Annotated in this window: 64 protein-coding genes, 4 tRNA genes, 11 pseudogenes and 1 riboswitch; of the genes and pseudogenes, 34 read left to right on the forward strand and 45 right to left on the reverse strand. The window is 67.1% G+C overall.

Translation table 11 applies throughout. The features are described from left to right. Nucleotides 1-227: 227 nt before the first annotated feature. Genes G205_RS06515 through G205_RS06525 form a run of 3 tightly spaced genes read right to left on the reverse strand, consistent with a single transcriptional unit; the run spans nt 228 to nt 7,784 of the window. Complete coding sequence (locus G205_RS06515; protein WP_009357277.1) at nt 228-3,947, reverse strand: 1,4-alpha-glucan branching enzyme; 3,720 nt, start codon at nt 3,945-3,947, stop codon at nt 228-230. Between the two features lies 1 nt (nt 3,948). Continuing rightward, nucleotides 3,949-5,745, reverse strand: a complete 1,797-nt coding sequence (gene treS, locus G205_RS06520; protein WP_009357278.1) for a maltose alpha-D-glucosyltransferase — start codon at nt 5,743-5,745, stop codon at nt 3,949-3,951. Beyond that, nucleotides 5,742-7,784, reverse strand: coding sequence for an alpha-1,4-glucan--maltose-1-phosphate maltosyltransferase (locus G205_RS06525; RefSeq protein ID WP_009357279.1), 2,043 nt, complete (start codon nt 7,782-7,784; stop codon nt 5,742-5,744). The genes treS and G205_RS06525 overlap by 4 nt, the downstream gene beginning before the upstream one ends. Nucleotides 7,785-7,975: 191 nt before the next feature. Here G205_RS06525 and glgP point away from each other — a divergent pair, with 191 nt between their 5' ends. Further along, a complete protein-coding gene (gene glgP, locus G205_RS06530) occupies nt 7,976-10,594 on the forward strand; it encodes an alpha-glucan family phosphorylase (protein WP_200859141.1) in 2,619 nt (872 codons plus the stop codon). A gap of 39 nt (nt 10,595-10,633) precedes the next feature. Then, nucleotides 10,634-12,420, forward strand: a pseudogene (locus G205_RS06535) (thiamine pyrophosphate-requiring protein). 6 nt (nt 12,421-12,426) lie between these two features. On the opposite strand, the gene G205_RS06540 reads toward G205_RS06535, so the two are convergent. From G205_RS06540 to G205_RS06575, 8 genes are all read right to left on the reverse strand, one after another. Then, nucleotides 12,427-12,783: a barstar family protein gene (locus tag G205_RS06540; RefSeq protein ID WP_009357281.1), complete on the reverse strand. Its 357-nt coding sequence runs from the start codon at nt 12,781-12,783 to the stop codon at nt 12,427-12,429. Between the two features lie 7 nt (nt 12,784-12,790). Further along, on the reverse strand, nt 12,791-13,285 hold the full coding sequence (locus G205_RS06545) for a guanyl-specific ribonuclease (RefSeq protein WP_009357282.1): 495 nt from the start codon (nt 13,283-13,285) through the stop codon (nt 12,791-12,793). A gap of 13 nt (nt 13,286-13,298) precedes the next feature. After that, the gene (glgX, locus tag G205_RS06550) at nt 13,299-15,410 is read right to left on the reverse strand and encodes a glycogen debranching protein GlgX (RefSeq protein WP_035752262.1); all 2,112 of its coding nucleotides are present in this window, start codon (nt 15,408-15,410) and stop codon (nt 13,299-13,301) included. Between the two features lie 122 nt (nt 15,411-15,532). Next, nucleotides 15,533-16,522: a 23S rRNA (guanosine(2251)-2'-O)-methyltransferase RlmB gene (gene rlmB, locus G205_RS06555; protein WP_009357284.1), complete on the reverse strand. Its 990-nt coding sequence runs from the start codon at nt 16,520-16,522 to the stop codon at nt 15,533-15,535. Nucleotides 16,523-16,612: 90 nt separating this feature from the next. Beyond that, on the reverse strand, nt 16,613-18,076 hold the full coding sequence (gene cysS, locus G205_RS06560; protein ID WP_009357285.1) for a cysteine--tRNA ligase: 1,464 nt from the start codon (nt 18,074-18,076) through the stop codon (nt 16,613-16,615). Nucleotides 18,077-18,085: 9 nt separating this feature from the next. Continuing rightward, on the reverse strand, nt 18,086-18,586 hold the full coding sequence (ispF, locus tag G205_RS06565) for a 2-C-methyl-D-erythritol 2,4-cyclodiphosphate synthase (RefSeq protein WP_009357286.1): 501 nt from the start codon (nt 18,584-18,586) through the stop codon (nt 18,086-18,088). 17 nt (nt 18,587-18,603) lie between these two features. Further along, nucleotides 18,604-19,383, reverse strand: coding sequence for a 2-C-methyl-D-erythritol 4-phosphate cytidylyltransferase (ispD, locus tag G205_RS06570; RefSeq protein ID WP_009357287.1), 780 nt, complete (start codon nt 19,381-19,383; stop codon nt 18,604-18,606). Nucleotides 19,384-19,505: 122 nt separating this feature from the next. Then, nucleotides 19,506-19,988, reverse strand: coding sequence for a CarD family transcriptional regulator (locus tag G205_RS06575; RefSeq protein ID WP_009357288.1), 483 nt, complete (start codon nt 19,986-19,988; stop codon nt 19,506-19,508). A gap of 255 nt (nt 19,989-20,243) precedes the next feature. Here G205_RS06575 and G205_RS06580 point away from each other — a divergent pair, with 255 nt between their 5' ends. After that, nucleotides 20,244-20,801, forward strand: a complete 558-nt coding sequence (locus G205_RS06580; RefSeq protein WP_009357289.1) for a hypothetical protein — start codon at nt 20,244-20,246, stop codon at nt 20,799-20,801. A 90-nt stretch (nt 20,802-20,891) separates the two neighbouring features. Here G205_RS06580 and G205_RS06585 read toward each other — a convergent pair whose 3' ends face one another. Together G205_RS06585 and G205_RS06590 are read right to left on the reverse strand one after the other, a co-directional pair. Continuing rightward, nucleotides 20,892-21,572 carry a response regulator transcription factor gene (locus G205_RS06585; protein ID WP_009357290.1) on the reverse strand — a complete coding sequence of 227 codons (681 nt, stop codon included), beginning with the start codon at nt 21,570-21,572 and terminating at the stop codon, nt 20,892-20,894. Then, nucleotides 21,569-22,816, reverse strand: coding sequence for a sensor histidine kinase (locus G205_RS06590; RefSeq protein ID WP_009357291.1), 1,248 nt, complete (start codon nt 22,814-22,816; stop codon nt 21,569-21,571). The genes G205_RS06585 and G205_RS06590 overlap by 4 nt, the downstream gene beginning before the upstream one ends. 207 nt (nt 22,817-23,023) lie before the next feature. On the opposite strand from G205_RS06590, the gene phoU reads away from it, so the two are divergent. Beyond that, a complete protein-coding gene (phoU, locus tag G205_RS06595; protein ID WP_009357292.1) occupies nt 23,024-23,686 on the forward strand; it encodes a phosphate signaling complex protein PhoU in 663 nt (220 codons plus the stop codon). A gap of 71 nt (nt 23,687-23,757) precedes the next feature. Here phoU and G205_RS06600 read toward each other — a convergent pair whose 3' ends face one another. After that, nucleotides 23,758-24,504, reverse strand: coding sequence for a phosphoglyceromutase (locus G205_RS06600; protein ID WP_009357293.1), 747 nt, complete (start codon nt 24,502-24,504; stop codon nt 23,758-23,760). Nucleotides 24,505-24,600: 96 nt separating this feature from the next. Here G205_RS06600 and G205_RS06605 point away from each other — a divergent pair, with 96 nt between their 5' ends. After that, entirely contained in the window at nt 24,601-25,446 is an 846-nt protein-coding gene (locus G205_RS06605) for a hypothetical protein (protein ID WP_035752271.1), read from the forward strand. Nucleotides 25,447-25,501: 55 nt separating this feature from the next. On the opposite strand, the gene G205_RS06610 is transcribed toward G205_RS06605, so the two are convergent. Further along, entirely contained in the window at nt 25,502-25,855 is a 354-nt protein-coding gene (locus G205_RS06610; RefSeq protein WP_009357295.1) for a DUF2516 family protein, read from the reverse strand. Nucleotides 25,856-25,864: 9 nt separating this feature from the next. Beyond that, nucleotides 25,865-27,053 (reverse strand): annotated as a pseudogene (locus tag G205_RS06615) (trans-sulfuration enzyme family protein). 121 nt (nt 27,054-27,174) lie between these two features. On the opposite strand from G205_RS06615, the gene tmk reads away from it, so the two are divergent. The 4 genes and pseudogenes from tmk to G205_RS06635 all read left to right on the forward strand — a co-directional run bounded on the left by tmk (nt 27,175) and on the right by G205_RS06635 (nt 30,769). Continuing rightward, nucleotides 27,175-27,873 carry a dTMP kinase gene (gene tmk / locus G205_RS06620; protein WP_009357296.1) on the forward strand — a complete coding sequence of 233 codons (699 nt, stop codon included), beginning with the start codon at nt 27,175-27,177 and terminating at the stop codon, nt 27,871-27,873. After that, on the forward strand, nt 27,870-29,012 hold the full coding sequence (locus G205_RS06625; protein ID WP_009357297.1) for a DNA polymerase III subunit delta': 1,143 nt from the start codon (nt 27,870-27,872) through the stop codon (nt 29,010-29,012). The genes tmk and G205_RS06625 overlap by 4 nt, the downstream gene beginning before the upstream one ends. A gap of 17 nt (nt 29,013-29,029) precedes the next feature. Next, nucleotides 29,030-30,593, forward strand: a pseudogene (locus G205_RS06630) (alpha/beta hydrolase). Between the two features lie 103 nt (nt 30,594-30,696). Beyond that, a tRNA-Thr gene (locus tag G205_RS06635) sits at nt 30,697-30,769 on the forward strand. Nucleotides 30,770-31,369: 600 nt separating this feature from the next. On the opposite strand, the gene G205_RS06640 is transcribed toward G205_RS06635, so the two are convergent. Then, nucleotides 31,370-31,879 carry a GNAT family N-acetyltransferase gene (locus tag G205_RS06640; RefSeq protein ID WP_009357298.1) on the reverse strand — a complete coding sequence of 170 codons (510 nt, stop codon included), beginning with the start codon at nt 31,877-31,879 and terminating at the stop codon, nt 31,370-31,372. A gap of 579 nt (nt 31,880-32,458) precedes the next feature. Between G205_RS06640 and G205_RS06645 the strand changes: the two genes are divergently transcribed. From G205_RS06645 to G205_RS06655, 3 genes are all read left to right on the forward strand, one after another. Then, entirely contained in the window at nt 32,459-33,130 is a 672-nt protein-coding gene (locus tag G205_RS06645; RefSeq protein ID WP_009357299.1) for a hypothetical protein, read from the forward strand. 131 nt (nt 33,131-33,261) lie between these two features. After that, nucleotides 33,262-33,693 carry a hypothetical protein gene (locus G205_RS06650; protein WP_009357300.1) on the forward strand — a complete coding sequence of 144 codons (432 nt, stop codon included), beginning with the start codon at nt 33,262-33,264 and terminating at the stop codon, nt 33,691-33,693. Nucleotides 33,694-33,920: 227 nt separating this feature from the next. Further along, nucleotides 33,921-34,106 carry a hypothetical protein gene (locus tag G205_RS06655; protein ID WP_035752274.1) on the forward strand — a complete coding sequence of 62 codons (186 nt, stop codon included), beginning with the start codon at nt 33,921-33,923 and terminating at the stop codon, nt 34,104-34,106. Nucleotides 34,107-34,212: 106 nt separating this feature from the next. Here G205_RS06655 and G205_RS06660 read toward each other — a convergent pair whose 3' ends face one another. The 10 genes and pseudogenes from G205_RS06660 to G205_RS06700 form a co-directional block, all read right to left on the reverse strand. Further along, complete coding sequence (locus G205_RS06660; RefSeq protein ID WP_009357302.1) at nt 34,213-35,058, reverse strand: aldo/keto reductase; 846 nt, start codon at nt 35,056-35,058, stop codon at nt 34,213-34,215. Between the two features lie 91 nt (nt 35,059-35,149). After that, entirely contained in the window at nt 35,150-35,599 is a 450-nt protein-coding gene (locus G205_RS06665; RefSeq protein ID WP_009357303.1) for a hypothetical protein, read from the reverse strand. A gap of 7 nt (nt 35,600-35,606) precedes the next feature. Next, a complete protein-coding gene (locus tag G205_RS06670; RefSeq protein ID WP_009357304.1) occupies nt 35,607-36,236 on the reverse strand; it encodes a bacterial proteasome activator family protein in 630 nt (209 codons plus the stop codon). Between the two features lie 79 nt (nt 36,237-36,315). Next, entirely contained in the window at nt 36,316-36,519 is a 204-nt protein-coding gene (locus tag G205_RS06675) for a YbdD/YjiX family protein (RefSeq protein WP_009357305.1), read from the reverse strand. After that, nucleotides 36,519-38,817 (reverse strand): annotated as a pseudogene (locus tag G205_RS06680) (carbon starvation CstA family protein). Before G205_RS06680 ends, G205_RS06675 begins: the two are co-directional and overlap by 1 nt. Nucleotides 38,818-38,973: 156 nt before the next feature. After that, nucleotides 38,974-41,541 carry an ABC transporter permease family protein gene (locus tag G205_RS06685; RefSeq protein WP_235046808.1) on the reverse strand — a complete coding sequence of 856 codons (2,568 nt, stop codon included), beginning with the start codon at nt 41,539-41,541 and terminating at the stop codon, nt 38,974-38,976. Nucleotides 41,542-41,552: 11 nt separating this feature from the next. Then, nucleotides 41,553-41,828: a hypothetical protein gene (locus tag G205_RS22585; RefSeq protein ID WP_235046809.1), complete on the reverse strand. Its 276-nt coding sequence runs from the start codon at nt 41,826-41,828 to the stop codon at nt 41,553-41,555. Then, nucleotides 41,828-42,565 carry an ABC transporter ATP-binding protein gene (locus G205_RS06690; RefSeq protein WP_009357306.1) on the reverse strand — a complete coding sequence of 246 codons (738 nt, stop codon included), beginning with the start codon at nt 42,563-42,565 and terminating at the stop codon, nt 41,828-41,830. The genes G205_RS22585 and G205_RS06690 overlap by 1 nt, the downstream gene beginning before the upstream one ends. After that, nucleotides 42,562-43,161, reverse strand: a complete 600-nt coding sequence (locus G205_RS06695) for a PadR family transcriptional regulator (protein ID WP_009357307.1) — start codon at nt 43,159-43,161, stop codon at nt 42,562-42,564. Before G205_RS06695 ends, G205_RS06690 begins: the two co-directional genes overlap by 4 nt. Before the next feature lie 114 nt (nt 43,162-43,275). After that, on the reverse strand, nt 43,276-44,259 hold the full coding sequence (locus G205_RS06700; protein WP_009357308.1) for an NAD(P)H-quinone oxidoreductase: 984 nt from the start codon (nt 44,257-44,259) through the stop codon (nt 43,276-43,278). A gap of 107 nt (nt 44,260-44,366) precedes the next feature. Between G205_RS06700 and G205_RS06705 the strand changes: the two genes are divergently transcribed. The 5 genes and pseudogenes from G205_RS06705 to G205_RS24190 all read left to right on the forward strand — a co-directional run bounded on the left by G205_RS06705 (nt 44,367) and on the right by G205_RS24190 (nt 49,457). Further along, nucleotides 44,367-44,454: transfer RNA gene (locus G205_RS06705), tRNA-Ser, on the forward strand. 454 nt (nt 44,455-44,908) lie between these two features. Beyond that, nucleotides 44,909-45,181, forward strand: a pseudogene (locus tag G205_RS24180) (lamin tail domain-containing protein); the annotation flags it as partial. A gap of 28 nt (nt 45,182-45,209) precedes the next feature. Further along, nucleotides 45,210-46,073, forward strand: coding sequence for a hypothetical protein (locus G205_RS24185; RefSeq protein WP_476855429.1), 864 nt, complete (start codon nt 45,210-45,212; stop codon nt 46,071-46,073). Beyond that, a complete protein-coding gene (locus tag G205_RS06710; protein ID WP_476855427.1) occupies nt 45,983-49,339 on the forward strand; it encodes an ExeM/NucH family extracellular endonuclease in 3,357 nt (1,118 codons plus the stop codon). The genes G205_RS24185 and G205_RS06710 overlap by 91 nt, the downstream gene beginning before the upstream one ends. Further along, complete coding sequence (locus G205_RS24190; RefSeq protein WP_476855428.1) at nt 49,329-49,457, forward strand: hypothetical protein; 129 nt, start codon at nt 49,329-49,331, stop codon at nt 49,455-49,457. Before G205_RS06710 ends, G205_RS24190 begins: the two co-directional genes overlap by 11 nt. Before the next feature lie 78 nt (nt 49,458-49,535). Here the strand turns inward: G205_RS24190 and G205_RS06715 are convergent, their stop codons facing one another. The 5 genes from G205_RS06715 to G205_RS06735 form a co-directional block, all read right to left on the reverse strand. After that, a complete protein-coding gene (locus tag G205_RS06715) occupies nt 49,536-50,459 on the reverse strand; it encodes a TauD/TfdA dioxygenase family protein (RefSeq protein WP_009357309.1) in 924 nt (307 codons plus the stop codon). Nucleotides 50,460-50,504: 45 nt separating this feature from the next. Next, nucleotides 50,505-51,419: an ABC transporter permease gene (locus tag G205_RS06720; protein ID WP_009357310.1), complete on the reverse strand. Its 915-nt coding sequence runs from the start codon at nt 51,417-51,419 to the stop codon at nt 50,505-50,507. After that, on the reverse strand, nt 51,419-52,297 hold the full coding sequence (locus tag G205_RS06725) for an ABC transporter ATP-binding protein (RefSeq protein WP_009357311.1): 879 nt from the start codon (nt 52,295-52,297) through the stop codon (nt 51,419-51,421). Before G205_RS06725 ends, G205_RS06720 begins: the two co-directional genes overlap by 1 nt. 3 nt (nt 52,298-52,300) lie before the next feature. Continuing rightward, entirely contained in the window at nt 52,301-53,380 is a 1,080-nt protein-coding gene (locus G205_RS06730; protein ID WP_052014059.1) for an ABC transporter substrate-binding protein, read from the reverse strand. 529 nt (nt 53,381-53,909) lie between these two features. Then, nucleotides 53,910-55,850 (reverse strand): FAD/NAD(P)-binding protein, encoded by a 1,941-nt coding sequence (locus G205_RS06735; protein WP_009357313.1) that lies wholly within the window; start codon nt 55,848-55,850, stop codon nt 53,910-53,912. 68 nt (nt 55,851-55,918) lie between these two features. Here G205_RS06735 and G205_RS06740 point away from each other — a divergent pair. The 4 genes and pseudogenes from G205_RS06740 to G205_RS06755 all read left to right on the forward strand — a co-directional run bounded on the left by G205_RS06740 (nt 55,919) and on the right by G205_RS06755 (nt 60,583). Next, nucleotides 55,919-58,176: pseudogene (locus G205_RS06740) on the forward strand (prolyl oligopeptidase family serine peptidase). Continuing rightward, entirely contained in the window at nt 58,173-58,703 is a 531-nt protein-coding gene (locus G205_RS06745; protein ID WP_152419542.1) for a GNAT family N-acetyltransferase, read from the forward strand. Before G205_RS06740 ends, G205_RS06745 begins: the two are co-directional and overlap by 4 nt. A gap of 103 nt (nt 58,704-58,806) precedes the next feature. Continuing rightward, a tRNA-Ser gene (locus G205_RS06750) sits at nt 58,807-58,895 on the forward strand. A 206-nt stretch (nt 58,896-59,101) separates the two neighbouring features. Beyond that, nucleotides 59,102-60,583 carry an MFS transporter gene (locus G205_RS06755; RefSeq protein ID WP_052014060.1) on the forward strand — a complete coding sequence of 494 codons (1,482 nt, stop codon included), beginning with the start codon at nt 59,102-59,104 and terminating at the stop codon, nt 60,581-60,583. Here G205_RS06755 and G205_RS06760 read toward each other — a convergent pair. Continuing rightward, the gene (locus tag G205_RS06760; protein WP_009357317.1) at nt 60,507-62,717 is read right to left on the reverse strand and encodes a RecQ family ATP-dependent DNA helicase; all 2,211 of its coding nucleotides are present in this window, start codon (nt 62,715-62,717) and stop codon (nt 60,507-60,509) included. The genes G205_RS06755 and G205_RS06760 overlap by 77 nt on opposite strands. Nucleotides 62,718-62,859: 142 nt before the next feature. On the opposite strand from G205_RS06760, the gene G205_RS06765 reads away from it, so the two are divergent. The 4 genes and pseudogenes from G205_RS06765 to G205_RS06780 all read left to right on the forward strand — a co-directional run bounded on the left by G205_RS06765 (nt 62,860) and on the right by G205_RS06780 (nt 66,558). Beyond that, nucleotides 62,860-64,278: a phosphomannomutase/phosphoglucomutase gene (locus G205_RS06765; RefSeq protein ID WP_009357318.1), complete on the forward strand. Its 1,419-nt coding sequence runs from the start codon at nt 62,860-62,862 to the stop codon at nt 64,276-64,278. Between the two features lie 6 nt (nt 64,279-64,284). Further along, nucleotides 64,285-64,773 (forward strand): hypothetical protein, encoded by a 489-nt coding sequence (locus G205_RS06770; RefSeq protein WP_035752278.1) that lies wholly within the window; start codon nt 64,285-64,287, stop codon nt 64,771-64,773. Nucleotides 64,774-64,785: 12 nt separating this feature from the next. Then, a pseudogene (locus tag G205_RS06775) lies at nt 64,786-65,234 on the forward strand (RrF2 family transcriptional regulator). A gap of 164 nt (nt 65,235-65,398) precedes the next feature. Further along, nucleotides 65,399-66,558, forward strand: a pseudogene (locus G205_RS06780) (globin domain-containing protein). A 139-nt stretch (nt 66,559-66,697) separates the two neighbouring features. Here the strand turns inward: G205_RS06780 and G205_RS06785 are convergent. Beyond that, nucleotides 66,698-68,530 (reverse strand): phosphoenolpyruvate carboxykinase (GTP), encoded by a 1,833-nt coding sequence (locus G205_RS06785; RefSeq protein ID WP_009357321.1) that lies wholly within the window; start codon nt 68,528-68,530, stop codon nt 66,698-66,700. A gap of 276 nt (nt 68,531-68,806) precedes the next feature. Here G205_RS06785 and G205_RS06790 point away from each other — a divergent pair. The 5 genes and pseudogenes from G205_RS06790 (at nt 68,807) to G205_RS06810 (ending at nt 74,017) form a co-directional block, all read left to right on the forward strand. Beyond that, nucleotides 68,807-68,880, forward strand: a tRNA-Arg gene (locus tag G205_RS06790). Nucleotides 68,881-69,031: 151 nt separating this feature from the next. Next, a complete protein-coding gene (locus G205_RS06795; RefSeq protein WP_009357322.1) occupies nt 69,032-70,486 on the forward strand; it encodes a dihydrolipoyl dehydrogenase family protein in 1,455 nt (484 codons plus the stop codon). 70 nt (nt 70,487-70,556) lie between these two features. Beyond that, nucleotides 70,557-71,198: pseudogene (locus G205_RS20975) on the forward strand (ABC transporter ATP-binding protein); the annotation flags it as partial. A 145-nt stretch (nt 71,199-71,343) separates the two neighbouring features. After that, nucleotides 71,344-73,379, forward strand: a pseudogene (locus G205_RS06805) (YhgE/Pip family protein). Continuing rightward, nucleotides 73,376-74,017, forward strand: a complete 642-nt coding sequence (locus tag G205_RS06810; protein WP_009357324.1) for a TetR/AcrR family transcriptional regulator — start codon at nt 73,376-73,378, stop codon at nt 74,015-74,017. The pseudogene G205_RS06805 and the gene G205_RS06810 overlap by 4 nt, the downstream one beginning before the upstream one ends. Nucleotides 74,018-74,597: 580 nt before the next feature. On the opposite strand, the gene G205_RS06815 is transcribed toward G205_RS06810, so the two are convergent. The 3 genes and pseudogenes from G205_RS06815 to G205_RS06825 all read right to left on the reverse strand — a co-directional run bounded on the left by G205_RS06815 (nt 74,598) and on the right by G205_RS06825 (nt 77,189). Further along, a complete protein-coding gene (locus tag G205_RS06815) occupies nt 74,598-75,596 on the reverse strand; it encodes an EamA family transporter (protein WP_009357326.1) in 999 nt (332 codons plus the stop codon). Between the two features lie 53 nt (nt 75,597-75,649). Next, nucleotides 75,650-76,176 (reverse strand): annotated as a pseudogene (locus tag G205_RS06820) (SixA phosphatase family protein). Between the two features lie 149 nt (nt 76,177-76,325). Next, the gene (locus tag G205_RS06825) at nt 76,326-77,189 is read right to left on the reverse strand and encodes a winged helix-turn-helix domain-containing protein (protein ID WP_009357329.1); all 864 of its coding nucleotides are present in this window, start codon (nt 77,187-77,189) and stop codon (nt 76,326-76,328) included. 704 nt (nt 77,190-77,893) lie between these two features. Here G205_RS06825 and G205_RS06830 point away from each other — a divergent pair. The 3 genes from G205_RS06830 to G205_RS21895 all read left to right on the forward strand — a co-directional run bounded on the left by G205_RS06830 (nt 77,894) and on the right by G205_RS21895 (nt 81,140). Then, nucleotides 77,894-78,634, forward strand: coding sequence for a response regulator transcription factor (locus tag G205_RS06830; protein WP_009357330.1), 741 nt, complete (start codon nt 77,894-77,896; stop codon nt 78,632-78,634). A gap of 6 nt (nt 78,635-78,640) precedes the next feature. Beyond that, a complete protein-coding gene (locus G205_RS06835; RefSeq protein WP_009357331.1) occupies nt 78,641-80,140 on the forward strand; it encodes a sensor histidine kinase in 1,500 nt (499 codons plus the stop codon). A 125-nt stretch (nt 80,141-80,265) separates the two neighbouring features. Beyond that, nucleotides 80,266-80,424: riboswitch (cyclic di-AMP (ydaO/yuaA leader) on the forward strand. 5 nt (nt 80,425-80,429) lie between these two features. After that, entirely contained in the window at nt 80,430-81,140 is a 711-nt protein-coding gene (locus tag G205_RS21895) for an aggregation-promoting factor C-terminal-like domain-containing protein (RefSeq protein WP_009357332.1), read from the forward strand. A 67-nt stretch (nt 81,141-81,207) separates the two neighbouring features. On the opposite strand, the gene G205_RS06845 is transcribed toward G205_RS21895, so the two are convergent. Genes G205_RS06845 through G205_RS06855 form a run of 3 tightly spaced genes read right to left on the reverse strand, consistent with a single transcriptional unit; the run spans nt 81,208 to nt 83,025 of the window. Further along, a complete protein-coding gene (locus G205_RS06845; protein ID WP_009357333.1) occupies nt 81,208-81,582 on the reverse strand; it encodes a glyoxalase superfamily protein in 375 nt (124 codons plus the stop codon). A 45-nt stretch (nt 81,583-81,627) separates the two neighbouring features. Further along, nucleotides 81,628-82,263 carry a uracil phosphoribosyltransferase gene (gene upp / locus G205_RS06850; RefSeq protein ID WP_009357334.1) on the reverse strand — a complete coding sequence of 212 codons (636 nt, stop codon included), beginning with the start codon at nt 82,261-82,263 and terminating at the stop codon, nt 81,628-81,630. A gap of 12 nt (nt 82,264-82,275) precedes the next feature. Then, entirely contained in the window at nt 82,276-83,025 is a 750-nt protein-coding gene (locus G205_RS06855; protein ID WP_338058395.1) for a phosphatase PAP2 family protein, read from the reverse strand. A gap of 113 nt (nt 83,026-83,138) precedes the next feature. Here G205_RS06855 and tadA point away from each other — a divergent pair, with 113 nt between their 5' ends. Then, on the forward strand, nt 83,139-83,642 hold the full coding sequence (tadA, locus tag G205_RS06860) for a tRNA adenosine(34) deaminase TadA (protein WP_009357336.1): 504 nt from the start codon (nt 83,139-83,141) through the stop codon (nt 83,640-83,642). An 18-nt stretch (nt 83,643-83,660) separates the two neighbouring features. On the opposite strand, the gene G205_RS06865 is transcribed toward tadA, so the two are convergent. From G205_RS06865 to G205_RS22590, 5 genes are all read right to left on the reverse strand, one after another. Further along, entirely contained in the window at nt 83,661-84,446 is a 786-nt protein-coding gene (locus tag G205_RS06865; RefSeq protein ID WP_338058396.1) for a glycosyltransferase family 4 protein, read from the reverse strand. After that, on the reverse strand, nt 84,443-84,754 hold the full coding sequence (locus G205_RS23720; protein ID WP_338058397.1) for a hypothetical protein: 312 nt from the start codon (nt 84,752-84,754) through the stop codon (nt 84,443-84,445). The genes G205_RS06865 and G205_RS23720 overlap by 4 nt, the downstream gene beginning before the upstream one ends. Nucleotides 84,755-84,758: 4 nt before the next feature. Further along, nucleotides 84,759-85,154, reverse strand: coding sequence for a 6-pyruvoyl trahydropterin synthase family protein (locus G205_RS06870; RefSeq protein WP_009357337.1), 396 nt, complete (start codon nt 85,152-85,154; stop codon nt 84,759-84,761). A 3-nt stretch (nt 85,155-85,157) separates the two neighbouring features. Further along, nucleotides 85,158-86,201 (reverse strand): zinc-dependent alcohol dehydrogenase, encoded by a 1,044-nt coding sequence (locus tag G205_RS06875; RefSeq protein ID WP_009357338.1) that lies wholly within the window; start codon nt 86,199-86,201, stop codon nt 85,158-85,160. Between the two features lie 179 nt (nt 86,202-86,380). Beyond that, the coding region (locus G205_RS22590; protein WP_009357339.1) for an HNH endonuclease signature motif containing protein at nt 86,381-87,525 on the reverse strand (1,145 nt) is incomplete at its 5' end.

The following is an 87,525-nucleotide window of genomic DNA, read 5'->3' on the forward strand; positions in this document are numbered from 1 at the left end:
TGGCTTCACTCTTGTCAAACCGGCGGCCGCGACCTTCATCAGCGTGAAGCTTTTTGGTCGGGTTTTCCGGCTGACTCTGTGGACCAGCGCGGAAATAAACTCTACCACCACTCGGCCGGGATGGCCAACTCCCCCGGGAGCCGGTTCCCACCACGGACGCGTTGCGGCATGGAAAAGCCCGGAATCACAAGGATCCCGGGCCGTTCCATGCGGGTCACACCGGCAGGCTAGGCGGTGCCGGTGGCCCCACTTCCCGTTACCTTCGGTGCAGCCGCACCTGGCTTGAAGTAGGCGGCGCCGAGCGGAGGCAGGGTGACCGTCAGCGTGGCGGGCTGGCCGTCCTGGCCTTCGTCAACGGCCTTAAGTCCTTCCTTGTTCAGGACACCGGACCCGCCATAGGTCTCGTGGTCCGTGTTGAGGACTTCCGTCCACGGCCCCGCCGTCGGTACGCCCAGCGTGTAGCCGACATGCGGACCGCCGGAGAAGTTGATGGCGCACACCAGCGGGTTGCCGTCCTTGTCCCAGCGGATGAAGGACAGGACATTGTGGTCTGCGTCGCCGCCGTTGATCCACTGGAAACCGCCAGGCTCGTTGTCCCGGGTGTAGAGCGCCGGTGTGGTCTTGTACAGCTCGTTCAAGTCCTTGGTCAGAAGCTGCAGGCCCTTGTGCGCGGGGATGTCGGCAAGCCACCAGTCGAGCCCGTGCTGCTCGGACCATTCCGCTTCCTGGCCGAATTCGGTGCCCATGAAGATCAACTGCTTGCCGGGGTGCGCCCACTGGTAGCCCAGGAAAGCGCGCAGGTTGGCGAGCTGCTGCCAGCGGTCGCCCGGCATCTTGCGCAGCATGGATCCCTTGCCGTGCACAACCTCATCGTGGCTGATGGGCAGCAGGAAGTTTTCCGTGAACGCGTACACCATGGAGAACGTGACGGTGCCGTGGTGCCATTTGCGGTTGATGGGATCCTCGGAGGCGTACTTGAGGGAGTCGTGCATCCAGCCCATGTTCCATTTGAGTCCGAAGCCCAGCCCGCCGTGGCTGGTGGGGGCGGTTACCCCCGGGAACGCTGTTGATTCCTCTGCGATCATCACCGCACCCGGGTGCGTCTTGTAGACGGTGGCGTTGACTTCCTGCAGGAAGGAGATGGCCTCCAGGTTTTCCCGTCCGCCGAAGCGGTTGGGCTGCCACTGGCCGTCCTGACGGGAGTAGTCCAGGTAGAGCATGGAGGCAACCGCATCCACGCGCAGGCCGTCGATGTGGAACTCGTCGAGCCAGTAGAGGGCGTTGGCCACCAGGAAGTTGCGTACCTCGGTGCGGCCAAAGTCGAAGATCAGGGTGCCCCAGTCAGGGTGCTCGCCGAGGTTGGGGTCTGCGTGTTCGTAGAGGGGCTCGCCGTCGAACTGGGCCAGGGCCCAGGCATCCTTCGGGAAGTGGGCAGGGACCCAGTCCAGCAGCACGCCGATGCCGGCCTGGTGGAGGGTGTCCACCAGGTACCGGAATTCATCCGGGTGCCCAAAGCGGGACGTCGGCGCGAAGTAGGAGGTGACCTGGTAGCCCCAGGAGCCGCCGAACGGGTGCTCCGCCACCGGCATGAACTCCACGTGGGTGAATCCAAGCCACTTGACGTAGTCCACCAGTTCCTTGGCGAGCTCGCGGTAGCCCAGCCCGAGCCGCCAGGAGCCGAGGTGTACTTCGTAGACGCTCATCGGGGAATTGTGCGGGTCCCGCTGGGCGCGGGCTTCCATCCACTCGTCGTCCTTGAAGGCGTAGGAGGATTCCACCACCCTTGAAGCCGTCAGCGGCGGAACCTCGGTGCCGAACGCAAGCGGATCGGCCTTCTCCACCCAGTGACCGGCCTTGGTCCGGATTTCGAACTTGTAGCAGGCGCCTGCCGACACGCCGGGAATGAAGAGTTCCCACACCCCGGAGGAGCCCAGGGAGCGGAGGGAGTGTTCGCGTCCGTCCCAGGCGTTGAAATCACCCTTGACCCGGACAGCCTGCGCGTTGGGAGCCCAGACGGCGAAGGAAACGCCGTCCACGTCACCCAGCGGGGACTTGTAGTGCTGGGCGTGGGCGCCCAGCACCTCCCAGAGCTTTTCGTGCCGGCCCTCGCCGATCAGGTGCAGGTCCACCTCGCCGACGGTGGGCAGGTACCGGTACGGTTCGTCCACCGTCACCGGCTCAGCCCCGGGGTAGGTGACCGACAGCCGGTAATCGGGCACATGTCCGTGCTGCAGCGGTTCCAGGACGGCAACCCAGACGCCGTGCGCCTCGTGCTGCATGGGAGTTTCGCCTGCGGAGGTGATGACGCTGACGGCTTCGGCGAGGTGCTTCACCGTGCGGATGGTGACGTGCCCGTAGTCGTCCAGGTGCGCGCCCAGGACCGAGTGGGGGGCGTGGTGTTCACCGTTTGCGATCCTGCCCAAGGTGCCGTCGTCCACCTGCAGCGGTGCGCCCGGGCGGTCAGTTCGTGCTGAGCCTGTCATTTCGTTACCTTCCGATGCTGCCCCGGCATGGTCGCCGGCGCTGTTACCGCTAAGGAGCCGCCTGGAGGCGTTCACCGGGATCGCCAGCCAGTCGGGCCTGTTACGCATTTCATAAACTACTTCGTACAGTGCCTTGTCCAGCCACAATGCCACAAAGAGGGGCGCGTTCCGGTCCACGGTTCCCGGCGTGACACTGGCGTAGCCTTCCAGGAAAGCGTCTGCGCAGTCGTCCACCCACGTGGCAGGCACCTGGGCGCCTTCCTGTTCGCGCTGGGCGGCACCCGCCGCGTAGTCGAAGGACCGGAGCATTCCGACGACGTCGCGCAGCGGAACATCGGGGACATTCCGTTCGGCGATGGGCCGGAGGGGCTCGCCTTCAAAGTCGAGGATGGCCCAGCGGGCAGGGCCATCCTGCGCCGGGACCTGCAGGATCTGGCCCAGGTGGAGGTCGCCGTGGATCCGCTGCAGCGGCCCGGTGGGCACGCCGTCGAGGCCTTGCAGCAGCGCTTCCAGTTCTTTGTCATAGTGCCCGACGGCGGGACCGGCTTCCGCCCATGCCTGCCGGACGCGCTGGGCTACTCCCGGTCCGATCACCTTGCCCGGTTCGCTTTCGGCGGACTGTCCCAGCGCTTCGGCAAGGCGCCGGTGCACTGTTGCGGTGGCGGCGCCGAGGGCCCGCGCTTCTGCCGTGAAATCGGCTCCGGAACGGGCGGCATCCACGGCGAGGCGCCAGGCATCCCTGCCGCCGGCCAGGAATTCGTGTGCCACGGCCAGCTCGCCCTGGACCTGGCGGTTCCCCTTCCCGTTGGACGCGGTCCTGCCCGAGGCCAGCCACTCGCCCCGCACCCAGCCGAGGGTGGCGGGCACCTCGGATGTCCCGGCCGAGGTCAGGGCCGACCCCACCTCAACTTCGGGGTTCGCGCCCTCGGACAACACGCGGAAGAACTTCACGATCGCGGCCGATTCGCCGTCGTCCACAATGACTGAACTGTTGGACTGCTCGCCGGACAGGACCTTCACCACACCCCGCGCGCTGGGCAGCCGGTAGCTCCCGGGGACCCTGAAGCCCGCTGCCGTGCCGCTGGCAGCCTTCTCCTCATTCCGGATCAGCTCCAGCCAGCTGCCCACGAAGTCGGGATCATGGACGGCGTCGTAGACCCAAGGCCGGGACGGATCCGTCCCGGCGGCTTCGCCGACAAGCGCGCGTTCCATTCCTGCCGCGGGTGCCGGCCGGAAGCTCAGCGGGACCTGGACCACGGCAGTCCGCCTGGCGCCGTCGGGCCCCTGCGTGCTGACATTCAGCAGGAACACGGACAGGGCTGCGTGCCTGGCCGGGTCTTCAAGCCCCAGGCTCCCGGCCTGGGACATCTCGAAGTCCGGCGACTTGATGGGAAACCAGCGTTGCTTCGGGAGCCATTCCTGGAGCAGCGCGGTCAGGGCGGGCGTGAGAATAGGCTGGTTCATGTCACTCCTCTATCGACAGGATGGGCATGGCCTGGGTGTAGGGCGACGACGGGTTGGATGCCGCCGACCGGACGCGCAGCCAGAAGAAGTCGTGGCTGCCCAGGGTCAGCGTCAGCGTGCCGTCGTCATTGATTCCGGGGAACACCTGTCCCCCGAAGACATCCCGCAGTCCGCGGCCGGCGTACTCCGGTACCCGCAGCCAGGCTGCCACGGGGTGCTGCGAAAGATTGAAGGCGCACAGGATGGTTTCGCCGTCCATCCCCGCGGGGTTGCCGTAGGGCAGTTCACGCAGGTAGGCAAGGACGGCGTCGTGGTCGGCCTCCACGTGTTTGTAGCCGCCCAGTCCGAACGCGGGATGGTTCTTGCGGACACTCAGGATCTGCCGGGTCCACCGGAGCAGGGAGCCGGAGTGGGCGGCCTCGGCCTCCACGTTCGCCATGCTGTAGTTGTACACCAGCGACTGGATGGGAGGCAGGTACAGCTTGCCCGGGTCCGCATGGGAGAAACCGGCGTTCCGGTCGGGGTTCCACTGCATGGGGGTGCGGACGGCGTCCCGGTCCTCGAGCCAGATGTTGTCGCCCATGCCGATTTCGTCGCCGTAGTACAGGAACGGGCTGCCTGGCAGGGACAGGAGCAGCGCGTTGATCAGTTCGATCTCGGCACGCGAGTTATCCAGCAGCGGCGCCAGCCGGCGCCGGATGCCGATGTTGGCCCGCATCCGCGGATCGGGGGCGTACCAGCCGAGCATGGCCGCGCGTTCGTCCGCGGTGACCATTTCGAGGGTCAACTCGTCATGGTTCCGCAGGAAGGTGCCCCACTGCGCGCCCTCAGGAATGTCCGGGGTGTCCTTCATGGTCTCGATGATGGGCGCTGCCTTCTGGTCCCGGAGCGCGTAGTAGAGCCGCGGCATGATCGGGAAGTGGAAGGCCATGTGGCATTCCGGTTCAGCTTCCGTGCCGAAGTACTCCACCACTTCGTTGGGCGGCTGGTTGGCCTCGGCGATAATCACCCGGCCGGGGTAGCTTTCGTCCACCATGGCCCGCAGTTTGCGGAGGAACTCGTGGGTGGCAGGCAGGTTCTCGCAGTTTGTCCCTTCCTCCTCGTACAGGTAGGGGATGGCGTCGGCCCGGAAACCGTCGATGCCCTGGTCCAGCCAGAACCGCACCACATCGAAGAGCGCGTCGATCACCTTGGGGTTTTCGAAGTTCAGGTCCGGCTGGTGGCTGAAGAACCGGTGCCAGAAGAACTGCCGCCTGATGGGGTCGAATGTCCAGTTCGATTCCTCGGTGTCCACGAAGATGATGCGGGCGTCCTGGTACTTCTCGTCCGTGTCGCTCCAGACGTAGAAGTCACCATAGGGCCCGTCGGGGTCCTTGCGGGACTCCTGGAACCAGGGGTGCTGGTCCGAGGTGTGGTTCAGCGGCAGGTCGATGATCACGCGCACGCCCCGGGCATGCGCCTCGGCCACCAGGCGCTTGAAGTCGCTGATGGTGCCGAACTCGTCCAGCACGGAGTTGTAGTCGGAGATGTCGTAGCCTCCGTCCCGCAGCGGCGACTGGAAGAAGGGCGGCAGCCAGAGGCAGTCCACGCCAAGCCACTGCAGGTAGTCCAACCGGTCGATCAGGCCGGAGAAGTCTCCGGACCCGTCGCCGTTGGCATCCGCGAAAGCCCGGACCAGTACTTCGTAGAACACGGCCTTCCGGTACCACAGCGGATCATGCTGGAGGCCCGGGGCGTTGAGTTCGAATGTGCTCTTGGGGGTGAAGTGCTGGCCCGAACTTTGCGGAGTAAAACTCACTGATGCATTCTCCTCACGCTGAGGATGTGTGCGGGCTCAACGTGCGGGTCCAGGCGTACGTAGTTGTACTCGCCCCACTCCCAGCTTTCGCCGGAGATGAGGTCGTCCACGTAGAACCCGCCGTTGGCGGTCAGGTCCTGCGGGTCCAGTTCAAGTGCGGCGAGGTCCAGGGTCACGGTGCATTCCTTGGTAACGTGCGGGTCCACGTTGACCACCACGATGAGCGTGTCCTTGGAACCGTCAGGCAAGGTCTTGTGCTTGGAGTACACCACCGTGGAAGCGTCCGTGCTCTGGTGGACCGTAAGGTTCTGCAGGTCCTGGAGCGCAGGATGGTCCCGGCGCAGGTGGTTCAGCCGGGTGATGAACGGTGCCAGGGTGCGTCCGGATTCGGCTGCCGCATTCCAGTCGCGCGCCTTGTATTCGAACTTCTCGTTGTCGATGTACTCCTCGGCACCCGGCCGGGCAACGTGCTCATACAGCTCGTAGCCGGCGTAGACCCCCCACAGCGGGCTGGCCGTTGCGGCCAGCACTGCCCTGATCCGGAATGCCGGCGGGCCACCGAACTGGAGGTAGGGGGTGAGGATGTCCGGGGTGTTGACGAAGAAGTTGGGCCGGAAGAACGCCGGCGATTCGTGGCTCACCTCCTGGAAGTAGTCCTCGATCTCCTTCTTGGTGTTGCGCCAGGTGAAGTAGGTGTAGGACTGCTGGAAGCCGGCCCGGCCCAGGGCGTGCATCATCGCGGGCCGGGTGAACGCCTCGGCGAGGAACACCACTCCCGGCACTGCTTTATTGACTTCGGCAATGAGCCACTCCCAGAACCAAACAGGTTTGGTGTGCGGGTTATCTACCCGGAAAATCTTTACGCCGTGGCTGACCCAGAGCAGGACAATCCGCAGAATTTCATTGGAAAGACCCTCAGGATCATTATCGAAATTCAGCGGATAAATGTCCTGGTACTTCTTGGGCGGATTTTCGGCGTAGGCAATACTGCCGTCAACGCGGGTGGTGAACCATTCCGGGTGCGACGTCACCCAGGGGTGGTCCGGGGCGGCCTGCAGGGCAAGGTCCAGGGCAACTTCCAGGCCCAGCTCATTGGCCCTGGCCACGAAAGCGTCAAAGTCCTCGAAAGTGCCGAGGTCGGGGTGGATGGCGTCGTGCCCGCCTTCCTCGGAACCAATGGCCCAAGGCGAACCGGGGTCATGCGGGCCGGCAACCAGGGTGTTGTTGGGCCCCTTGCGGTGCTTCACGCCGATGGGATGGATGGGCGGCATGTACAGGACGTCGAAGCCCATGGCCGCAACGGCGTCCAGCCGCCTCGCTGCAGTGCGGAAGTTTCCGGAGGTCCAGACGCCGGTGGAGTGGTCCTTGACCGCGCCTTCAGAACGGGGGAAGAACTCGTACCAGGCACCGCGGCCGGCACGGTCACGCTCAACGTTGAGCGGGAACTTCTCCGAAACGGTCACCAGCTCACGGATGGGCTGGCGGGCGACAATGTCAGCCACTCCTTGACTGAACCCGGCGGCGAGGCGGTCCTCCGGGCTCAGCGACTGGTCCGCCAGCCTCTCGGCCACCCAGCGCAACGTGGCTCTGTCCGCCTCGTTCCGCGAGTCGTCGTCGGACGCTTCGGACAGCAGCGCAGCGCCTTCGGCGAGCATCAGTTCAACATCGATCCCGGCAGCGATCTTGACCTCGGCGTTGTGGTGCCAGGTGCCGTAGCGGTCATGCCAGGCTTCAATCACAAAGGACCAGTGCCCGGTTTCCGACGGCGTGAGGATGCCCTCCCAGCGGTCGGTTCCCATGCCGCGTTCCCCACGCGGCGGCGCGAGCCGGACGCGCTGGCGCTCCGCGCCCGACGGGTCCAGCAGGACTGCGCTTACGCCGAGCTGGTCGTGGCCTTCCCTGAAACAGGTGGCACCCACAACGATTCCTTCGCCCGGCAGGGCCTTGGCCGGGAACTTTCCACCCTCGACGACGGGCTGCACGGCCGTGATCGGAAAACGTCCGAACCGCAGTCCCTCCGTGATGGATCCCCTTGGCATTTTCTCTGTTACGGCACTGGTTCCTGAGTTAGTCGTCACAGCCTCGACGTTAGCGAGAAAAGTCCGAGATTGCTAAGGCTGCTCACTATTTTCGTCGTGCCGTACGTCATTTCCTCCACGCCCTTGTCATTTACCCAAAAGAAACCCAAAGCTGGTTCCAGCCGCCCATGTTGTCCGTTAGTGTGACGCAGGTGAAGGCAATCCGCAGGTTTACGGTCCGTACAGTCCTCCCCGAACCCATCCGTCCGCTGGCACGGCTCGCGAGCAATTTGCGCTGGTCCTGGCACCGCCCCACCCGGGAACTCTTCGCCGGGTTGAACCCGCGCATCTGGGAGGAAAGCGAGCAGGACCCCGTTGGCTTCCTGGGCATGGTCAGCAGGGAAGAATTCCAGCGACTGGCCGCAGACCGGTCGGTGGTGGAGCGGGTGCGGGCAGCGGAGGAAGACCTTGACCGGTACCTTGAGGAACCGCGCTGGTACCAGGGCCTGGGACCGGAAGCACCGGCGTCCATCGCCTACTTCTCCCCCGAGTTCGGCATCACCGAGGTCCTGCCGCAGTATTCCGGCGGCCTGGGGATCCTGGCCGGCGACCACCTGAAGGCCGCGTCGGACCTCGGCGTGCCGCTGGTCGGTGTGGGCCTGCTCTACCAGGCCGGCTACTTCAAGCAGTCCCTGTCCCGGGACGCCTGGCAGCAGGAGACCTACCCCGTCCTGGACCCGGACGGCCTGCCCCTCACCCTGCTTCGCGAGCCCTCCCCCGACGGCAACGGCAAGCCCCTGCAGATCACCCTGCCGTTGCCCAACGGCCGCCGGCTGCTGGCACACATCTGGCGGGCCGACGTCGGACGTGTCCCCCTGCTGCTCCTTGACTCCAATGTGCCCGGCAACGATGACGCGGCGCGCAGCATCACGGACCGGCTGTACGGCGGCGGCGGTGACCACAGGCTGCAGCAGGAACTGCTGCTCGGCATGGGCGGGGTCAAGGCGCTGCGCGCCTTCCAGCAGCTCACCGGCTGCCCGGCACCGGAAGTGTTCCACACCAACGAGGGCCACGCAGGCTTCCTGGGCATCGAACGCATCCAGGAGCTCATGTCCGGGGACCAGGCGCTCACCTTCGACGAGGCCCTGGCGGCCGGCCGCGCCTCCACCGTGTTCACCACCCACACTCCTGTTCCGGCCGGCATCGACCGGTTCGAGATCTCGCAGATCAGCCACTTCTTCCAGGCCGGCCTGGCGCCCGCCGTGCCGGTGGACCGGATCCTGGAACTGGGCCGTGAAAACTACGCCGACGGCAACCCGGCGGTGTTCAACATGGCGGTGATGGGCCTGCGCCTGGCACAGCGCGCCAACGGTGTGGCCAAGCTGCACGGCGAAGTGTCGCGTGGCATGTTCTCCGCGCTGTGGCCAGGCTTCGACCCCTCCGAGGTACCCATCACCTCGGTCACCAACGGAGTGCACGTGCCCACGTGGGTGGACAGCCGGATCGCCAAGCTGGCCCGCGACCAGTTCGGCAGCGAGGCCGAGGCCAACGGCCGCTGGGACCTGGCCTACAACGTCAGCGACGCCGATGTGTGGGCGCTGCGCCGGGAGATGCGTTCGGCGCTGGTGGACGACGTCCGCAAGCGGCTGCGTGCCGCCTGGAAGAAGCGCGGCGCCGCCGACGCCGAGCTGGGCTGGACGGACAACGTCCTGGACCCGGACGTGCTGACCATCGGCTTCGCCCGCCGCGTCCCCACCTACAAGCGGCTGACGCTCATGCTGCGTGAACCGGAACGGCTGAAGGCACTGCTCCTGCACAAGGAACATCCCATCCAGCTGGTCATCGCCGGCAAGTCCCATCCTGCCGACGACGCCGGCAAGAAGATGATCCAGGACCTGGTCCGGTTCACCGACGACCCCGAGGTCCGGCACCGGATCGCGTTCCTGCCCAACTACGACATCGCCATGGCGCGCACCCTGTTCCCGGGCTGCGACGTGTGGCTGAACAACCCGCTGCGTCCGCTGGAAGCCTGCGGGACATCCGGCATGAAGGCGGCGCTGAACGGTTCGCTGAACCTGTCCGTCCTGGACGGCTGGTGGGACGAGATGTACGACGGCGAGAACGGCTGGGCGATTCCCACCGCCAATAACGGCGCATCACCGGAAGAACGCGACGACATCGAGGCCGCAGCCCTGTACGAGCTGCTCGAAACCCAGGTGGCCCCGAGGTTCTACGGCAGCACCGTCTCGGAAGCTGCGGGCGCGGCCGGGCCGTCGACGTCGGCGGCCGAGAAGGTGCCCACGCACTGGGTGTCCATGATCAAGCACACCTTGTCGCACCTGGGCCCGGCCGTCTCCGCCGAGCGCATGCTGCGCGACTATGTGAACATCCTCTACCGCCCCGCCGCAGAGGCCGGACGCAGGGCCATCGCCAACTCGTACTCGCAGGCACGTTCGCTCGCATCGTGGTCGGCCAAGGTGCGTTCCAACTGGTCCCAGGTCCACGTGGAGCACGTGGACTCGGTGGGCGTCTCCGAGGATCCGCAGATCGGCGACACCCTGCAGGTCAACGCCTATGTGGCCCTGAACAGCCTCACCCCGGATGACGTGTGCGTGGAAGTGGCCTATGGCCGGGCCGAGGAAAGCGACACCCTGGCGGACATCACCCTGATGGAGCTGCAGGTGAAGGAGGACCTGGGCAACGGCCGCCACCTTTTCAGCGGCTCGCTGGTGATCGACCGCTCGGGCTCCTTCGGCTACACGGTCAGGGTCCTGCCACGGCATGAAGCCCTGGCATCCAAGGCGGAGCTGGGCCTGATCGTCAACGCCTGACCCGTTCGCCAACCGGCCTGAACCGACGCAGGAGGACCCATGACCGAACAAACCGTGGCCGACGTGATCGTGGACCGGCTCAGCACCTGGGGCGTGAGCCGGATTTTCGGGTACAGCGGTGACGGGATCAACGGGTTCATGGGGGCGCTGCGCCGGTCCGGCGGGCGCGTGGAGTTTGTCCAGGCCCGGCATGAGGAAACGGCAGCGTTCATGGCCGTGGGCCACGCGAAGTACACGGGCGGCGTGGGGGTGGTGACGTCAACACAGGGTCCGGGCGCTGTCCACCTCCTCAACGGACTGTACGACGCCAAGCTCGACGGCGTGCCGGTCGTTGCGATCGTGGGTCAGCAGAGCCGTACCGTGCTGGGTTCGGCCTACATGCAGGAGATTGACCTGGGCTCCCTGTTCAAGGACGTTGCATCCCAGTTCGTCCAGCTGGTCAGCGCCCCGGAGCAGGTGCCCATGGTCCTGGACCGGGCGTTCCGCACGGCGAAGGCAACGTCCTCACCCTGTGTGGTCATCGTCCCGCACGACATCCAGTCCGCGCCGGCGCCGCAGCTCGAGCAGCAGCACGGCATCGTGGTCACCAGCCCCTCATGGAGTTCCGCCGCCAAAACGCCGCGGGATGAGGACCTGGACGCCGCGGCCGCCCTCCTGAACTCCTCGGAACGGGTGGCCCTGCTCGTCGGCCAGGGTGCCCGGCATGCCTTCGACGAGGTGGTGGCGGTGGCGGAGAAGCTGGGTGCCGGCATTGCCACCAGCCTGCTGGGCAAGCCGTACGTGGATGAGACCCTTCCCTTCGCCGTCGGGACCATGGGCCACCTGGGCACCACTGCCAGCGCCCACCTGCTGGGCAACTGCGATGCCCTGCTGATTGTGGGCTCCAATGATCCGTGGACCGAGTTCTATCCGCCGCCCGGGGCAGCGCGCGCCGTGCAGATCGACATCGATGAGAAGAAGATCGGCAACCGCTACCCGGTGGAGGTGGGCCTGGCCGGTGACGCGGCATCCGCCCTCACCGCCCTGGGCCGGAGGCTCGAGCACCGCCCGCGCGGGCAGTGGCGTTCGGACGTGGAACATGAGGTCAGCCGCTGGCGCATCCTCGCCGCGGACCGTGCCGCCGTGCCTGCCCTTCCCGTCAATCCGGAACGCGTGGTCCGCGAGCTTAACGGCAGGCTCCCGGCGAACGCGCAGGTGAGCGTCGACGTCGGAAGCTGCGTGTACTGGTACGCCCGCCAGCTGGTGCTGCCGCCCGGGGTCCCGGCGCATCTTTCCGGAACCCTCGCCAGCATGGGGTGCTCCATTCCGTACGGGATTGCCGCCAAACTGGCCCACCCCGACCGGCCGCTGGTGGCCTGGCCGGGGACGGTGCCATGCAGATGGCGGGCGTCGCCGAGCTGGCCACGGTGGCCCACCGGTGGCAGGACTGGGAGGACCCGCGGTTCGTGGTGTGCGTCTTCAACAACCGGGAGCTGACGGAGGTCACCTGGGAACAACGCGAGTCGGAAGGCGAGCCGCGGTTCGCTGCCAGCCAGGAGCTCCCGGATTTCCCGTTCGCCGGATACGCCGAGCTGCTGGGCCTTGGGGGCATCCGGGTGGAGGACCCGGAGCTCCTTGGAGATGCCTGGGAGCAGGCCTTTGCCGCGGACCGGCCCGTGGTGATCGAGGTGCTGACGGACCCGGAAATTCCGCTGCTGCCCCCGTTCCCCGCCGGCAGGGAAAAGGCGGAGAGCATGCGCAAGGGGCTGGCTGCGGAGGACGACGGCGGCCGGGCCTCCGAACTGCTCGACACCTACCTGTCGCAGGAGGAACCTGCCGGCGGCTGACTGCGGCTAGAGCAGGACGGCGGTGACGGCCAGGTCCTTGCCGGCGTAGCTTTCCGCGTCCTGGAGGATCTCACAGATGATCCCGAAGGACCTGTCGCTCCGGAACGGCGCGGCCACCTGCCAGAGGACCGTGACCGGGGCATTGCCGTTGTCCGTGATGGAGTCCGCGAAGTCGTGCAGGGAATCGTTCAGGGCGTCGAGGTTGACGCCGTAGTGTTCCGGGAAACTGAGGACTTCACCGAACGTTTCCAGAACGGCACGCTTGCTGTCAGCCGGCGGGACAACCAGGCTTCGGCGTCCGGCATCGGCCACCTGTTCCTGCAGTTCCTCCAGGGTCCAGGTATCGCCGGAGTAGATCTTCATGGCTTGCTTAGCTGCCTTCCGCTATGAATGTGAACGACTCGTAATGGTCTTCGGTGTAGTACTTGTCTCCGCCGCTGCCGGCCACGATCCGCCGGGCACCCCGGTCTGGTTCCCCGGGTGTGGGCACCGTGTACTCGCGGTAGTATCCGCGGTCGCGGCGGGGCAGGAGGCGTTCGAAGTTGCCGAAGGGCTGGCCATCCTGGCTGTACTGGTATGGGCCGCCTGCGCGGATGAGTGCCAGGACCCTGCGTCCCTCAGGCGGCAGCTCCGATTCCCGGATTGCTGCCAGCCCCGACGGGTTCTCGGCCGGGGCCGGCGCCACCGGGCCGGACGGTGATCCGGGACCAGGTGCCGTCCCCCGGGAGGTGGCCTCCGCCGTCGTGGTGGCTCCCGCCGTCGTGGTTTGCGACGGTTGATCCAGCAGTCCGGGGCCGCCGAACATGACCAGGGCGAGCACTGCCAGGGCGCCCAGCAGCAGGGGCAGGAGGGTACGGTTGCGCATTCCTGGATCCCGGCTACGTGCGGTAAATGCTGATGGAGTTGGCCTCGGCCACGTCCGTCCCCCCGGCAGCCACCACACCGCCCTGCCGCTGCTCGTGCAGCGGCGAGGTGGTCAGGCGGAGCTCGAACCTCCGCGGGGCGGCCTGTTCGGCGGCCCCCTCCGGGAGCGTGATCTGCACATCCGAGGTTCCGCCGTTCACCACGATCAGCCCTGCGAACTCCCCGTCGTCGGTGCCGAGCAGGAGCTGGACCACCCGGTGGTGCGGATCATTCCACCGCTCGGTGGACATGGGCCGGCCGTCCTGGTCGAACCAGTAGAGGTAGGACTGCTCGTCGCGGACGGGGAAGTCGTGCGGCTGGGCGGCGAGGAACTCCTTGCGCAGCCGGATGTAGCGCTTGGTGCTGCGGAGCATTTCGTGGGATTCCGGCGTGCGGGTCCAGTCCACCCAGGTGATGGCGTTGTCCTGGCAATAGGCGTTATTGTTGCCCAGCTGGGTCCGCGCCAGTTCGTCGCCGGCGGTGATCATGGGCACGCCGAGCGAAATGAGCAGCGAGGCCATCAGGTTGCGCCGGGACTGTGCCCGCTTGGCGAGGATGTCGCCGTTCTCGGTGGGGCCCTCCACGCCGTGGTTGTAGCTGCGGTTGTCCCCGTGGCCGTCCCGGTTCTGCTCACCGTTGTCCTCGTTGTGCTTCCGGTCGAAGGAAACGAGGTCGTTCAGGGTGAAACCGTCGTGGGCGGTGATGTAGTTCACCGATGCCAGGCGGGATCGTCCGGAGGCCTGGAAGAGGGCCGCGGAGCCTGACAGCGAGTCGGCGAGCCTGGCGACTGATCCGCCGTGGCCGCCGTTTTCGAGGGCGGCCCGGTCCGCAAGCCAGAAGGAGCGCAGGGAATCCCGGAAGTGGTCGTTCCAGTCCACCCAGCCCACCGGGAACCGCCCGGTCTGCCAGCCCCCGTAGCCCACGTCCCACGGTTCGGCGATCAGCTTTACGTCCGACAGGACGGGGTCCGCCGCGACGGCCAGCAGGAACGGATGCCGTGGGTCGAATTCGTTGGCAGCGTTGCGGCAAAGAGTGACCGCGAGGTCGAAACGGAAGCCGTCAATGTGGAACTCGTCCACCCAGTACCGGAGCGAGTCCACCACCAGCTGGACCACCCGGGGCTCGCCGAAGTTCAGGCTGTTCCCACAGCCGGTAGTATCCACGTACCTGCCGTGCCCGTCCGTGCGGTAGTACTTGTCCTCCCCCAGGCCCCGGAAGCTGACCGTCTGGCCGTCGGGTCCGCCCTCGGCCGTGTGGTTGTACACGACGTCCAGGATGACCTCGAGGCCGGCGGCGTGGAGCGCCTTGACCATTCCCTTGAATTCGTCCTGGACAGCCTTCGGCCCGGCTTCCTGGGCCGCCTTTGTGGCATACGCCGGGTGCGGGGCAAAGAAGGCCGCGGTGTTGTAGCCCCAGTAGTTGGTCAGCCCCAGGTCCTGCAGGTGCGGTTCGTCGAGGTGGAAATGCACCGGGAGCAGCTGCACCGAAGTGATTCCCAGGCTGGTGAGGTGCTCCACCACGGCGGGGTGTGCCATGCCGGCGTAGGTGCCGCGCAGCTCCCGGGGAACATCCGGGTGGAGCATGGTCTGCCCGCGGACATGGGCTTCGTAAATGATGGTGTCGCGCCACTTCAGGCGCAGCCGTTCGTCGCCGTCCCAGCTGAAGTCGCCGGCCATCCGGACGCTGGTGAGCACCCCGTCCCGCTGGTCCACTGCACGGCCGTACGGATCGAGCAGCAGGGGCTGGCCGCCGTCGTCCTCAACCTCCCTGGTGGGCATGGCAAGCGGCAGCGACTGCTCATGGGAGGCGGGACGGAACCCGTACCGCGCGCCATAGGGCAGGTCCTCCACGATGCCGTGGTGGACGCCGTCGGTAACGTTGGGGAGCGCCTGGACACGCCAGTCCCCGCCGGGTGCGATGTAGACGATTTCCAGGCTGGGAACTCCCGGGGCGTAGCAGGCCACGTTGGCCCGGCCCCCGGCGCGGTGCCGCGTGCCGCCGGAATCTCCACGCGGAACGCTGACACCGAGGGGAACTGCCGTGGAGGAGTCCATGGTGGAAGCGGTGTCGAAAAGCGGCATGACCATCACCTAAATAGTAGCCGCCACGGGCATTTGACCTGCCCCGGCGCCGGACATGGCGCCGGGGAGGGAAGGGCCCGCAGAACGCGGGCTCCGTCCCTTCACATTTCTAACTTTTTGAGCGTTTCCTACTTTGTTGCCCGCTGGCGCGAGACCTCGTACAGCGAGATCCCCACTGCCATGGAGGCATTCAGCGATTCCATCGCCGAATCGATGGGGATGGACACGATCTGGTCGCAGTTCTCCCGGACCAGCCGGCTGAGTCCCTTCCCTTCCGAGCCCACCACGATGCACACCGGTTCCGTTGCGAGCGTCAGGTCCGGCAGCGAAACGTCGCCGTCGCCGTCCAGGCCCAGGACAAAGATGCCCATGTTCTTGAACTGCTTGAGGGCATTGTTGAGGTTGGAGGCGCGAGCCACGGGCACGCGGACTGCGGCGCCGGCGCTGGTCTTCCAGGCGGAGGCGGTGACTCCGACCGAGCGGCGTTCGGGAACGATGACGCCGTGGCCGCTGAATGCTGACACGGAGCGGATGATGGCGCCGAGGTTGCGGGGATCGGTGATGCCGTCAAGGGCCACAAAGAGCGGGGCGTTGGCGACGTGCCCCTTCTTCCACTTGTCCACCGTTTCTTCGGCCAGCTCATAGGCGTCCGCATAGTCGTACGGCGGGATCTGCAGGACCAGCCCCTGGTGGACCGCGTCATCCGTCATCCGGTCCAGCTCGGGCTTGCCCGTTTCCAGGAGCGGGATGCCGCGCTCGGCCGCGAGCTTCAGGGACTCCTTGACGCGGTCATCCATTTCGATCCGGATGGCGACGTGCAGCGCCTTGGCGGGGATGCCGGCGCGGAGCGCCTCCACCACCGAGTTGCGGCCGGTGACGACTTCCTCGGTGGCGCGTCCCTTGGGTCCGGACTTCGCCGCGCCCGCGCTGCGGGCACCGGTGCCGCGCTTCGCGGCGGACCGCTCGGCAAGCTGCTTGGCCTTGTGGGCCTTGTGGTACGGCCTGTCCTCCGCCTTGGGCGTTGGCCCCTTGCCTTCCAGGGCCTTTCGGCCATGGCCACCGGTTCCGATGGTTGGGCCCTTCTTCGCTTTAACCGATCGGCGACCATTGTTGGCCATGATGTTCCACCCTTGATTGTGTTGACTGAGTCTGCATACCAGTCTACTGACCGAAGAAAAATCGCCGGACCGCGGCGGGAATCCTTCGGGTCAGTCGCGCTTCAGGCTCCAGGTGGCGCCGTCCGGGCCGTCCTCGACCACCACGCCGGCCTCGTTGAGCATGTCGCGGATGGAGTCCGAGGCAGCCCAGTCCTTGTTGGCCCGTGCCGCGGCCCGGGCAGCGAGCTGCGCCTCCACCAGGACGCCGAGCGCATCCGATTCCCGGCTGTTCCGGGCGTCGGTACCGGCAACGGCGTCGAGCCCCAGCACGCCCGTCATGACGGTGACGGCGCGCATCGCCTCCCGGGCGGCGTCGTCGTCGCCCTCCGCCAGGGCTGTATTGCCCGTCCGGACGGCCTCGTGCAGGGCAGCCAGCGCGCGCGGCACGTTCAGGTCGTCGTCCATGGCCTCGGAAAATGCTTCCAGGCTTCCGGGCGTGCGGCCGCCGTCCGCACCAGGCCCGGCATCCTGGCCCAGGCGTGCCGCGGCCTTGCCCAGGAACCCGTCAATACGTTCGACGGCGGCCGCCGCCTCCTGCAGCGACGTGGGACGGTAGTCAAGGACGGAGCGGTAGTGGGCCTGGCCGAGGTAGTAGCGCACCACCCGCGGCGGGGCGAGTTCCAGCATTTCGGCGGGGCTGATGGTGTTGCCGATGGACTTGGACATCTTCTCGCCCTCATAGGTCACCATGCCGTTGTGCATCCAGAAGCTGGCGAAGGGATGCCCTGCCGCCTGCGACTGAGCCATCTCGTTCTCGTGGTGCGGGAAGCGCAGGTCCAGCCCGCCGCCGTGGAAGTCAAACTCCGTGCCAAGGTACTTGGTGACCATCGCGGAGCACTCCAGGTGCCAGCCGGGACGGCCCGCGCCCCACGGCGAAGCCCAGGACGCCGTGGCGGGTTCGCCCTCCTTGGAGCCCTTCCACAGGGCGAAGTCGCGGGGGTCCTTCTTGCCGCGCGGGTCGGCGTCCGGGGCAGCCTGCATGTCGTCGATGTTCTGCCGGGTCAGGGCGCCGTACTTGCTCCACGAGCGCACGTCGAAGTACACGTCACCCGAGTCATCCAGTGCCGGGTAGGCGTGGCCCCGGTCGATCAGCTGCTGGATCAGGGCGTGCATCTCCGGGATGTGGCCGGTGGCCCGCGGCTCGTAGGTGGGCCGGGAAACGCCGAGGGTGTCGTAGGCCCGCAGGAACTCCTGCTCGTAGCGGTACGCCAGCGCCCACCACTCTTCCTGTGCCACGTCCCCGGGCTCCGGCACGAAGTCCGGGGCGAAAGACGCCTCCGACTTCGCCAGGATTTTGTCGTCAATGTCCGTCACGTTCCGGACCACCGTTACCCGGAACCCCCGGAACGCCAGCCAGCGCGTGAGCTGGTCGAAGGCGATCGCGGACCGGATGTGTCCCACGTGGGGCATGCCCTGCACCGTTGCCCCGCAGTAGTACAGGCTGGCCTTTCCTTCGACCAGGGGGACGAAGTTCCGGACTTCAGCGGAGGCAGTGTCATAGAAGCGCAGGGTCACCGCTCCAGACTAGCCGATGGCGCCGGCAGGCCGCGGGTAGACCAGGGCGGTTGCCACGGCGGTGATGCCCTCACCGCGTCCGGTGAATCCGAGCCTGTCGCTGGTGGTGGCGGTGACGCTGATGGGGGCGTCCGCGGCGTCACTGAGGACCTGCTGCGATTCTTCCCGGCGGGGCCCGAATTTGGGCCGGTTGGCCACGAACTGGACTGCCACGTTTCCTATTTCGAAGCCGGCGGCCCGGACGATCCGCGCGGCTTCGGCCAGGAGTGTCACTCCCGAGGCGCCGGCGAATTCCGGCCGGTCAGTGCCGAAGTGGGTGCCGAGGTCCCCGATGCCGGCCGCCGAGAACAGCGCATCCGCCGCCGCGTGCGCAACGGGATCCCCGTCGGAGTGTCCGGCCAGGCCACGTTCACCCGGCCACAACAGTCCGCCGAGCCACAGGGGGCGCGGGGAATCCTCTGCGGCATAGGCGTGGACGTCCAGGCCGATGCCGGTCCGGGGAATGATCATTTGCGGGTCTTTCATTCCTAGCCTTCCACCCAGCGGGCACCCAGCGGGCCTTCGAGCAGCCCTTCGGCCAGGATCAGGTCCAGCGGCGTGGTGATTTTCAGCGACTGGGTGGAACCGCGGACCACGTGGACCGGGGTGCCGGTCATTTCCACCAGCATGGCGTCATCGGTGACGGCTGCCGACTGTTGCGGGTCGAGTGACCGGGCGGCCTCGTGGGCACGCTGGAGCGTGGGCAAGCGGAACCCTTGGGGCGTCTGGACCGCGCGCAGGTCCTCACGGGGCGCCGTTCCGGTCACGACCTCCGGCGCAGGCGAACCGCCGCCCGCGGTGGCTTTCACTGTCTTGACGGTGTCCACGACGGCGATGGCGGGGATGACCGCCTCGGCACCGGCAGCGAGGGCGTCGGCGATGCGGTGGAAGACGGAGTCCGGCGTCAGGGCGCGGGCAGCATCGTGGACCATGACGGCGTCCGTCCCGTCCATCAGTGCGTCCAGTCCGGCCCGGACGGAGTCTGCGCGGGTGGCTCCGCCGTCAACGATCGTCAGGAGCGGACCGCCGTCGGCAAGCTCTTCGCGGAAGTCTTCGCACAGCCGGCGCAGCCCGTCATTGCCGGCGGGCAGCGCAATGCATACCTGGCTGCTGATTCCGGACGCGACGATGCCGCGCAGGGCATGCATCAGGATGGGTTCTCCACCCAGCGGCACTGCAGCCTTGGGCATGCCATAACCAAGGCGCTGCCCCGAACCTGCGGCCACCAGGATCACCGCGGTGACCAGGCGGTTAGGTGTTTCGCTCATGCGGACTAGCCTACGTCGCCGCGGGCCGCAGTGCCCGGCGCGGTCCCTGCCGTGTGTTGGCTGTGAAGGTGCGGAGAAAAAAAGAAGCCCCGGCGCACTTTCGTGCCGCCGGGGCTTAATTCTTAGGAAGCCAAAACCTCGTCGAGAACGCTTGCCGCCTTCTCTTCGTCGGTCTTTTCGGCCAGCGCCAGTTCTGAGATCAGAATCTGCCGGGCCTTGGCCAGCATTCGCTTCTCGCCTGCGGAAAGGCCCCGGTCGTGATCACGGCGCCACAGGTCGCGCACGACCTCTGCTACCTTGATGACGTCACCGGAAGCAAGCTTCTCCAGATTTGCCTTGTACCTGCGTGACCAGTTGGTGGGCTCTTCGGTGAACTCGGCACGGAGCACATCAAACACGTGCTCCAGGCCATCCTTGCCCACTACGTCCCGGACCCCAACAAGGTCAACGTTTTCTGCTGGAACTTCAATGGTCAGATCACCCTGAGCCACCTTGAGCTTGAGATACATTTTCTCTTCGCCCTTGATGGTGCGCATCTTGATTTCTTCAATCTTCGCAGCACCGTGGTGAGGGTAAACTACTGTCTCGCCGACCTCAAATACCATGTGGACATTTCCCCTTTCCCGCAGACCAGTTTATCACGATTCAGGCATATGCCCGGCCGCGGAGAGGCCCTGGAACCGCGAAAATACGCGGAAATTGGCCCAAATCAACCCCCTTGGACCCCTTGACGGATGCGGATAATAGTGCATCGCCGGTGCGCTGCCAAGGGCGATGTGACGCCGCCGAATCCTCGTTTCGGCGGCTTTCCGGATAGGCTATGCCTAAATCTGTTTCAAGACTCTCGAGGAGTACGTGACGTGCGTTTCACTGCGACGAACCGGGCCCAGCGCGGCAAACTGGCACTGACGGCTGCCGCCCTTGGCATCGGGCTGCTGACGTCGGGCTGCGGGTACATCAATTCCCAGCAGACAAACGAGCAGTACCAGGCGTCGGACGGCATTGTCACCGACCTCGGCCCCCTCAAGCTGAGCAACTTCTTGATCGTTTCCAACGGCGAGGACGAGCCGGGCCGGGTCATCGGTGCCGTGTACAACTCTTCGTCCCAGGACGTGAAGCTCACGGTCAACGGCGCCGAGGGCTCACAGACCGAGATTCCGGTCAAGGCGAACTCCTACGTCCTGCTGAACAACGAAACCGATGAAGCGGTCCTGAGCACCACCGGCGGCATCCCGGGCTCGCTGGTGGATATCAAGATCACCGAAAGCGGCACCAACGTCAGCAACACCGTCAAGGTTCCGGTCCTGGACACCACCTTGCCGGAGTACAAGGAATACCTGCCGGCCGGAAGCACCCCGTCGCCTTCCCCCACGCCGTCACCCACGGCCTCCGAGCTTGGCGGCGGCACCGGCCACTAGGCCGCACAGCAAGCCACATGCAAAAGGGAGGGGCCTGCCGGCCCCTCCCTTTTGTATGTCCTGTGATACGGTCATGGACCCGCGGCGCCCCTACGGCTCGAACTTGTAGCCGAGCCCGCGCACAGTCACCAGGTACCGCGGTGCGGAAGGATCGGGTTCGATCTTGCCGCGCAGCCGCTTCACGTGGACGTCCAGGGTCTTGGTGTCGCCCACATAATCCGAGCCCCACACCCGGTCTATAAGCTGGCCGCGGGTCAGCACCCGGCCGGAGTTGCGCAGGAGCATCTCAAGCAGCTCGAATTCCTTCAACGGAAGCAGGACCTGCTCGCCGTCCACGCTCACCACGTGACGCTCGATGTCCATCCGGACCGGGCCGGCCTGCACCGTGGAGGAGATCAGTTCTTCGGGCTCGCCCTGGCGGCGCAGCACCGCCCGGACCCGGGCCACCAGCTCGCGGGACGAATAGGGCTTGGTGACGTAGTCGTCAGCCCCCAGTTCCAGCCCCACCACTTTGTCGATTTCCGAGTCCTTGGCCGTCAGCATGATCACCGGGACGCTGGATCGCTGCCGGAGCTGGCGGCAGACCTCCGTCCCGGGCAGGCCCGGGAGCTGCAGGTCCAGGAGCACCAGGTCGGCGCCATTGCGGTCGAATTCGGTGATGGCGTCCAGGCCGTTGTCCACCACCTCCACTTCGAAACCCTCTTTGCCCAGCAAATAGGACAAGGGATCGCTGAACGACTCCTCGTCCTCCACAATCAAGATCCTGCTCAAGCGCTAGCTCCTCGTTCTTTTGCGCCGGCGGCGCGGGGTACCTGGGTAAGTGTTGGCTGGTCGGTCCGCTGTCCTGGCTGCTCCTGCCCAGGGGCGGCCGCGGGCGGAACGTCGTCACCGCCGTCGTGCCCTTCCATCTCGGGCAGGCGGAGGGTGAAGGTGGATCCCTGGCCGGGCTGGGACCAGACGGTCACCTCGCCGCCATGGTTGGAGGCGACATGCTTGACGATGCTCAGGCCCAGGCCGGTACCGCCGGTGTGGCGGGACCGCGCCGCGTCCACACGGTAGAAGCGTTCGAAGACGCGTTCCTGTTCTTCCGGAGTGAGGCCCTCGCCCTGGTCCGTGACGGAGATGGAGACGAGCCCGTCCCGGGACCGGACACCAATGCCCACCCGGGTGTTGGCCGGCGAGTACCGGATGGCGTTGTCGATGAGGTTGCGCAGGGCGGTGACCAGCAGGTCCTGGTCGCCGAACACCTTGCCCTCGGTCCGGCCGCCCACCACGATCCTGATGTTCTTGCTTTCCGCGGGCAGCTGGGACCGGTCCACCGCCTCCGCGATCACTGTGTTGACGTCCACGGGGCCGCCCTGCTGGATGACGCTGGCTCCCTGCAGGCGCGACAGTTCGATGATGTCCTGCACCAGCGCGGCAAGCCGGCCGGATTCCTTGTGCATCCGCTTGGCGAAGCGTCGGACTGCCTGCTCGTCGTCGGCGGAGGATTCAAGGGCCTCGGCGAGCAGCGAGATGGCGCCCACCGGCGTCTTGAGTTCATGGGAGACGTTGGCGACGAAGTCGTTGCGGATCTCCTCCGTGCGGGTGATCTCGGTGCGGTCGTCTGCGAGCAGGAGAATGTATTCCTCGCCGAGCATGGCTGCCCGCACCTGCACGATGATGGTTCCCTGTCCCAGCGGCCCGCGGGGCAGTTCCAGCTGCTTCTCCAGGATGACGCCGTCGCGCCGGACACCGGCCGTCATGTCCAGCAGCTCCTTGTGGACCACGGTATGTCCGCGCACCAGGCCGTAGGCGTAGGCTGCGGGGCTGGCACGGACCACGCCGTCCACCGTGTCAACCACCACGAAGGCCCGCCCGATGATGGCAAGTACTTCCGCGGCCCCGGCAGGCAGTGCCAGCTCCTCTGCGTCGATGTCCAGCAGCTGGCGCTGCTTCTCGCTGACCCGGAAGGCGAGCACGCCAAAGGTGCCGAGCGCCAGGCCGACGAGGCCTGCAACCAGACCGATGAGCATAGGATCCACAGGTCCACCTTATGCGCTTGCCGGGGCCCATCCGGCGCGTCCGGACCCCCTGCGACCACGGTTCAACTAACGTTCACCTTCAAGGGCCCAACCGTTTACCGGATACTGGCAGAGTAACCAGTTGGAGTGCCGAACGGCCACACGATTCCTGCTGCCCGGAAGCGGGCCCGGCAGGGGTTTCAAGGAAAGGACGCCTACGTGCGTAAGGTTTTTCAGGAAGAACTCACCGCGGTCGGTGACCAGCTGGTGGAGATCTCCCGCCTGGTCAGCGAAGCGATGGACAAAGCCACCACCTCCTTCGAAGTGGCGGATGTGGACCTCGCCCAGGATGTCATTGCCGCCGACGCGCGCATTGACTTCCTGCAGAACAGCCTGGATGAGCGGGCCATCGACATCCTGGCGCTGCAGGGCCCGGTGGCCAGCGACCTGCGGATGATCGTGGGCTCCCTGCGCATGAGTGCATCGCTGGAGCGGATGGGCGATCTCGCCCGCCACGTCGCGCAGCTGGCCCGCCTCCGGTTCCCGTCCACGGTGATTCCGGCGTCCATGACGGAGACGTTCAAGCAGATGGCCGAGCTGGACAAGGAAATCGCTGCCAAGCTCACCGTCCTGCTGGAGACCCGCGACCTCGAAGTGGCCCGGGACATCCTGAAGGCCAACACGGTCATCAACGACCTGCACCTGAGCGTCTTCAAGGCGATCGCCGCGCCGGAGTGGAAAGAGTCGCCCGCCACCACCGTGGACGTGGCCCTTGCCAGCCGCTACTTCGAGCGGTTCGCGGACCACGGCGTTTCGGTCGCCCAGAAGGTTACCTATCTGGTGACCGGCGCATGGCAGCCGAACGGCATCGAGCACAGCTGACCGCCACGTCCTTAAGAGCGACGGCGGGCTGGCCACCAAGGGTGACCAGCCCGCCGTCGTTGTTTGCTGCCCTATTTCTTGCCCTGGTTGGCGACCGCCAGGATGGCTTCCTCGGCAGCTTCGGGATCGAGGTAGGTGCCGCCCCGCTTGATGGGCTGGAAGTTCTCGTCCAGGTCGTACACGAGCGGGATGCCGGTGGGGATGTTCAGGCCGGCGATGGCTTCGTCGCTGATGCCGTCGAGGTGCTTGACCAGTGCGCGGAGCGAGTTGCCGTGCGCGGTGACCAGGACGGTCTTGCCGGCCTTCAGGTCTTCTTTGATGTCCGATTCCCAGTACGGGAGCAGGCGGACCAGCACGTCCTTCAGGCACTCGGTGCGGGGAAGCGCGTCACCGAGGTCCGCGTAGCGCGGGTCGTGGGCCTGGGAGAATTCGGAGTTGTCGTCCAGGGGCGGCGGCGGGGTGTCGTAGGACCGGCGCCATTCCATGAACTGCTCCTCGCCGTACTCGGCCAGGGTCTGGGCCTTGTCCTTGCCCTGCAGGGCGCCATAGTGGCGCTCGTTCAGGCGCCAGTCGCGCTTCACCGGGATCCAGCCGCGGTCAGCCTTGTCCAGGGCGATGTTGGCCGTGTTGATGGCCCTCTTCAGCAGGGAGGTGTAGAGCACATCCGGGAGCACGTTGTTCTCCACCAGGAGCTCACCGCCCCGTGCTGCTTCCTCGCGGCCCTGGTCGTTCAGGTCAACGTCCACCCAGCCGGTGAACAGGTTCTTGGCGTTCCATTCGCTGTGGCCGTGGCGCAGCAGAATCAGCTTGTAAGTCATGATTTTCATCCTAGCCGAGCGCCGTTGCCGCCCGCCCAGCGTTACAACCCGACGGCGGAGGAGCCTCCGCTGCCGTGGCAACGGTAAGGTGGGTCGGTGGTTCAAAAGGCTGAACGGGTGGCCGCCCCGCAGATCACCGGCAGGAACACCGCGGGCCGGCAGGGCCGGCCGGTGGGCAACGTTACCCGCGGCACCACCAATCCGAACCGCATGCGCCGCCTCGACCGCTGGCTGACCGGACCCCAGGCCTGGCGCCTGCGGTCCGCGGCTGACCCGCTGGTGGTGGACCTGGGCTACGGGGCCACGCCGGCCACCGCCGTCGAACTGTATGAACGGCTGGCCGCCGTCCGGCCGGACGTCCAGGTCCGCGGCATCGAGATCGAACCCTCACGCGTCCAGGCCGCCCTGCCCCTTCAGCGGCCGGGCCTGAGCTTCCACGTGGGAGGCTTCGAACTTCCCATCCCCGGCCGCCCCGTCCTGGTGCGGGCCTTCAATGTGCTGCGGCAGTACGAGGAGGCGGACGTGGCGGGCATCTGGCGGCTGGTCCAGGACCGCCTCCCGGACAACGGCCTGTTCATTGACGGGACCTGCGATGAGATCGGGCGGCGGGTGACGTGGGTGGCGCTGGACGCCGAACGGCCCCTGTCACTGAGCATTTCAGTCCGCTTCGGCAGCTTCGACCTGCCCTCGGACGTGGCCGAACGCCTGCCGAAGGCGCTCATCCACCGCAACGTTCCCGGCGAGCGGGTGCACGGGCTGCTGCAGGCGATGGACCGCTCCTGGCTGGAAGCCGCTCCCCTGGCGTCGTTCGGCAACCGGCAGCGCTGGCAGGGCATGTGCCGGTCGTTGCGCGACGCCGGCTGGCCGGTGCAGGACGGACCGGCCCGGTGGCGTCTTGGCGAAGTGACGGTGGACTGGGAAGCGGTGGCTCCGCGGCCTTAGCCGGATGGGCCCACGCCGGCAGGGGTCCCTGGGCGAGCCTGGGGGCCGGCGGGGATTACCAGGGACCGTAGGGGCCCATGTTGCGGCTGCCGCCACGGCCTGCGTCCTTGACCGCCGGCCGTACGTCAGCAAGGTACACAGAGGCGGCCACCACAGCGGCAAGCCCGAAGAGGCCGAGGGTGCCGAAGATACCGCCGCCGCTGCCGAACAGTGAAATGACGCCAACAAAGGCCGCGCCGCCGGTCAGTGCCAGCCAAAAGGTCTTGGTCCGCTTGCCGGTTGCCTCGAAGGCGTTGGCGCGGTGCCGCGCGCAGTCCACCACGGCCCAGAGCTCAAGGCCCAGTGCCACCAGGGCAAGGATAAAGAACACTGCCGTTTCAACAGGCCGAATAATCAGTTCACCGTCCACAACCCAAGCCTAGCCTCCCAACGTGTCCAGCGCCTGCTCCAGGTCGGCCCAAAGGTCTTCGACGTTCTCGATGCCCACGCTCAGTCGGACCAGGTTCTCCGGGACGCTCGTCGGCTCGGCAGCATGCCGGCGGCGGCGTTCGATCAGGGATTCGACGCCGCCGAGGGACGTGGCCGGCAGCCACAGCTCCAGGGCCTGGACAAGCTTGTCCGCTGCCCCGGCGCCGTCCAGTCCCCCGGCAGGGGCCACCTGGATGCAGACGATGGATCCGAATCCCTTCATCTGGGCTTTCGCCCGCTCATGCCCCGGGTCAGCGGGCAGCCCCGGGAACCGGATGGACTCGACCCGGGGGTGGTTGCTGAGCCGCTCCGCGAGGATCATTGCGGACTGCTGTGACCGTTCCACCCGGAGCGCGAGCGTCCGCAGGCCCCGCAGCCAGCCACGCTTCGAAGGGGCCGGCAATGCCGCCATGGATGGTCCTGTTGTGCAGCAGGGCCGAGCGGATGTCAGGGTTTGACGTCACCAGGGCGCCAAGGACGACGTCGGAATGGCCCGCCAGGTACTTGGTCACCGAATGCAGGACGACGTCGGAGCCGAGGGCCAGCGGTTGCTGCACCAGCGGCGTGGAGAAAGTATTGTCGGTGACCACGATGGCACCTGCCGCGTGCGCCGCCTCCGTGAGTGCCGCGACGTCGGCGATGCCGAGCATCGGGTTGGTGGGGCTCTCCAGCCACAGCATCGCCGCGGGGCGCGCTCCGGGACCGCCCGGTGCCAGCGCAGCCTTGACAGCGGCGGTATCGGCGATGTCCACGGCGCGGAGTTCGACAAAGCCCTTCTGGGCCAGCTCCGAGGCCATCACCAGGGTCCCCGAATAGCTGTGGGTGGGCATGACCAGCGCTCCGCCGGCGGGAATGAGCGACAGGGCGGAGCTGACGGCGGCGAGGCCCGAGGAGTACAGCAGCCCGGGCAGTTCGGCTCCTTCGAGCCGGGCGAGTGCCTCTTCGAAGGGATCCCACGTGGGGTTGGAGTAGCGCCCGTAGCCGCGGTCGCCGGTATCGAGCGAACCCGTGCCGAAGTAGGTGGATGAAAGGACCAGGGGCGGGTTCACGGGCATGTCCCGTTCCCGCGGGGGACGTCCGGCCGCAACCACCACCGTCTCTGCTGACAGGTCGGCCGCGTGCTGTTCGGAAAGACTCATGGTCAAAAGCGTACTGGCCCGGCAGCCATGTTCCCGGAAGGGCATGGCAGGGCCGGCAGGCCTGTCCACATGCGCGGTTCCGCAATCGTTGATTGGCCCTGGCGGTCGGTAGTCTTGAGGTGTGAGCACACAAGGGTCCGGACTTTTCATCGCGTTTGAAGGCGGCGACGGTGCCGGCAAATCAACGCAGGCGGCCCGGCTCGCGGAAGCGCTTGAATCCCGGGGGCTGACGGTACTCCGGACCCGGGAGCCGGGCGGAACCGCCATCGGTGAAAAGTTGCGTTCCCTGGTCCTGGACCATGGCCACGGGCACATTGATGCCCACACCGAAGCGCTGATTTTCGCCGCCTCGCGGGCGGCGCATGCCACCCAGGTGATCCGGCCGGCACTGGAACGTGGCGAGATCGTCCTGACGGACCGCTATATCGATTCCTCCGTCGCCTACCAGGGCGCAGGGCGCAATCTCGGCACGGACGCCGTCCGGTCCTTGAACGAGTGGGCCACGTCCGGGCTGCAACCGCACCTCACCATCCTGCTGGACGTTGACCCGGCAGTGGGGCGGCAGCGCCGCACCGCCGGTGACGCCGCTGAAGACCGGCTCGAGTCCGAGGCGGACGAATTCCACGGCCGCATCCGCGAGGCATTCCTCGGACTTGCCCGCAGCCGCCCGGACGCCTACCTGGTGCTGCCCGCCCGGCTCCCGGTCGGGGATCTGGCGGCACAAATCCTGGAGCGGGTGGACGCCCTGCTGGCAGTCAGCCCAGTCGCCCCGGCAGGTGCGGTTTCCTCCCTTGGCGCCCGTGGCGGCGGTAACCCATGACCGTGTGGGACGACCTCCAGGGCCAGCCCGCCGTCGTCGAACAACTGCGCCAGGCGTCCAGCGGTGACAGCCTGACCCATGCCTGGCTGTTCACCGGCCCTCCGGGATCTGGACGCTCGAATGCGGCCAAGGCGTTTGCCGCTGCGCTCAACTGCGACCAGGAGGACGTGAACCTGCGCGGCTGCGGCACCTGCCAGGCCTGCCACACCATCCTGGGCGAAACGCATTCGGATGTAACCTTCGTCCGGACCGAGAAGGTCACCATCACCATCGACGAGGCGCGTGAACTGGTGGCCACCGCCGGGAACCGGCCGTCGTCCGGGCGGTGGCGGATCATCGTGGTGGAGGACGCGGACCGGATGGCGGAGCGGACCACCAATGTGCTCCTCAAGGCGATTGAGGAGCCCACGCCGCGCACCGTATGGATGCTCTGCGCACCCTCCCCCGCGGACGTGCTGGTCACCATCCGTTCCCGCTGCCGGAGCGTGGCGCTGCGGTTGCCGCCCGCCTCGGATGTTGCCGCCCTCCTGGTTAAGCGCGACGGCGTCGATCCTGCCCTTGCCGAGCGCGCGGCCCGCGCCGCGCAAAGCCATGTCGGCATTGCCCGCCGCCTGGCCAGGGATGAGGCGGCCCGGGAACGCCGCCTCGAAACCGTCCGGTTCCCGCTCGGACTGCGGGGCGTCACGGCGGCCGTGATGATGGCGGACAAGCTCGTGAAAATCGCCACCGCGGAAGCCGCCAGCTCCAATGAGGAGCGCGACGCCGCGGAGAAGGCCGCGCTGCTAGCCACGCTGGGCGCACCGGAGTCCGGAACCCTTCCCCCGGCCATGCGAAGCCAGGTGAAACAGCTTGAGGACGACCAGAAACGCCGGGCGAAACGGTCCATCACCGACTCCCTGGACCGGACCCTCACCGATCTGCTGTCGTTCTACCGCGACGTGCTGATTATCCAGCTCGGGAATGCTGTGGAGCTGGTAAACGTTGAGCTGAGGAGCGAATTGGAGGAGTTCGCCAGCCGCTCAACGCCGGAAACCACCCTGGCGCGGATGGACGCAATCAACAAAGCCCGTGAACGCATCACCACCACCAACGTTGCCCCGCTGTTGACCATTGAATCCATGGCAGCCAGCCTGATCTAGCCCTCCAAGGAGACCCGATGACTGCCCGCCCCCTGCCCGCACGCCCCCGGTCCCTGGCGACCGGGCTCCGTGCCGCCGGCGCCTGGTTCTTGCCATGGTGCTGGCTTCGTGCAGCCTGCTCAACGGCGGAGACCGCACCCAGGAGACGGCAACCGCCAAGGCCGATCCTTCCATCGTGGCCTCCGCCCCTTCCGGGCTGGAGCGCTTCTACTCGCAGGAAGTGGTGTGGGAGCCTGCGAGAACGAGTTCCAGTGCGCCAAGGTCACCGTTCCCATGAACTATGGGGATCCCGACGGCGAGACCATCCAGATAGCCGCCCTGAAGGCTGCCAGCACCGGCAAGAAGACCGGCAGCCTGCTGGTCAACCCTGGAGGGCCCGGGGCCTCCGGCTACGACTTCGTCAAGGACGCAGCCACAACCCACTTCTCGCAGCCGGTCCGGGACGCGTATGACCTGGTGGGCTTCGATCCCCGCGGCGTGAAGCGCTCCGCGCCCGTCACCTGCCTGACCGATGCCGAGCGGGATGCCGCACGGGCCAAGATCTACGACCTGGAAACGGATGAGGGACTGGCAGCTGCCCGGGCCGACAACAAGGCGATCGCGGACCAGTGCGCCGAGAAGACCGGCGAAGTCCTGGCACATATCGACACCCAGAGCGCAGCGAAGGACCTGGACATCCTCCGCGCCGTGGTCAATGACACCAAGCTGAACTACCTGGGCTACTCCTACGGCACATTCCTGGGTTCCACTTACGCCTCCCTTTTCCCGGACAACGTGGGGCGCATGGTCCTGGACGGTGCCCTGGATCCCTCCATCAGCAACGAGGAGCTGACCAGCGGACAGGCCCGCGCCTTCGAAAAGGCCATCCGGGCCTACGTTGCCAGCTGCCAGCAGCAGGACGGCTGCCCGCTGAGCGGTGACGTGGACTCCGGCGTGGAGCAGATCCGCGATCTCATCGCCGCAGTCAAGGAGACGCCGCGGACCGCTAAGGACGGCCGCGTTGTTAACGCCACGATGTTCGTGAGCGGCCTGATCACCCCGCTCTACAATGACCAGAGCTGGCCGGCCCTCACCCAGGCACTTGAAGCGGCGATGACAGGCGATGTGAGCCTGATGCTGCGCCTCGCGGACCTCGGCGCCGACCGGTCGTCCAACGGCTCGTACACATCCAACTCGACGTTCGCCTTCAACGCGATCAACTGCCTTGACTACCCCATGGAGTCCGACCCGGCAGCCATGCGCGCCGAACAGCAGCGCCTGATGCAGGAGTCACCCACGCTTGGTTACTTCTTCGCCTACGGCGGGACCAGCTGCCAGGACTGGCCGCACAAGAACGTCCGGACGCCCGCCCCGGTTGAGTACACCGGCGAATCGCCCATTGTGGTGATCGGCACCACCGGCGACCCCGCCACCCCCGTTGAATGGGCGTCGTCGCTGCGGAAGCAGCTGGGAAATGCCACGCTCATGACCTGGGAGGGTGAGGGGCACACTGCCTATGGCCGGGCCAACAGCTGCCTGGAGGATCCTGTCGACAGGTACCTGGTGAGCGGAGAGGTACCCGCCGACAACACCGTGTGCTGAACACCTCAGCTGCGGCCCCCGCGCCATTTTGACCCGGGCGCGGGGACTCTATTACAGTTGACTCTTGCATGAGGGACCCGGTTCCGCCGGAAGCTTCATGTGTGCTTCCTTAGCTCAGTCGGTAGAGCGTTTCACTCGTAATGAAAAGGTCATCAGTTCGATTCTGATAGGAAGCTCGGGATAAACCCCGGACAGCCCCTAAATGCAGGGGTTTCCGGGGTTTTTCGCTGGTTAAGCAGCAGATACTGCCTGGAATCCATGGACGACTTCCAGGCCTCAGGCGATGACCTCTGCCCATAAATACGTGAGCGGCTTGTACACATTGCTAAGCATGCTTATTATGGTTTCAGTCGAATGGGGATTTGGCTGTGAGGGGAGTCGGAAAGGGTGCGCCTTGCGAACGGGCGCACCCTTTCCGCGTCTCTGGGCACCGCCTGAAGATTTCATCTTCTGCAAAATTCCGGCGCTGACGGTGCGGAGTTTCACCCGGGCCTCCCGGTGCTGCAGTCCTAGACTTTGGCCATGCACCCCTTAGCGGCGATCGGCCTGGTGTTCCTCACCGGACTTGCCTGGACGGTGACCGTCCTGACTCTGTTGATCGCGTTGGCCAGGGCCCGCCGACAGACGGATGAAGCCAGAGCCGGGAGAGCCAAAGCTCGGATGAAGGAGCACTCTCAGACATAGCAGATGCCGCCTGAAGCACGTCAGGCCTTGGTCCAGATAGGGTGCCGGTCAAATCGCACGATGGTATCCGTCACGGCCAGCCCAGGCCAGCCCTACTCCCCCAGGGCTCTCCTCATCACCACGCGCGGCCATGCAGACAGGCCGTCCGCAGCTTCCACCAGAACCAACCGCCGGATCCCCGCCGCCCACAACCGCTCCGGCACAACGGTGAAGCCCAGCCGTTCGTAATAGGGCCGGTTCCAGGGGACGTCCCGGAACGTTGTCAGGGTCAGTGCCTCGAACCCTTGCGGCGCGGCCCATGAGGCAACCTCATCAATGAGGGCACTGCCAATGCCGTGGCGCGCGTACACCGGGTGCACCGTGACCTGTGCGATGTGGGCATTGCCGTCAACCTGGTCCACCAGAATGTAGGCGACAGGCTGTTGCTCCGCAGCTGTACTGACCCAGCACGTCCCGGCGGCTACATACCGGCTGAGCTCCTGCACACTGGGCGGGTCGTCATCTGCGATGGCGTGCATCCCGAGGGTACGGAAGGCCTCACCGGCGGCGGTCTCGATGTTCCGCAGCCGCTCAACGTCCTCCAGCCGGGCTTTTCTGATCACGCCCCCAGTCAAGCACGCCACATCCGCCAGCGGGGTTGTGCAAGGCCGCCCCGGCGCGTGGCAGCCGGCACGTATTGCCCCGCGCTGAATCAGGTACTGGATACTCGGGCGCCGGCCGGGTGCGCGGACCTAAAGTGGTGAGCGGAGCCGGCGACGAGGGTGTACGTCTGAGACCGCGTATGCCTCCCCCAGCCGCCGTCGGCTCCTCCACCGCTTCCCCTCCCGACTGAGGGTTGTACCTCCCGTTTGTGTCCGGACTGCCGGGGCCGCCGCCTATGATGGCGGACATGGATGAGCAGGCCCTGGCGGACATCGCGAACGAGCTCTACGCCGTGCCGCTCGAGGAATTCGTGGCGGCACGCACGGCCGCGGCAAAAGAGGCTGCCGGGGCCGACAAGGAGCTGGCTGCAGCCGTCAAAGGATTGCCCAAACCTTCCGTCGCTGCCTGGGCGGTCAACATGCTTGCCCAGCACGAGCCGGACGTCCTGGCGGAACTGGCCGACCTCGGGTCCCGGATGCGGGACGCACAGGCGTCACTCGACGCACAGTCTCCGGGAACTGGGACGCGAACGCCGCACCATGCTCGCCTCCGCCGTCGACACTGCCCGGTCCGTCGTCCAGCAGCAGGGCCGGGTGATCAGCGACACCATTGCCGCCGACGTGGAGGAAACGCTCCGTGCCCTGACCGCGGACGAAGGTGCAGCGGAGGCCGTCCGCAGCGGGCGGCTCCTGAAGACACTCTCGGCGGACGGGGTGAGCGCCGCGGAGCTGGAGGGCACGGTGGCCGTACCCGATGCCCTGCCTGCGCCATCGGCTTCCCCGCCTCGCCGGCCTGCACTGGCGTCCGTACCGGCCAGGAAGGAACGTCCGACGCCGGAGCGCACCTCCCGGCCAAAGGCCACCAAACCCCGGCTTGAGGCGGTCCGGCAAACTCCCCGGCCCGCCTCGCCGCCTGCGCTGGAAAAGGCAAAGGCCGCCCTCGCCGAAGCGCAGGCGGAAGAAGCAAGGACGAACGGCCTGGCGGAGGAACTGCAGGAGCAGGTGGAGGAAACCCGCTCCGAAATTGACGCCCTGGTGCAAGAGGCTGCCGAACTCCGCGAAAGGTTAAAGGCTGCGGAGGAGCAACTGGACCGTGCCCGCAAGCAGCTTGCGGCCACCGCGGCGGAAGCGAAACAAGCCCTGCGGGAGGCGGACAAGGCAGGCCGGACCGTGATGCTCGCCCGGGAACGTGTCCTCCGGCTCAGCAGCTAGCAGGTTTTGCGGCGGGACTGTCGTGCACCGGCGGCGTCCAAATCCCTGGGGACCTATGCCCCTGCCACTGCGTGCCGTCAGCTGCGAGTGTGTAAGGGTGCCCGCTTGGACACAGCACTCTTGGAGGGACCATGAAAATAAAGGCACCGCTGGTCGCCCTGCAGTTGCTTGTGGGATGTTTCGCTGTCGCGGGAGGCTGGTTCATGCTGGCCGGCGCCATGGAGCTGCAGCAGGACTGGCTGCAGCACACCCCCTTCACTAACTGGACAGTGCCCGGCATCGCACTGCTCCTTCTGCCCGGGGCAGGAGAGCTGCTCGCCGCCACCGCTGTACTGGTCCGGTGGCGCTACGCCCGCGCGGTGGCGATTTTCTCCGGGCTCGGATTGGTGGCGTGGATCCTCGTGCAGCTGGTTTGGATGCAGGTCTTCCACCCTGTGATGCACCCGCTCGTGGGGGCCATCGGAATCATCATTTCGGTCCTGGCCTTCATGCTTCCCCGGGAAGCCGGCGTCGGCAGCCGGAGGTACACGCCAGGGCGCGTGCATCCAGAACCTGGCTCGTAGCCTGCCGGCTGGCACCGCCCTGCGGGCAGGTGCACCCCCCTGGCAGAATCACGTACCGATTACTCGGGTGCCGGGCGCGCCCGGACCGTACCGTAGTGAGCGGAGCCGGCGACGAGGGCGTCCGTCTGAGACCGCGGACGCCTCCCCCAGCCGCCGCCGGCTCCTCCAATCCACAACACGCGGGGCTGTTTCCAGGAATTGTCGGACCCCGGTTGCAGACTGGATTCATGGAAAACCACACCGTTCAGGAATTTCACGTCACGTATTTCGACGCTGACTGCGGCCGGTCGCGGGCCGAAATCTTCGACACCTACGCCGAGGCCCAGCGCTTCGCCAACAAGTACTGCAGCGGTGAAGACGGCTGGGCTGTCATTGACGAGGTCACCGTCGAGCACGTCCGCCTCGCCGCCTGATCCGGTACCCGCCTTAAAGCAGGAACCCGCACTGCCCTCAATGCAGGGCAGCGCGGGTCCGGTACCGCCGTCAGCCGGTCAGGGTACGGCTTAGGCGAAATCAGCGTTAGGCGAAGTCGGACACTGCCGGGTCCGGCCCGATCCGGCCTTCGCCGCTGGCAGTGCGGTCCAGGGCGTTGATGGCCTCGACATCCTCCGCGTCCAGGGAAACCTCGAGTGCCGCGAAGTTCTCGCGGATCCGGGATTCCGTGACGGACTTGGGAATCACCACGTTGCCGATGGCAAGGTGCCAGGCAATGACCACCTGCGCGGGGGTGGCCTGGTGCTTCGCGGCGATGGCCGTCACGGTTGCATCCTCGAGCAGCTCGCCGCCCTGGCCCAGTGGAGACCAGGCCTGGGTCAGGATTCCGTTGGACGCACCAAACTCGCGCAGCTCACGCTGGCTGAAGTAGGGGTGCAGTTCGATCTGGTGGATGGCAGGAACCACGCCGGTCTCGTCAATCAGCCGCTGCAGGCCTTCCACCGTGAAGTTGGATACGCCGATGGATTTGACGCGGCCACGCTTCTGGAGCTCGATCAGCGCCTTCCAGGTGTCCACGTACTTGTCCTGCTTGGGCTGCATCCAGTGGATCAGGTACAGGTCAAGCGTCTCCAGGCCCAGCCGGTCCATCGACTCTTCGAAGGCTGCCAGCGTGGATTCGTAGCCTTGGTCCGAGTTCCACAATTTAGTGGTGATGAAGATCTGTTCGGGGGAAAGTCCGGAGCTGGCGATCGCGCGGCCCACGCCTGCCTCGTTGCCGTAGATCTTTGCCGTGTCGATGTGGCGGAAGCCCGCCTCAAAGGCCTGGCGGACTACCTTCTCCGCCACGCCGTCCTCAACCTGCCACACGCCGTAGCCAAGCTGGGGAATCGTGTTTCCGTCATTGAAAGTCAGGGTAGGTGAAAGAGTCATTCCTTCATCCTGCCAAACCCCTGCTGGCCAACTGCCCGTTTTGGGCCGGAGTAAGCCAGGCGCTTAACCAGGAATATCCCAGCCCCTGCAGCTAGGAGGCTGCCTCGTGAAGGTGTTGCTCGGCGTCGGCCACCTGCTGGAAGACGGCCTCGGCACGGCGCCGCACTGACGCGGCCCCCACGGGCACAGGCCCGACGGCGAGCCGCAGCATCGCGGCCGCCTCGGCAGTGGTGGCAAGCGAGTTTCCAGCCTTGGACAGGGCACGGTGCACGCCGGACAGGGCGACGGGGATGTCCAGCCCCTCGCTGGGTGAGCGCCGCTGCGCTTCCACGCAGACGGCCCGCACCCGTTCCAGGAGGGCCGCGAGCTCGTTGGCGATCTCCACGAGCTCCCCGTACAGCTGGTCGTCCTCCACGCCTTCCAGCACTTGGTGGAAGCGGTCCAGTCCCCGATGGAAGCGGTCGTGCGCGCGGCGCCACAACCCCTTCCCCAGTTCCGCATCGTCCTTGCGCCCCTGCCTGGCGGCGCTGAGAAAGCCCAAGCGCAACCTACAGGTACTGTCCGGGACCGTGGTCCGGGTCGTCGCGCTTGCCATGCTGGGCGGGGGCTCCGGGCCGCTGCCCGGCTGGGGCCCGCTGCGGCTCGCCGTTTTCGCCGATCACGACGCCGGGCGCGATCATCGTGCCCGGCGGAAGCTGGCGCAGCTGCATCTGGGCCGCAGCATGCTCGCGCGCAGCATGCTGCGCCGCGATGGCGGTCTGGATGCCGTGGAACAGCCCTTCGAGCCAGCCCACCAGCTGGGCCTGCGCGATCCGGAGCTCGGCGTCGGAGGGGGTCGCCTCCTCCGAAAAGGGAAGGCTGATCCGGTCCAGTTCCTCCACGAGTTCAGGAGCCAGGCCGTCCTCGAGTTCCTTGATGGAACGCTCATGGATCTCGGCGAGCCGGCCGCGTGCGGCGTCATCGAGCGGGGCGGACTTCACCTCTTCGAGAAGCTGCCGGATCATGGTGCCGATCCGCATCACCTTGGCCGGCTCGTCCACCAGGTCCTGCAGGTTGCTGCCCTTTTTGGTGCCATTCGGTTGGACCGGCTGAGCCGCTACCGGCACCTGGCTGTCATCAACGGGTGTGCCTTCTACCGGGAGGTCCTCAGCTGCCTGAGTGTCGTTCGGATCGCTCATGCGTTCATACTCTCACGAGCGATCCGCCCGGGGTCCACTCGATGAACCCACCTGACACGCTTGTACGCTGCAGGCTCAATCAGCAGCACCTGCCCTGCGGGTTTGCGTCCTGCCGGTCGGTCCGGTCGCGCCAGAACTCCCGCTCGGTAAGCGGCGGTTCCTGGTGCCCGGAGGCGCGGTGGTGTTCCAGGTATTTCGTGTACGCATCGGCGCCCAGGAGGCCGCCCAGGTACCGGGCGAACCCCTGGAATCCGGTGGACAGCGCCGTAAGTCCCGCGCTCATCAGTGGTGCCCTGCCCGTTCGAAGCGGAGTTCGGCCGGGACCTTCTCCCACTCGGCCAGCAGCTGGCGTTCCGCGGGTGTGGGGATGAGCCCGGCGGGGGCGAAGACCCGCGATGGCCGGGCGGGGTCCTCGGTGTCCGTGACGGGTGTGCCGGCCGCGTGGCTGCGGAATGCCCTGATGGTGGCCAGCACCGCGGTGGCAATCACGATGATGCTCAGGACCACGAAGATCACCGACAGCCAGCCCTGGATGGCGGTGTTGCGGACCACGGCCTCCATGGCCGCCGCGGTCTTGGCCGTCCCAAATTCGGTCTTGCCTTCGGCAAGGGCCTTGCTGAACGCGGCGTTGTTGGCGAAGTAGCCCACCGCCGGCGTCGGCGAGAAGATCTTCTGGTAGCTCGCGGTGATGGTGACAACCGCGGCGAACGCCAGCGGCAGGGCAACGATCCACAACCACTTGAACGTGCCGCGTTTGGCGGCGATGGCCAGGCACACGGACAGGGCAATGGCCGCCAGCAATTGGTTGGCGATGCCGAACAGCGGGAACAGCGTGTTGATGCCGCCCAGCGGGTCCGTGACGCCCATCAGCAGTACCGCGCCCCAGGCGCCGACCATGATGGCGGTGCAGAGCCAGGCGCCGGGCCGCCAGGCGTGTTCCTTGAACTTGGGGATGAAGTTGCCGATGGAGTCCTGGAGCATGAACCGGGCAACCCGGGTGCCGGCGTCCACGGCCGTGAGGATGAACAGGGCCTCGAACATGATGGCGAAGTGGTACCAGAACGCCATCATGCTGTCCCGCCGATGAACTGCTGCATGATGTGCGCCAGGCCCAGTGCCAGCGTTGGTGCGCCGCCGGTGCGGGAGACGATGCTTTCCTCACCCACGTTGGCGGCTGTCTGGGACAGCAGCTCCGGGCTGATGTTCACGCCGGTCAGGCCGAGACTGTTCACCCATGTGGCCGCGGTTTCCACCGTCCCGCCGGTCAGCGCCGCCGGGGAGTTCATGGCGAAGTACAGGCCGCGGTCGATGGAGATGGCGGCGACCAGGGCCATGATGGCCACGAAGGACTCCATCAGCATGCCGCCGTACCCGATGAAGCGGGTCTGCCGCTCCTTCTCCACCAGCTTCGGGGTGGTGCCGGAGGAGATCAGGCATGGAAGCCGGACAGCGCACCGCAGGCGATGGTGACGAACAGGAACGGGAAGAGCGCCCCCGGGAAGACGGGACCGTTGTCCCGGCTGGCGAACTCGCTGAAGGCCGGCACGGTGATTTCCGGCCGGACCGCGATGATGGCCACCGCCAGCATCACGATCACGCCGATCTTCATGAAGGTCGACAGGTAGTCGCGGGGTGCCAGGAGCAGCCACACGGGCAGGATCGCGGCGATGAAACCGTAGATGATGATGCCCCAGGCGATGGTCACCCGGTCCAGGGTGAAGATCTCCGCTCCCCAGGAGGTTTCGGCCACGATGCCGCCGCCGATGATGGCGGCCATCAGCAGCACGAAGCCGATGATGGAGACTTCCATGATCTTTCCCGGCCGCAGGTAGCGGAGGTAAACGCCCATGAACAGGGCGATCGGAATGGTCATGCCCACGGAGAAGACGCCCCACGGGCTTTCACCCAGGGCGTTGACGACGACGAGCGCCAGGATGGCGACGATGATCACCATGATCAGGAGCGTGGCGATCAGGGCGGCAGTGCCGCCGACCACGCCGAGCTCCTCGCGGGCCATCTGGCCAAGGGAACGTCCGCCGCGGCGCATCGAGAAGAACATGACCAGGTAGTCCTGGACCGCGCCGGCCAGCACGACGCCAATGATGATCCAGATGGTGCCGGGCAGGTAGCCCATCTGGGCCGCCAGTACGGGACCCACCAGCGGGCCGGCGCCGGCGATTGCTGCGAAGTGGTGGCCGAACAGGACGTTGCGGTCCGTCCGGACGTAGTCCTTGCCGTCCGCCTTGTACTCGGCGGGCGTGGCCCTGCGGTCATCCGGCCTGGTGATGTAGCGTTCGATCACCTTCGAGTAGAAGCGGTAGGCGATCAGGTACGTGCATACCGAAGCGAACACGAACCAGATGGCGTTGACCGTCTCCCCGCGGATGATGGCGAGCATGAACCAGGCCACGCCGCCCAGCAGGGCAACCGCGGCCCACAGCGCAATCTTGCGCGGCGTCCACTTCCGTTCTTCCGCCTCGCGGACGTTCTCGTCCACGGCGGCGGGGGGAAGGGCGGCATCGGTGGTGACCGCACCTTCCTTCCGCGCTGAACCGTTCCGGTCGTCAGGCGTTCCGGCCATGTCTCCTCCTTGAGATGGGTGCGAGCCTCCCCTTACTAAGGCACCTTACCAATGCCGGTCGGCGATGGGGATGGGTTGCACGTGCGCGGGCAGGACGGTGCGGTGAGCGGCAGCCCCGGGGCGCCGAACGTGCGGCTGCCGCCGCCCGACTGGCTGCTACGCCCCCAGCGCCCGCCGTGACGCCGGCAGGGCAGCCCGGGTGAACACCCATGCCAGCGCCGATCCCATTGTGGGAACAGCGAGCATCAGTGCCAGCAGCTGCAGCCAGGGGACCTCCACCGCTGTCCGCATTTCCGTCGAGGCTGCGATCAGGACGGCAGGCACGGCTCCGGCGATGGTTCCGAGCGCGGCGCCGAGGCCGGAGGTGAACAGTGCCTGCGCCGCCGCAAGCGCCTTGCGGAGACGGGGCGAGGCTCCGACGCCGGCCAGTGTCATGTGGTCATTCCGTGCGTCAGCCAGTGCCAGGCCGGTGGTGACGCCGGCGGCACTCAGTGTGATGAGCGCGCTGGCCGCAACGATCAGCCAGAACATCCACTGGTTGTCCCGGGAGATCCCCGGTTCCACCCAGAATCCGGCACCGGGCTGTTGATAGACCCCCGCCACTGCCGCCGCGGCTGCATCAGCCTCGGCCGCTGTCGGACGCCGGTCCAGCTGGACCAGGAGTTCAGCCGGTTCCGCACGCAGGTCCAGCCGTTCCGCGGTCCGCGGCGATATGAAGCCGTAGTAGGGCACTGCTTCCAGTGGTTCGACCGCAACCGCGGGCAGGACGGTGCTGGTGACCGTTTCGTGGACCATGGAACCGTCCGACGGCGACCGCAGCTGCGTGCGGACGTCTTGTCCCAGCAGCGTGGTTTTTCCGTCCCGGACGAACACCGGGTTGGTCACCACCATGCCGCCGGCGTCCAGTACCTCGAGGGCTTCAGCGTCGGCATCGGTGCCCAGCAACAACCGGATCTCCTCTTCGCCTCCCACCACGATTCCGCGCGGCGAAACGGATTCACGGATCATCGAACCCCGGCAGCGCCAGTCCTTCGGGTCCACCACCCTTCGCTGCGGCGTCTTCGGACACCGGTGCTCCTCCGGCACCGCGAGGGAATACATCAAGCAGTTCGAATCCTCCGTCCGGGCGGGAACCGACATATCCACACCCGGGCCAAAGTCGCAGTCAATGGATGCCGGCGAAGTGATGGTCGCCGTCCAGGCAACGGCGTCCACCGCCTGCCCCACGCGGGAGGAAAGTTCAGCCGGGTTCACCGCCACCGACGGTTGGCGGCCGCCGCCGGCGAGGAAGGGGGCGTCCACCTCCAGGGGCAGGCGGACCTGGTTTTCCAGCGCGCTCCACCAGTGGTTCTCCCGCATGGCCGCCTGCTGGCTGGCGGCCAGGACCAGGCCGGCGCTTGCCAGCGTGGCGGCAGCAAGCACCGCAGCTACCGCTGGTACGGTCCGGCCCCGGTTCCGGGCGGAGTCGCGGGCAGCCATCCTCAGGGGCAGGGAAAGCCAGTGTGTCCGCGAGGTGAGCACGCCCACCAGCCAGCCGGTCAGCAGCACGAGTCCCGCAACAGCCAGCACCGCCCCGGTAATCAGCAGGCCCGCCACCAGGGGCAGCTGCTCCGCCTGGCGGTCAGGGTCCTTCGCCGACTGCCCCAGCAGCCAGCCGGCGGCCAGCAGCCCGGCCGCCGAAGCCAAAAGCACGGTGCCCACGATGCTGGCCCGCCGTCCGCTTCCGGCAGGAGCGCGGCCGGACTTGAGGGCGCCCAGCAGTGCCTGGCGGGCAACCAAGTTGGCCGGGGCCAATGCTGAAAGGATGCACGCGCAAAGCCCCATCACCATGGCAACCGACGTCAGCAACGGGTCCGGGTGCACTCCTGCCAGCCGGGCCGACCCTGCGGCCCGCACCCAGAGCACGGCCGCAGCCGCGCCAGCGAAGCCCAGGGCAGCTCCTGCCACAACGGCAATGGAACCCAGCCACAGGCCTCCCGCCGTGACCACCGAACGTACAGTGGGAGCTTCCGCGCCGGAGGCAGCCAGGAGCGCCAGCTCCCGCACCTGCCTTTTGGCGCCCACGGCGAAGGCCGCACCGGCGAGCAGGCCCACTTCCAGCAGGGCCAGGGCTCCCAGGAGGCCGAAGGTGCCGTAGAGGGTCCAGGTCTCGGCGGACGTATCCCAGGTCTGGGCCCCCGGGACCACCCGCTGCTCCATTGGCGGCGGGTCCATCACAACGCTGCGTGAAAGCACCCCGACGCCCCGGCTGTTGGCTTCCCGGACCTGCTCCCAGCCGATCGGTTCCGGCCCCACCAGGTAGTAGGACAGCGAGTGGGGACGTTCAGCTGCCAGGGCCGTCGCAGGCACCTGCCCAGGCTGAAGGTAGACGACGCTGTTGTTGTCGGAGGCGCTCGAGTCACGGAGGATACCCACCGGCACGAACGTTCCTGCCGACGTCGTAAATTCCTCGCCGAAGTCCAGGCCGAAGCGTTCCAGCATGCCCCGCGACACGAGGACTTCCCTGCCCGATTCGGGAGCCCTGCCATCCAACAGCGTGAACTTGCCGGCGAAGACGGGGTGCAGCGCGTCCACCTGCACGCCGTTCAGCGACACGAGCGCTTCCCCGACGCGCGTGGTGAGCTGTAACTGGCGCAGCGGCAGCACCTCGTAGCCGTCCGGAAGCACTTCTTCAGGCGGCGTCGCAACGAACTCGGGATCCACGTTTCCCGGGCTGGAGGCCACAACGGCGTCATTCAGCGGTCCTGGAGCGACTTCCCGTTCACCACCGGCAGGGCGACGAACCGTGCCTGGGCGTTGCCCAGCTCGTACCGGACAATTTCCTCCGGTGTCCGCAGCGAGCTCTGGTACAGGGTGGCCGCTCCGGTCATCCCCGCCACTGGCAGCATGATCAGCAGGACGATCAGGAACGACCGGCGCCGGTGGCGGCGGATGTCCCGGCGGGCCATCCGCAGGGCAACACGGAAGCTGCTCCGGCGCCCACCCGGGGCCGGAGTAAGGTCAAGCGGCATCAGAGGCCGGCCTGCGCCAGGAGCATGGTGGGATCATGCATGGCGGTGGCCTGGTCAACGATCCGCCCGTCGCGGAGGAACACCACCCGGTCCGCCCAGGCCGCGTGCCGGGCCTCGTGGGTGACCAGCATGACGGCCGCCCCCGCGTCCGCCCGCGAGCGCAGCACCTCCATGACGCCCTGGCCAGTGGTCGAATCAAGGGCGCCGGTTGGCTCGTCAGCGAGGATCAGGCGCCGTTGCCCCACCACCGCACGTGCAATGGCCACCCGCTGCTGCTGTCCGCCGGACATCTGGTCCATGAACCGGTCTGCCAGCTCAGGGATCCCCACCTGGCGGAGGGCGTCAGCCGCCTGCCGGCGGGCCTTCTTCGTCGCGGTGCCGTCCAGCTCCAGCGGCAGGGCGACATTTTCCGCCGCGGTAAGGGTGGGGACGAGGTTGAAGTCCTGGAAGACGTACCCCACGGCCCGCCGCCGCAGCCGGGCCAGTTCATTCAGCCCCAGCCCGGCAAGGGGGGTTGATTCCACAAAGACGCCGCCCGACGTCGGCCGGTCCAGTCCCCCGGCCAGCGCAAGCAGCGATGACTTTCCGGACCCCGACGGCCCCATAACGGCAACGAACTCCCCCGCGCCGATGGTGAGGTCAACGTCCCGAAGTGCGGCAACCGCCGTCGCGCCCTCCCCGAAGGTTCTGCTGACCTTGGCAAGCTCCAGGACCTGCTGCGGCCCCCGGACGCTCACCGGCGGCTGTCCGCGTTGAGCGGGGCGGCGTCTTCCGTGACCCCGTTGGACGTCTTGCGCGCGGCAGTGGCGGCGGCCAGCTGCACCATCCTCGCCTCGCAGAGGTCCAGCCAGCGGACCTCCGCTTCCGTCTGGAAGATGAGGGAATCGAGGACCAGGAGCCAGGCGGTGTCGCCACTGCGCTGGTTGGACGCCGTGTCCCGGCGGGCCTTGGTGTAATCCTGCAGGGCACGGATGGACGCCACCCGCTGCGCCTGGATGATGGCCTGGACGTCCACTCCCGGCAGCGTTACGGCAAGCGCCAGCTTGATGGCCAGTTCGTTCCGCGGCGGGTTGGTGCGCTCCACGGGGGCGGCGAACCAGCTCCGCACCTCCGCCGCGCCCTCAGCGGTGATGCTGTACACCACGTGGCCCTCGCCGTCGTCGCCGTCTTTCGCCACCAGGCCGTCCCGCTCCAGCCGGTCCAGGGTGGTGTAGACCTGCCCGATATTGAGGGGCCAGGTGGACCCGGTCCGGTTCTCGAACTCGACCCTGAGCTGGTAGCCGTAGCGCGGCCGGTCCTGCAGCAGGGCGAGGAGGCTGTGACGGATGGACATGCTGCTCCTTCGCTGGTAGCAGCGGCATGCACGGCCCCCCAAGACCCGTGCATACCGCGTATACCGAAAGCCTAGCCGCAGCCCCGGGTTAAGACAATACTGAGTATCTACCGGCTACATGAGCAGCAGGACTTTGCCTACATGGTCGCCGCTGTCGAAGTACCGGTGGGCCGCCTGGACCTGGTCCAGCGGGAACGTCCTGGCCACCAGCGGCCTGATCCTGCCGTCGCTGATGAGCGGCCACACCGCGTCCCGAACCGCATTCATGATGGCGCCCTTCTCCTCCACGGGGCGGGGCCGGAGGGCCGTGGCCACCACGGCGGCGCGCTTCTTGAGCAGCTGGCCCAGGTCGAGCTCGCCCTTGGTGCCGCCCTGGAGCCCGATGACCACCAATCGCCCGTAGTCCGCCAGCGCGTCCACGTTCTGTGGCAGGTACTTGGCCCCAACGACGTCGAGGATGACATCCGCGCCTTTTCCGCCATTTTGCCGGCGCAGGCTTTCGGGGAAATCCTCCTCCGCGTAGTTGATGGCGATATCCGCGCCCAGGAAGGCCTTCGCGGTGCTGACCTTTTCGTCCGTGCCGGCCGTCGTGGCCACCCGGGCACCGAGGGCCTTTGCCAGCTGGATGGCCATGGTGCCGATCCCGCCCGTGGCACCGTGGATGAGTACCGTCTCACCCGGCTGCAGCTGGGCCGTCATGACCAGGTTGGAGTAGACCGTGGCCGAAACCTCCGGCAGCGAGGCCGCCGTCACCAGGTCCACCCCTTCGGGCACCCGCAGGACCTGCTCGGCCCGCACTGCCACCTGCTGGGCGTAGCCGCCTCCCGCGAGCAGCGCCACCACCTTGTCACCCACGGAGAAAGCCTTGGTGACCCCCGGCCCGAACCCGGCGATCCTGCCGGACACTTCAAGCCCGGGAATCTCGGACGCGCCCGGGGGCGGCGGGTAGAAACCCCGCCGCTGCTGCACGTCGGCACGGTTCAGGCCGGCGGCAACGACGTCGATGAGCACCTCGCCGGGGCCGGGCACCGGGGCATCGGCCTCGCGGACCTCCAGGACCTCCGGGCCGCCCGGCTCCGAAATATAGACGGCTTTCATGGACCACTTCCGTTTCTGACTCAATACTGGCTGCAACCAGTGTGCACCGGACACCTTCCGGGCTCTGTTTTGTTGCAGGCAAGCGCCTATGAAACACTACTAGCTGAGGAAGGTTGTCCGAGCGGCCGAAGGAGCTGGTCTTGAAAACCAGTGTGCGGTAACCCCGTACCAAGAGTTCGAATCTCTTACCTTCCGCAAAGAGGGCCCCTGTCCGCCAGTCCGCTGGCCGGCAGGGGCCTTTCGTTTTGCCCAGCAGCTCCGCACGCCGGGTTTCGCCTGCGGCTTCCCGGCGTCTGGTGGAGCGCATGTAAATTCTTTGGACAAATCCGCAGCCGCGCCCTTCCAGCAAAGCTACCGGCCGGTATTCTTTGGTGATGGCCGGCACATGTGGGGGTACGGGCCGGCCATAAACCACCAGCAGCATCACCGGAACCAGGCTACGGGGGCTCCAGGCCGGTGGGCGGTCCGTTCCGCTGGGGGACGTCCCGCCGAATGCACGCTCTAGCCACTTTGCGTTCATTCAGCGCTGCTGTGATGTGCCGGAACACCCACTTGACCAGGAGCAGGGTCCGGGCCACTTGTCCGTTGGTACAACCCGGACACTTCCCATCGGGTCCTACCGGGGACATCCTTATGAAAGTAAGAGCGGATGCATCAGACACCTTGGAAACTGGCGCTGGGAACAGCCTTGTCAGCTGGGCTCATCGCAGCTCCCCTGGCAGCCCTTCCCGCCGTTGCAGATGATCCGGCCGCGGAGGTCTCAGCCGCGGCTGGGAGTTCACCCGTTGTGATCAACGAGGCCTACCTCAGCGGCGGCAGCAGCGGCGCTGCTTATAAGAACAAGTTCGTGGAGCTCTACAACACATCGGACGCCCCGGTCCCGCTGGACGGCTGGTCTTTGCAGTACCGCTCTGCCACCGGGAACCGCTGCGCCTTCGGGCGTGGCGGCCTTGTCCGGGTCCATCCCGGCCAAGGGGCACTACCTGGTTCAGGGCGGCAGCAACGGCTCCAACGGCGCCGACCTTCCCGCCCCGGACCTGGTGGCAGGCGTCCTCAACCCGAGCGGCAGCGCCGGTACGGTGGTGCTCGCAAAGCAGCCCACCGCCGTCGCGCTTTCCACCGGGTCCCAGGTGGAGCCCGGCGGGGTGGCCGATCTCCTTGGCTACGGCACGTCCAACACCTTTGAAACGCTGGCTGCCACCGCCCCCTCGGGCAACACCGACGTCAAGAGCCTGAACAGGACAGCCGGAGCGGACAGCAACAGCAACGCCGCGGACTTCACCCTCAGCGCCACGATCACGCCCACCTCCTCTGGCGGCGCATCCCAGGACCCGGATCCCGCACCTGACCCGGAGCCCACGCCAAACCCTGCCCTGGCCACCATTGCCGAAATCCAGGGCACGGGTACCGAGAGCCCGCTGGCGGGCGCCACGGTGACCACCACGGGCAAGGTCACCGCTGTGTTCCCCACCGGCGGCCTGAACGGCTACTACATCCAGACGGCCGGCACCGGCGGGGACCTCACGGCCACCAACCACGCCGCATCGGACGGGATCTTCGTCTATTCCCCTGCCACCGCGGGTTCCGTGCAGCCGGGCGACTTCGTGCGCCTGACAGGCACCGTGGCCGAGTACTACGGGATGACCCAGCTCAACGTCGGCGCAGCGCCGGGCTCACCAAGCTGGTCGAGGCCGCCCCGGAGGTCAAGCCCACCGCTTTCACCTTGCCCGCCAACGAGGCCTTCCGCGAGTCGCTCGAAGGAATGCTCCTGGCACCCCAGGGACCGCTCACTGTCACGGACAACTACAGCCTGAACCAGTACGGCGAGATCGGCCTGGCCGGCGGCACCACTCCCCTGGTCCAGCCCACCGCGGTGGCTCCGTACGGCACGGCCGAACATGCCGCCGTCGTCCAGGAAAACGCCGCACGGGGCATCAAGCTCGACGACGGCGCAACCACCAACTTCCTCGGCAGCAGCGCCACCAAGGCCCTCCCCCTGCCGTACCTCACAGGCACGGATCCGGTCCGGGTGGGCTCGCCGGCGGCGTTCACCACGAATGTGGTCCTGGGCTACGCCAACAACGCCTGGAAATTCCAGCCGCTCACCCACCTGACGCCCGCGAATGCGGCCACGGTCCAGCCGGCCACGTTCGGCGCCACGCGCACGGAGGCGCCCCGGCCGGTGGGCGGCAACCTGAAGATTGCCTCGTTCAATGTCCTCAACTACTTCCCCACCACGGGTGACCAGCTCACCGGCTGCACCTACTACACGGACCGGGACGGGAACCCCGTCACCGTCCGGGGCGGCTGCAACGCCCGCGGCGCAGCCAATGCGGCGAACTTCCAGCGGCAGCAGGACAAGCTCGTGTCCGCCATCACCAAGGCCGGCGCCGACGTGGTCACCCTGATGGAGATCGAGAACTCCGCGCAGTTCGGCAAGAACCGCGACGACGCCCTGGCCCGGCTGGTGGACGCGCTGAACGTCGCCACACCCGGAGTCTGGGACTACGTCCGTTCGCCGGCCAACGCCCCGCCGCTGAGTGACGAGGACATGATCCGCACCGCCTTCATCTTCAAGAAGGCCGCGGCCGAGCCGGTGGGCGAGTCCATCATCCACAATGACACCGTTGCCTTCGCCTCTGCCCGCAAGCCGCTGGCGCAGATGTTCAAGCCCGCCGGCGGTGCCGCCGGCACCGAGTTCATCGCCATCGCCAACCATTTCAAGTCCAAGGGTTCGGCAGCAACACCGGAGGACACGGACCAGGGCCAGGGCGCCTCCAACCTGGCGCGCACTGCCCAGGCCAGGTCGCTGCTGGATTTTGCCACGTCGCTGCAGGCCAGCAAGGGCACGGACAAGGTGTTCCTGATCGGTGATTTCAACGCCTACGCCAAGGAAGACCCGCTCAACGTCCTCACGTCCGCCGGCTACGTCAACCAGGACGAGAAGGCCCGGAACGCCGACGGCTCGGCCAAGCATTCCTACCTCTTCGGCGGGATGGTGGGCTCCCTGGACCACATCCTGGCTTCCCCCGCCGCCGATGCTGTGGTGTCCGGCGCCGACATCTGGAACATCAACTCGGTGGAGTCCGTGGCCCTGGAATACAGCCGCCACAACTACAACATCACCAACTACTACGCCCCGGACCAGTTCCGTGCCAGCGACCACGACCCCGTGGTGGTGGGCCTGGACCTTGGCTCCGTTCCTGCCACCGTTGACCTGAACTTCCTGGGCATCAACGACTTCCATGGCAGGATCGACGCCAACACCGTCCAGTTCGCCGGAACCATCGAGAAGCTCCGTGCCGCTGCCGCCCCCGGCGCCACGGCATTCCTCTCCGCCGGCGACAACATCGGCGCGTCGCTGTTCGCGTCCGCTGTGGCCAAGGACCAGCCCACCATCGACGTGCTGAACGCCCTGGAGCTGCAGGCATCGGCCGTGGGCAACCACGAGTTCGACGGCGGCTGGGCGGACCTGCGCGACCGGGTCATCGCCGGCGGTGCCAACGCGAAGTTCCCCTACCTTGGCGCGAACGTCTACCGCAAGGGAACCACGGAGCCGGCGCTGCCCGAGTTCACCGTGCTGGACATGAACGGCATCAAGGTGGCGGTCATCGGCACGGTCACCCAGGAGGTCCCCTCCCTGGTGACCCCGGCCGGCATCGCCGACCTTGAGTTCGGGGACCCCGTCGATGCCATCAACCGGGCAGCCGCAAGGATCACCGCAGGGAACCTGGCCGACGTCATCATCGTGGAAAACCACGACGGCGCCGGCTCGGGCGTGGTGGAAGGCTCAACCCTGGCGGAGGAAGTGGCAGCGGGCGGTCCCTTCGCCAGGCTGGTCACCGAAACATCCGCCGACGTGGACGCCATCTTCACCGGCCACACGCACAAGGAATACGCCTGGGACGCTCCTGTTCCGGGCACCGACGGCAAGACCCGTCCCATTGTGCAGACCGGCAACTACGGCGAGAACGTGGGCCTCATCCAGCTGACGGTGGACACCGCCACCAAAGAGGTCACGGCGTCCAAGGGCAGCAACGTCAAGTGCACCACCGATCCCGCCGCCGGCCTGATCGCCGCCTACCCGCGGGTCGCCGCCGTCGACGCCATCGTCCAGAAGGCACTCGCCGGGGCCGCCGTCGTCGGAAACCAGCCGGTCGGTGCCGTTACGGCCGATATCACCACGGCATTCACCACCGACGCCACCGGTGCACCCAAGCGCGACGACCGTTCCAGCGAGTCCACCCTCGGCAACCTCGTGGCCGACTCGCTGCTTGCTTCGCTGCAGCCGGCCGAACTGGGCGGCGCGGAAATCGGCGTGGTCAACGCCGGCGGACTGCGGAACGAGCTCTACTACGCCCCGGACGGCACCATCACGTATGCCGAGGCGAACGCGGTGCTGCCGTTCGTGAACAACCTGTGGACCACGTCGCTCACGGGTGCCCAGTTCAAGACGCTCTTGGAGCAGCAGTGGCAGACCAACCCGGACGGCACGGTTCCCAGCCGGGCGTACATCCAGCTGGGCCTGTCAAAGAACGTGAACTACACCTACGACGCCGCCCGCGCTGCCGGTGACCGCATCACCTCGGTCCGGGTCAACGGTGAACTGCTGGATCCGGCGAAATCCTACCGGGTGGGCACGTTCAGCTTCCTGGCCACCGGCGGGGACAACTTCCGGGTCTTCACCGAGGGCGCCAACACCCGGGACTCCGCTGGTGGACCGGGACGCGTGGATCAGCTACCTGCAGGAGAGCAGCCCGGTTGCGCCGGACTTCGCACGCCGCTCCGCAGCCGTCACCAACAGCACTCCCGCAGAGGTCAAGCCGGGCGAAGCCGTCACGTTGACCGTCTCCAAGCTGGACCTGACGTCGCTGGGCAGCCCGGTCAACACCGCCCTGGCGGCCGTTTTCACCGATGCCGCCGGTGTGGTGACGGAGCTGGGCGCCGTACCGGTCGCGTCCGGGTCCGCCAGCGTAAACCTGGCCGTCCCGGCAGGTGCGGCGGCCGGCACCGGATCCCTGGTGCTGACCGCCGCCGAGTCCGGCACAGTGGTGACGGTTGGCGTGCAGGTGGCCGCTGAGGGTCCTGTCCCGCCGGTGTGCACCGCCCCGGCCAAGCCCGCCCAGTGGTACGACATCCTGGGCTGGATCCGGTACGGCATCGCCTGGCTGCAGTACCAGCAGTGCCTGCGCGGCTGATACCTGGGTGAACACGAAAGCGCCCCACGTTGGTCCCGGACTTCCGGCACCGAACGTGGGGCGCTTTTCGCTGGGAATTTAGTGGAGGACCACAGTTTCCGAGTAGGTGGAGGAATCGCCCTTGATGGCGGTGCTGCTGCGGCCGTCCACCCCCACCGGGACATCCCCCGCAATGGTCACCCGGTTCAGCTTCCGCGGCTGGCCGTCGTAGTTATCCGGGGCATAGTGCTGGGTGATCCGGTTGTCGAAAAGCACAAGCTGGTCCGGTTCCCAGTCCACCCGGACCACATTTTCAGGCCGGGTGACGTAGGCCTGCAGCAGGCGCAGGATGTCCCTGGACTCGGTGTTGGACAGCCCCACGATCCGCAGGCGCTGCGCGAAGCCGCCGATGAAGAGCCCGCGCTCCCCGGTCAGCGGGTGGACGCGGACCACGGGATGGGCGGTTTCGAAGTGGATCCTGGTGAACTCCTTGCGCCGCTCCTCCGCGTTGGCGTGCTCCAGGTTCTTCGGGACGGAGTAGTCGTAATCGTTGGTGTGGATGGCCCAGAGGGTGTCGGCGAAGTTCCGCAGCTCGTCGGGCAGGTCGCGGTAGGCCCCGGCCGAGGAGGCGATGAGCGTTTCACCGCCGTATGCCGGCAGCGTGATGCTGCGCAGCGTTGATGCCTGGGGCGGGTTGACCACGAACGTGACGTCCGTGTGCCAGTTGTTGGCGCTGCCGTTTTCGCTGTCCACCGGCAGGACGGCGGGTTTGCCATCCACCGATGCAACGGTGGGGTGCGCCTTGGTAAGCGGGCCGAAGTAGCCGGCGAACCGGACCTGGTCCTCGTCGCTGCGGACGTTCGCCTCGCGGAAGACCAGGGCCTTGTGGACGTTGAGGGCCTCGCGGATCTGGGCGATGGTATCCGGGCTAAGCTCCGCGCCCAGGTCCAGGCCGCGGATTTCAGCTCCAATGCGGGAGCCGAGCTTGGTGAATTCGAGCTTCGTTTCGGTGATGGTGGTCATGGGTGGTGTCCTTTCGGGGTTCTTGCCGGGTTGTGGAATTGCGGGTCAGTTGCCGGCGCCGACGGCGGTGCGCCAGCGGGAGAAGTGGCGTTCCAGTGCCACCAGCAGGATGTTGACGAGGAGGCCCAGCACGGAGACGGTGAGGATGCCTGCGTACATGTCCGGAATGAGGAAGCTCATCTGGGAATTGACGATCAGGTAGCCGAGCCCGGCCTTGGCACCCACCATTTCCGCGGCGATCAGCACCAGGATCGAGGAGGTGCCGGCCATCCGGATCCCGGTGAAGATGGTGGGCACCGCCGATGGAAGGATGACTTTCTGGAAGAGCCGGAAGCTGTTCAGTCCCAGGGACCTGGCCGCCCGGACCAGCAGCGGGTCCACCGTGCGGACGCCGGCGATGGTATTGAGCAGCACCGGGAAGAAGGCGGCGTAGGCCACGATGGTGATCTTGGATTCCTCCCCGATGCCCAGCAGGAGCGTGAAGACCGGCAGCAGGGCGAGGGTTGCAGTGTTGCGGAAGAGTTCCAGGAGCGGGTTCAGGAACGAGTTCAGCCACCCGTACCAGGCGATCAGGAGGCCCAGGGCAACGGCGATGACCACCGCGATCCCGAACCCGGAAACGGACCGGGTGAGGCTGGCTTGCAGGTGGTTCTGCAGCTGCCCGGTTTCCACCAGCCTGGCGCCCGCCGCGAGGACTTCGTGCAGCGGCGGGAGGAACACCCGGGTGGATGGGCCGGCAAAGTACTGCGGACCAAACTCCCACAGCGCCAGGAACAGCAGGACTGCCAGCGACTTCCAGGCCGCGCGCGCGGCGGCGTTCGCTGCGGCACCCAGCCTTCCTGCCGGCGTCGGGCGTTCCCTCCGGGCGGGACCCGGGTGTGCCGCCGGTGGTCCGGCGGGATGCGGTGCGGGTTCGACGGCGGCGCTCCCCTGCGGGGGCCGGCTCAGGACGGTGCTCATCAGGCGGCGTTCCTTTCGTGGGGGTGTTCATCCGGGGCTGTGCCGTCCGGGAGGATCTTGCGGTGGCCCGAGTCCCGGGCCACCCGGACTTCGTCATGCAGCAGGGACCAGACCTGGTGGCGGTGCTCCACGAACGCGGGATGGGAGCGGATGTCCGCCTCGCCGCCGCGGTCCGGAATGTTGATGTCCACGATCTCCTTGAGCCTGCCGGGCCTGGCGCTCAGCACCGCCACCCGCTGGCCGAGGTACACCGCCTCGTCAATCCCGTGGGTGATGAAGACGATGGTTTTTCCCGTCGCCTGCCAGATCCGCAGGAGTTCGTCCTGGAGCTGCTCGCGGGTCTGGGCGTCCAGCGCCGCGAACGGCTCGTCCATCAGGAGGACATCCGGCTCATAGGCGAGGCTCCTGGCGATGGCCACGCGCTGCTTCATACCGCCGGACAGTTCATGCGGATACCGGTCCTCGAACCCGGCCAGGCCCACCAGGTCCAGGTACTTGCTGGCGGTCGCCGCCCGGTCCTTCCGCGACAGCCCGCGGTTTTCAAGGCCGATCGAGACGTTCGCTGACGCTGTCCGCCAGGGAAAGAGGGCGTACTGCTGGAACACGACGGCCCGGTCCTGGCCCGGCCCGCTGACTTCCTTCCCGTCCACCAGGACCTTTCCGGACGTGGGGCGGGACAGGCCGGCCAGCAGGTCCAGGAGGGTGGTCTTGCCGGAACCGCTGGGCCCCACCAGGGTGAGGAATTCACCGGCTGCCACGTCAAGGCTGAGGGCATCCAGGGCGGTCAGGACGGCGGCCTCCGGCTGGCTGCGGCTATTCCTTCCCTGCCGGACGGGAAATTCCTTGGTGACGTGCTGAAGGCTGATTTTGGCGGTCATCGGTTATCCCTTGGACTCTGCGGCCGGAGTGGTTGTGTCCAGCTGGTTGAATTCGTTGGTGTAGAGCTTTGCCGTGTCCAGATCGCCGTTGATGATGCCGGCGGACTTCAGGTAGTCGGACCAGCGGGTGAAGTCGTTATCCGAGATGCGCCCGCCGGGTGAGGCCACGCCCACGCTCTTCCAGTACTTGAGCGCCTCGGTGCTTTCGTTCCGCCCGCGCTTTGCGATGATTTCCTCGAACTTGGCAATCACCTCTTCACGGGGTGTGGTGCGTTCCCACTCGATGGCCTTGGCCACGCCGGTCACCAGGGTGCGGCTGGTTTCCGGGTTCTTCGCCAGGAAGTCCTTGCGCAGGACGTACTGGCCGGCGTCGAACGGTCCCCCGATGACCCCGACGTCGGTAAACAGGGCCCGGATGCCGCCCTCGGCGAGCGCGCGGTCCTGGAGCACGCCGCCCAGGGTGCCCACGTCCACCTGCTTCTTGCGCAGGGCCACCTCGGTCTCGTTGGGCGGCACCACCACCAGCTGGACCTGCTTGATTTCTTCGGGCGTCAGCCCGCTGTTCTTCAGGTGCGTGGTGATGACTGCCTCATGGTGGGCGCCCAGGGTGTTCACCGCGATCTTCTTGCCGATCAGGTCCCGGGCACTGGTGATGGGGCTGCCCTCCTCCACGTAGTAGCCGGTGAACGTGTCCTTGTCCTCGCCGTAGTAGTTGATGACGGCCTGGACGGGGGCGCCCGCTTCGATCAGTTTGATGACCGCTCCGGTGAAGGCGCCGCCGATGTCCGTCTGGTCCGTGGCAACGGACTGGATGCTCTGCGGACCGCTGGTGGTGTTGCTGACCCACTCCAGCTTGACGTCGCCGAGGTACCCCAGGTCCTCGGCCACCTCCAGCAGGGAGACAGTGTTGGGTGAGCCCTGGTACCTGACGGTTTTCACTTCGGTGCCGCCGCCTCCCGCCGATTCGGCGGTGGCGCTGCCGCCGCACCCGGACAGCACCAGCGCGAGTGCCGCAGCGGCGGCCACTGCGGCTGCCTTGCCTGCGGCGGTGATTCTTCTTGCGGGCAGGAGTCGGTTTCTCATCGGAGGGTCTTTCTGCAATCAGTTGGGTCCGGGCCGGCTGGCTCGTGGCAACCACTAGAACAGAGCGGAATCCGAAGCAGAAGGGGCATCTTCACGGCGGGAAACGGCGAGAAACGGCAGGAAATTTCAGGTTTTCCGGAGTCATGCAGGGTCTGCCGGCGTCGCCGGGCGACCGATACCGACGCCCGACGTCACGTTCCTGCCCGACATCACGGTGTAGCCGTCACCGTTGGTCACCGGGAGCAGTATGGCGAAGTGTTCGGCTGGTTCCGGGAGCCGATTTCTGCGCCCAAACCTCCCGTTTCCAGGTTCCTTCGGGCTACGCCGTCAAGTCATGTCCCGGCCGGGAGCCCCTGGGCACGAAAACAAGCGGCAAATATTTCTCCCTGGACCGGGGCCTTGTTACGGGGCACATCCACCACGCCCACCGTTTGCGCTACTGGATTTCGACGCGCGGATTGCTGGACGCGGACCAAATATCGCGGCGTCAGGGAATATGCGCGTCGATAAGGAGTTTCCGCACCGGAAACTAACCAGCGAGGATGGCGGCCGCTATTTCGTCGGCGTCGCGGAGGGTCCGCTGGCCGCTCCGGTACGCCGGGTATCCGGGGTGGACGGCCTCGGCAGCAATGGCCGTCCCCCACTGGTTGGAGGAGAGCTGGAGGCCCAGGACGTACATGCCCTCGGTGACGGCGCCGTTTGCCGCCACGGGCCGGTACGGGTGGGGCACCACGTCCAGGCCGGTGGACTGGACGGGCGCACCCTCGGCGGTCATCATCAGGCGTGGCCGGACCGCGCCGTCCGCAAGCAACTGCCCGAGGAGCGGTGAATCGTTGGCCGAGACCCGGTTGCCTGGTGCCAGGGCTTCGACCATGGTGCGCGCGGCAGCGGGCGGACCTTCCACCCACGGCGAGGACGCGGTGAACAGCCGGGTCCGGCGGTCAACTCCGAACTTCGGGTCCGGGCCCACAAAGCTGACCACCCCCGCCCGGGCCAGTGCGGCCAACTGCTCCGAGCGCAGGGCCGGCGGCCCACTGGCCAGGCCCTCCACGAAGGACTCGAACCAGCCACGCAGTCCGGCCACCCAGGACGCGTCGGTGATGCCGCCGTCGGCCACTGCGGTCTTGAGGACAGCGCGCCCGTGGTGCAGGGCGCCGATGGCCATCTTGACGGGGTCGTCCTCGCCCAGGGCTGAACGGCGGGCATCGTCCAGCAGGTACTCCACCACTGCGGCGTCGAGTTCCGTCCGGGAACCAAACGTCCTGCCTGCCAGTGGTGCCGCGAGCGCGGGAAGGTCCAGCCGGTGCCGCGGTCCCACATGGACAGCCAGCACGCTCTCCACGCTGTCCTCCCAGTTGGCCGCCGAATGGGCGTGCGGGTGCAGCGCCTCCTCGAGGGCGGCGAGGAAGGCAGCCCTGTCCGGGACGGCGGCGGGCTGCGCGCGGACCAGCGTGGAGTAGTAGGCCCACAGGGTGTCGCGGTGCAGCAGCGGCCACAGGTCGTGGTCGAACCCGGGCCGGATGCCGGCCCTGCGGAACCGCTCCAGCGCCGCCTCGGTGAGGTAGCGGAGGGTGACCGACGCCGGGTAGTAGCCGTCCAGCGCCGCCTTGGCCCGGTAGGGGGTTCCGCGCCGGGAGGCCGCGATGATCAGCGGCTCCTGGCCGGACGGTTCATACTCCAGCCGTCCGCCGCCGGTGACGAACTTTCCGCCGCGGCCCTCGGTGAGCTGCACCATGGTGTCGAAAAAGTTCAGCCCCATGCCGCGGACCAGGACGGGTTCACCGGCAGGGATCCGGGACCAGTCCACATCGGCAGGTGCCGCCGGGGGAAAGTACTGCAGCCCCAAGTGCTCCGCCGCGGCCTGCAGCTCGCGCTGTTCGGGGTTGAGCCTGGACGGGATGTGGCCCAGCGCCAGCACCACCGATCCGGTGCGGAGCGTCTCCCCGGCGGCCAGGCCGACGTCGAACGTTCCGTCCCCTGCGGGGCGCACCGACACGGCGGACGTTTCGTGGAACTGTACGGTGACGCCGTCGGGCGCCTTGTCCAGCAGGTCTTCCAGGGTGGAGCGCAGGTACCTGCCGTACAGGGCGCGGCTGGGAAAGTCGTTGGATTCCAGCACCGCGAGTTCCGCGCGCTCGTCCGCAGTCAGGGACGGCAGCGGGTCGCGCTGCTGCCGCTCCCGCCACTTGTCGAAGGAGGTTCCCGTCAGCGGCGCCGGAAGCGACGGGTCCTCCGGGATGAGGGTGGGGTAGAAGGACTGCGTGTTCATCAGGAACAGCCGCGACTGCTGCGGCTGCCAGACGTGCCCCGGCCCGGCCGGGTAGGGATCGACGACGTCGATATGGACCTTGAGAGCCCCGGCTGAGCCGGCGCGGTGGGCGGCGGAGCGCGCGAGCAGGCGTTCCAGCACGCTGGTGCCGCGGGGGCCGGCACCAATGATGGCGGCCCGGATGCTCTGCGTATTTTCCACGGCATCCAGACTATCCGCTGCCAGCTGAACGCCTTGCCCGCGGGCACCGATGTTGTTTGGATGGGCGGATGACCACCACTGAAGCTGATTCCGCGTCCGTTCCGGGTTCCGAGGCCGGCCCGGGGGGCGCGCCTGCGGGCACCGCACCCGAGCCCACCGACGAAAACGTGTGGCTTGAGGATATCTACGGCGAAGAGCAGCTTGCCTGGGTCAAGGAGCAGAACTCCCGCACGGAGGATCTGCTGGAGGATGCGGACTATGCGGCGCTTGAGGCAGCATCCTGGAGGTCCTGGACTCCACGGACCGCATCGCCATGGTGGGCAAGCGCGGCGACTGGTACTACAACTTCTGGAAGGACCAGCAGAACCCCAAGGGCCTGTGGCGCCGCACCACGTGGGAGAGCTACTGCACCGACTCCCCCGAGTGGGACGTCCTGCTGGATGTGGACGCGCTGTCCGCCACCGAGGGTGAGGAGTGGGTGTTCCACGGCGCCACGTTCTTCCGGCCGGCACCCGGCGCCCCCTACCGCCTGGCCCTCCTGGCGCTCTCCCCCGACGGCGGCGACGCCAACCGCTACCGCGAATTCGACGTCGAAACCCGGTCCTTCGTGGACCCCGCCGCGGGCGGCTTCGACCTGCCCACCGCGAAGGGCAACGTGTCATGGCTGGATGCCGACACTCTGCTCGTTTCCTCCACCGCTGACGGACTGCCCAGGACGGCGTCCTCCTACGCCCGGACGGCGGTCACCCTCACGCGCGGCACCAGCCTCGCGTCCGCTCCCCGGCTCTTTGAGGTCCCCGAAGACCACATGATGGCAGTGGTGGCCCACGACTCCACGCCCGGCTTCGAACGCACCTTCGCCGTGGACTACATCGACTTTTTCAACCGCACCAACCTGGTGCTCCGCGGCGGGGAGTGGGTGGCGATCGACGTCCCCACCGACGTCAACGTCAGCGCGCACCGCGAGTGGCTGCTGTTCCGCCCGCAGCAGGACTGGGTCCTGGACGGCACCACGTACCCGGCCGGCTCGCTGCTCGCCGCCGGGTTCGAGGACTACCTGGCCGGCGGCCGCAGCCTGTCCGTCCTGTTCACCCCGGATGCCCGCACTTCCCTGCAGTCCTGGAGCTGGACGCGCAACTTCCTGCTGCTGAACCTCCTTCGGGACGTCTCGTCCGAAATCCGGGTCCTCGACCCGTCCCGCCCCGTGGCAGGCGCAGACAGCGCTGAAGGCGCCTGGGCGTCCACGCCCCTGGACGCCTGCCCGCCCCTGCACGACGTCAACGCCTACGCCGTGGACGACGAGGACGAAACCGCGGCCGACGGCGGTGCGGGCGACGACTTCTGGCTCGTCGCCACCGGATTCACCACCCCCAGCACCCTGATGCGCGGAACCCTGGAACGCAACCACGACGACGGCGCGCAGCCAGGCGTGGCGAGCCGGCACGCCGTGGTGAAGACGTCGCCGTCGTTCTTTGCGGACAGCGAATACGAGGTGCAGCAGCATTTCGCCGTGTCCGAGGATGGAACACGCGTCCCCTATTTCCAGGTGTCCGCCCGGAACCTGCCGCTGGACGGCCAGAACCCCACCCAGCTGTCCGGATATGGCGGGTTCGAGATCTCCCGGACGCCTGCGTACAGCGGCACCGTGGGCAGGGCGTGGCTGGAGCGCAGGACCGCGGGCCCCGCCGGCGGCAGCGACGGACATTCGCGCGGCGGGGTCTACGTGGTGGCCAACATCCGCGGCGGCGGCGAATACGGTCCGTCCTGGCACCGGGCCGCACTCAAGGAAAACCGGCACAAGGCGTTCCAGGACTTCGCGGCCGTGGCCCGGGACCTCATCAGCCGCGGCGTCACGTCCCGCGAGCGGCTCGGGTGCGTGGGCGGCTCCAACGGCGGGCTGCTGGTGGGGAACATGCTCACGCGGTACCCGGACCTGTTCGGGGCCGTCTCCTGCGGCGTGCCCCTGCTGGACATGCGGCGCTACACCAGGCTGTCCGCCGGCCACTCCTGGATCGCGGAGTACGGCGACCCGGATGTGCCGGAGCAGTGGGAATACATCAGGACCTTCTCCCCCTACCACCTGCTCCGGGACGGCGTGGAGTACCCCGAAACGTTCATCTGGACCGCCACCTCCGATGATCGGGTGGGACCGGTCCAGGCCCGGAAGATGGCAGCCCGCATGCTGGCCATGGGCATCCCGAACGTCTGGTTCCACGAAGCCCTGGAGGGCGGCCACGCCGGTGCGTCCGACAACCGGCAGGCCGCCGCGCTGCAGGCCCGAAGCCAGCATTTCCTGTGGAAGGCACTGGCGGGCGGATTGTCGTGACGCCAGGGTTGTCGGTGCGGCGGGCAGTCGCGGCTGACGTGGAGGCACTGGCTGAGGTGCATATCCGCTGCTGGCGGGAAACGTACCGCGGCATGCTCTCCGACGCCTTCCTGTCCGGCGTCGACCCTGCCAGCCGGGTGGACTTGTGGCGGATGCTGCTGGACCGTCCCGAGCCTGCCGAGGCATGGGTGGCCTGCGACGGCGGGACAGTGGTTGGGTTCGCGGGCGTGCGGCGGGATCCTGCCCCCGGCGCCCCGGAAGGGCATCCGCCGCCGGTCTCCGGAGACTTCCAGCTGTGGGGACTCTACCTGCTGGCCTCGCACCAGGGGCTGGGCCTGGGGCGGCGGCTGCTGGAAGCGGCGCTTGGGAATGAAGCGGCGAGCCTGTGGGTAGCGGCCGACAACAGCCGTGCCATCGGTTTCTACCGCCGGTTCGGCTTTGAACCTGACGGCGCCGAGGACGTCCTGGCCGAATGGGAGAGCCTCCGCGAGATCCGGATGGTGCGCCCCGCACAGCGCGCCGCCTGAGTTCCCTGGTGCGCCGTGCCTGCTGCGCTGTACAAGGCTCACGCCGGCGTTTTGCACTGGGTGCCCGGATCTGCGTATCCTTGGTGGGCTAGGAATAGCAATTGGAGACGTGCCAGAGCGGCCGAATGGACTTCACTGCTAATGAAGGGTCGGGGTTAAACTCGACCGGGGGTTCAAATCCCCCCGTCTCCGCGTTTGGCCCCGGTCTGAGGACCGGGGCCTTTTGCGTTCCCGGGACTTTTCCGGGCTTGTTCGCAGATCGGAGCCTTTTGGGTACGGATCCGCGAACAAACTTCTGAAGGAGTGGGGTCCGGACGGCCAGCGACCGCGCCTGTGGGTACCGTCCGGGGACCGGACACCGCACTGCGGCGGGCCCCTCCCGATGGCACCATAAACGGATGGCAGCAAGTACTCAGGTGGACGGAAGCGGCAGCACCGGGCAGGTGTGGAACCCGCACCTGGCGCTCCTGGTGGCGGCAACGTTCTTTATGGAATTCCTGGACGGCACGGTCCTGACCACCGCCATCCCCAACATTTCCGCCGATTTCGGTGTTCCGGCGGCCGACGTGAACATCACGATGACGGCCTACCTCCTGACAGTGGCCGTGGGCATCCCGATCAGCGGCTGGCTGGCCGAGCGCTTCGGAGCCCGCCGGGTGTTCTGCCTCGCCATCGCCGTCTTCACGGCCGCCTCGCTCGCCTGCGCGCTGAGCCAGGACCTGACCACCCTGACTGTGAGCCGCATCGTCCAGGGCGCCGGCGGTGCCATGATGGTGCCGGTCGGAACCCTGGTGGTGCTGCGCGGAACCCCCAAATCCGAACTGTTGCGCGCCACCGCCTTCCTGGTGTGGCCCGGGCTCCTGGCCCCTGTCCTCGCTCCCCTGGTGGGCGGCGCACTCACCACCTACCTGTCCTGGCACTGGATCTTCCTGATCAACCTTCCGCTCGGCGTGGCCGCCCTGATCGCGGCGCTGCGGCTGGTACCCGGCACAGCCGGAGACCCGGGCCGGCGCCTGGACTGGCCCGGGCTGTTCCTCACCACCCTGGGCGTCGGCGCACTGGTGACCGGCCTCGAACTGGCCAGCGCCCACCCCGACACCCCCTGGGCGGCGGTCAGCGCAGCCGCCGGAGCGCTCTGCCTCGCGGCCGCCGTGCTGTGGATGCGCAAGGCCAGGAACCCGCTGTTCGACCTGGACGTCTTCCGTACCCGAACGTTCCGCGCCATGGCCACCGGCGGTTTCGTCTACCGCCTGACCATCAGCTCGGTACCGTTCCTGCTGCCCCTGATGTTCCAGACAGGATTCGGCTGGTCCCCCATCCACGCCGGCATCATGGTGGCCGCGGTCTTCATCGGCAACATCGGCATCAAGCCGGCCACCACCCCGCTGATCCGCCGCTTCGGCTTCAAGGCAATGCTGGTCTTCGCGTCCCTTGCGTCCGCGGCGACCTTCACCGCCTGCGCCTTCCTCACGCCCGAAACACCGCAGGCGCTGACGTTCGCCCTGCTGGTCTGCAGCGGAGCGTTCCGGTCGATCGGCTTCTCGGCCTACGCCTCGGTCCAGTACGCAGACATCATGCCGGCCCAGCTGACATCGGCGAACACCGTCTCCGCCACCCTTGTGCAGCTCGCCACCGGAGCGGGCATCGCCGTGGCGGCACTGCTGATCCGGATCTTCGACGGCTATCCCGCAGGTTTCCAGGACGCCGCGGGACCATTCCGCGGCGCGTTCCTGGCCATGGCCGCCCTGATGCTCGCCAGCACCATCGACAGCCTCCTGCTGCCCCGGCACGCCGGCGCGGAAGTCAGCCGGCCTGGGCAAGCACCAGTGGAAGAACCGCGCCGGCCCCGGCCTGCCGAAGAGCGCGGCACGCGACCGTAAGCGTCCACCTGCTGTCCGCGAGGTCATCGACGAGCATCACGCTCTGCCCGTGGACTGCTGCCAGCGCCGCCTCAAGCTCGGGCCCGGTTGCCAGGCGGTCCCACACCCCGGCCAGCCGGTAGGCGCTGTTGCCGCCCCGGCTGCCGGTAGGGCCGCCGTGGGCCAGCTGCAGCTCGCCGAGGTAGGGAATCCGGCCGATCTCCGAGATTCCCCTGGCGAGGGAGCCCACCAGCTGCGGCTTGCTCCGTGACGGGATGCTCACGATGGCGGCCGGCCTGCCGGCACCGCTCCAGCCCGGGGTGCGGGCATCGCCGGCGCCCCATTCCCGCAGGACCTGCACGCAGGCCTGCAGCATCCCGGGATCCACGGGCCGGTCCTGGGCACCGGCAGCGAACAGCTCCCGCAGCGCACCGCCCCATCCAAGGTCCGTCAGGCGCGCCAGGACGCGTCCCTCTGCCAGTCCTTCGCCAGGCTTCAACTTTCCCTTCACCGGAACACCCAGGCGGTCCATGCCGCTGGGCCACTGCAGGCGCGCTTCAAGGACACCGCCCGCCCTGCTCAGGGTCTGGCCTGCGGCAGCGGTGGCATCCTCCGCTACCTCTGCCGGGAACCAGCGTCCGGCGCAGTTGTCGCACCGGCCGCAGGGGTGCGCCGTTTCGTCGTCCAGGACGGAGGTGATGTACTCCATCCGGCAGCCCGCGGTGTCCTGGTAGATCACCATGGAGTCCTGCTCGTCCACCCGGGCCTCGGCGATCCGCTGGTACCGCTCCGCGTCGTAGACCCAGGGCTGCCCCGTGGACCGCCAGCCTCCCCCTACCCGCTCGACGGCGCCGTCCACGGACAGGACTTTCAGCAGCAGCTCCAGCGGGGTGCGGCGCAGGTCCACCCGCGCTTCGAGGGCCACCGTGGACAGCGCAGTCCCGGCCTCCGCGAGCGCGGTGAGGACAGCGGCCGCCTTTTCCTCGGAGGGCATGGAGGCGGTGGCAAAGTACTGCCAGATTTCCCGGTCCTCGGAGCCTGGAAGCAGGAGGACATCGGCGTTCGCGGCGCCACGGCCGGCACGTCCCACCTGCTGGTAGTACGCAACCGGCGAGGAGGGCGCGCCCAGGTGGACCACGAAGCCCAGGTCCGGTTTGTCGAAGCCCATGCCCAGCGCGGATGTGGCCACCAGGGCTTTGACCTGGTTGTCCTTGAGCAGTTGCTCGGCGCGTTCCCGGTCCGCGGGATCGGTGCGGCCCGTATAGGCCAGGACCTCGTGCCCCGCCTCCTTCAGGAGCCGGGCGGTGTCCTCGGCGGCGGAGACCGTCAGCGTGTAGATGATGCCGCTGCCGGGAAGATCGGACAGGTGGGTCAGGAGCCAGCCCAGGCGCTGTTTCGAGTCCGGCAGGGACAGGACGCCGAGCCGGAGCGAGTCCCGGCCCAGCGCACCGCGGATGGTCAGGACGCCGGCCCCGAGCTGTTCCTCGATATCGTGCACCACGCGGGAGTTTGCGGTGGCGGTGGTGGCCAGCACGGGGACCGACTCGGGCAGCCGGGTGATCAGGTCCGCAATCCTGCGGTAGTCCGGGCGGAAATCATGCCCCCAGTCGGAGATGCAGTGTGCTTCGTCAATGACCAGCAGGCCGGTGCGCCGGATCAGTTCCGGCAGCTGGTTCTCGCGGAAGGACGGGTTGGTGAGGCGCTCCGGGGAGACGAGCAGGACGTCAACCTGGTCCGCGGCCAGCTGCTCGCGGACCGCGTCCCACTCCAGCTGGTTGGCTGAATTGATGGCGACGGCGCGGACGCCTGCCCTTGCCGCGGCGGCCACCTGGTCCCGCATCAGGGCAAGCAGCGGCGAGACGATGAGCGTGGGTCCTGCACCCCGGCGCCGGAGAAGCAGGGACGCCACGAAGTACACCGCGGACTTTCCCCAGCCGGTGCGCTGGACCACCAGGGCCCGCCGCCCGCCGTCGACCAGCGCCTCAATGGCTTCGAACTGCCCCTCGTGAAAACCGGCTTCGGGGTGGCCCACCAGTTCCCGGAGGACCTCCAGCGCCTGCTGGTGGGTGGCGGAGGCAGGGCCGGACCCGTCGGTTGCTGTGGCAGGTGTCGGGGGCGTGTCTATCAGTGCGGCGGCATGCTGGTTATCGACCATTCATTCAGTATCCCAGCCACCTCCGACAGCCGGCACATGCGGGGACTGTATGTGGAAAGCGGGCCAACACCAGCCCCGTCACATTGGGCTGCCGCCGCCCCTCCTCCACAGGCACCTTCCGCGCCATCGTAAGATAAAGCCCGTGACTAGCGAACAGACAACGACTTTTGATCTCTCGGCATCCTTCAAGGCCTACGACGTCCGTGGCATTGTGGGCGAGTCCATCACCGCCGAAATCGTCGAAGCCGTGGGGGCCGCGTTCGTGGACGTCCTGCAGCTCGAAGGCCAGACCATCCTGGTGGGCGGGGATATGCGCCCCTCCTCCCCCGAATTCAGCAAGGCCTTCGCAGACGGTGCAGCAACCCGCGGCGCCAACGTCGAGCTGCTGGACCTGATTTCCACCGATGAGCTGTACTTCGCGTGCGGTTTCCTTGACCGTGCCGGCGCCACCTTCACCGCCAGCCACAACCCCGCCGGCTACAACGGCATCAAGATGTCCAAGGCCGGCGCCGTTCCCATCTCCTCCGAAACCGGCCTCAAGGACATCCAGACCCTCGCCGAGCAGCACCTCAACACCGGTTCCATCCCCGCCGCCGGCACCCGTGGCCAGATCAGTGTCCGCGACGTGCTCAAGGACTACGCCGAGTACCTCCGCAAGCTGGTGGACCTGTCCGGTTCCCGCCCCCTCAAGGTCGTTGTCGACGCCGGTAACGGCATGGCCGGCCTCACCACGCCTGCGGTCCTGGGCGACACCCTGCTTCCCAAGCTGCCGTTCGACATCATTCCGCTGTACTTCGAGCTGGATGGTTCCTTCCCCAACCACCCCGCCAACCCGCTGGAGCCGGAGAACCTCCGCGACCTGCAGGCCGCAGTGGTCGAGCACGGCGCGGACATCGGCCTGGCCTTCGACGGCGACGCCGACCGGTGCTTCGTGGTGGACGAGAAGGGCGAGCCGGTGTCGCCGTCGGCCATTACCGGCATGGTGGCCCGGCGGGAGATCGCCCGCGCGAAGGCGCAGGGCGAGGCCACACCAACGATCATCCACAACCTCCTCTGCTCCCGCGCCGTGGCCGAACTTGTGGAGCAGGACGGCGGCCGTGCCGTCCGCACGCGCGTGGGCCACTCCTTTATCAAGGCCGTCATGGCAGAGGAAGGCGCAGTGTTCGGCGGCGAGCACTCTGCCCACTTCTACTTCCGGGATTTCTGGAACGCGGACACCGGCATGCTGGCCGCCATGCACGTCCTGGCTGCCCTGGGCGAGCAGGACGGCCCGCTGTCCGAGCTTGCCCGCGAGTACGAGCCCTACGTCAGTTCGGGCGAGATCAACTCGGAAGTCGAAGACAAGCCCGCCGCCGTTGAACGCGTACGCGCCGCCTTCGCCGGCGAGGACCTCACCATCGACAACCTGGACGGCAGCACGTTCACCGCCAACGACGGCAGCTACTGGTTCAACCTGCGCCCCTCCAACACCGAACCGTTCCTCCGGCTCAACGCAGAGGCCACGGACCGCGGCACCATGGAACGCATCCGCGACCGCGTCCTGTCGATCGTCCGGGCCTAGGGCGCGATGGCTGACGGGACGCTGCCGGGAGCTGAAGGACAGGGCGCGTGGCGCGATTCTGTGCCGGACAGCACTGCAACCGACCTGGAGAATCTCCTGGGGACGGGCGTCAGCGCCGCCCAGGAGCAGCTGCAGCGCAACGGCGGCTTCCTGCCCTTCGCCCTCACGGTCCAGAACGACGGCGAGGTGCGGCTTGTTGCCGTCTCCCCCGCCGATGCGGCGGATGATCCGGATGCGGACTTCGACGCCGATGCGATGATCAGCGACCTGCACACCCTGCTGCGGCAGAACCGGGATGACTTCCGCGCGGCCGCCATCGTATGCGACATCATGCTGGTGGAGGAAGACTCGGACGCCATCCATGTGGCCGCCGAACACCGCGACGGTTCAGTCTTCGCCGCGGTTCTGCCCTACGCGGCCAACACAGCCACCCGGACGTGGGAATTCGGTGAACTGGGTGCCGATACCAACGAACCTGCAATCTGGGTGGACTAGACCGCGCCGGCCATGAAGATCAACGCTTTCGCCGACGTCAGCTGCGTGCACTGATGGTGCTCGCCGCCGTTCCCGGTGGCGAGCTCCTGACCACGCAGAACATCGCGGATTCGGTGGGGACGCCCTACAACCACGTCAGCAAGGCAATGGCAAAGCTGCGGAGCCTTGGGCTGATCGAAGTGGTGCGGGGCCGGACCGGCGGTTCACGGCTGAGCCATGCCGGCCGCACGGCAACGGTCGGCCAGATCCTGCGCGAGCTCGATACCCGCACGGACCCTGCCGAGTGCATGGCGACAACAGGCAACTGCCCGCTCATCAATGAGTGCAAGCTGCGGGCAGCCCTGGCGAGGGCCCGGGAGGCGTTCTACCGGGAGCTGGATTCCGTGGTGATCGCGGACCTGCCCGGGTCGCGGCAGATGGCCCCGGTTTTCGAGATGATCGGCCTCCGGCCCGGACTGTAAACGGGTTACCGGACAGCATTCCTGGCGTGCGCCCGCAACATCTGCGCACAATTTGATTTCATCTTCTACGAGCTGTAGAACTTGAGGTATGAAAACATGCATTTGAAATGCATGTATTCGCATCTGGCCGGACGAAGGCCCCGGCCGCTATCTCAGGAGTCCGCATGCTCTCGGAAAAGTCCCGCCCCGTCATCGAAGCCACCCTGCCGCTGGTCGGGTCACGGATCGGCGCGATCACGCCCAAGTTCTACTCCCGCCTTTTCGCCGCCCACCCCGAACTGCTGGACGGGCTGTTCAGCCGCTCCAACCAGCGTTCGGGCAACCAGCAGCAGGCCCTGGCGGGCAGCATCGCGGCGTTCGCCACCCACCTGGTGAACAACCCGGGCACGCTTCCGGAGGCGGTCCTGTCCCGGATCGCCCACAAGCACGCTTCCCTGGGCATCACGGAGCCGCAGTACCAGGTGGTCTACGAGCACCTGTTCGCTGCCATCGCCGAGGACCTCGCCGGGGTCATCACGCCCGAGATCGCCGAAGCCTGGACCGAGGTCTACTGGCTGATGGCGGACGCCCTGATCAAGCTCGAGAAGGGGCTGTACGCCAGCCAGGCGAACGACCGGATGTGGATGCCTTGGCGCGTGGCTGCGAAGACCCCGGCCGGCACCGGTGCCATGACCTTCACCCTGGAGCCTGCGGACGACACCCCGGTCACGCCGGCTCTTCCCGGCCAGTACATCAGCGTCAAGGTGGTCCTCCCGGAAGGCTCCGCCAGGTCCGCCAGTACTCCCTGTCGGCAGACGCCGGGACCAGCCGCACCTTCACCACCAAGCTTGACGACGGCGGGGAAGTTTCCCCGGTCCTGCACCGTGACGTGCAGGTGGGCGACATCCTGGAAATCTCCAACCCGTATGGCGAGATTACGCTCAAGGAGGGTGACGGTCCGGTTGTCCTCGCATCTGCCGGCATCGGCTGCACCCCCACTGCCTCCATCCTGCGTTCGCTGGCCGAGGCCGGAACCGACCGGCAGGTCCTGGTGCTGCATGCGGAAAGCACCCTGGACAGCTGGGCGCTGCGCGGCCAGATGACGGACGACGTCGAGCGCCTGGACAGTGCCGAACTGCAGCTGTGGCTGGAACAGCCCGAGGCGGGTGCCCGCGAGGGCTTTATGTCGCTGCGGGAGGTGGATCTCCCTGCCAATGCCTCGCTGTACCTGTGCGGTCCGCTGCCCTTCATGCAGAAGATCCGCAACGAGGCCATCGACGCCGGCGTCCCGGCCACCAGCATCCACTACGAAGTCTTCGGCCCGGACATCTGGCTGGCCAGCTAGGCCTGTTCATCGATTGCTCCGCAGCGGCCCTTGTGAAGGGTGAAAGGGGCGCCTGCGGAGCAATCGATACAGTAACGACGGCGGCCCCGCACCTTTACATTCAAAGGTGCGGGGCCGCCGTCGTTGGTACAACCGAATGCTAGTGCTTCGACATCCGCTCCTTGAGCGACTCGAGTTCAGCGCGCAGCGCCTCAGGGAGCGAATCACCGAACTTTGCGTACCATTCCTCGATGGAGGCCAGTTCGGCATCCCATTCCTCGCGGTCGACGCGGACTGCGTCCTCCACGTGGGCGTGGGTCAGGTCCAGGCCGGTGAGGTCCAGCGAGTCCCCGGTCGGGACGAACCCGATGGGGGTCTCGATGGCGTCAGCTTTGCCTTCGATGCGTTCAATGGCCCACTTCAGGACGCGGGCGTTGTCGCCGAAACCGGGCCAGGCGAAGCCGCCGTCGGCTGTGCGGCGGAACCAGTTGACCAGGAAGATGTGCGGCAGCCGCGCAGGGTTGGCTTTACCGGACACGCTGATCCAGTGCTTCAGGTAGTCACCTGCGTCGTATCCGATGAAGGGAAGCATGGCCATGGGGTCGCGGCGCAGCACGCCGACCTGCCCGGCAGCGGCGGCAGTTGTCTCTGACGAGAGCGTGGAGCCCATAAAGATGCCGTTGGTCCAGCTGCGCGCCTGGGTGACCAGGGGAACAGTGGTCTTGCGGCGGCCGCCGAAGAGGATGGCGGAGAGCTCCACACCCTCCGGGCTGTAGTACTCCTCGGCCAGCATGTCGATCTGCGAGATCGGGGTGCAGAACCGGGAGTTCGGGTGTGCGGCCGGCTTGTCGGAGTCAGGCGTCCAGGAGTTGCCCTGCCAGTCGGTCAGGTGCGCAGGCACCTCGTCGGTCATGCCCTCCCACCAGACACCGCCGTCGTCGGTCAATGCCACGTTGGTGAAGATGCTGTGGCCCTTGGCGATGGCACGCATGGCGTTCGGGTTGGTGCCCCAGCCGGTGCCGGGGGCCACGCCAAACAGGCCGGCCTCAGGGTTGGTGGCGCGCAGCTCACCCTCCTTGCCGATCCGCATCCAGGTGATGTCATCGCCGAGGGTCTCCACCTCCCAGCCTTCAATGGTGGGATCGAGCAGGGCAAGGTTGGTCTTGCCGCAGGCTGACGGGAAGGCCGCGGAGACGTAGTAGTTCTTCTTCTCCGGCGAGGTCAGCTTGAGGATGAGCATGTGCTCGGCCAGCCAGCCCTCGTCGCGCGCCATGACTGAGGCGATGCGCAGGGCGTAGCACTTCTTGCCCAGCAGCGCGTTTCCGCCGTAACCGGAGCCGAAGGACCAGATGGAGCGCTCCTCCGGGAAGTGGACAATCCACTTGTCGGGGTTGCAGGGCCAGGGCACATCTTCCTGGCCTGGCTCCAGCGGAGCGCCCAGGGAGTGCAGGGCCGGCACAAAGAATGCGTTCGTTGCCGTGATCTTGTCCAGTACGGCAGTACCGATGTTGGCCATGATGCGCATGGAGGCAACAACGTAGGCGCTGTCCGTGATCTCCACGCCAAACTTCGGGTCCTCGGCATCCAGGTGGCCCATCACGAACGGGATGACGTACATGGTGCGTCCGCGCATGGAACCGGCAAACAGGCCGCGCAGCTTTTCCTTCATCTCGGCCGGGGCCATCCAGTTGTTGGTGAAGCCGGCGTCGCGCTTGTTCTCGGAGCAGATAAAGGTCTGCTCCTCCACGCGGGCCACGTCAGCCGGGTCCGAGAAAGCGGCGAAGGAGTTGGGGAACAGCTCCTGGTTCAGCCGGGTCAGGGTTCCGGCTGCAACAAGCTCATCGGTGAGACGGGTGTTTTCCTCTTCGGATCCGTCAACCCAGTAGATGCGGTCCGGCTGCGTAAGCTCAGCAACCTCTTCGACCCATGCCAGCAGACCGGCATGTGTGGTGGGTGCTTTCTCAAGCAGCGGCTTCTGCGCCAGATCGCCCATTTCGGTTCCCTTCCTCGGGTTCATCGGTGTGGACTAAATGCTATGGTCCGGACCACCGGCGGTTTCGAGCGGGATGTCGGGCAAATGACCCTGGAAAAACCGGATTCCGCGAGAATTCAAGGAAAAGCAGCGCGAAAATCGAGGATTAAGTGACTAAGGTCACCTATACCGGTCTAGTCGTGCAGATTACACCGCTTTCGATTTGGCACGGCGGCCAACCTCGCGTAAAGTAATTCGAGGTTCAGGGAGAGCGGTTCTTCTCCAGGGACACGAGATGCGCCCATAGCTCAGCTGGATAGAGCGTCTGTCTACGGAACAGAAGGTCAGGGGTTCGAATCCCTTTGGGCGCACAGATGAGGTCCGCACCGGTTCGCCGGTGCGGACCTTTTGCGTTAACCAGCGCCTTACATTATCCAGCGCCCCGTCCGGCGAGCATCCATCCGGCCGGTACCCCACCTGCCGGCGCCCCGTCCTGTCACCGCCCGGGCGTAGGCTTTCCCCATGATGCCGGACGCTGTTGAGCGCGAATTTGACGTAGTGGTGATCGGCGCAGGCGCCGTAGGGGAAAACGTGGCGGACCGGGTGGTCCAGGGAGGATTGACGGCAGTCCTGGTGGAGGCAGAACTGGTAGGCGGCGAGTGCTCCTACTGGGCCTGCATGCCGTCCAAGGCACTGCTCCGGCCGGGCACTGCACTGCATGGCGCACAGACAACGCCGGGCGCAAAAGAGGCCGTCACGCGCACGCTGGACGCTGCAGCCGTGCTGAAGCGCCGGGATTACATGACCGCCAACTGGCAGGACGACGGCCAGGTGTCATGGGTCAAGGAGGCGGGCATCGAACTGGTCCGCGGCCACGCATGGCTGACGGCGGCCAAGTCCGTGGAGGTGGCCGGACTGGACGGAACCTCGCACCGGCTCCGGGCGCGGCAGGCGGTAGTCCTGGCAACCGGCTCCATGCCCAACACTCCCCCCATCGAGGGACTGCAGGACCTCCAGGTGTGGGGCACCCGCGAAGCGACGTCGGCGAAAGAGGTCCCGGAGCGGCTGGCTGTCCTTGGCGGCGGCGTGGCGGGCACCGAACTTGCCCAGGCATTCGCCCGCCTGGGATCCGATGTAACACTCGTGGCGCGCAGCGGCCTGCTGCGGAACTTTCCGGAGGAGGCCGCACGGCTTGTGGCCGCGGGGCTGCGCGCGGACGGCGTCGAACTCCGCCTCAACACGGCTACCGAGCGCATCAGCGAAAACGACGACGGCACGTTCGGCCTGGCGCTGTCCGACGGGTCCACCGTAACGGCCAACAAGGTCCTGGTCTCCACCGGACGGCACCCCGCACTGGAGGGGCTCGGCCTGGAAAGCCTTGGCTTCGAGCCGGACAAGGACGGCCACCTCGTCCTGGCTACCGACGCCACCGGCCTGGTAGTGGGAACGCCGGGAGACGAGCCGTGGCTGTATGCGGTGGGTGACGCCGCCGGCAACAACCTCTACACGCACCAGGGAAAGTACGAGGCCCGCGCCACGGGCGACGCCATCGCCGCCCGTGCAAAAGGGGAACTGAAAGGCGCGCCGGCCGAATGGAGCCGTTACGCCCAGACCGCCAACCGGCATGCAGTGCCGGGCGTGGTCTTTACCGACCCTGAACTGGCCTCCGTGGGGCGCACCCTGGAGAAGGCGAGGGAGGAAGGATATAACGCCTCCTCGGTGGAGCTTCCCATCCAGGTGGCCGGGTCCTCACTCCATTCCGAAAACTACGAGGGCTGGGCGCAACTGGTGGTGGACGAGGACCGCAAGGTCCTCCTCGGGGCCACGTTCGCCGGACCGGACGTAGCCGAACTGCTGCACGCCGCAACCATCGCCGTCGTGGGCGAAGTTCCGTTGGACCGCCTGTGGCATGCCGTGCCGTCCTATCCGACCATCAGCGAGGTGTGGTTGCGTCTCTTGGAGAAGTACGGCCTGTGACAAGATTTTTGAACTGACCGGTCAGTTTTGTTAAGCTGGAAGCAGCCGCATTCACCGTGAAAGGCGATTCTTGCTTTCAGCGCACCAGCTCCACGTCAAAGGCCGCCGCGATTCCCTGCTTCCACCCACTTCGCTCAGCGTCAGCCGGGGCGAACTGCTTCTCGCCGCCGGCAGGCGCCAGGACCACAGGACAGCCCTTGCCCTGGTCCTGAGCGGCAGGATGAAGCCCAGCAGCGGGATGCTCAGCTGGGACAGCCACCAGCGCATCCGCCAGCTTCGGCTTGCCAGCGCGTTGGTGGACTCCCCCGGCGTCAACGAACCCGAGCAGCACCTGAGCGTCCGCGACCTCGTGACGGAGGATCTGGCCCTGGTCCCGCGCCGTTACCGGGGAGCGCTGCTGAGCGGGCCCTGGCTCAAGGTCAACGGCTTTGAGGATATTGCCGGCCTCTGGACCGAGCAGCTGGAGCCGCGCCGCCGGCTTAGGCTCCTCGCCTCCCTGGCCCTTGCCAACCCCCGCACGGACCTGCTGGTAGTGGACTCACCGGATAGGCACAGCGTGGATGAAGGAGACTGGCTGCCGCAGCTCCGGCAATTGGCGTCCGACGCCGGGCGGCCGCTCGCCGTCGTAGCCACGGTCAGTGCCCTCCCGCAGTCATGGACCGGTCCAGCCGTGGAAATCGGCAACGCGAGGCGGCCCGCGAATCCGGGGGCCACGCACTGCCACGGGAAGCGGCGGATCTTGGGGACGATGCAGGGTCCCGGGAGGAAGCAGGGCCCCGGGAGGAAGCAGGGGCGCAAGGCGACGCGGACCGCCGCCCGGACCACCAGCACACCCACTTCGAAACAGAGGTTGCCAAGTGACCGTACTGCGGCTGGCCCGCTCCGAACTCAAGCGCATGACGGGCGGCCTGCTGCCCAAGCTGACCATCCTGGCGCTGACGATGGTTCCCCTGCTGTACGGCGCCGTTTATCTCTATGCCAACTGGGACCGTACGGGAACCTGGACCACCTGGATGCGGCGCTGGTTGTGGAGGACACCGGCGCCACCGCCAGCGACGGCACCCGGCTTGCCGCCGGGACCAAAGTGGCAGACAGCCTGGTGGAGGGCAACGTCTTCCACTGGGTTCCGGTGGCAAGCACCGAGGAAGCCGACCAGGGGGTCAGCGACGGTGAGTATGCGTTCGCCCTGAAGATCCCGAAAGACTTTTCCGCCAACCTCGTATCGCCGGGCAGCTTCGATTCGGCCAGCCAGGCGATGCTGAACGTCACCACGAACGACGCGAACAACTATCTCCTGAGCACCATCGTGGACAAGCTGACCACGTCCGTGCACAGCACCGTAGCCACGGAGGTGGGCGAGGAAACGGCCAACCAGCTGTTGACCGGCTTCGGTACCATCCATACGCGGATGGTGCAGGCCGCTGATGGCGCCGGCCGGCTGGCCGACGGCGTGGTGCAGCTTCGGGACGGTGCCACCGGGCTCCAGGAGGGAACGTCCAGCCTCAGCGCCGGCGCTGACGACCTTTACGCAGGCCAACTGAAGCTGCGGGACGGCGCCAACCAGCTGACCGACGGCGCCGGACAACTCAGCAGCGGCCTGTCCGTCCTCAAGGACAAGACCGCGTCCCTGCCCACCGACACACAGACCCTCGCCACGGGGGCTGCGCAGGTGGCAGCCGGCAACGCCCAGCTGAACGCGAAGTTCCAGGATGTGGCCGTCCAGCTGGAAACGGCGGACCAGGGACTCCGTACCCGTGTGATTGAATCGAACACCCGGCTGGTCAGCGCCGGCGTCCTGACCCAGGAACAGGCCGACAGTGTCCTGGCCGACTTCGACGCGACGGCGGCCTCCAGCCCGGTGGCGGCGGCGAAGGCCAAGGTCCAGACGGACGCCGCCCAGGTCCAGCAACTGGCTGACGGTGCCGAGTCCGTCAGCGTCGGTGCAGCTCAGCTCGCCGCCGGAACGCCGGCACTCAAGGACGCCGTCCAGCAGGCGTCCAGCGGCGCGGAGCAGCTGCACACCGGTGCCGCCACGCTGGCAACTGGAGGACAGGCAGCGCTGGACGGCACTGCAGGCCTTGCGGAAGGCGCACGGAAGCTGGATGCCGGCGCGGCGCAGCTTGCCTCGGGGGCTGCCACCGCTGCCGATGGCTCACGTTCGCTGGCGGACGAGCTGGGCAAGGGTGCGGGACAGGTGCCCAACCCGGATGACGCGCAGAAGAGCAACCTGTCGCGGGTGATGGCTGATCCTGTTGCAGTCAGCAACGTGTCACAGGCGAAGGCCGATTCCTACGGGGCGGGGCTTGCGCCGTTCTTCCTCACCCTGGCGCTGTGGATCGGCATCTTCATGCTGGTGCAGGTCATGCGGCCCATAACGCAGCGGGCCCTGGCTTCCAACGCGCCGTCCTGGAAAATCGCCGTCGGCGGCTGGCTGCCGTTCCTGGCGGTGTCCGCGGTCCAGGCCACCCTGCTCACCCTCGTGGTGAACCTCGCACTGGGGCTGAACCCGGTGCACCCGGTCCTCATGTGGCTCTTCATGCTGGCGGCGGCCACGGCATTCAGCGCCCTTATCCAGGGCATCGTGGCGCTGCTGGGTTCGCCGGGCAAACTGGTGGTGCTGATCCTGCTGGTGCTGCAACTGGTGTCCTCCGGGGGCACGTTCCCATGGCAGACCACTCCGGAGCCCCTCCACGTGGTGCACCAGGTCCTGCCGATGGGATACGTGGTCACCGGCATGCGGCACCTGATCTACGGTGCCGACCTGTCCATGATCGTCCCCACCGTCCTCGGGCTCCTGGGCTACACCCTGCTGGGCGCCGTCCTGTCCACGCTGGCCGTGCGCAGGAACAAGTACTGGACGTTGAAAGCCCTCAAACCGGAGATTGCAGCATGACCTCCGGCCCGCCGGCGGCAGCAAAGGGGCAGCGGCCAGGACGGACCACTGCTACCCGGCAGAAGCTCTTCGACGCGTCCATGGAGCTTATCGGCCAGCGCGGGGCCGCCAACGTCACCGTGGACGAGATCGCCCACGCCGCGGGAGTGTCAAAAGGCACCGTCTACTACAACTTCGGCAGCAAGTCCGAACTCATCGCGCAGCTGCTGCGGCACGGCGTGGACATCCTGAAGTCCCGGCTGCTCGAGGCCCGGACAGAGCCGGCCAAGGATCCGCTGCCGGCCATGGAAGCCATGATCGGCCAGGCCATGGACTTCATGGCCGAGTACCCGTCCTTCGCCCGGCTCTGGGTCAGCGAGAACTGGCGGACGCCCAGCGAATGGCAGGGCACCTTCGCAGTGCTCCGCGGCGAGCTGCTGGCTGTCATTGCCCAGGCCGTGGACGATGTGGCGAAGGCCTACCCGGTGGACGAGTCCGTGTCCCGGGGAAGCCTGGAGACGGCAATCTTCGGTGCCTGCTTTGTGGTGGGACTCGACCGGCAGACCTACAACCCGGAGCGCAGCCGTGACCAAAGCGTTGCGGCAATCATGGCCATCATGCGCGGCTACGTCCTGAAGCTGCCCGCTCCTCGGGAATGATGGTGCACATGCGCCACATGGGGAACAGCGGAAAGTTTGCGGTTGTCGCCGGCATCGTTGCCGCGTTGCTGCTCGTGCTCACGGGGATGACCCTCGCCGAGCCGGTATTCGTCGCGTTCCTTGGCGTGCTTGCCCTGGCGTATCTGTCCGCCATCGGCGAGGTCCTGGTGCGTGGCCGGCGGTTGGTGTTGCTCTGCGTCGGGGCCGGCACCAGCCTCACCGTCGGCTTTGCCCTGGCATTCCTGAGCACCTGGGAACTGGCCTTTGACGGCCAGTCCTCGTTCCTGGGCACGCCCCTGCCCACGGATGATCCGGACAACTATTTCGTCGGTGCGGCGGTGTCCTATGTGGCAACGTTCCTGGTCCTGTTCATCGGTGCCGCCTGGCCTGCGGGCAGGCGGATTGCGCCGGCCCGGCGGCCCCCGGCGAAGCGGCGGCCGGCACCTTCCCGGCCGGCGGCCCAAGGAGCCGCATCCAGAGGCGCCGGACCGAAAGCGGGTGCAGCAAAAGGCAGCGCAGCACGGGTCAGCGCAGCAAAGGGCAGCGCTGCAAAAAGCGGGACAGCACGAAGCGGGGCGGTTCAGCGCGTTTCCGGGCCGGGGACCACGTCGCGCGTACCCCCGGCAGCCAAGCGGCCGTCGTCGCCCGTTGCTCCCGCCCGCAGGCCTGCGGCCAAGCCCGGCCCCGGTTCCACCCCGCGGCGCTGACGCCGCCTGCCCAGGGTCAGCACCGCCGTCGCCACTCCGCCCAGGAGCAGGAGGCCGCCGGCGAGCTCGGTGGGCGTCGGCACCTCCCCCAGCACAAGCCAGGCGGCCGTCATCCCCACCACGGGGACCAGCAGCGTAAACGGGACAACGGCCGACGACGGGTGGCTGGCCAGGAGCCGGTTCCAGATGCCGTAGCCCACCAGTGAGGCAAAAACGGCGGTGTAGAGCGCGGTGAGGAGGGTGGGCGCCTGAAGGTTGGCGAGCGTGGCGAGGACCGCGTCCGGGCCGTCCACCAGCAGCGAGAGGGCGGTGAGGGGTACCGGAACCACGGCCCCGGACCAGACCACCAGGCCCAGCCCCGAGGCTGCTTTCGCTTTCCGGGCGATGACGTTTCCCGTCGCCCAGGACAGGGCAGCGGCGAGCACAATCAGGAACGGCAGCAGGGGCGCAACGGCACTCCGGCCCACGGCGACGACGGCGAGGCCTGCCACGCCCAGGACGACGCCGGCCAGCTGCCTCCGGTTCGGCCGCTCGCCGAGGAACGCGGCGGCGAGGAGGACGGTCAGCAGCACCTGTGCCTGCAGGACGAGTGACGCAAGGCCGGCCGGCATGCCCAGCGCCATGGACAGGTAGAGCAGGCCGAACTGGCCCGCACTCATAAAGAGCCCGACGCCGAGGACCGCCTTCCAGCCCACGTCCGGCTTCCTGATGAAGAAGATCCAGGGCAGGACCACCAGGACGAAGCGCATGGCCACGAACAGGAGCGGGGGCACATCACCGCCGCCCGGGTGCAGGCCGATGTCGATCGCCACAAAGTTCAGGCCCCACAGCACGGCAACCAGCACGGCAAGCAGGGAGTCCCGGAGATTCACGCTCCCTACTCTGCCAGAACCGCTATGCCAGAACCGCTCTGCCGGAACCCTGGCTAGTGGGCGCGGGGCACCTTGAACCTGGTGATCCTGGCGTCCTGCCCGTCCAGCTCCGCCCAGGGCTTTTCCGTCTCCAGCACGGTCAGGGCGCTGGTGGGGAAACGGGTGGCAGCGTCCATGTACGCGTCATGGTCGGAATCGCGGGAAGCCAGGTGCATCGCAAGGTCCTGCACGCCCGGCAGGTGGGAGATCAGCATGAGCGTTGTCACGGTGTCCGGCACGTGGTTTATGACTGAGAGCATGCGGAGGGCGGAAGCGGCATACAGGCCGTCCTCGAGCTTCGGCGTGGGTGCCTTGTCCCCCAGCTCAGAGCACACCCAGGTGCAGGTCTGGCGCGTGCGCAGTGCGCTGGAGCAGAGGATGAAGTCAGGATGATGTTGTGCTTGAGCAGCCAGCGCCCGGCCAGCGGCGCGTCCCGGTGCCCGCGCTCCTCCAGCGGTCGCTCATGGTCGGGCACACCGCCGGGCCAGTCAGCCTTGGCGTGGCGCATGATCACAAGGCGGCGAAGATGGTGCTCACTCATGCCCCAAGCCTAGCCAAACCCCCAGCCGCGGAGGCACATGCCGGCTGACCCCGTATGCCAAAGGCGGCACATCCCGAAAGCGCCGTTGTTGCGTGAGGTACGAGCGCAGGCGCAGAGGGATCGTGCCGCCGTTGGCGGACGTTGAAAGATCAGATCGAGTATTCCGGAGCGGCCCAGACCACGACCTCCGGGTGCTCGTAGAACCGGTAGCCCTGGCCGCGGACGGTGCGGACGGTGTTGGCGAGCCGGCCCAGCTTGGAGCGGAGGCGGCGGATGTGGACGTCGATGGTGCGCTCGTTGGGCACTTCCTCGGCGTTCCGCCACAGGCCTTCGAGCAGTTCGTCGCGGCCCACGGTGCGGGTGCCATTCTCCACCAGGTAGTTCAGGAGTTCGAACTCCTTGAACGTCAGGTTGAGCGATTCGCCGTCGAGGTGGACTTCGCGCCGGGCAAGGTCGATCAGGACACCGGACGGGCGCGGCTCCTGCGGCTGCTGCGGACGGGGCGTCTCGGTGCGCTGGCGGGAGTTTACGGTGGGGTCGCCAAAGGTGGACCGGACGACGTCGAGCGCGGAACCGGGGGTGCCGGCGGGGGCTACGGCAACCGCCGCGTAGCTTTCGGCGCCGGTTACCAGGGACTGGGCGTAGGCGCGGATTTCCTGCGCAAGCTTGGCGATGGAGGTGCCGGCCGCCGCGGCCGTTTCCTCGTCGATGCCCATGTACAGGACGAACCCGCGGGCAACATTGTCGTTGGCCACCGGGCGGACGGCATTGGGTCCTGCCACCACCGGCGTGGGTGCCGTGACAGGAGCAGACTCAGCCGCGGGAACGGCGCGGAGCTGCCCGTAGGAGTTGGGGTTGTAGCCCTGCGGCGCGTAGCCCTGGGCGGGAAAGCTGCTTCCGGAAGACGGCGAGACTGACGGGCGAGGGCCAAAGCCGGGGCGGAGGCCGGAGGGCTGGCCCGCCTTGGCGGCGTTACGGACAGAGATGTGGACGTATCCGGATGCAACTGACATGGATTGCTTACCTCAATGTGAATGGCCGCCATCGCGGCTCGAATGCTGGGTTTCCCCGCAATGCGAACTGGGGAGGGGCGCCCGACGCTGGGCTTGGGGGCGAATGCCTAAGAACTTCGAGGGGTGGAGAAGGTCAGGCGTGCATTCGACAACAGCGCATGTCGCAGCAGCTGATGTGCTGGGCCAATATTCTGCGGCTGCAGGTGCTGTTGAGTTCTTGTTCACATTGGAAGTGTGCAGCGTAACAATGGCAACTTGCAAGTAACAATGGACCAGATCGTCCGCATTGTGAGACGAAATGCTCTATTGTGGCGCAGATCACGATTCTGACGGAGGCCAAAGAATAACATTCGTTATCCGATTCTATGTCCCGTGCAGCGCTGTCCACAGAATTTCCTTCGCCCATCGGGGCTTCCTAGCCATTTTTATTCAACTGAGTGCGAAATGCCAAAATTGCCCCTTACTCCCCGGGCACGTGTCCAGCGGCGCGCGGAGCAAGGGAAGAAAATTTTCCCGACGGACCCACCTGAATCGGCCGGGAGACGCCTGGAATCACCTCCAATGCCTCAAGTTGGTTGAGCGTTGCTGCTCCATGCCGCCCGTTCCGGGGGCCGTCGCGGTATCCAGCTGGCTAGGCTGGGATTCACAGCCCGGTCACAGGAATCCCTTAGCCGGGCCATACCGAAGGATCGGAGAGTTGTTCCATGGCCACACCGCACTCCACCACGAACAACCTGCCCAAGCTCTCACACCCGGACGGCTCCCCTATCCGCGCCCTGGTGGTGGACGACGAGCCCAGCCTCTCTGAACTGATGAGCATGGGACTGCGCATGGCGGGCTGGTCCGTTGCTGTCGCCGCAGACGGCCCCGAGGCAGTGAAGCTCGCCAAGGACTTCCGCCCGGACGTCCTGGTGCTGGATGTCATGCTCCCCGGATTCGACGGCGTGGAGCTGCTGGGCAGGATCCGTGCATTCGCACCCGAGGTCCCGGCGCTCTTCCTCACCGCGAAGGACGCCATCCAGGACCGCATCGTAGGACTGGCAGCGGGCGGCGACGATTACGTCACCAAGCCTTTCAGCATGGAAGAGGTCCTGCTCCGGCTCCACCGGCTGGTACAGCGTTCCGGCGTGGCCGCCATGGACACCTCCGAACTGGTGGTGGGCGACCTGGTGCTCAACGTGGACACCCGGGAGGTGACACGGGCGGGCCAGGACGTCCAGCTCACCGCCACCCAGTTTGAACTCCTCCGCTATTTGATGGAGAACCCCAAGCGCGTCATCAGCAAAGCGCAGATCCTGGACCGGGTCTGGGACTACGACTTCGGCGGCCAGGCCAACATCGTGGAGCTCTACATCTCGTACCTCCGCAAGAAGATCGACGCCGCCCACCCGCCGATGATCCACACCGTGCGCGGTGCTGGCTACGTCATCAAGCCGGCGGAGTAGGAAGCCATGGCCACCCCTCAAGCTCCGGCAGCCCACCCCCGGAGCTTGTTCAAGCCCGCCACCTGGCACCTGCGCACCCGCCTTATCGCGTTGGCCATGGCGCTGCTGATCGCCATCTGCGGAGCCGTGGGCGTGGCCAGTTATGCCTCCATGGATGCCTTCCTCACCCGCCAGCTGGACGACCAGCTCAACCAGGCCGCGGACCGGGCCAACGATCCCGGCCGCCCTCCCATGGGCGGCTTCAACGGCAGGGATCCGCTGGATGCACGCGGGCAGAGCGTGGGGACCGTCAACGCAAGAATCGTCAGTGGCCAGGTGAACAGCGGCGGCTTTCTTGCCTCCGACACCACGCGGGCCCCACTGTCCACAGAGGATAAAGAGATCCTGCTGGAACTGCCCGCCGATGGCCGCCCCGTGGACCGGACATTATCCAATGGCGGATACCGCCTGGTTGCCGTGCAGACCAACTTTGGCGATGTCCTGGTGACCGGCCTGCCGCTCGCCGGCAAGGAAAGCACCCTCGCCTCCCTGGTCTGGACCTTCGTGTTCGTGTCCCTGGCGGGGCTGCTGATGATCGGGCTGGTGGGAACCGTCCTGATCCGGCGCACCATGAAGCCCCTGGAGCAGCTGTCCGAGGTTGCCACGCGGGTGTCGCAACTGCCCCTCGATGCCGGCGAGGTGGCGCTGGCAGTCCGCGTGCCGCCGTCGAACTCCAACCCCGGAACAGAAGTGGGCAGCGTGGGGCACGCGCTGAACCTCATGCTGGACAACGTGGCGAACGCGCTGCAGGCCCGGCAGAAGAGCGAGACCAAGGTGCGGCAGTTCGTTGCCGACGCCTCGCACGAGCTGCGGACGCCGCTGACGGCGATCCGCGGGTACACCGAGCTGATGCGGATGACCGAGGACTTCACACCGGACGGGCAGAAGTCGCTGGCCAGGGTGCAGAGCCAGTCCGAGCGGATGACGGCACTGGTGGAAGACCTGCTGCTGCTGGCACGGCTGGACGAGGGGCAGCCCCTGAAGCTCAGCGAGGTGGATCTCACGCAACTCGTGGTGGAGAGCGTGAGTGACGAAAAGGTCATGGCCCCTGCCCACACCTGGCGGCTGGAACTGCCCGACGAGCCGGTCCTGGTCAACGGGGACGCCGCTCAGTTGCGGCAGGTCCTGATGAACCTGCTGTCGAATGCACGCAAGCACACGCCGGCGGGAACCACGGTGGTCACCGGCGTCGGCACCACATCCGAGGGCGCTGCGGTGGTGACCGTAACGGACGACGGCGGCGGCATCCCCGAGGAGTTCGTGGACCACGTGTTTTCCCGGTTCGCCCGCGCAGACGCAGCGCGGAAGGGTGCAGGTGACCAGGCGGGGGCCTCGGCCGCTGAGGGAACCAGCGGACTCGGCTTGTCCATCGTGCAATCCATTGTCGAGGCGCATGGCGGCAAGGTCACGGTGACGTCACAGCCCGGGAGGACACAGTTCGCCATCCAATTGCCTCTGATGCGCTAGATTTCACAACTCGACGCGCCGATGCCGTGATGTCCGTTACCTAAATGTGACTTATGCGCCCATCTCCTGTACCGTCGATTAGGTACGGTTCCCGTTCGGGCCGTATATCCGGATGACGCCAAGCTCTGCCACTTCCCGGATTCCGCTTGATCGAAGGCAGAGGCGGGGGACCCACCGTCCCGGGCACTGATTGCCCTTGGGGTTAAGCCAGCACGTGATTTTTCCGTGCGGCCGGATGCCCTCATCCGAACCCGACAGCTAACTCCGCAGGTGTGAGAGGCGATTCATCATGTTTACATTCCCGGCTAAACCGCGCCCAAAAAAGGGCTCAGACAGCGATTCCCAGCGTCCGGAAGGCAAGAAGTTCACCCTCGGCAAGCGCGCCGCGGTCCTCGCAACGTCCGGTGCGCTGCTGGTAGGTATTGGCGCCGCCGGCCAGGCGACTAATGCTTTGATTCCGGCCGCAACCACCACCAGCACCTCGGCGGCGTCCTCCGATGCGCAGATGAGCATCGAAAAGAGCGAGATCCGGTCCAACCCTGCCGAGTCCCCCGCCCCCGCCGAAATCAACGTTGTTCCGCAGGCCGCCGAGCCCGCCCCGGCACCCGCACCGGAGCCCGCCCCCGCCGCAGAACCTGCTCCGGCACCCGAGCCCGCTCCTGCACCGGAGCCTGCTCCCGTCGTCGCGGTCAATGACCCGGCAGGCGCCCAGGCCTACGCGGCCGGCCAGCTCGGTTCCTACGGCTGGGCCCAGGACCAGATGCAGTGCCTGGTGACGCTGTGGACCAAGGAATCCGACTGGACCACCACGGCAACCAACCCCAGCAGCGGTGCCTACGGCATCGTCCAGTCCTTGCCCGCCGAGAAGATGGCAAGCGCCGGTGCGGACTACCTCACCAACTACCGCACGCAGATCAACTGGGGCCTGAACTACATCAAGGAGCGCTACCAGTCCCCCTGTGGCGCGCTGAACTTCCACTACGCCAACAACTGGTACTAAACCGCAGCAGAGGTACAGAACGGTGGTTGAGTCTGTCGAAACCCGACAGGCTCAACCACCGTTTGTGTTAAGAATCCCGTCCGGGGATGTACTGCACCGCCCACCTGTTGCCGTCCGGATCGGCGAAGTAGACGAAGTGGCCCCAATCCTGCAAGTCCACGTCGCTGACGTCCACGCCGTTCTCCTTGAGGTGGCGGTGCGCGGCATCGATGTCGTTGACCACCAGCTGGAGGTTGGAGCCGGTCCCCGGAGGGGCGTCCGTGAGTCCTTCCCCGATGCAGATGGAGCAGGCCGAGCCCGGCGGCGTCAGCTGGACGAAGCGGATGGACTCAGTGGGCCGCTGGTCGAAATCGGCATTGAAGCCCACCTTGTTGACGTAAAAATCCTTGGCGCGGTCCACGTCGGACACAGGGACAAACACGAGTTCAAGTTTCCAGTCCATGGGCACAGGCTACGGCTGCGCTCCTTGTCTTGGAAGGCTTGAACCTCAGCCGGCGATGCCGTAGAGGCGGTCTCCCGCATCCCCGAGGCCGGGAACAATGTAGGACTTGTCGTTCAGCTTTTCGTCAATGGAGGCCAGGACGATGGTGACATTGGCGTCCGAAAGCTCCTCTTCCAGCTTGGCGAGGCCCTCGGGTGCGGCCAGCAGGCAGATGCACGTGACGTCCGAGGCGCCGCGCTTGAACAGGAACTTGATGGCCTCGCGCAGGGTTCCGCCGGTGGCGAGCATCGGGTCCAGGACGAAGATCTGGCGGCCGGTGAGGTCCTCGGGAAGCCGCTCGGCGTAGGTGATGATGTCCAGGGTTTCCTCATCCCGGGCCATGCCAAGGAAGCCCACTTCGACGGTGGGGACCAGCTTGGTCATGCCCTCGAGCATGCCCAGGCCTGCGCGCAGGATGGGAACCACCAGCGGGGTGGGCTTGGTGAATGCGGTTCCCACGGTGGTGCTGACGGGCGTTTCAATGGTGACGGGTTCGGTGCGGACTTCGCGGGTTGCCTCGTAAGCGAGGAGGGTCACCAGCTCTTCGGTCAGCTGCCGGAACACCGGGGACGGGGTGTTTTTGTCCCTCAGGACGGTGAGCTTATGGGCGACGAGCGGGTGGTCCACAACGAGAGTTCGCATGCGTCAAAACTATCACCCGGCGTTGTCCTTCCCGTGCCCGCCGGGGCCGTCGTGATGCATGGCCTCGACCACCACATCCCGCACCACCGGATGCTCGAAATCGGGTGCCGGTCCCACATGCTCCCGCCGCCTGATCAGGTGGAACAGCCGGTGGGCCAGTATCACCATCAGCACCCACGCGAGGCCCAGCAGCCAGCCGGCCATCACGTCAGTGAGCCAGTGGTGCCCCAGGAATACCCGGCTCAACCCCATCGCGATGATGAAAATCACGCCCGTTGTGATGGCGGTGATGCGCACCCAGAGCTGGAAGAAATGCAGGCACAGGATGTAGAGCAGCACGCCGATCACCACGGTGGTGTTCAGGGTATGGCCGCTGGGGAAGGACGGCGTTGTTTCATACGGTGGCACGGCCTCCGTATGGTCCGGACGGGTCCGGCCCACCAGGCGTTTGCCGATGGTGGTGGCAGTCGTGGAGACCGCGGCCGCACCGCCAACCAGGATCAGGGGCCGCCAGGACCGGCTCAGGAACGTGAGCCAGGCGGTCAGGATGCTCGCGAGGATGGGCATCCCCACCCCGCCACCGATGTTGGTGAAGGCGGTGACGAAGGCGTCCGTTTCCGGATTCCGCAGTGACTGCGAATACTCGAGGGCGGGAATGTCGAGGCTTGCCAGGCCTTCCTCATCCACCACGTCCGAGTACACCTCGGCGCCCAGCAGTGCCATGGAGAGCACCAGGCTCCACCGATGATCAGGGTCAGCCACAGGGCGGCGTAGGGTTTGAACCATTTGTCCACACGGTCACGGACGGTGCTCATTGTGCCTCCCGGCGCTGGTCGTCACGGGCTCAGGGTATCCTTCGAAACTATCATTGAGCCATGGTCTCCGCTGGAAAACACGACACGTGGATGGGTCTTGCCCTTGCGGAAGCCCGCCGCGCCCTTGCGACAGAGGACGTGCCGATCGGCGCCGTGGTGCTCGGGCCCGACGGCGCCGTGCTGGGTTCCGGACGCAACCAGCGGGAGGAGCTTGGGGATCCGACGGCACACGCCGAGGTGGTAGCAATCCGCCAGGCAGCGGAGCAGCTGCGCGAGGTCGCCGCCCGCAGCGGCGGGAAGGCAGACGGCTGGCGGCTGTCCGACTGCACGCTTGTGGTCACCCTTGAACCGTGCGCCATGTGCGCCGGCGCAATCGTCCTCGCCCGGATTCCCCGGGTTGTCTTCGGTGCCTGGGATGAGAAAGCCGGCGCCGCGGGATCGGTGTTCGATGTCCTGCGCGAGCGCCGCCTCAACCACTGGGTAGAGGTCTACCCCGGGGTGCGGGAAGCCGAATGCGCGGAACTGCTCCGCGATTTCTTCGCCGGGCACCGGAGCCGCTTGTAGCAGGATGTTGTGGCGGTCCTAACCGGTTGCCCTCCCTGGCTCCACCGCGTCGAGGACGGTTCGTGCCGTCTGGTCCCACCCGGGCAGCCGGTCCCGGGCAGCCAGTGCCGCCGCCCGCCATTCGTCCTTCGCGGCCTGGTCCTGAAGCCAGCGGCGCAGGACGCCGGCAAGCCTCGCGGGGTTCTCCCGGTCTCCCGGCACAAGCGGTACGGCCGCGCCGGGAAGCCGGGCGCCGCCGCCGTCGTTCATCAACCCTGCCAGCCCCAGCGCTTCCTCGGCGCCTGTCCCCTGCCGCACCACCACCGGGATTCCCCGTGCCAGCGACTCCGTGACCACCATGCCGAAGGCCTCCACCCGGGACACCAGCAGGCTCAGGTCCGCGGCGTCCCACGCCCTTTCCAGGGCGTCGCCCAGGAGTTCGCCGGTGATCCGGAGCCGGTGGTCCAGCCCGTTGGAGGCGACGGCGGCCCGCACCTCCGCCGCGTACGCCGGGTCCGCCTGGTCAGATCCCACCATGGCTGCGCTCCATTCAAGATCCTTGAGCAAGGCGAGTGCTTCAACTGTCAGCAGCTGGTCCTTGTTGGGCAGGTGGGCCGCCACGACAATCACGTGGGGCGGCCGGGACCCGGACGCCACCGGTGCTGGATCGACGCCGGGGAGGGCTACGCGGATGCCGGCCAGCCCATGGCGCTCCCGCAGGATGGCCGCCGTGCTGGTGCTGGTGGAGATGATTCCGGAAGCTGCCCGCATGGCCCGCGCCTCCCGCTTCACCGGACCGGGATCCGCCGTAGCATCGACTGTCATGTGTGCCAGCACCCAGCTTGCCGCCCGGCCTTGGCCGCGTACTCCAATTCGTCCGGGACGCCGACGGCGACGAGTCCGTCCACGATGTCCACGGCAGGCTCTTGCTCCGCTTCCGGACCCCAGGCGCCGATAAGGCCACCGAACCGGCGCCGGTCCTTGGCTGAGGGTTCCGGCCACGCGCCGTCGACAGGCACCACCTCGACGTCGGCCCCGAGCTGCGTCATCCCGCGGACCAGCTTGGCGTTATAGGCATTGCCGCCTGAGTGGTGGTGGATGTTGCCGGGAACCAGCAGGCGGATGCGGCGCATGGGCCTAGGCGGACAGGTCCAGCGAGTAGGTGGCCCAGGCGTCCGGATTTTCGCGCAGGGTGACGTCGATCCCTTGCAGGTGCCGGCCGTCGTCGTGGTTTTCAATCTTTCCCGCGACTTCCTGGGCGATGTACTGCGCCAGCGCCTCGGTGGTGCTGAGCCTGCCCGCAAAGTCCGGGTGCTCGTCCAGGTTGCGGTAGTTGAGCCCTGCCAGCACCTCCTCGATGACGGTTCCGGCGGCGCCGATGTCCAGGACAATTTCGTCGTCGTTCAACGTGTGCCGGCGGAACGAAACCTCAGCGACGAAGGTGGCCCCGTGCAGGGCCTGGGCCGGGCCAAAAGCCTCGCGCGGCAGGCTGTGGGCGATCATGAAGTGGCGGCGTACGGTCAGGCTGAACATGCGTTACCTCTGGTCTGTGGGATGGCTGGGGGCTGTCTGCTGCGGTTCTGCGTTGTGTTGCGGGTACTCAATGACGTGGCACAGGGCGTCGATTTTGCCGTGGGCGAGGCCCTGCACCACCTCGGGCAGGTCCTGGAATGGCGACGACCCGGTGAGGAACGCATCGAACACCGGATCTTTCAGGAGGGACACCGCAAGCTCCAGGCGCTCCGCGTTGGTGCGGCGGTGGCGGCGGGCACGGGCCACGACGCCCACCTGGCTGGCCCTGATGGACAGGCGCCTCGCGTGGAAGTCTTCGCCGAGCGGCAGGGTAACTTCGCGGTTGGCGTACCAGGACATCTCGATGACGTCCCCTTCATCGCCGGCCAGCTGCAGGCTTCTCTCCAGGCCTTCCTGCGAGGCTGAACAGTGGAAGACGATGTCACAGTCGGCCAGCGCGTCATCCGGGTGGGCGAAGTCGACACCCAGTGCGTCCGCCAGGTTTTTCCGGCCTGGGTCCAGGTCCACCAGCTGGAGGCGGGACAGTGGGAAGGTGCGCAGGAGGGTGGCCACCATGCCGCCCACCAGCCCTGCGCCGACCACCGCCACCCGGTCCCCCAGCCGCGGTCCGGCCTCCCACAGCGCGTTGACAGCAGTCTCCACGGTTCCAGTAAGGACTGCGCGCCGGGTGGGCACGTCATCCGGGATCCGGGTCAGCTCGGAGACCGGCACCACGTAGCGGTCCTGGTGGGGGTTGAGGCAGAAGACCCGCTGGCCTTTCCATTCCTCCGGGCCCTCCTCCACCACGCCCACCGACAGGTAGCCGTACTTCACCGGCCCCGGGAACTGCCCCTCCTGGTGGGGTGCCCGCATCTGCTGGGCCACCCTTGGCGGGACAGCGCCGCTGTGGACCACCATTTCCGTGCCTTTGCTGATACCGGAATAGAGGGCACACACCAGGGCTTCGCCGGGGCCGGGAGCCCGGAGCTCCTCCGGCAGGAGCTCCCCGTGTTCCCGGGCCGTGGTCCAGTAGGCGGTGGCGTGGATGGGGTTATTCGCATTAGTCATCGTGCTGATGAATCTAGCCGGACAGGAGCGGGCGGGGAAAGTCCGACGGCGGTTCGTGGCGTTGTGCGCCGGTTGGCGGCGGTTCGTGGCGTTGTGCGCCGGTTGGCGGCGGTTCGTGGCGGTGTGCATCTGCCCAGCACGACGTGGTACGGCCGGCGGGTGCACGTGCTCAGTTGTTGTCAGCCTGACAGATATGCGACAACGGCATCCTCAAGGAGGCTTCGTTTCATCGGGAGGACTCCCGGTGGCAAAATTCCGGGCGGCAGGATTCCCTCGGGCAGACACGGTGGTTCCCGGTCGGGTTGCTCGGCGGGATATGTGCGGCCGGTGGGTGATTTCCAGCCGGGTGGTTCGGATCTCGTTGCTTCTGTGGGTGTCCAGCCGCTGTTGTGTTTGAGCCGGTGGTGCTTCGGGCAGAGTTGTGCCAGGTTGCTGATGCCGGTGGTGCCGCCGTGTTGCCACGCCTGGAGGTGGTCGGCTTCGCTGTCCAGGGCGTTGTTGTTACAGCCAGGGAAGGTGCATTTGCCGTCCCGGACGGTCAGGGCTTGTCGCATGGCTTTGGTGAGCCGGTAGCTGGTGCGGCCGATTTCCAGCGGGGCGCCGTCGCGTGGATCGATAAGGACCCTGGTGAAGGAGTCGGCTCCGTCGGCGAGGAGTTTCCCGGCCATGGATGCGGGGATGGGGCCGTAGCCGTCGAGGATGGCCGGTTCGTCCGTTAGGCCGAGCAGGGCGAACACGGGGACTGTAACGATGACGTCCGCCCGCGGGGTCGGAATCTTCCCGACCTCCGGGTCGCCGAGAAACGCGCAGGTTGGGGAATCCCCAAGGCTGCTGTCTCCATGGTCGCCGGCGCTGCTCGCCTCCAGGGACGCTGCCAGGGCGTCGGGGATGCCAAGGTCCGCAGCGGGCTCGTCGGACCCGACAAGCCCGGCGAGCCCGAGGAACTCACCAGGGAACTGTTCCTCCGCGGCGCCTTGAACCTGATCGCCGGTGCCGGGGTGGCCGCTGCCGCCGGCTGCAGCGTTGTTGGTGCCGGGTTGGCTGCCGCGTTGTCTACCGGCGCCTTCCGTGTCCCAACCTCCTGCGGGGGTGGCCATGCTCGGCCCGGTGCCGGTGCCGGTGCCGGCGTCTGTCGTGGTCGTTCCGGCTGGGGCGAGGAGGCGGCGGGCGACTTCGTCGGCCCTGATTTGGGAAAGAGTGCGGGTTTCGTTGGGGCCCTGGAGGCCGCGGGCGATGGCTGTAGTTTTGTTCCAGGCCGCCAACGCGCAGTCTGCCCGCATATAGATCGCGAACCAGGCCATGCCGTCGCGGTCGGGGGTGAAGT

Origin of the sequence: Arthrobacter nitrophenolicus, from assembly GCF_000332815.1 — a bacterium.
GTDB lineage: Bacteria > Actinomycetota > Actinomycetes > Actinomycetales > Micrococcaceae > Arthrobacter > Arthrobacter nitrophenolicus.

Bases quoted from the DNA above. Each gene is read 5' to 3' on its own strand.
- G205_RS06515 (WP_009357277.1), bottom strand. From the start codon at position 3,947: ATGAACCAGCCTATTCTCACGCCCGCCCTGACCGCGCTGCTCCAGGAA.
- G205_RS06525 (WP_009357279.1), bottom strand. From the start codon at position 7,784: ATGCCAAGGGGATCCATCACGGAGGGACTGCGGTTCGGACGTTTTCCG.
- G205_RS06540 (WP_009357281.1), bottom strand. From the start codon at position 12,783: ATGAAGATCTACTCCGGCGATACCTGGACCCTGGAGGAACTGCAGGAA.
- G205_RS06545 (WP_009357282.1), bottom strand. From the start codon at position 13,285: ATGCGCAACCGTACCCTCCTGCCCCTGCTGCTGGGCGCCCTGGCAGTG.
- glgX (WP_035752262.1), bottom strand. From the start codon at position 15,410: ATGGTCATGCCGCTTTTCGACACCGCTTCCACCATGGACTCCTCCACG.
- rlmB (WP_009357284.1), bottom strand. From the start codon at position 16,522: ATGGCCAACAATGGTCGCCGATCGGTTAAAGCGAAGAAGGGCCCAACC.
- ispF (WP_009357286.1), bottom strand. From the start codon at position 18,586: ATGATCATTCCCCGGACCGGCATCGGCCTGGACGTCCACGCCTATGCC.
- ispD (WP_009357287.1), bottom strand. From the start codon at position 19,383: ATGAGCGAAACACCTAACCGCCTGGTCACCGCGGTGATCCTGGTGGCC.
- G205_RS06575 (WP_009357288.1), bottom strand. From the start codon at position 19,988: ATGGTATTTGAGGTCGGCGAGACAGTAGTTTACCCTCACCACGGTGCT.
- G205_RS06590 (WP_009357291.1), bottom strand. From the start codon at position 22,816: ATGCTCATCGGTCTGGTTGCAGGCCTCGTCGGCCTGGCGCTCGGCACC.
- G205_RS06600 (WP_009357293.1), bottom strand. From the start codon at position 24,504: ATGACTTACAAGCTGATTCTGCTGCGCCACGGCCACAGCGAATGGAAC.
- G205_RS06625 (WP_009357297.1), top strand. From the start codon at position 27,870: ATGACCGTGTGGGACGACCTCCAGGGCCAGCCCGCCGTCGTCGAACAA.
- G205_RS06645 (WP_009357299.1), top strand. From the start codon at position 32,459: ATGCTCGCCTCCGCCGTCGACACTGCCCGGTCCGTCGTCCAGCAGCAG.
- G205_RS06650 (WP_009357300.1), top strand. From the start codon at position 33,262: ATGAAAATAAAGGCACCGCTGGTCGCCCTGCAGTTGCTTGTGGGATGT.
- G205_RS06655 (WP_035752274.1), top strand. From the start codon at position 33,921: ATGGAAAACCACACCGTTCAGGAATTTCACGTCACGTATTTCGACGCT.
- G205_RS06660 (WP_009357302.1), bottom strand. From the start codon at position 35,058: ATGACTCTTTCACCTACCCTGACTTTCAATGACGGAAACACGATTCCC.
- G205_RS06670 (WP_009357304.1), bottom strand. From the start codon at position 36,236: ATGAGCGATCCGAACGACACTCAGGCAGCTGAGGACCTCCCGGTAGAA.
- G205_RS06675 (WP_009357305.1), bottom strand. From the start codon at position 36,519: ATGAGCGCGGGACTTACGGCGCTGTCCACCGGATTCCAGGGGTTCGCC.
- G205_RS22585 (WP_235046809.1), bottom strand. From the start codon at position 41,828: ATGCCGCTTGACCTTACTCCGGCCCCGGGTGGGCGCCGGAGCAGCTTC.
- G205_RS06695 (WP_009357307.1), bottom strand. From the start codon at position 43,161: ATGTCCATCCGTCACAGCCTCCTCGCCCTGCTGCAGGACCGGCCGCGC.
- G205_RS06700 (WP_009357308.1), bottom strand. From the start codon at position 44,259: ATGAAAGCCGTCTATATTTCGGAGCCGGGCGGCCCGGAGGTCCTGGAG.
- G205_RS06715 (WP_009357309.1), bottom strand. From the start codon at position 50,459: ATGACCACCATCACCGAAACGAAGCTCGAATTCACCAAGCTCGGCTCC.
- G205_RS06720 (WP_009357310.1), bottom strand. From the start codon at position 51,419: ATGAGCACCGTCCTGAGCCGGCCCCCGCAGGGGAGCGCCGCCGTCGAA.
- G205_RS06725 (WP_009357311.1), bottom strand. From the start codon at position 52,297: ATGACCGCCAAAATCAGCCTTCAGCACGTCACCAAGGAATTTCCCGTC.
- G205_RS06730 (WP_052014059.1), bottom strand. From the start codon at position 53,380: ATGAGAAACCGACTCCTGCCCGCAAGAAGAATCACCGCCGCAGGCAAG.
- G205_RS06755 (WP_052014060.1), top strand. From the start codon at position 59,102: ATGGCAGCAAGTACTCAGGTGGACGGAAGCGGCAGCACCGGGCAGGTG.
- G205_RS06760 (WP_009357317.1), bottom strand. From the start codon at position 62,717: ATGGTCGATAACCAGCATGCCGCCGCACTGATAGACACGCCCCCGACA.
- G205_RS06770 (WP_035752278.1), top strand. From the start codon at position 64,285: ATGGCTGACGGGACGCTGCCGGGAGCTGAAGGACAGGGCGCGTGGCGC.
- G205_RS06785 (WP_009357321.1), bottom strand. From the start codon at position 68,530: ATGGGCGATCTGGCGCAGAAGCCGCTGCTTGAGAAAGCACCCACCACA.
- G205_RS06795 (WP_009357322.1), top strand. From the start codon at position 69,032: ATGATGCCGGACGCTGTTGAGCGCGAATTTGACGTAGTGGTGATCGGC.
- G205_RS06810 (WP_009357324.1), top strand. From the start codon at position 73,376: ATGACCTCCGGCCCGCCGGCGGCAGCAAAGGGGCAGCGGCCAGGACGG.
- G205_RS06825 (WP_009357329.1), bottom strand. From the start codon at position 77,189: ATGTCAGTTGCATCCGGATACGTCCACATCTCTGTCCGTAACGCCGCC.
- G205_RS06830 (WP_009357330.1), top strand. From the start codon at position 77,894: ATGGCCACACCGCACTCCACCACGAACAACCTGCCCAAGCTCTCACAC.
- G205_RS06835 (WP_009357331.1), top strand. From the start codon at position 78,641: ATGGCCACCCCTCAAGCTCCGGCAGCCCACCCCCGGAGCTTGTTCAAG.
- G205_RS21895 (WP_009357332.1), top strand. From the start codon at position 80,430: ATGTTTACATTCCCGGCTAAACCGCGCCCAAAAAAGGGCTCAGACAGC.
- G205_RS06845 (WP_009357333.1), bottom strand. From the start codon at position 81,582: ATGGACTGGAAACTTGAACTCGTGTTTGTCCCTGTGTCCGACGTGGAC.
- upp (WP_009357334.1), bottom strand. From the start codon at position 82,263: ATGCGAACTCTCGTTGTGGACCACCCGCTCGTCGCCCATAAGCTCACC.
- tadA (WP_009357336.1), top strand. From the start codon at position 83,139: ATGGTCTCCGCTGGAAAACACGACACGTGGATGGGTCTTGCCCTTGCG.
- G205_RS06865 (WP_338058396.1), bottom strand. From the start codon at position 84,446: ATGACAGTCGATGCTACGGCGGATCCCGGTCCGGTGAAGCGGGAGGCG.
- G205_RS23720 (WP_338058397.1), bottom strand. From the start codon at position 84,754: ATGCGCCGCATCCGCCTGCTGGTTCCCGGCAACATCCACCACCACTCA.
- G205_RS06870 (WP_009357337.1), bottom strand. From the start codon at position 85,154: ATGTTCAGCCTGACCGTACGCCGCCACTTCATGATCGCCCACAGCCTG.
- G205_RS06875 (WP_009357338.1), bottom strand. From the start codon at position 86,201: ATGACTAATGCGAATAACCCCATCCACGCCACCGCCTACTGGACCACG.